The sequence below is a fragment of the Candidatus Seongchinamella marina genome (assembly GCF_026262685.1).
GTDB classification, from domain to species: Bacteria; Pseudomonadota; Gammaproteobacteria; order Pseudomonadales; family Halieaceae; genus Halioglobus; species Halioglobus marinus.
In genome coordinates this window covers 1-115,343 of sequence record NZ_SHNP01000002.1, presented here as the reverse complement: position 1 = coordinate 115,343, position 115,343 = coordinate 1, and the positions used below count along the sequence as shown (strand labels likewise).

Below are 115,343 nucleotides of genomic sequence, written 5' to 3'. Positions count from 1 at the left end.
ATGACAACGGCCTGTCAATATTCGGTAACATTGATCAGATTGTTAAACAATATCAGCCGCCCACATAGGAACCGCTGAATGAAGCTCTATTCATACTTTCGCTCCTCCGCTGCTTTTCGAGTGCGCATTGCGCTCAATTTGAAAGGACTGGCATTCGAATACTTGCCCGTAGATCTGCTAAAGCAAGAGCAAAAGAGCGAGAGCTTTATGCAATACAACCCCCAGGGACTTGTCCCGGCATTAGCACTGGACAACGGTGAAGTGCTGGCACAATCGGTGGCAATTATTGAGTGGCTGGAGGAGTCCCGGCCTGAACCTGCTCTGCTGCCCGCAGATATCTTAGAGCGCGCCCGCGTTCGGTCTATGGTTAATAATATTTGCTGCGACGTACATCCACTGTGCAATGTTTCGGTGACTAACCATCTGAAGAAAGAGTACAACGCAAAAAGCGCCGACACGCTCCTCTGGTACACCACCTGGATGCACCGCGGATTCAGCGCTATTGAACAGGTGCTTGCAAAAAATAAGGTCTTGTACAGTTTTGGCGACACGCCGGGTATGGCGGACATATTCCTGGCACCTCAGGTGTACAATGCCCGGCGCTTTAACATTCCTCTGGATGACTTTCCGCACCTGGTGCGGGTAGTAGACAATTGCATGCAACTGGATGCTTTTGCAAAGGCAGCGCCCGAGGCCCAGCCGGACTGCAACCTTTCGAGTTAGGGCGATGAACCAGCAAGACATCATTCTGAGCCTTCCTGAGCATCTGCGGCCATTCGTCAAAACCCAAAAATACAGCGATTACACTGCTATAGATCAGGCTGTATGGCGCTTCGTCATGAAGCACCTTAGCAATCAACTTAGCGAAACTGCGCATCCAGTGTATCTAGATGGCTTGGCGAGAACAGGAATTTCCCTGAATCAAATTCCCTCGATCGAGGAAATGAATGAGTGCCTCGCCAAGCTGGGCTGGCGCGCAGTAGTCGTCGACGGATTTATTCCGCCAGCAATTTTTATGGAATTCCAAGCACTCAAGATACTGGTTATTGCGCTGGAAATGCGCAGTGTAAATCATATTTTCTATACCCCGGCACCAGACATCGTTCACGAATCTGCCGGCCATGCTCCATTTATTATCGACATCGACTACGCTGAATTTTTGCAAAGCTTTGGCGAGGTCGGCATGAAGGCGATTGCCACTCGAGCCGACTTGGAGCAGTACGAGGCCATCCGTAAGTTATCAATTCTGAAAGAGTGCCCCGGCAGTACTGATGAAGCGATCGCCAAGGCCGAGACAAATCTGAAGTCGCTGACAAACGATAGCAACCCTCCGTCAGAGGCTGCTTTACTCACTCGACTCCACTGGTGGACAGTAGAATACGGACTGGTTGGAAAAGTTGAGGATTATCGAATTTTTGGCGCTGGGCTACTCTCTTCCCTGAGTGAAAGTGCCCAATGCCTTGACGACAGCGCAGTAAAAAAGATACCTCTGACGGTGGATGCGGTCAGGCAAAGTTACGACATTACCCAAGAGCAACCGCAGCTTTATGTCACCCAAAGCTGCAAGCATCTTAGCCAGGTATTGGAAGAATTCGCAGAATCCATGTGTTTTCGCAAAGGCGGCGCCGCATCACTGCGCACTGCGATTAATGCTGGCAGCATGTGCACGGCCAGCTATGATTCGGGCATGCAGGTGAGCGGAGTGTTCACTGAGGTGCTGTGCGACGCCGTGGATAACGCGATTTACCTGCGCACCGAGGGGCCCACTCAAGTGGCCTATATTGAAAGGGAAATCATTGGTCATGGCGTGAATTATCATAGCCAGGGCTTTGGCTCGCCTATCGGTCATATCAAGGATTTCAATCGCTGCTTGTCCCAGTACAGCATTGATGAACTGAAGGGCCATGACATTGCCATGGGGCAGCGCGTTCGACTGGATTACCTGTCCGGGATCACTGTCGAGGGCCTATTAGAAAAAATACATCGGCATGATCATCGTAACCTGATTCTGACCTTCACCGATTGCACCGTGACTACTCTGCACGGGCGTATACTGTTTGATCCCGCCTGGGGGGTCTACGACCTCGCTGTAGGCTCCAATATCAATTCAGTGTATGGCGGTGTAGCCGACAGGGAAACTCTGCAACTCTACAAACCCACTTCCGTTACCGACACTATTCAGACCGCCGAGGACGATGTTTTGCTGCGCCACTATGCGTTTGTAAATGAATTACGAAAACTGGCTAAACCCGTTGAAGATCAAGCAATTCTGAAGCAGCTGGAAATAGCCTTAGAATCATATCCGCAAGAGTGGTTACTGAGGGTCGAAATGCTGACTGTCGCTGCCCCTCCTCTGCGGAACCAGTTGAAGAGAGAGTTAACGAGCCTGGGCCAATCGAACAGCTCACTTCAACACTTGACTGCGCTGGCGCTTGATTCAAAATAGGCTGCTACAAATCATATCGGGAAATCGAAAGCATGTTGAAGAACAGTCGCGTAGTAATCACCGGAGCCGCAGGCACGCTGGGCCAGGCTGCTGCGAAAGTTGCCAAAGAGAAAGGCGCAACAACTATTGGTTTGGACATTGTCGCTGCAGATTCGCTTCCACATCTTGATAGCTATCATCAAGTAGACCTGCTGAACCGCGAGTCTACATCCACTTGTATCGCAAACATCGGCAACTTCGACGCACTGATTAACATTGCTGGCGGATTCGCCATGGGACTGGAAGTGGCAGAGCCTTCCGATGAGCAATGGGACTGGATGTTCCAAATAAACGTGCAAACCCTGCGCAATGTGATGATATCGAGCGTACCTATGCTCAAGGCCCAGGGCGGCGGAAAAGTCGTCAATATAGGTGCCCTGGGGGCAGCGAGCGGTGGCGGCGCGATGAGCGCATACTGCTGCGCCAAATCTTCAGTAATGCGTCTCACCGAAAGTCTGTCAGAAGAATTAAAAGGCGACGGTATTAATGTTAACGCAGTGCTTCCCAGTATCATCGATACCCCACCGAACCGTGAAGCCATGCCAGATGCAGATTTCGCGCAGTGGGTTGATCCAGAAAAGCTGGCTCAGGTCATTTGCTTCCTGGCCTCAGACGAGGCCACTGCCATTCACGGTGCCTTACTGCCGGTGAAAGGTCTGGTCTAAGCACGCCGACACCGGACAGACGCCGTTACTAGGGGTCTATACGCGGCACTGATTTTAACAGGGCCTGCGTATAAGGATGCTCGGGCCTGGTCAGTATCTGTTCGGCAGTACCCTGCTCTACCAGCTTACCCAGCTGCATTACGCCCACATGGTGTGCAAGGCTGGGAACGATAGACAGGTCATGGGTAATGAATAGATAGGAAACACCAAAATCACGCTGCAACTCCTGCAGCAAGTCCAATACTTCTGCACGAATACTCACGTCCAGAGCGCTGGTTGGCTCATCACAAATAATCAACTCAGGCTCAACTGCGAGCGCCCTGGCAATCGCTATGCGCTGTAGCTGGCCGCCAGAAAACTCATGCGGGTAGCGGGAGGCGAACTCGGGACCTAACTGCACTCGAGTCAACAACTCGTCAATACGTTTGTCTCGCTCTTCCTTGTTAAGCCCTAGGCCAAGACTAATCATTCCCTCGGTGATAATTTCACCCACAGAAAGTCGCGGGTTCATCGACGAAAACGGGTTTTGAAAGATCACCTGAATCTGTTTGCGATAAGGCAGCATTTCCTTGCGCCCAAGGTCCTGTATTTCTTTGCCGTTGAAAGAGACTCGGCCTCCGGCTATGGACTCTAGGTTGAGTATTGCCCTGCCCAGCGTAGATTTCCCGCTGCCAGACTCACCGACCAGCGCGTATGTCTCGGCTCTGCCGATAGCCAGTGACACACCGTCAACAGCACGAGTGTGATCAACAACGCGCTGCAGCACTCCTTTACGTATCGGAAAGTGAATTTTCACGTCATCCAATTGCAGCAGTGGCTCTTCAACCGCTGCACTCTGAAAGTGACTCAGGTCGGGAAGAGCATCGATCAAGCGACGACTGTACTCTTCTTTGGGGTTGTGGAAAAAGTCATCGACGTCAGCTCGCTCAATAATTTCGCCCTGATACATTACAGCTACTTCGTCAGCGGTGTTGCGGACAACGCCCATGTCGTGAGTGATCAAAAGAACAGCCAGCTTGCGCGACTCAGTCAGTTCCCTGATCAACTTAAGCACTTGCTCCTGTATGGTGACATCCAGTGCAGTTGTCGGCTCATCAGCAATCAGTACTTCGGGCTCACACGCCAGCGCCATGGCAATCATTACCCTTTGCTGCTGCCCACCCGATAATTCATGGGGGTAAAAATCAAAACGCTGTTCGGAATCGGGTATGCCCACTTCGTTAAACAACTGCACCACACGATTGCGCAGCGCACTACCCCGCAGATCCGTGTGCAAGCGCAGTGTTTCTGCAACCTGCTGACCGACTGTTTGTACTGGGTTCAGCGCGGTCATGGCGTTCTGGAAAATCATTGCCACGCGACGCCCGCGCACCGTTTGCATATTGGATTCGGAAAGCTCAAACAAGTCCTGATCACCAACGCTTACGGCACCGGATGTAATTTCAAGCGCCTCTGGCAATAGCCGCATCGCCGCCATTGATGTTACTGACTTGCCGCTGCCAGATTCACCGACCAGGGCAAATATTTTGCCCTCCTGCAGCTCGAGTGACACGCCCTTGAGAATTTCAACTCCAGTTTCAGCAAGCGCAACCCGAAGGTCGTTTATGCGCATCCTTACATTGGTCACTTCACTCATGACTCTGACCTCCGGCTGGCGGTGCGAGGATCAAAAGCATCGCGCACCAGATCCGAGAAAAGGTTGGCTGCCAGCACCAGAATGAACATGAAAAAGAATGCACCGGTTAGAGTCCACCAGATAGCAGGCTCGCGGGAGAGTTCTGACCGCGCACCGTTAATCATGTTGCCCCAACTGCCCATCGAAGGGTCTATGCCAACGCCGATGTAAGACAGTACAGCTTCAGCCAAAACCAACGCTGAAAAATCCAGAACGAAGGTAATCAAAATGATGTGGACCACGTTGGGCAGAATGTGACGAGTGAGTATCCGGGTATGGCTAACACCAAACGCATGGGCCGCCTGAACGTAACCAAGCTGGCTGATCTTGAGGGTTTCTGCCCTGATCAGTCGACACAGGGTAGACCAACTAGTGACGCCCAAAATAAAGCACAGGGCAATAAACCGCGCATCTGCCTTCTCCATGCCGATAGAGAAAAAATCCGGATTCAAGTCGATGTAGACCTGGAACAACAGGACCGAAGCTGCAATCAACAAAATACTCGGTATTGAGCTCAGCGTGGTGTAGAGGTACTGCACAAGATCATCAATCCAGCCCTTGAAGTAGCCCGCAGAGACGCCCAGAGTGACCGCAATAGGTAACATGATCAAGGTCGACAAGGTGCCTAGCAGAACACCCGTGCGAATGCCCTTCAGACTCTGATAGGCAACATCGGCACCGCCTCTATCTGTTCCCAGCACATGATAATGATGACTGATACAGATCAACCAGGTGAAAAAGCAAATCACCACCGCCTGAACACCCCATGAGGCGTACCAGGGATTGGGGCTTGAGCGCAGTAACAGCCACTGTGGGAAAATCGCTAACAGTGAAAAAAGCAGGCCCCACATAAGTGCCACCAGCGTTTTGGCCATCACGTCTGCTAGCTGCTGAGAGGCGTCTGAAAGATGCGTACCCGCATGCTCTAACTCGGGGTAATCCCTGATTGAATTTCCCTCGTCATCTTTCATGTTCTTTTTTTCAAACGAAATCAGCGCAAAAGGTGCTGAGTAAGTACGCTCAAAACGATCTCCCATTCCCTGCAACATCACATCAAGGGCACTCGTCACCTTGTTATCGTAGAAAATCTCGTCGGTTTGCAAGCCCTCAGGATTTTCCAGGGCTTTGCGAAAATGCATTGAATCCAGTAAGGCAACGCCCACATAGGTGAGAATGACAGTGAACGCGACCATTCCCAGTCGGGAGGAGAACACTTCCCCCCAGCGCTCCCTTGTTTGCGGGTCTTGCCGAAGCTTATAAAAAAACAGGATCAACGCTACGACCAGCATAAAAATCAGCGCATCGGACCACAATAGAACAGGCTTCATTCTCTCGCTACCCTCAGCTTAATCTTACCCGGGGATCAGCCCAGGTATAAGAAATGTCGGTGAGTATCAGCCCCACGATATAAAGGATGGAACCGATAAAGACCATGCTTCGCACAATGGCAAAGTCCTGTGATTTGATCGCGTCCAGCATATAGCTTCCCAACCCCGGGATGCCGAAGAAAGATTCAATCAGTAAACTGCCCATGAATAGGGCCGGCACCAATACCACCACACCGGTGAGGATGGGAATAAGTGCATTGGGTAAAATGTGGTTGAAGAGAATGCTGATTTCGCTGGCGCCCTTGGCCCTGGCGGTGCGCACATAATCCTGGTTGGCTTCCTCCAGAAACAGGGTTCTGTACCAACGTGCACCAGACCCTATACCCGCAACCACACCCACCATTACCGGTAGAATTAAAAATCGCCACACTTGCCCATCCGGGTGGAAGCCAGAAACAGGAACCAGTTTCCAGGTTTTTGCGATGAGGTATTGCCCGCCAATAATGTAAAACAGATATGAAATAGACATCAGCGACACAAAAACGAATACCGCCCATCGATCCAGCTTGGTGCCATGAAACATCACCACCATTAAGGCCACACAAATATTAACCCCGATACCCACCGCAAAAGTGGGCAAGGCCACCGCAAGGCTGGGCCACATGCGATTAGAAACATCAGTCGTAATATCTCTACCGCTCTCTGATCGACCAAAGTCAAACGCAAACAGTCGCAGCGATTTGTTAAAGAAAATTGTATCGGTGATGGCGTCAATACCACTGGCTTCATCATTAACAAACAGGGGCTTGTCGTAGCCGTTTTTGACTTTCCACTTCTCGATAGCCTCCGGGGTGACATACTTTTCTCCCAGCTGCGAAACAGCCATATCGTCAGGAGAATTCACCACAAAGAACAGGGTAAACGTCAGCAGGTTTACCCCGATCAGGATAGGAATGGCGTAAAACAAGCGTCGAATGATATAAGCAAGCATTACTGGCTACCTGTGTTTTTGGCGGTGGCGTTCTGGCGACGACGATAGGCGGTGATGCCGGGGAGTACCAATCCGATCATCAACATTGCACCGGCAAATAACGGCCAGGTTATCGGCTGGTTCCACTCGGCGCGTTTAAGCTGCCGCATTTCATCATCAATATTGATGTACTTAAGAGTGGCCTTGGAAATCCCGTGGCGCTTGGTATTGCTGACCCAAGGATTAGAGAGGTAAATATCCTTGGGATAATAAGCAAACAACCAAACCGCTTCCTCCCTATAGATTTCTACCAAACGGGCAACCATCGCATCTCGTTCTGGGCCGCGGGGCGAGACACGAACCTGGCGGAACAACTCGTCATATTCGGCGTGCTCAAAATTTGAATTATTAGCGCCGTCGCACTTACAAATTAGTGGGCTCTCTGGGCTGAAGAGCAGGAACAGGAAGTTTTCCGGATCAGGATAATCTGCCAACCAGCCATGGGAGTAAATTTGCGTATTGCCAGTGAGCAGTTTTTCTCGAGTCCGGTTCCAGTCTGCAGGACGGTACTCGACCTGAACTCCAATCTGGCCAAAGGCACGATCCATCCAGTTCATCGTGGTATTACTGACGGCTTGGCTCTGCACATCAATGAAGATTTTTAATGGCTCTCCGGTGCGTTCATCCCTGCCATTGGGGTAGCCTGCCTCAACCAGTAACTGTCTGGCTTCGTCTATTGAACGGCGTGCAGCGCCTCCATCGATCCACTCGTGCGTCAGGGGATTAATACCGGCTTCACCTTCCAGATGACCGGGAATACCGGGAGGTATTGGGCTAGGAGCATTTATTCCATTACCTTTGTAGAAAATGGCCAAGTACTCCTCGACATTGAAAGCGATTTGTAGCGCCCTGCGCAGTTTACGCTTCTCTTCGGTGTAGCCCCCAACAACCGGGTCTCGCATATTGAAACCGTAGTAGTAAATCCCTGGTTTCACATCGGGATCCATGTTGATGCCATGATCTGCCACGTCCCCGGACATCTCAACGCCATCAGGGCCTACCGTAAAGGCCTGGTCGAAAACGTTATTGGTATTACCGTGATTTTCGCCTGAGCGATCGTAATAGCCCTGAAGAAACTTGGTCCACAGCGGCAAGACCTCTTTCTCGAGCCTGAAGACCGCTCGATCCACCAGTGGCAGACGCTTACCCGCATCCACCAGATTCCCCGCTTCGAGATCCCCAGGTCCGCCCTCAGAAGGGAAATAATCCTCGCGGAAATTGGGATTACGAACCAGTACGATTTCGCTGTTGGGGTCGTTTTTCTCCATCATGAACGGCCCGGAGCCCACCGGCCACCAATCCAGCGTCAAGTTGCGGTCGATAAAGCCTGGGTTGTGGTAAAAGCGATCCACCTCTGGAGGAATTGGCGAAAAGAAACGCATGGCCAGCCAATAGATAAACTGGGGATAGCGGCCGTATATAGTGAGCGTCAAGGTGTGCTCGTCAACCACCTTAAGGCCTTCCATGGGGTACTCATCAAGATTCAGCCATTGATCGCGAGGGACCTGGGCCAACTGAGCCGTAAACTCTTTCATGCCTACAATATACTGAGCCATAAAACCAAGCATAGGCGAGCCCAGTTCCGGATCTGCCAAACGCTTGATACCATAAACGTAGTCGTTGGCGTGCACAGCCCTGTCGCCCGTTTGGGGGAAATCAGGGATTGATCGAAAGCGAGCGCCCTCGCTGGCGCTATCGAATAGGTAAAGCGGATCACCGCTATCGTCAACCGCAAGAGATGGGTGTGGTTGATAGCGAGCGTCAGGCCGCACTTTCAGCGTATAGCGGCTAAAGGCTACGTCGCCCTCTTCTGCAACCTCATTACCTTGCTCGTCCAGGAAAGTGACAACAGGTCGATCCTTTACGCCCAGGGGAATCAGTTCATAGGGCCGCTTCAGAAAATGATAGCCCATCGGTGACTCGTAGATCTGGCTGAGAAACACGTTCTCATCAGACGCATACGAAACCGCAGGGTCAAGGTGTTTGGGCGGCGCAGGAGACATCACCGATTGATAGACCAGTTGGCCTTCAGGCGATGACGGATTCGGGTTATTCCATGGGCCGTCTCCGCATCCGGATAGGAGTAAGAGAAGTGCCAACCCGAGGGCGGCGCGCGTTGCGCTCAGGATCTTCATAGTAATAAAAACCTGGTGAAATCTTTTTTTGTAGGACACTTGTGGCGTCAAGCGCGCAAGGTTACCTGTACCTGAGGCAACTCACAACTAGCAACTGCCACTGTTTGCAGCCAGTTATAGATTGAGGCGGTATTAATGTGTCGCTTCCCAGCTGCTATAACGGCTAGAGGGCCCTTTCCCTCAACTAAAACTGCCCCTGGATGAGTATTTTTTGCGTCTCGATTACACTCTAGACTAGACAGCAACAATTAGGGATTCAAAATGATAAGAAACATTAACGATGTGGTGAGCTTCAGCAATAGCAGGGCTGAAGTTGAGACCTACCCGACCCCGGCAGAGAAGTTGGTGAAAGGCTCACCCATGCAAAATGCCACAACCCACTTTGAGGCAGATGACAAGTTTTTTGCGGGTGAGTGGGGTGCGGAAGCTGGCTGCTGGAAGGTCACTTACACCGAGAACGAGTATTTCCACATTCTCAGTGGAAAATCCATATTACGAGACTCACGGGGTAATGAAATTGCGCTCAATGCCGGCGACAAGGTCTGCGTACCGGCAGGCTTCGAGGGTGAATGGGAAGTGATTGAGCCAACCCAGAAGATCTTCGTGATCTATGAGCCATAAGATCCTTAAAAGCCTGACAATCTGGTACACTGCGCGCCCTAAAACCCTAACCGACGGGCCTTTACCGTGGCAGACGCGTCTTTCTCCAGCCTTCCCCTTCCCAAGGATCAGCTCGATAACCTGATCAGTTTGGGCTATGCCAGCATGACAGGCATACAGGCGGCGAGCCTGCCGCTGGCGTTTAAAGGTAAAGACCTGATCGCGCAGGCGAAAACCGGCAGCGGTAAAACTGCGGCTTTTAGCCTGCCTTTGCTGGACAAGCTAAATCCCAGAGATTTTGGCACCCAGGCACTGGTGCTGTGCCCCACGAGAGAATTGGCAACCCAGGTTTCGGGAGAAATTCGACGCCTTGCCCGTTATCGTCAGAATATCAAGGTCGTCACCCTGTGCGGTGGTCAATCTATTGGCCCACAAATTGGCTCGCTGGAACACGGTGCTCACATCGTGGTGGGAACTCCCGGACGGATAAGCGACCATTTACGTAAAAAGACCCTCAATCTGACCCGGGTCGGCACGCTGGTACTGGACGAGGCCGACCGAATGCTGGAAATGGGATTTGTAGAAGACATCAGTTCGATCATTGAGCAAACTCCCGCCGCAAGACAAACCCTGCTGTTTTCTGCAACCTATCCGGACGATATAGAAGCACTGAGTGCTCGCTTTCAGAAACAGCCCGAGCGAATTAGCGTCGAGACTATGCACAACGACCAGCAGATCGACCAGCAGTTCTTCGTATGCCAAAAATCGGCACGACTGGATGGCCTGGTCACCCTGTTGAATCACTTTGCTCCGCAAACCGCAGTCGTGTTTTGTAACACCAAGCAGTTGGTACGTGACGTTACTGCACACCTTGATGAGCGCAGCATACGAGCGCTCGCGCTGCATGGTGACATGGAGCAGCGCGATCGAGACCAGGTGCTGATCCAATTTCGTCAACAAAGCTGCAGCGTGCTTGTGGCTACGGATGTTGCCGCAAGAGGTCTGGATATTGATGACCTGCCGGTAGTCGTCAACTTTGAGCTTCCGCGAGAGACAGAGGTTTACGTGCACCGGGTCGGCCGCACCGGTCGGGCAGGCAAAGCAGGACTTGCGCTTTCACTATTTGCCGACTCAGAACTATATAAACTGGAAAAAATCAGACAGCTAGCTCAGCAAGAGCCAGAAACCAAACCCATTGAAAGCATTTCTGTGAGGGGCGAGAAAATGCCCCCTCCCCCCTACGCCACTTTGTGTATCGCTGGCGGGCGAAAGCATAAAGTCAGGCCCGGTGATATCCTTGGTGCACTAACGGGCGAAGCCGGTATCGCAGGCTCGACCGTCGGCAAAATCAACGTCATGGACTTTGCCGCCTACGTTGCCGTAGAAACGTCGGTAGCTGACAAAGCACTGGGACGCCTACTCAACGGCAAGATAAAAGGCCGAAAATTCAAAGTGCGCAGGCTTTAATACTTGTGAAGACTCCTAAACGCCTTAGGCCGCTGGTCGAGGACGGCCTGATTGATGAAGTGATTTGCCCCCTGATGAGCGGCAAAGAAGCAGACGTTTTCGTGGTGCGTTGCGGCCGCGACACACGCTGTGCCAAGGTCTATAAAGATGCCATGAAGCGTAGCTTCAAAAAGGCCGCGCAGTACACCGAGGGTAGAAAAGTTCGCAACAGTCGTCGAGCCCGGGCGATGGAAAAAGGATCAAAATTCGGCAAGCAACAGCAGGAAGAAGTGTGGCAGAACGCCGAGGTGGACGCTTTATACCGATTAGATCGCGCCGGCGTAAGAGTTCCACAGCCCTATGGTTGTGTCGACGGTGTTCTACTAATGGAACTGATTACTGACGAAGACGGCGATGTCGCGCCTAGATTGAACGATGTCACTATGTCCGCAGAACAGGCCAGGGAAGACCATTCGCAAATCATGCACGATGTTATGCGCATGCTATGTGCAGGCCTGATACATGGGGACTTATCCGAATTCAACGTACTGGTAGACGCCGACGGTCCGGTCATTATCGATCTACCGCAGGCAGTGTTCGCTGCAAACAACAATAACGCGCAATCCATGTTAGAACGCGATGTAAGCAACATGACTACTTATTACTCAATGTTTGCGCCGGACCTCAAGAGCAGCCGCTATGCACAGGAAATCTGGTCACTCTACGAAGCAGGCGACCTGAACCCCGAGCTGGAGCTGACCGGTCAGTTTGATGTCGACTATGACGACGCGGATGTTGATGCCGTTATGCTGGAAATCAAGGCTGCGCTGGCAGAAGAAGAGGAACGGCTGGAGCGAATACGCGACGCGGACGAACCAGAGCTATAGGCCTGTGTATACGGGCTTGTGAACGTCGCCTTCAACACTCACTCCAAACCCCGGAAAACAAAACTTCCATCAATTGTTCGGCTTCTGCCCTGGCCATAGCCATGTCATCAGCCGCCGCTATGGTTAAAGCCGCTTCGGCAAACGCACCCATCACTACAGCCTGCAGTAGTGTACTTCGAAACTGCTCTGCCACATTGCCCAACTCGCTCGAAGTCAACGTGCTGCGCACCGCCACGCTCACGGGGCTATTATTCCAACGCTCGCGCCCGAGAATATTCGGGCTGTCAATTAACACCACCTGGCGAAAACCCGGGTCGTCACACAAATCCAGATAGGCACGCCATTGAGCCAATCCTGTGGGCGATGCATTCGATTCAGCAACCGCTTGCATGGAGGCGATGATGCGCTGCTCCGCCACCTCATTAACCGCTGCGAAAAGCCCCTTTTTGTGGCCAAAATAGTGATAAATCGGCCGAATCGTCAGGCCGCAGTCAATCGCAATATCTTCCAGGGCGGTGTCCGCATAGCCATTTGCTGCAAACAGACGACAGGCGCTATCTAGCACCGCCTGGCGAGACTCCGCTCGGCGCTCAGCCTGGGTGCGTCTGTGATGCTTGGTATCACTCATTGAACCGACTCTGGATTGACATATGTAACCATACTACATAACCTGAGAAGCGTCACTGTATATGTTCCGAGATCAAGTCATGAGCGAATATCTAGACAGAGTATTTTCCCCAGCCTCGCTGGGCAGACTGGCGTTGAAAAATCGTATTATCAAAGCGGCTACCTATGAGGGAAAAACGCCCAACGGCGTGCCAGGCGACAACCTAAAAAACTTCCATAAGAAAATTGTGGCAGGCGGGGTTGCAATGACGACAATCGGTTACTGTACAACCGAAGCCGATGGTCGAATCAATGACCAGATGATGTGGTTGCATGAGGGCATACGGCCACAGCTAACCAACATGATCAGTGTGTTGAAGGAAATCGCCCCCGACGTAAAAGTGTCCGGTCAACTGACCCACTGCGGAAACTTTTCCAAAGTACGAAAGATGCAGCGCTTAAAACGGCCTTTGGGGCCCTCACGAGCTTTCAACATGTTGGGCGCTCCCTCAGGAGTGCCTTTTGCGGGCGCAATGACGCTGCAAGACATCGAGTACCTGATAAGCACGTATGTGGATGCAGCCAAATTTATGGCAAGCGTAGGATTCGATGCCGCTGAAATTCATTTTGGCCATGGCTATGGTCTTAGCCAATTTATCAGTCCCAGAACCAACAAGCGCACTGACGAATACGGCGGCAGTCTTGACAATAGAATGCGGCTACCACTGCAGGTGCTCGATGCAGTGAAAAACGCGGTGGGTGATGATTTCGCCATAACCGGAAAAATGAATATGACCGATGGGGTTAGAGACGGTATCAAATTGCCGGAAGCGATGGCAATCGCCTCAATGTTTGATAAAGCTGGCATCGATGCGCTGATATGTTCTGGTGGCACCAGCCCCTTTAATCCAATGGTCTACTTCCGGGGCGAAAGCCTGGCAACTGGGCTGATAGAACAGCAAAAAAACCCGATCGCAAAACTGGGCTTGAAACTCACGGGTAGTAAAATGTTTCGCGATTACCCCTACTATGAAAACTACTTCCTGGAAGATGCCAAGCAAATTAGAGATCGAGTGAATTGCCAGATGATCTACATAGGTGGATGCACTGAGGCCGAAAGCATCGAGCAGGTCATGAGGGAAGGTTTCGATTTTGTGCAGCTGGGAAGACCGCTAATCAAGGACCCAGAATACGTCAATAACTTAAGAGCTCAGCGACTGAACTACAAAAATGGCTGTATTCACTGCAACCGCTGCGCAACACTGATCGAGGCACCAGGAGGCATTCACTGCCCCCTCAATGTGCAGGGCCTGTAATGCTTCCCGCTCTTAACGCAGTATTTGGACCCATTCGGCAGATCGCCTATGTCGTAGCCGATATTGATCAAGCTATCGAGAGTTGGCACGCCCAGATGGGTATCACTCCTTTCGCAGTGGCGCGCAACTGCAAGCCACTGCAAGGTTGTCGCTATCGTAACGAGGTCGCTGGTGAGATTGTTCTTAACATGGCATTTGCCTATATCGGTGACGTACAACTTGAGCTGATAGAGCAGGTAAACACAACACCGTCGATGTATCAGGAAGCTGCGAAGCGCGACTACTGGGGTGCCCATCACTATGCCGTGTGCGTGGAGGATTTTGACACCGCATATCAGCACGCCATGAGCAATGGCTTTACCGCAGTGATGAATGCAGGTGCACCTGGCTACGCACAAATGGCCTATGTGGAGTCTGAGCTAGTGCCTGGCTTGATGCTAGAGATTATCGAATGGAACGACTTAACCCGGCCCTACTTTAATGGCATAGCCGCTTTTTTAGCCGAAGCCGACCCTGGCATCTTGAAACACACTTACAAGCTATAAAGCACGGAGATATTCCATGTTTCTCTATCCAGTTGCACAAAGACGTATAGAGAGCGCCGTCGTGCTTTTTATATCATGTTACGTCTACAACGCATTAGGCTTTAAGTGGTTCATGTTCGCCGCTCTATTCTTCATCCCCGACTTGAGCATTTCTGCCTACTTTTTTGCGGGTCGGCGCGTTGGTGGTATCGCCTACAATCTAGCTCACTGCTACATAGGACCAATCACTCTGGGGCTATTGGGCTGGAGTACGGGCGACCAAATATTGCAAGCCATAGCACTTATTTGGCTTGCACACGCGGCCTTCGATCGCACGATTGGCTGGGGATTAAAGTACCCCGACAGCTTCTGCAACACCGACATGGGCGAGAAGCATTTGCCCATTGCCAACAAATATCTTAACTGAAAGCGATAAGGAGAATTCATGAAAGACTTGCAGGATAAAGTCGCGGTCATCACCGGCGGTGCCGGCGGCGTAGGTTCCGCTCTTGCGGTCAGACTAGCTGATCGCGGCTGCCACCTTGCGCTGGTCGATATTTCTGAAGAAGCACTTACCAAGGTAGTGAATGAACTCTCGGTTGAGAACATCAATATTACCAGTCACGTCGTTGATATTACCGATAAAGCGCAAATGTCTGAGCTGCCGGCAAAGGTTCTCGCTGCCCATGGAAAAGTTAATATATTGGTCAATAATGCGGGCATCACCTACCAAAAGTCTTTTGAAACGCACAGCATTGAAGACTGGGAGAAAATCATAGGCATCAACTGGTGGGGTCTACTCTATGGTTGCCATTACTTCCTGGACGCGCTCAAAGATTCAGGTGAAGGACATATCATCAACCTGTCCAGCATGAGTGCTTTCGTTGGATTACCAGGTCAGACCTCTTACTGTGCAACCAAGGCGGCAGTAAAACTTCTCAGCGAGTCCATGTGGGCCGAGATGGAGAAGCTCAACATAGGTGTTACCTCGGTTCATCCAGGCGCAATCAAGACAGGCATGATTCAGGCCACACTTAAAAACTCTGATGATCTGGAAGCTGCGCAGCGCAACTATGAGCTCGCCCAAAGAATCGGCGTCACACCTGAGCATGTTGCCGCTCGAATCATTAAAGCGATCCAGAAGAAAAACTTGCGTATACGAGTGGGTAAAGACGCCATTTTACTGGATTTGCTCAAGCGCTGGTTCCCGGTCGGCATACAAAAGCTGCTTCGGCTGGCTGCATAGTCTATTCTTGATACAGTGAAGCTGAAGATCCTGCTATGGAACATAACAATCCACTATCGAGCTTAATTCTCGGGCTGGTGATTCTGATTAGTGGCTGTAGTGGCGACTCCCACCCTACCGGTAAAGTAGAAGGAAGTGCACTTGCACCGGCAGATTTACGCCTTCGCGATAAGGGCCGAAAACCAAGCGCCGAATTACTGCGTCCGCAAAGCGAAGACAAGCAAATACTGTTTGGTGACTTACACGTTCACAGCACCTACTCGGTAGACGCCTTCACGCTGGAATTACCGATGATGGGCCAGCAAGGTATTCACACCGTAGCTGACGCCTGCGATTTCGCTCGATACTGCGGGAAACTGGATTTCTTCAGCTATAACGATCACGCCGAAGGACTCACGCCCAAACACTGGCAGGTGACACGAGAGACAGTGCGAGCGTGTAACGCAAGTGCCGATGCCGTCAATCCGGACCTCGTGGCCTTTGCCGGCTGGGAATGGACCCAAATGTCACCGGCCGTCAATGCCCACTTTGGACACAAGAATGTCATTTTTTCCGGTACGGAAGATAACGAGCTACCCGCGAGACCCATCAGCGCAAGGGTAACGCCGGATGATCTTGGCGTATTTGCGCTCTCTCGCCGCAGTGGCTCAAGCAAGTTTATCGACCCACTTAACTGGAAGCCTTACAGCAACCTCGTTCGAATGCTCGACGATATAGCAGCGGTTCCAGGCTGCGATACAAAAACACATACCCGTGATCTACCAGCTAATTGCATGGAAAATGCGGCAACTCCTGACGTGCTTTATCGTAAATTGGACGAATGGGGCCTGGAGCATATGGTAATTCCCCACGGCAATACCTGGGGAGCCTACACACCACCTACAGCGACCTGGGACAAGGCACTTGCGACCAAGTATCACAATGATCGTCAGCAGCCTTTACTGGAAATCATGAGCGGCCATGGTAATAGCGAAGAATACCGGCCCTTCGACCAGGGCATCGTCACCGCTGACGGGCGTCTCGCGTGTCCTAAGCCCAGTGATGGCTATACACCCTGCTGCTGGCAAGCCGGTGAAATTATGCGCGGACGTTGCGGCGAACTTGCCGACGACCAGTGCGAGGCACGGGTAAAGCTTGCCCGACAATATACCGTTGAGGCAGGCAATCGCTATATTGGTGTCTTTCCTGACACAACAGCAGCGGATTGGCAGCAATGTGGACAATGCACCGATTGCTTCAAACCGGCCTTCAACCAGGTGTTCAAAGAAAGCTCTCAATACGCTATGGCACTGAGCAACTTTGGCGAAGTCGATGACAACGGTAAACCCCTGCGATTTCGCTTTGGTTTTATAGGATCCACTGACGATCATACCTCTCGCCCAGGCACCGGCTACAAACAGTACGAGCGCCGTAAAATGACTATGGTTACCGGTGTAAGAAGTGACTTTTTTGGTAGCATCGTGTCGCGCCTGGCAGGCGAAATGATAGATCCTCAAATGCCACAGCAAGTCATTGGCACTAATCCAATTCCTGATATGGAAAGGATGCAAAGTTTTTATTATCCCGGAGGCATTGTCGCTGTTCACGCCCTCAGCCGCAGACGAGAAGATATCTGGGGAGCTTTAAAACGCAAGGAAGTTTACGGCACATCGGGACCCAGAATGCTGCTCTGGTTCGATGTGCTCAATGGACCCAATGGCGCAGCTCCGATGGGATCGGCTGTCGCTATGGCTGAAAATCCACGCTTTGAAGTCCGTGCCCTGGGCGCGTGGAAGCAACTGCCTGGCTGCCCTGTCGATACTGACGCGCTCAGTGGCCAGCGGAAAGAATACTTGTGCGCTGGCGAATGTTTCAACCCTGCTGAAGAAAGAGAAACCATCGCTGCTATCGAAATCATCAGGATCAGGCCGCAAGCCTATCCAGGAGAACCGATAGAGACACTCATTGAAGATCCCTGGAAGCGCTTTAATTGTCCTGCCGACCCTGACGGTTGCGTAGTGCGCTTTGCAGATGAGGACCACACAAAAAGCGGACGTGACAGCCTTTACTATGCGCGGGCCTTGCAACAGGCAACGCCAGCGATCAATGGCGCGAATTTAAGGCCTGAGCTCGACATCGATGGAAACCTTATCAGCATAGACCCCTGCTACGGAGACTACCGCACGAATTTCTCGGATGAATGCCTGTCTCCAGTGCAGGAGCGAGCGTGGTCCTCACCTATTTTTGTAGACCAGCAGCACGCCCTTCTCCCTGCCTCTCCATAACGTCATTTTTTGTCTGGCATATTTTTTAAAACGCCTACATCAACTATTGGCTTCTGAATCGGCGCAATGGCCGTGGTAGCATGTTCGTTATGCCCGGCTTCAACTCCGACAATATTGAATTGGGCTTTTTTTTGGGAGAAATGCCTTGAATTCAAATGCTCTGATTATGCTTGCCTTGATTCTCTCGCTAGCAACATTAGGTGGCTGTACCCGCGCAATTGAAGACACGATTACCGTTTTTACTGCGCGCAGTATCATCAGCATGAACCCGCAAACACCCACAGCTGAAGCAATAGCCATTCGCGGCGATACCATTGTCGCAATAGGAAATCTTGCCGACCTTCGCGAAGAACTCCGCGGACTAACGGTACGCGTCGATGAGCGATTTGACGATAAGGTGATTATGCCAGGATTTATTGATCCTCATATACACCCCTCAATAGCCGCTACTATTTTGCCGATGGAGATTGTGGCTGCGATGGCCTGGCCAACGGCCAGTGGCCTTTCCAAGCCGCTGCGTGATCCCGAATCCTTTATCGGCAGGCTAAACCAACTTGACCAGACCTTGGCGCCGGGAGATTGGCTAATCGCGTGGGGCTACCACCAGCCCTACCACGGCCCCTTAACCAGAGACTCACTTGATCAAGTATCAACCGAGCGGCCCATTATGATCTGGCAGCGATCGGTGCATGAAATGTTCTTCAACAGCAAAGCACTGGAAACGCTTGGACTCACCGAAGAGAACTTTGCGCTAGAGCCACAAAGCAGCTGGAAGAACGGGCATATCTGGGAGTCCGGCATGTTTACCCTGGGGCAGCCGATGATGAAAATTATCGCAGCGCCCTCGCGCTACTTAAGCGGGTTATCGCTAATGAGCGACTTAATTCAACGCGCTGGGGTAACCACGGTTGGTGAGCAGGGCTTTCCCCAAATTAGCACCCTACTTGAGTACTGGTCCCTAAGATGGGAACTCATCGGCAAGCCCTACCGTTTCGCTCTGGTCCCCAATGCGATGTTCCTCAGCAATCAAAACGAATCCCTGGAAACTGTACTCGGTGCTGCAGAAGACCTGCTACACAAATCCAGCGACAGAATTCGGGTGGTGAAGCACATCAAGTATTACGCTGACGGGGCAATATATAGCCAACTTATGCAGATGACGGAACCCTACCTGGACGGCCACCACGGCGAGTGGATGATTCCACCGAAGAAACAAAAGGCACTGTTAGAGACATTCTGGCGCGCTGGCTGGGATATTCATATTCACGTAAATGGTGACGCCGGACTGGACCAAGTCCTGGATCACGTCACCGCGCTCAGACAGGCGGTGCCCGGGCAAGATCCGAAAATAGTGCTGGAGCACTACGGGTATGCCCGAAGCGATCAACATGCCAGGGTGAAGGCGCTGAATATCGCAGTTTCAAACAATCCCTATTACTTATATGAGCTTGCGCCCATTTATGCAGAGCACGGCCTCGGATCAGGAAGAGCTGAAAACATATCACCCCTGGGAGGTTTGCATTCAGCGGGTGTCCCGGTGTCATTTCATTCTGATTTTACTATGGCTCCATTGCAGCCCCTGACACTTGCCTGGGTAGCAGCCAATCGCATTGCCAGTGATAATAAGACATGGGGTCGCCATCAACGCATTCCAGTTGAAACGGCGATGGCGGCCATCACCATAGAAGCCGCAAAAAGCCTAGGGCTCGAAAATGAAATAGGCTCACTTGAACCTGGCAAAAAAGCTGATTTTACGATACTGGAGGAGAACCCCTACGAGATCCCCAGGGATAAACTCAGGGACATCGCGATCTGGGGAACTGTTTTTGAGGGCACAATCAATCCAGTGGTAAAAGTGGCGACGGATTAGCGAATTATTGCAAGGAATAACAAGTGACGGTGATTGAGCACATATGGCCATGGCCCTGGTGGGGCGTGATGGTGGCAATTAATATTTGCAACCTTGCGATCTGTATCGCCTGCTTTAGAAACTCGCTACTCAGGCCCGATGGCAACAGCACTTATGTGCGCAACATGCGGATAATGGGACTGGTGTTTACGCTGGTCGCCCTGTACCGCGCTGTTTTCGTGTCGCGTTACCTTTATCAGTACGCATGGTTCGACACTCTAGCCAACAGTTCACTGGTTATTCGAACCTTCGCCTGGGGGGCCGAGCTCTCCTTTGCCGGTTTAATCGCTTTTTCCATGCTGCGTTTTAACCGGGATATGGCTCGACACGATGATTCTTATGCGCTATCACGCTACGAAAAATTGGCGCCGTACGGGCTTATTCTCTGTATTTTTGTTGCCCAGTTTTTTGCTACCGGAGGGCTGATCACAAAAAGTCGCCTGTTGTTTGCAATTGAAGAGAGCCTTTGGAGCGCTGGCTTCTTTACTATTCTGCCCCTGGCGATTATCCAATTCCGCAGGGCGTCAAAGCAGGCACTACCCAGCACCTATATCATGCTGCGCCGCAGCAGCCTGGTTTTATTGTCCTGGTGTGTTATCTACTGTAGCTACGGCTTGGTCTACCATCTGCCCACAGAATACTGGGCTACGGCACTAGAACAGCTGCGTACGGGAGAACCTCAGTTGAAGACTGGTTTTTCGGCAATTAAAGATGCATTCAAAAGTGTTAACGTGACTCACCATTACCCGGACTGGGGCTTCGGTTTTGTGCTTTGGCACAGTGCCTATTTCAGCGTTTGCGTATGGCTTTCGATTTTTCTGATGCGCGCCCCCCGTTATCTCGGGGCAGAGCAACAGGGAGCGCTTCTTGAGGGCCGCGCCCATTAGGATTTCAGAAGCCCTTGCAACCGCTTTATTCCATGCTCGCCCACTTCCGGCACCAGGCGATGGCCTTTAGCTCTGAAAGGGTACGCCGGCTAAGTCGGGAATTGACCCAGCCCTGGCGCCCAAGCTCGAACTCCGACGAAAAATTACGGTGCGTACCAGATTGCTGAGGTATAGGCACGTTCCTGTAACGAAATCGGCACGCCTGCAGGCAACTCGACACCGAATCTTGCAGCTTCATAGGTTGTCCAGCGTGGCGTAGGAATCTCTAGTACGCGCGCGTAATAAACCGCAGGATTCTCCGGATCAAAATCGGGATCTTCCCAGACAGCAACCAGTTCTGAAGCGCCAATATTATTAGTCCATGTCGCAGTCTCGGCGTCGACGGTATTGCCTACTTGAGGAAGCTCGCCTTCAGATCCAAGCAAGCGTTCATCAGACCAGGCCACATTATAAACTTTCTCGTGCTTGTCTCCACGCCGGTCAATCCAGCCTTTCACAATTTGAATACGGTCGAGGTTCCCTGAATATGGATCACGCGCCGCCGCTACTAAAAAACTGGGTGGTTTTTCAGTGTCTGGGCGAGATGGCAAGTCGGCTCCCATAGGAACACCCTTACGATATCCAGCATCGGCTAGCAAACGACCAAGTGTATCTTCATTTTTAAAATTCCAACCACCGAAAAAGCGTACTGTCATTCTTGGACCAGTCGTTGCGTATGTCTCCTTTCGCATCATGGCGTCCCAGAGCGCTTCACGCGTGTTTTCTGTCGCCCATATTCCTTGATAACCAGAAGCAGACATAGACCAACCCGGGTATTCAGCATCACCAACCTTGGCCATCGGGTGTTCCATGCGTGCCGGGTTAGGCTCAGCGCCAGAGTGTTTGCCAAAAAAGTTCTCTTCCTCCGCAGTAGATAGAGCAGTATGGGTGTCGGTTCCGCCAACGAAGCCAAATTTGTAGGGGTTAACGCCAGTTTTCCTTTCAATTTGGAGACCTTGTTGAAGTGCCGTTCTACCATACTCAGTTTCAATCATCTTAGCGGTCTTGAGCTCTGAAAGATCCAGATTGCCCACTGCCCATGTTTCAAAGTCTGCAAACGCATCATCTGGAGACAGCAACGCATGTGCCTCTCCGTCACCTTTTATTTGCGTAATTTCATAAAGTGGCTCCCAGCGAGCGCGGGTTTCGGCCCATTTTTTATTAACAGTTCCCCCCCATAGCGGTTTATTCATCGGAAACATATGGCCATTTGACATGTTGCCGTTATGAGCGATTGCCAATACCGAGCCACCAGTTTTTTGCTCGTACTCGGCGAGCCATTTCCACAATTCCCGCGGATCCGGGCTGCCATAAGGTGGAAGCGTCGTATACGGTTCCATCATGGCGGCCTTGTTTTTACCATCCCGGTAAATGACGTTTCTGTGCAGATTGAAACCACCGTCCGTTGAAGTCCACTCATAGCCTATAAATGCGGTGAACTGTCCTGGTTTATTGTGTGTCTCGGCCGCATTCATCGTAAGTTCCCAAGCATCACGATACAGCGGTGTGCCCGGAGCAAGGTACATCCCTTCTTCGAATGCATTGTTAGTCAGCGCTTGAATTATCTCTACCGCTGCCCCAACCGCAGTCCGACCGCCTTCCTGAATCATGCCGTACCAACGCTTTCCCTGTTCAGTCGCCAGCATTGTTGGATCCCCGTTCATCAAGGTGGGGAAAAAATTCATATTGTCGGAGTGGTCAGCCACCACGAGCCAATCCAGTGGGCGACTAAGTTTCACTGGATAGCCGGTAGAGGAGGTCAATTGCTCTCCCTGGGCCAGGCGATAAGCATCGTCGGGCATAAGTCTGGCGCCAAAGGCTCCCGCATCCAATGACATACCAGTGTGCGTATGAGTGTCTCCCCAAAAAACGCGAGTGGGAAAATTTCGGTTAGCGTACGGCGAAAACTTTTTTTCCTTGACCAGCACCTCTCTGAGCGCATCCTCGGCCGGAAGTGGTGCTTGGCTGGCGACAATTGGCCCGCTGAGACCGATGATGGTGATAAAAATCATCCAGTTAGATTTCATAGCGTTTACTCATAATTATTAGGGGTTCGGGCGCATTTTACGCAAACCACTGCCAGCTTCGCGTGGGCCCGTAGGTCATCCTCGCAAGCTGGGTCAGTCTAAGCTGCAATTATCAAGCCACGCATCAACCATGGTTAGCGTGTATTTTTTGACTCGTTTTGAAGAGCGATGTCATTATGCGGGTCAATTTGAGACGCAAAACTGGAGAGCCTTGTTGATAATAGGTATATTTTTGTTATCGTGACAGAGGAAAATAAAAAGCCTCGCTAAAGATCCTCTCAAAGCGTCTGAAAGATACTTTGATAGAACCGGCAAATTAGCGGGGCTCAAGGTAGCCGAATTTCGTGGGAAAGCCGGGGCACCTGCCTTCCCTCAGCACAAGGGAAGGTGCTTTGCGAGCAGCTGAAAGTAGACTAGCGAAAGAGGGTCCACTGAGTGTCAATGCATTATTTAAAAGTGTGTAAGCTCTTAATTGCTTGGCAGACAAGCCGCAACAAGGTACGTCTACCCCGCTGTTGCGACCATCAGTATCAATGGAAGCAGATACGAACATCGGACGTTCTTGCTAGTATTTTTACCAGTGCCAAAGGCTTGGAGGACGAATAATCATGACCCTACAAATCATGTCTCAACTGGGTGAGTTTATTGGCGGCGTTGGCGTTATTTTCACACTGGTTTACCTCGCCGTCCAGGTGCGCAGCAATACAAGCTCTCAAAGGGCCGATATGACTGCTAGAGTTTTAGAGCGTCTGGCAGCGCAACAGCATACGTTTGGCTTTGATGTAGCCGCCAACAAATTTTTTATGCAAAGCGTTAGTGACCCGGCAAAAATTTCGATTGAAGACAGAAGCCGGTTTCAATGGGTGATGACCGAGTTTCTCAGCTCAATGGAGTTTTTAAAGCAACAACATGCAGCCGGCAACATAGAGGAGCAGGTGTGGCTCCGTTGGGCAAACACACTGAATTTTTGGTTAAGCTTTCCTGGCGTAAGAACCTATTGGGCCTGCAGAGCGACACCCTATACCGATAGCTTTACCGATTATATCGATCAACAGATCGCAGATAACGACTATTCTTTCAATGTCGATAATTATGAACATTACATGCGGACCGGCAAAACCCCGGCAAACTGAATTGTCGAATACCGCCTGACGTCCGATAACCACAGCGCAACAACATTGTCAGTATTGGCTCTAAGACCCAGCGCGGCCGCCAACATAGAGACTGGTAGTTGAGGTACCCAACTTCATCAACGACCCAAATACTTGTGTTCAAGCGTTGAGCGCATTTATACTTCGACCACTAGATTTTGCGCTCTTAATGACTAGGCCAACCTCCTATGAAAAAGCTTTTCGGGGCATTTTTATGCCTGCTTTTCCTCGTTGCGTGCAGTGACTCTAACGACTCCAATACACCTGAGCCACCACCACCGCCACCTGTGCCGCCGGACTTCGCCGCCGCTGACGCCTGGATGCAAGATTTTGTTGACTCAGAAGACGCCTTTCCCGGGGGCTCCTACATTATTGTGGACAAGGACCTGGGGGTCGTGCACAAAAAAGTATTTGGTAACCTGACAGAAGACAGTCTCGTTCTGCTCGCCTCCACTAGTAAGGTCCCTACCGTTACGCTGCTGTTGGCCCTGAACGATGATGATTCTATCGATTTCGATATCGATACGCCCATCGCCAACTATCTACCTTGGCAAGGCGTATGGGATGAAAACATAACGACTAAGCACCTTGTCTCCAACCGCTCCGGCATACCCGGACTGATCCAAGTGCTCAGTAACCAGGCGGCAGCAGCGAGCCATGCTTGCCAATTTTTTCCTATCGGCACGTTATACGACTGCGTCGAGAGCCTTTACACCAATCCGCTACCGGGTTTTGTGAGCACTCCAGCCAATACGGCCTTTGATTATGGCGGCAGTCAATGGCAAATCTCCGGTGGTGTCGCTGAAAGTGTAGGCGGCGCCAGCTGGAATCAGTTGTGGGATCAATACATAGCACAGCCGTGCGACATTGAAATAACGACCTACGGTAATAATCTCGCCATCGCAGCCGCCTGGGACGGTAATCCAGAAAGCTTGCAGGGCAATGATAATCCCAACATGGAAGGCGGCATGATGGCCACCCTGGATGACTATGCCAAGCTATTGTCCTTGCACTTGAGTGAAGGTGTGTGCGGTGACAATCGTGTTTTGTCTGCGGAGAGTTTAATAGAGATGCGCACAGCAACAACGCTAAACGAAGATGGCAGTGGCTACTATGGTATGGGTTGGTGGTTTGAGCCGGCCAATGAAACCGGCACGACTACAGTATTCACTGACGGCGGGGCCTGGGGCTCGTTGTCATGGATAGATGCCGAGCGCAATTATGCCGGCGTAGTATTTTTCGAGGAGTACACCGGCACTGAAGCAAACAAGGCTACCAGCGGCGCCCGCAACCAGCTGATTCCGATTGTTGCTGAGGCTTTCGACGCCGTGCAATAGTGTGGCGCTAATTACCCACTTGGAACCTCTCGCCCAGCAGCCCTGGAACGCCCTCATCGGTGGCGTTTGAACCCTTGGGTAAGCTCTGTGCAGGAGATCAGAGGCAGCACAAGAGAAGCCCCGTCAACTGCATTTTTTTTTATGCGACGTCAAAATGGCGATGTCCGTGCTGAGTCCATCAACAAGCGCCACAAAATCGAGGTGAATGCTAGCTCTTGCACCGATCTGCAATTTCACCGGGCAATTCAGCAGACAGGGCGGATTTCGACAGGTACTGTTGACCTCCTGTTTTAGTCACAAGAATGATGCCTAGCTCGGTTTCAACAACGCGTTCAATATCTGTCCACAGCAGCGATGATTGTGTGTAGGGATTGCGTGTTTGTATCCCATCCGAGTCTATGGTCAGCCTCACTTCGCTGTTAGCGCTCTTCCCCCACATCTGTCGCGCTAACCACCACGCTCGTCGAAATCGTATATGAATCAGTTCGAGACAACCTAGAGCTACTAAGACAAAACCCGCGACCTTGGGTTGATCGGTGAATAACAGAAGCCCTATGCCAGCAACAAACAATATTACTGGAAATAGATAACTGGGCCTGGCGTTTTTCCCATGAGGCAAAGACTGATCAAAACACTCGGCAAGGTACTCTCGAGATAATATGAACTGAGTACTAAAACGCTTCATAGCAACCACTTGTTGTCTAACCTCCAACAAAGATATCAGGATGCTCGCTGTTAGGCGAAAGCGGAGATTAAGGATACAAGAATATATGCTTTTTTAAGTTCTGCAATGTGCCAGACAGGTGCCCCTATCGACTAGCCGCGCTGACCTTCTTTATTTGCCTAGTCCAACGCGGAAAAAAAAATTGAACCAACCTGCAGCAATTTGCCAGCCGTTGCCAGTGGCTCGACCGCAGCGCCTGCGGTTTTTAGCGTTTACCCAATGTTTCAAAACTGGTCTGCATTGCCTGCAGTGTCTGGGCTCGAATAGCCAGCTTGTTTGTCGCATACTGGGCATGTGGCAACTGTGCCAGTTGCTGCGCCACGGCCATGCTCCGTGCAGTTAACTCGGAGATTTCCACTACCTCGTCAATAAACCCTGCCTCCACTGCCTGGTCGGGGTTGAACACCTCTGACTGAAGTGCAACACGCGTCATGTACTGTTTGGATATGCGTGATTCGGCCAGGGCCAATAATAGAGGAGGCAGCTCCATGCTAATGGCTGTTTCTGGCAAGCTCATCTTGAAGTTACCGCGAGTACCGATGCGGGAATCACAAGTCATAATGATAAAAGCGCCCAAAGCTACTCCATGCCCGGTGCTGGCGGCAACCAGTGGCAGTGGAAAGCTGTACAGCCTGATTAGAAGCTCGAAGCCTCGCTGCGCCATGGCCAGGCCCTCCTCCACACCTTTTTTAAACTCTGACAGATCAAAGCCACCAGAGAACATGCCATCACGGCCGCGCAAAATCACGGCGGCGACGTTCTCAGCCTCAGCACGATCCAGCCCTGCGTTGATGTCATCCAGGAACTGATGTCCCACCACGTTGGCTTTTCCGTCATCAAAGGTCAGGGTTGCAACGTTACTAATTACTTCATATTGCACTTATTTTTTCCTCAACAAGATAATTGCGGTTAACTGTGCCATGTGCGTTCAAATACGCAAGGCATTGCGTCTATTTTCGTTTGGCTATCCATAGTTTTTTTCAGAAGTAGCCTTCACGAAGTAACTGGTGTTCAACTTTATCGTAGCTGCGTGCAGACACCTAGCCGCTCAAAAACAACTATGAGTAGGTTCTGCAACCATCCTGTAAGTCGATCAGGTAGATCAATCAGCACGAACTTTTCCAGATCAGCAATTCCAGTTAACAGAGTCAGCGAAGGTGTCTTCTCTGAGCAGGGCCTTCATACTTCCTATACTTGAGCAGAGCAACTTGCTCGCACAACAAGAGCTGATAACCCAAGAGGAGTTACCATTGACAGGAGGCGAGTGCCATGCGTCTATAACCTCGTGTTGGTTAACGTGTTGCCCGAGGAATAACAATGTCGCGAGTGAGAACACAAGTTGCGGGTGCAGTTGGCAGCGTCCTTGAGTGGTACGACTTCGCCGTATTTGGTTTTCTAGCACCCATTATGAGCCCGCTTTTTTTTCCTGACGCAGACCCCATGGTGGCGCTAATACAAACCTACGGGGTATTTGCTGCGGGGTATCTCATGCGGCCCCTAGGGGGTATCGTGTTCGGCCACGTAGCCGATAGGCTGGGCCGTACTCGAGCATTGAAATGGTCTATTGCGCTCATGGCAATACCAACCGTGTTGATCGGTCTACTGCCTACTTACGACCAATGGGGTGCTGCCGCTGCCGGTCTACTGATTTTGCTGCGCCTGATTCAGGGCGTCTCGGTAGGTGGCGAACTCATTGCGGCGATTACGTTTCTTGTCGAATCAGCGCCCGCTAATCGCAAGGGCTTGTACGGTAGCTGGGCCTTGTTCGGCGGAATAGGCGGTATTTTGCTTGGGTCGATGGTCGTGGATATCACCGAGGCATTGGTCACCACCCAAGGAATGTCGGATTACGGCTGGCGCATTCCATTCTTGTTGGGCCTCGTCATCTTTATATTTGGCCATTGGCTGCGCTCGGCTCTGGCCGATGAATCTGTTGCTGTCAACGATGATGATCTCCCCTTAAAACAAGTACTGCGTTCTCACATGGGCGGCGTCATGCACCTGGTGGCAGCTATGTGTCTTTATGCGACTGGTTTTTACATTTGCTTTGTCTGGATGCCTGCTTATCAAACACGCATCATTCCACAGCCTATAGACCACGCCCTCGACATCAACACTGTCACCATGTTTGTGTTGCTATGCCTTATTCCAATAGCCGGATTGTTAGGCGATAAGATCGGGTATCGACGAGTGCTTTTGTCGGGCATTGGTTTGATGGCTATTGCGGTGTACCCACTGTTCCTATGGATCGATACAGGCAGTTTTTCAAGTGCGGTTGTGGCTGGGCTGGTGTTTGCTGTTCTGGTCAGCATGATTCAGGGACCTATGCCTGCCGTATTAGCAGAAACCTTCCCTGCAGATATTCGTAATACCGGTATCGGTATTGCCTACAATACCGTGTTGGGTTTGCTAGGCGGCACAGCCCCCATGGTTTGCACCTGGTTGATTCATAGCACGGGTGATCTCGCTTCGCCCGCGTACTACCTTATAGGCCTGGCCATTATCAGTTTTGTGGCATTAGCGACGCTGCCTAGACTTAAACATGCCTGACAACTGTTCTGGCAACTTAACTCATTGAGGCCGCAGGAGTCTGCCACCTAATCTCAAACTGCAGCCCGATTCCAATCAGCGAACGCACTCATCTTGAGATCACAATAGTGCTCAGCCCGGTTATTCTCATACTGCTTAGAGCTATGAATCACAGCAGGCATCCGTTCCCGATGAGCTACGCCATAACTTCTTAGCTTATCGGTCACGATCTTCCTGGGCTCACTGCCGTAACTCCCCAGCAAAAGCTTGAAGAGGCGTCAGCAATGACTTTCGAAGAGGCAATCGAGCTTCATTGCAACAGCGGTAATATAAAGGTGTCTTAAACTTTCCTAGTAATCAGCGGTCCCAAGGTGTCGGTATTTTGCGCTACGTTGATATGAGGCTGCATGAGGTTTAAATATGGCAATCAGCACGCGGTAGCGAGATACTGCGTGCCTACTTTTAGTGAGGCTAAAACAGACGATGATTGCTCCCGTTCATACTCGCGCAACCCACTTCATTATTTGTTGTGTTATTGCATTAATTACAACGACAAATGTTAAAGCGGAAACTGCCACCAGCGATAAAAACATGACCGAAACTGACCAAAGTAATGAAAAGAGAGAATCGCCCTGGCTAATTACTCCTACCGTCAGTGCAGACCCCAAGCTTGGAACGACACTGGGCACTGTGTTTGGCTACATAAAGGCATTAGATCCAGAGTCTACACCGTCTCTTTTTACCAGCTTTGTGACCTACAGCGATACCGACTCCTACGTGGGTGGTGTTTTTAGCGACGTCTACTACGATGGCGACAAGCACCGGGTAAAGGCTGGCTATATCAACGGTAAAATTCGCAATGAATACGACGACTTCCTGGGAACCGGCAGGCAATTCAAAACCGAGGACAATATCGACTCTTTCTTCTTTCGCTACCTTCAACGGTTAATTGGTGATTGGTACTTGGGCGGCCAGGTCATTGTTTCGGACTATGTGATCGGAGCTGATGGGATATTTGATTCGATCCTAGCGCAGGTGGGTTTCACCGGGTTCACCTCTAATGGCATTGGCCTTGTGGGCGAGTTCGATAGTAGAGATGAACCACGTGACCCCCACGCTGGCAAACACTTTGTGGTCCAAAATGTAGCCTACAGAGAGAGCCTCGGAGGTGAGGAGTCATTCGATGCCTACAAAGCAAACTATTCAAATTATTGGGGCTTCGGCGACGGGCACGTACTGGCGACCAACGTGCGAGGCCGCTGGACCCACGACGCCCCACTGGGGGGTTACTCTTCACTTAACATGCGGGGCTATACTAGCGGCAACTACCTCGCCAAACATTACTCGCACATCAATCTGGACGCCCGCTTTAACATTTACGATCGGTGGGGGGCCTCATTGTTTGGAGGCGTCGGCTGCTTATACGACAAAGCGTCTTCGTGCAATCAAAGCGAGTCTCTATATCCAATGCTCGGGGCAGGCATAATATTCGACCTAAAGCCCGATGCAGGTATTGTATTACGCTTGGAATATGCCAAAGGCGAAAGTGACAATGAAGCCTACTATTTAAGCCTAGGGCATCCGTTTTAAGCGGACATCTGGCGCGCCTCCTCGTCGTTAGCGTTGTCAATTTTTTCAGATACGGCAGACGATTTTTTATCGTCCGAGAACGGTTCACATGGCAATGCATGAGATCGGTAATCCTCATCGGTGACTATCTCAGTAATGCGTAGATGTTCTAACATATGTTTAGTCATAGTATTCTCCTTCAGTGAAAGTCTCTCAATGAGTGAGGAAAAGTACTGTGGCCGAAAGCGACAACATGATAACTCCGTGCGCCATTCACGCCGAAAGTCGTGGCCCGCTCCTCGGCGAAAGCGGACGTTATTGGTTAAATATCGACCAACGACTCTAAGGTGGCACTAGATGTCTGCTTTCACCTTATAGCAATCATCTCGTTTTTTAATTCCCAAATTATGAATAGTGGCGCACAGAGTCATCAAATTGGCGCAGGGGGCCATCTCCTAAGAATGCAAATAGAGTGAGAATTACTTTTCTCCAGGGAGGTATCTCAAGGATGAGAGGGCCAAGGATGGTCCACCCCTATTAAGGGAAAACTGACTAGAAGAGTTCATAGCCACCATCCTTTGTCGTAATCCCTATTACGGCATTAATCCATCCCAGTCGCTTCCGCAATTAGGCAAAAGCGAACACTATGCATACGTGCGCGGGCAGACCTACTTCAGTGGTTTTTTTGTGGTCTCATGCCTCAGTTGCCCAGAGGTTTCCACAAGCAACTCAGGTATAAAAAAGGGCTAAGATTTAACGTAACCCTTTAACTTTATTGGTGGAGATAGGCGGATTCGGACCGCTTAACTCAACGCTGCCTCTTTTCACCAGGATGGAATCCAGTTCAACCGATGGAATCAACGTTGTATGCGCTGAAGAGAGGCGGTGGGACAGCGTAACGCACTCGCAAACCGTAGCATGTTAGCTCCACAAAGACTGGCGATTTGACTTCGCATTCCTCCCCAAAAAAGCAGCAAGGCCGGTTTTTTGCCCTCCTCCGGAATCACTGCATAGTTAATACAGTGACAGTGATGTCGTCAGCCGAGCCACAGGCTTCGGCCATCTCCGCAAACATCGACTGCCAAACCTCATCAGCCTCTTGCCAAGCTAGCGCTTTGTCCATCGATTCACTCGACGGATGCACATCAACCGACACCAGAGCGCCATCCTCGTGAACTGCCGGCGCAGCTGAATACGTATACGGCGAGGCATCACGCTCGTACGCAATCAACCCCTTCAGTGACGACATACCCTCATCATTATCAGCACAGGGCCAGTGGTACATCATCATGATCTGGCCGGCACTGGCTGCGGGCGCAATGGCTTCACCTTTCTCATGATGACCCGCCATCACAATACCAGAAACCATAAGTGTCGAGAGCAGTATCATACGTTTGTTAAGCAATTTCATAATGATTTATCCTTATAAGAATGACCGCTCAATTACCGCGGGTATCCGAGTGTACGCTGGCAAGTTACTCTGTTCTAGCAATATCGGCAGCCGAATGTTTCGCTACTATTGCCCCGGTTTCCGCCCCTGGTTTTCATCGGTGCCAGCAGTCATGGTTCCTTGACCCTGGTGACAGCTCGCAGAAAACGATAACTTTTAATGGATAAAAAGACGTTTCTTCCACTCGGGGGCTGTCAGATTTTTAATACTCAGGCGGGTTCAGACAAAGTCAGTAACCGCCGAATACTTATTTCTCTTCTCATTCACCTAACGCATGCAGATCTGCGGGCAGAACTGTAGCATGCAGAGAGCGGAGCCAATCTTTTCGACCGCGATCAACTTAGTGGGACATTGCCAGATTCGCAGATTCTTCCTCGCATGCCTCGACGTCGGGCGTGGCGAGGTTGGCTGCGGCCAGCTCCGATTTAGCGGCGGTGAGGGTAGCTTTGAATAGCGCATTATTTTGCAGTCTCGCAAATGCAGCGGCCCCAACCGCCATGCCGGCTTCAGTGTCGCTCATCCAGTGCACGTTACACACCATCCGGCTCCGGGTGTAGTCACGTCCCCTGGTAAGAACTGCCTCGGCTTTCTCGGGTACGAGTTGCGACAGGATCAGTGCCCAACCCCAGCCAATGGCGCTGTGACCGCTGGGATAGGAGCCATCTGTCTCAAGTGATCCCAAATCTTGCGGCGTGCAAATGGCTTCGCCGTTAACAAGAAAGGGCCGTGGCCGCTGATACGCCGTCTTTGCTGGATAGGTGGCTAAACCCAGATCAGTGAGTGATCGTTGGAGCAAACGATACAGTGCTGGCGTTTGCTCCTCGCTCACGACGGCTCCGAGGGCGCAATTGAAGATGGATGCGGCCGAGGGGAAGGATAACTCGGCGTCTTTGGCTGCAAGCTCCCATCGTGCTGAGCCTTCGAGAGTGCGGAGCGCCTCGCTTGCTGCGACATCTGCTTTTTGTCGTGCAGAGCCGTCAGCGGGAGGGGCCGGAACGAATTGCTTGCTATCAAGTGGCACTTCATCTTGCAGGTAACCTTGCATCAGGCCATGACCGATTTCTGGCACAGGCCCGAGAATATCCATGTCGGATGTCTTGGTTTGGCATGCGCCAAGGGCAACGAGTAACGCTGCTGAAACGTATAGGGCTTTCATGGGAATTCCGATTCAATGACGACATATCAAGTATAAGAAGTATAAATCGCGTGTCCATAGCTTATTCGATCTCGGGCGGCACTTGGCCAGCGCTGAACGCTATTGGAATCTCAACCTTGAATTAGCCTACGCGAATACTTCACTTTAAAAGTAGCAGATATGCCTCTTAGTGAATCAGGTCATTTGGTACCATGCTGGCTGACGACGTACACACCGGTGTGGCCTGAGTGACCGGGTGCTAACCAATATGTCAGTCCGGAACATCGAACAGGCGGCACTGCGTAAACTGAAGAAGATTTTATTGAAGCGTTATGGCGCTAATGTGCGGTGTGAGGATCTTATCGCAGAACCGCTGGGTGACAGCAAAGAGCATTCGTTAATAGTCGAATCAAGACGCAGCGGTTATTGACTACTACTGGGTTTTTTCTGCCTTTCCCGCTCTGAATCCCTAGCGGCTACTACGCTCACCAGGAAGTCATCTAAAGCCCTACGCACTGGGAGCATAGCGCTATCAATAAGGTACTGTTTGCTTGTTTTCCCGGCAGTAGTCTGCCCTGTTTTTGCACCACTGCACATACTTAACGGTTTTTCTCCGTGATCTGGTGTGGCCATGAAGCACCATTCTGCTATCTCCATTTGTGCGTAGCCAGTGTGACGGTTGTCAGCACCACTCATTATATCCATACAACTAGTCTTCAAAAAAAGGTGAACGTGTATCCACTTTTCCACTCTCTTGACTCTAGCTCGAAGTAATTCAGACTCCACCGCAGAATCCAGTTCTTCTGATGTGTACGGGCAGCCTTCACCAGCCACGGCTGCAAAGTAGACGCTTTCAAAGTGTGCGTCAAAGGAACCCATTGTGGGATTAAGTACAGTCGGCCCTTGGGCAGACACTTGGCAGGAAAACAGAACTAGAAATAGAGCAGCTACTGAGCGCATAGTCAAAACATCCGTGTTGGTTGGACGGGCAGACTAATCTGTTTTGGGATTTGTGTAAATCGCAGCGGCTACTGACTACAGGACATAACTGGACACGCCTAAAGCATGGCCCTACGCGCCAATAGACAAAGTCCTATAGCGCCCTGTACGGGCCGCTGCCAGTTAGCCACCCAACCACACCAGCAAGCTACGATGATTGCGTACAGGCCGTTCGAGGTGGGTTCGAGGGTGGTTAGCTGCTACTGCCGCGCCACAGCCAGCGGCCTAGCCTCACAAGGCCCAGAAAAGCGAAAAGAAGAAGTATCGGGGCTAAAGCAAACACCCCCAAACCATAGCCAGCACCGATTTTATCAGGGTAGTTCCCAGGTCTGAGCTTCGCCAATGTGTACTCAGGCTCAAACTGTTCGGCGCCATTTCGACATAGCTCTTCTATATCTTTCAGCTCCTCGTAGTGTTCTCTGTTTTTCCCTAAGGCGCCGATGTCTGGCAGGTTCCTGCGCGTGTGACGAGCATCATCGGCGCACTCAATAGCCTTGACATACAAGGGATTGGCCAGAGCAATTTTCTTCAGCCGTTCTTCTTCCTGCTCAGCCTGAATCATTTGAGAGTGCATCCACCCTCCGTAGGTAAAGCAGGGGATAGAGATCAAAACCCACAAAATGCACCACCGCTTTATGAACCCACTACTGGGTGCAAACTTGTTCTTTTCCACTAATTTTCCTTAGATATGAAGCCGCTTAGAAAGAAGATAACACGCAGGGTTTAACGTTCACACGCTCACACGCCGCAACTTTTAGCTAACCTAGCGTACCAACTTAATACGATGATTGCTTACAGGCTGTTCGAGGTGGGTTCGAATGTTGGTTTATTGCTAGTAATGCCTTGGCCATGCCCCAGCCCATCCAATACAATCATTGGAGGAATCTAAATAGGACAAAGGAATGGTCGAAAATAGTTTTGCTTCAAGATGGATCAAGAAACTAAATGGCGTCATATCGAACATGGGAAATGCTACCCATAAGCATTATGCAGTAGAACATAAATCCTTCGTTGAGCTTTTCCATAAAGAATATGGAGAAGCGATCATTGCCGCTGCCAAATTTGCTATTCAGGCAGAACGAAAGACAGCTGATCCGTTAACTGATGAAGAAATTCAAGAAGTGATGCAGCATCACATGGAGGAGACAGGGCAAGGCCCCCACGGGGAGGGTGGGCGTAACCGAAACAATATGCGGGCAAGAATCAGCTACCTTAATCGTTTTACTATGAGTTGTATGGATGAGTACACCCAGCTTGCTAGGGCCGATACATTGGAGAGGCGCAGGTATCTTGGCTATAGAATGGCTACAGGCATTGGGCTAGCGGCGATTCTGCTGGGTACATACTGGCTCGGTAATTTTTGGGAGATTCCAATGCCTCTGCGGGGTGTCCCGCTACCGCAATAAACAAATTCGCACACGTTCACACGCCGCAAATGGCGACGCAAATCTCTCGTCATTTCAGTAAGTTCATGTTTTCATTCAACAAGCGCTTACCTGTTCATGGCCGCTCCGGGCACCAGACATTGTATTTTGACCGTGCAACCTACGTCACTTCTGTACCAAGTGGTGATCCTTTCTAGGCGAAAGCAGACGTTAGAGGGTCTGAACGACCCTGGAAGGGGTAATGTCCGCTTTCACCTCATAAGCGACATCGGGTCGCGTCTGTATCAAATCGCAGTCGTCATTCTGCCTTAGAATGTCTAACGCTCCACATGAAGCAAAAAGAGGCGGTTATCACTAGAATTATCATGGCCATAAGCCACATCCATCCTACATCGGAACCGATTGTCTCATTGGCACGAAATTGTAATTCTCTCGCAAGTTCCGCGCCTCGCATGAAGGCTACAGTCGCGAATGTGCCGAAAAAAGCTGCTGCTACAAGGTAGCAGATATTGACTATTGCGATTTGGATGGTTGACAGGCTCTTTCCTGCGGTATGTGCTGCGATCAGGTAAGCCGTTACGATTGAGAAAAACACAGTGAAACTGCTTATTCCATTTGCAAATGCGTTCCCCGCAATGTCACTGATCTCGTATTCAGTCATCTCTACTTCACCTTGTTGTTAGACCCCCGACAAGGATACCCCGATGTCCGCTATTAGGCGAAAGCGGACGTTTTAAATGTAAGCTGACGGACCGCTTGTCGCTGGGTCCCAGAGTGAAAATATTTTTAGTGGTTTGATTTTATCAATCGAATAGAGCCTGTAATCCCATCTCTTTGATTAGTGTAAATACCTAAGATCTCAGGCAACGCCTTTGTCCCGCCTACAGCAAAGTTCAGATTCGCTGTGCCCACTAGCTGGCCATTACTTCTTATATTCAATTTAGCCGTACCGACACAATTACTATTAACGGAATAAGATCCGCCTCCATTCACTGTCGCTCTGTCACCATAAGCGCCCTCAGTTAGTGATTTTAGGGTTATTTTTCCACCGCCATTAAAGTGAACGATACCCGCTGCAATCGAAGGAAATCCATCGTAATAATAAGTGAATGTACCACCCGAAGCATAGTTACCCTGTAGCGTAGATTTACTGCATGCAGCGCTAGCAGCACCAGGGAGTGCCAAAAGAAGCGCTATTGCAATCAATACTCTCATATTTTTTCTCCTAAAATATTCAATATATATTGGCTATGAAGTTCGCCATTCCGGAGAGAATATAGCTCTATCAGCGGTTCGACTGAATGACTGGATGCGCCAACGGCATGACTACCTACGCCAATGTCGGCTATTAGGCGAAAGCGGACGTTATGGAACATAATTAGAACTGGAAGGGTTAATGCCCGCTTCCACCTCATAGCAATCATCTCGTTTCCATTTCCAATTCCTGAATAATGGCGCACAGAGTCATCAAATGGGCGCTGAGGGCCATCTCCCAACAATGCATATAGAGCGAGAATTACTTTTCCCCAAGGAGGTATCTCAAGGATGAGAGGGCCAAGGATGGTCCACCCTTATCAAGGATAAACTGGCTGGAAGTAGGCGAAAGCCGCCCTTTGACTTAGGTTGGATGTGGTAAGTGACAACTTTCGCTTTCACCTCATTGCGGACCATGTTTAGCTTGCACGGATCTCTATGCCTTTAGTTCAGCAAGTAGGGTCGAGGATCGGTACCCGTTAGCACTCAGCAAACTAACTCACCATGCCCAGCTCCTTCGCGCGTCTCTGGCTCAGCTGCGTGTCATTCTCTAAATTAGGCAACTTTGAACGAGAGTATTTTCATTTGCGTTGTTCATGGGCCTTCCACCAACAACCTCCAAAAAAGAATCCTGACTTTCTAGTGCATCATCTAACAATCCCCTGCCATTGAGTGACTTAAAAAGTGCAACCGAATACGCTTGGCAGTTAATGGATTTTTTTGGATTGAACTCAATGTCTGTAAATGAGTCATAGTCATTTAGTTGTTCGATAGCCCATTTGTTCTTTCGCAAAGCGTTCAAGTAAAGCCAATCGTAAAATGCAGTCTTTGGCTCCAGAGACCAGCTGGCGCCAAAAAACTCAAACCTAATAAGACTTCCAGACTGTTTAAGTCTTGGATCCTTTTTGGCTGCAATTGAAGACCCATAAAGTAGTTCTTTGAATGGCCCTCCATTTTGAAACACTTTACTTGCTTGAAAAGCTGTTTCTACGGTGAACTCGCGCCCTTGCTTTTCTGTTTTTACAGAAAGATTAAACGCGCTTAATTTTATTCCAAGCTCTTCAGCAGACTTACTAGAAACTTCAAGTGGGTGGCAACAAACGCCTACTTCTACTGCGGCATGATGCAGCTCTTCTACAGATTTCATTTTTTGTGATGGTGCCATCCCAGGATGCCAAGTAAACTCGACGAATCTTGTTTCAACGAGCAACTCAGATCTATAGTCTGGTATGTAAACAGGTCGTTCCGCCATTATTTGCTACCCAGGCTAAGAAGTATTTGCGTGTAAATAGGGGGGTAATTGGGTTATGCGCTTACCACGCCAATAGGAATAATCTCGCCTAGGTTTAAACAAATGGCTGTCGAGGACGGCTGTCACTTCATGAGTTGCAAGCCAGTCTGCATCCTCTTCATTGTCCACAAAGATATTCTCGATGGCACGCACAGGCAGGATACTGTCACAGAGCGCCTCTGCCTGGGGATCGGTGGGCTCTGGCGGTTCTAGCCCCAAGTCTTCTCGAAGTTGTGGCAACTCAAACATATTTTCCGCCCCTTCAATTCCCGCATTGGGCAAACAACCGCTTGCAGCGTTCGTGGGCGTGAATTGAAAGAAGAACTCAGTTAGCACCTTAGGATTGAACTCGATTACAGCCCAGCGGCGTTCCTTTTGGGCGGAGCGTTTCGCCCACAGCATACGATAATTGGGCGAAGTCAGCGATAGGCAATTGTATTCAAGCATGCCATCACCCCGCCAAGCATCTGCAAAGCTTGCTCCGAGTGCCATCTGCACTACTTCTAGCTCTAGATACTCTCTGGGAATAAGGCCATATCGACTAATATAGGGGACATTAGTCAGCTCTGTAAAATGCACTAGCCGTTGGATACCGCGGTTTTCGAGCCACTCTTTGAGTTCAGCTGCATCCCGTTTTCCACAGGGCCGACGCTGCGCCTTTATTAGGCTCTGCGCTATCTGTTCTGGTTGAAATCGCTCACCACTAAACGCTCGAAGTATCAGTTTTTTTAAGTAATGGTGAAATGAAAGATTCATTGGTGAAACTTACTCTCTGTCCTCTCCAGCGCTCCTAATACATCTTGTTCTAAGTAACGGGACTTTACTATGAAGCCCATTGCGAGCAAGGCTAGTGAATAAATCGACGAAAACCAGAAGAATGGCATTGTTATCGGGTCGAAGGACGGTTCTAACCAGCGTCTGGGCTGTTTTAGCCACCGAATGTAACTGCGATTCCATGACGGTGGCTTGTAACGAAAAACATCCAGCGTCCATCCTTCATACAGCTGAACTGAATTTAACTTAATACCTCGTTTGAAGCGATCGTTGGCGTTGGAATACTTTAACTGTCCTAGGTTGTGCACCTCTATCAACAGGTGGCCATCCATTGGTCCAAACATAGCGCGCCAATCGATTGAATTCGCGTTAAATGAGGCATCGCCCATTGAGTTTCTCAATATACTTTCTATTAAAGCGGATTGGCTCTCTTGCACTCGCATAATTGTGCCGTTCCAGTAGCGTGGGTGACTGAACCAATTGCCATATGCATAGGTTGTAGCTAATCCAAGCAATATGGCAGTTATAGCTATTCCGCTGAATACGAGTACGCGAGCTTTTTTCATTTAATAGACGCCCTATTGAACTGCAGCACACTTGCGTTGGAGTTCCAAATAAACAATTACTTCCGCCAGTTTTCCTTTGTTTCCGTCGAGCTTGAGGCAAGATGTAGTGTACATGAATTTCATTTGGCTAAGTCTTCGCAATTAATCGACAGAAAATTCCACATTTATGGCTTCTGATTTCGTACTTACGCAGGCTACTTCGGACATTTGAACTTGTGCATAACAAAGGCGCGTAAATGATAAATATGTGCGGCAATGATGGCTGGTAACGAAAGCGGAGTAAATTCTCTTTATAGGAATCTAAAGGCAGAACCTCCAAAAAAGAAACTCCGCACTTCCCAGCCATCACTCAAAAACACCCTTGCTGGCAATGCGTACCAGCTGCATACGGCTAATGCCCTACTTCTCATTATTTGATCCACCACTACGGAGCCAACGGCCCAATTTCTCGCCGACAGCGAGTCCTTCCTGCACCGCAGTCTGTCCGTACGCCTTCGCCTGGCTTAATTTCTCCTGCACTTCCTCGGATTGCCACTCGTCAGTTAAGCCTGGTCGCGCTTGCATGGTATGGCTCACGCTCTCCAGCTCCGCCTGATAGGCCATGGGATGCACATCGCTTGCGGCCAACCATCTGAGGGTGGCTGAAAAGCGTTGTTCAGGCTGGAGGCCGGACTGAAGTTCAATGGAGACCTTACGGCCAATACATTCACTGGCAAACAGACGCTGGTCTTCGGCACGATGAGCAACGTACTCCTGAGCGAAACCCGGCTCGAAACCCGCGATAAGCCCGCTGAGTTGTTCTATCCGTGACTCCAGGACTTTTACACCCGCTGCCTGCAGCACATCCAGCAGCTCGTGAGCTCGCACTACCCAACGCTTGCGCTCCGGCAGTGCAGCCTTGGCTTTTACCTGCCCCACTACCCTGCTGGTTTGCGACTGCGCCAGTATGGGTAAGCCTGCGCCCAATACCCAGGCCCCTGCCGGGCCGAACAACAGTAAGCCCACACCGGCACCCGTCCAATTGCCAGTAACAGCCAGGCCGACTCGCACGGTGCCATCCATCAGCACCTGCTCTACCGCCTGCGCCCCGGTAAGGTCACCCTGGTATAGCCCTTTGGCGCTGCGAAATGCGCTAATTGCAAAGGCCATGATGGCTACATCCGGGTCTGTCATGCCCTGACCGGCGGCGACAGACATCTCGGTAACATCAGTGACTAACTCGTTGCTGACGCCATCGATAAAATACACTCGATCGACAAATTCTTCGGGGACTTGCCCCATCAACTCGGTATTGGCAATAACCGGATAGTCATAGTTTGCGAAGTGATCCCGAATGCCATCGATATCACTGTGGAACTTCACCTGCACTGGCTGCCCATCTACCAGCAAATCCCAGCCGGGCTCGCTGGCTGATTCGGGCAAACTCACCACATGGCCGGCGGCCTGCAACTCAGCGGCAACCACTTGCTCCGCCACGTAGCCTTTCAAGCGGACCGCAGCACCCTCGCTCATATCCGCAGCCAGCAGGGCAAAATCAACCGGACCATCTACATCTGCTAGGTAGGAAAAGTCCGCTGCCGCCATAACATCCGGGCTGATTTGCGCGGCGTTGTAGAGCATGTCGCCAACCATCATAGTTCCCATGGCAGCGGCGTTTTTGCTCTCTGTACCAGCCCGCTCAGATTGCGAAGAGTCAGTAAGTGGCTGCTCAAAAACCTGCCAAGCTTCTCCTGACCATTCATACACTGGCTGAGTGTGCGCTTCGATCAGCCGCCATTCGTCCTGGTATTGTGAGATCAGTTCGGATGGTAGGCTCAAACTCGCTGGGAGACTCGATGCACTGGCAAAGGCAGCTAATGCGGACTTCAGGCCTGCTCGGCCACTGCCCATGCCTTGGATCGCCAGCATAGAGACGATACGCGTTGCGACTGTGGCTCGAATTTTCTGATTGGCAGAGCTGCCCAACCACCAGCCCGCGCCAACCGCGCCGGCCACCACGGTGATCGGGTTTGACACGACCGCCACGAACGACACCAAACCAGGGCCACTGACCAGGGGAATAAACGCCGATGCCTGCGCTGCTAGTATGTAAGCGGAGAAGCCCGCCATGCTGACTGCGCCGCTGAAAAGGGTCAGGCCGCCACCGGTAGCAATAACCTTTGCCAGGGCAGCAGCATTGATGTCATCTACTCCAAGCTCCTCCCTAATGCGCGCCTGGTCTTCCGGGCTAAGCTCTTTCATCGCAGCAGTTGCCTGCTCGATGGCACCCTTCGCGATTTCATCGCCGGCTTCGCCACTAATTGCTGCCTCCAGCAGCTCTTGCAACACCGGCTCGACCACAGAGTGAAGATTAATGGGGTCACCATCTGGCTCCTCACCCCGTTCTTTACCTCGATTGAGCACACCACGATCGCGAAGCCATTCCTTGCCTGCTTCCAGTTTTCCCGGTGGTGGGGACAAAATACTGATCACCGCAGCCGACACATCGTCTGCGAGCATTTCTGCGCCACAATAGGTGCCGGACAATTTCGCCGGTAACTGCAACGCGCTGCGTATCTGCATCCATAGGGCGAGCCTAAGATGCTCATTGCTTAAACTCGATTCTAACCATCGCTGCTGGTTAAGCCTGACCTCATCTGCCGCCTCTTCGAGCTCACCACCGGCCAGCTTGGCAGCTTTCTCCTTAGTATTGTCATACGCGCGTTTGATGAATGATCCTAGAGAAGATTCATCGAAGAGCGCCAGACAGGTAGCAATCAACTCCCGCTCTGCTCCACCCAGGCCAGAAACAACGTGCATAGGGCGAATTGCCTGAATACAGAGCATTTCTTGTGACTGCGCGCCGGGTGATTTTAGTTTTTCTTGGTCCATATATAACACTCATCATCCTTGATATCGGATGGCTAGGAATTTAACTGATTCTGATAGGCATGATACAGGCACCTACCCGCGCTAACATAATGTCCGCTTTCACCTCAAAGCGGCCATAATCTGGGAGAGCGTTTATCGCACAAGAGGACCTGCTTGATTACAAAAGCGGCGTCTTTGTGATGTTTTCTTCTATATTTTTCCACTACTAACCTTGCATTGACCACTCGTATTTTCTCGCAAGTGGTGAGGCTCCAAGTCTGATGCATAAGTGTAGGTGAACCGACCTGAATGACGGTCTACCGTCAGTAAATTTTCTTTATCTTGCATGACATAGCTATCGTCTTGAACTAGTAAGTTTCCCTTGAAAAAATCCCCATCAGGTCGATATCCACCATTGATGTCCCCTGACACAGAGGCATAATTAACAGTTCCCCAAATGTTTTCTTCGATCTTAACTGTGAATTGCCTGTAGACCTTCTCTGAAGAACCAACTCTGGATTTTAAAACTCCTGACCCACCGCACACTAAGACCGAGTCGGCCAACACACTCCCACTGACTAGCAGTGCTACGACTCCAATACATACCTGTCTCACGGATATTGCCTCCGATACCAAATCTTTGATGTCTCCAGACTAGCTAATCCGCACTCGTATAGACATTACCAACGACGACATGAGCATTACTGGATGCGACAATCGCCCTTTCCTAGGCGAAAGCGGACGTTTTGGGAGTATATTCGGCCCTAAACGGTAAGATATCCGCTTTCTCCCCAAAGCAGCCAATAATATAATTCAATTTTAAACTGATAATGAGAATCGCAATTTGAAAACAATAATAGCCGCTCTACTTGCAGTAACTCTCTCAATCTCTGCAAAAACCGCTCTCGGCGGCCCCGACGAGTCAATGCGGTATATGAGGACAGAGTCTGCAAGCCTTCTAGATCTATTTTTGCTAAAACTCAATCTGATCGTTTTCGCAAACGAGGCCCACATCGCGGACTTCACGGTCTCTGAGGGTTCCGCAGTCTTTAACTTTGATGATAAAAGAATCAACGTAACATTTGATGTGACTCCAGATTCTCCCCCCATATCGATTACTGATGCAAAACAGCGTTTGTTTCATGCTTTGAAACAAGCATCCATATCACACGCTCTAGTAGTCGCTGATCACATAGGTCATGACGGCTATATGTCGGCAGCACAACCGGAAAACCTCGATCAGGACGTAAAAAGCCGAATGCTTTACTCAGCCGTAATGTATAAAAAAGAGCTTTTTGGGGATGCCCTTTATATTGAGGGGATACCTGAGGGTTTTGGCGCCCTAGCATGCGACTGGTTACCTGGGCACGGATACTCTTTTGCAGATTCATTGGACATAGATGACATTGACTGCTCAATGAGGTAGACCGCTGTTAGGCGAAAGCGGACTTTAGAACTCTTGGGCGCTCAATGTCCGCTATCACCTCTAAGCGGCCGCTAGAAACGCCTCAACTTCAGTGGTTCAAGGTCTATTTTTTGCCACTAGGCGACAGATAATTTAGAGTTGATTTCGCTGCCAGTTTGATCCCTGACATTTTGTTTTATTTTGGTGGATGAAGTGCGGGGATCATAGAGCACCTGTTTGATCTGCCTACCTCCCGATTTCAGATAAGACTCCACCGCAATATTGTGAGATTTGGTTCCCCAATCTTCACCAACTACGAAAATATCGACATTTAGTGCTTTGCAACCAGAGACGTATTCAAGCTCATAGTAGGGTCGAACAATATCAACACACCGTAATGCTTTGAGCATTTCCATTCGCTCCTCGAGAGGAATAACTGGCACGTTGGGCTTATAGGAATTAACAACTCGATCTGAAGCAACGCCAACGGCCAGGGTGTCTCCTAACGATTTACAATATCCCAGTAAAGCAAGATGTCCTACGTGCAACAAATCAAAAGTACCTAAGGTATATACAATCATGTGGCATTTTTCCCTGTGAAAAAGTGATTTTCGGCACCGTTCGGCGCCGACTTTGTTGCCTGCTATAACAGTTTCCATCCATAAATGCTCGTTATTCCAAATGTGTAAAACGTAAGTAGATAAACATTGCGGGGGACGCCAGAAAATTTGGGTGTTTTGATCTGTGATACATTCAGCGCGGCAAGTCCCAAGGCAGTGACAAATAGGATTACAGTGAAAATTTCGTGAGGAAAAACGTTTTCAAAAATGAAGATGAACACCAAGGCAATGTTGTTGTTATCTAGGGCCAGCCCTGTGTACTTAGACTCGTCCGACAAACCATATGTACTGAAGTAACTTAGCCGTATTGCTGCGGCAGCGAGCATTACGAACGCTACCGGCAGAAATATGGGGTCGAACTCTCCATAGCTAAGCAAAAGAATCGCAGGTGTGACGCCATAGCTCACAATGTCTATTAGCAGATCGAGTTGACCGCCAAATATCTGGTCGCTGCCTGTACGACCCTTCATTCTTCTAGCAATTAGCCCATCGGCCCAGTCGAAAGCAACGGCCCAGATCATGCCAATCATCGCCGCGTGGTAAACGCCAAGGATACTAAAATAGATCGCCAATATTGTGCAGGCCAAGCCAGCAAGCGAACACACGTTAGGCAAATCTTTAACGTAGGAAATTATAGCGGGTTGTGACTCGTGAGATTCTTCGCTGCCTGTGGCCATTGTGATCCTAGAACTACTAACTACAAATTAAAGGTGCACCTAGCATTAAGAAAACGCGTGGCAGAACGCTGCTCTATAGAACAGGGTGATGCTAAAACGCTGGCGGCCCTCATTAAGATTGAGAAGCGCAGACCGTAGGTACTATGAATCGACCCTATTCGCTTGCTAGCAGGACAGAGTCGCAATAAGGAGGATAGAGGCGTGTGGCCAGTAGGCTCGATACAGGATTGGACTGGTTGCGGACTATACGCTCTATTTAATCTGGCGAACAGCGGAATGATTTTTAATTTGCACGGAACAATTTCCGTGAGTAGCACGATTCCAGATGTAACACGGCAACCAAGTGAGTGATTTTCGGCCGAAAACATACACCATGTGTGGAATGTCGCTTCCTAGGCGAAAGCGGACATTAGAGAATCTGATCTGGCCCTAGGGCGGGTAATGTCCGCTTTCGCCTCGTAGCGGTCAATTAGTGTATGTCACCTAGCAAATTCTGGGACGAGGGCCTTAACGTAATGACCGTGATCCTGGGGGGGACGGGACTTCGCTTTTGGAGCGTCGATGTCACATTGCTGTCACATATCAATTTCTACTCCAAAAAAAAAGGACCTACGATTTCTCGTAAGCCCTTGATCTATAATTGGTGGAGCTAAGCGGGATCGAACCGCTGACCTCAACACTGCCAGTGTATTTTCTACACTCTGCCACTCGGTGTGACACGGAGTATACACATCACTTAGGGGGAGGGAAATGCTATTTTTATAGGGGTAATTTACTGAATTGTCGCCATATGCCATGACTATGGCGCGCAGGGTCATACAGTGTTCAGCCGCCTGGGTTCAAACTACTCCCACTGCACAAAACCAACCGCGGGGAGTAATTTGAATATGGACACAACGACAGACACGGTAGAACTTGCAGAACAACACGATGAGGCGCTCGACAAGGCGCTGGGCCGAATAAAGAACGGATGGATAGCGGCCATCATCTCTATGGTCATGACACTGGCAATCTCACTCTACGCTGCATCTACGGGTGGAATGGTGTTTGAATATTATAATGCCTGGATGCTGATAGATGTCGTGCTTATCGCTGCGATGGCCTGGGGTATCTACAAAAAGAACCGGGCCGCTGCGACAACCATGTTCGTGTACTTCATCGCCTCAAAAATGATGCTGATTACTGAAACGGGTCGAATGCAGGGTGCATTAATGTCTTTTGTGATGTTGTGGTTCTATTTTCAGGCAATGGTCGGAACCTTCCAGTACCACAAGCTAACCAAAAAAGTTTAATCGTGGCGGGAAGCGCCAACGGCTTGGGAGCAACCTTTAAACAAGCCGCTGCCTCCACCGGGTAAGGACCCGGTGTTCCCATTAAAGATTTAGGAAGTCCTGTGGCTTATAGGCCTCTGGTGCAATCTCTTCGATCAGGTCGACCACAGAGATGCCGTGCTGACGTTCCAGGTGATGCCGCAGCTTCACCAGTGCTGAAGCTTCAATTCTCTGCACGGCGCTTGTGGACATGCCCAAGGCCTGCCCTATCTCACGATACGTTGCGCGCTCTTTTCCGCTCATCACATGATTTCTCAAATGCTTGTCTTGCCAGTTGCAACTGGGCCGCTGCTCGGTGGCTTTCTGGGTGCTTGGAAACCTGCTTCTCCCAGAATCTGACATCAGCCTTCGCACGAGTCCAGGCCCCAGTCGCAGCATCCAGGTCGTTCACCGCTTTTTGCGGCCACTGACCTGTCGGGATGCTGACCGTATCCATGAACCTGTTGCATCGTCCCTGGCATCCTGGCGTAAAAGGTCTGCCATCAATTTTTGCTTGGGGGTGGTGTCGTTTGGCAGACGGCTAGTCCCGTGTCTCGCAGCCGGTACGCTGAAACCGCGCGCTGTATCGCCTATCGATCTACTCATTAGCCTGTCCCTAGTGGTGCGTTTAACTCTCGGACCCACGCCTCTGCCGTGAAAGGTGCCTCGCGTTCAACACGCTCCAGGCCGGGAATCGCCAGGTCATCATTCCAAACTTCCTGAGCCTCTTCCGTGAAAAACTCTTCAAACTTAAACCGGGCCGGTCTGGCCTGTGTGCCACAAATCACCGCATTCTTTCCGCGCCGGGTGCTGGGCAGATTCACTTCCCGCGCCCAGGTCCGTGGCACGGACGTTTCCAGTCCCTGCGAATGAAACCAGTTTTGAAGTGTCACTAGTTCCTCGAAAATCTCGGTGGCCTCACCTGTCACTAGTTCCCACGCCGTGCAGTAATCCGCCAGCGCCCCGCGCAGGACTTCAGTGGCCTCATTGCGGAATGCGCCCCGTGCCTCTAGGAAGGCCTGTCGGCGCTCTTTGGTGGGCAGGTCGGCGTGTGCCTCCCTGGCATCCAGTGCGGCCTGTAGTGCTGCTTCAATCGCGCTCATCGGCTACTCCTCAATAGTTCAGCTAGTTCGCGCTGGTGATCCTGCTGCCGGAGGTTGGCAATCTCTTCCTCACTTAGGCCAGGGCCGTAATATCCACGCAGACCGGCAGCACTCAGCTTACTAGCCGCCGCCGGGTTGGCATACGCTCTTGCCGCCAGGTTGGCAGCGCCAAACGCTGGCACACTAAGCGGACTGGTTAACGTCATTCCCATCATGGCGGGTACTGACATCCTGCTGGCAGTGCCGGAATCGGCCATCGGCGGGTAGGCCTTACTCAACCGGGCAGCATCATAAAGGTCTGATTTGTTAGCGCCCCGGTAATAACCGTGCATGTCATTGGCGCTGAGATTGTTTGCCAGCTTCCTGCCTGACACATCACCGGTTTCGGTGATCGCCTTGGACTTCTCCAGTTGCTTGATGGCAGTCCATTGGCCTCTGGCCTGCTGCCAGGCCTTCAGTTCATCACCTGACAGATTGCGTCCGATCAGGCCATCAATAGCGCTCACCATGTCATCCAGGGCATCAGCGTATTCCTTGGTGGCAGTGTCTGACCGATAGGCCTTGCTTGCCGCAGTTTGGAGCGTAGTGCGCCACTGCTGAAGTGTGTTGCCATTAACGGCACCATCACCGGCCTGGGTCAGTATGTTGTCTACAATCTTGGCAGTATCACCCCCGCCCAGGACACCCTGCTTTGCAGCAGTCTCAATATTGCCCAAGGCATCAAGGAAACCATCGTCTACGCCATACGACTTTGACTTGATGGTGTTGTCGAATACCTCACCCACACGCGCCCGTGCCGCTAACAAAGCATCATCAGAAAAGTCTGCACCCGTCTCGCCAATAGCCTCCAGGGCTACCCTGTTCATGGCACCCTGGCGGGGTTCCTTCAGCCTGCGCATTGGGCCTGCTGTCGGCGGGAATGACTCCATGCTGGCTTCCAGAGAACGCAGGCCAGCGGAGTCCAGTGCCTCACCGGGGGTGAGTTTCCACCCCAGGTCATCAGCGCGGTTTGCCAGTCGGCCTCCCCTGACCTTGTTGAACAGTTTGCCGGTCGCATAAGGCAATGCAGAGAGTCCAGCATCAATGGCACCCTGCTTCAGCCGATCCTCTGGGGTGTTATACATGGCAGCACCAATGGTGCCACCCGCAGCAGTCTGCACTGCCATGCCACCGGGAATCATCGCTGTCGCCAGGTAGGGGGCAATCTCACCGGCAGTAGTTGCCACCGGGTGTTTGTCCTGCAAGTTGGCATAGGCCAAATCATTGGCCTGCTGATCTGCTGCCGTCCTGGCCTGCTCCTCATCACCGGCAAACAGGTCAGACACACCCGTCACTAGTTTATCCACCGTGCGCCCTGCGCCGATTGTGGTGGCGTGGAGTGGACCGGACACCTCATTGGTGGCATTCCAGTCAGACATCCACGCAGTGCCGTCATCCTTGATGTAGTTGTCAGCACCCAGTGCTGCCAATCGACTTTCAAGATCAGCCACCGCATCAGGACGGTTTGCCGCCTTTGCCTTGGCAATCGCGTTTTTTAACTGTGCTGCTGTAGCCATAACTATTACTCCAGAAACTCATCACCGGGACCGCCGGTCAGTGTTGGGGGGCCACCCCCACGACTGCGGAATGCCTCGATGGCATCCAGTTTGAATTGCTCCAGGTTCTGCTGCTTGCGCTTGATGACATCAGCGCCATCATTAGCCTGGGGGAAAAACTCCAACCGGCGCTTCTCCACTTCCTCTGGACTCGCTGCGGCACCCGATTGCAAGTAAATGGTGTTACTCAGCATCTGGCGCTGCTCTGCCAGGTCCATCGCATAGGGGTCACTAGTGAACCAGGTAGCCACTGACGCGGGCAGGAATTCCTGCGCCATCTCTTCCATCGCATTGGGTTTGTAGCCACTAGGCTCGGCACCCTCAATCTGTGTTACCGCCAGATTGCCGCGCTTCTCATCACCGGACGGATTGCGGGGGGTGAAATCGCCTTGCGGTTGTTCACCGCCAAAGTCATAACCCGGTATACGCTCCACACCCTCTGGGGTCGTTATCGTGCGCTCACGCTCCAGCCGCTGGCGGGCTGCAATCTTGCGGGGGTCATCGTCGGGAATGTTGGGGTCCAGCATAATATTCAACATCTGGGCTTCAATGCCGGTGCCGTCAAACGGCCCACTGCGGCGATCCAGCGCATCCTTCAGCATCAGTGCCTGCATATCATCCCGGCCTGCCTGTTGGCGTAGGCGCTGTGCTGCCTGCTCTCTGCCGCGTAGCTGTGCCGCTCTCGCAGCCTCTGGAATGCTGGAAACACTCAGCAGGGCATTAATGCTGTCTGCATTGCCCAGCCTGCGCTGCTCTTCCTCGGAAAGGTTAAAATCGAACATCGGCGTTTTCCTCAATTTCGTAATCTGGCGCGTCATAAGTGCCGGGGTCTATTTCTGCCTGCGTTTCTACATCCAACATGGCCCTGGCAACATCACCTGTCAGATTCTCATCCCCCAGGTAGGCGCTGTCATAACGCTTGGCAATCGACTCTGAAGATCCGCGATCGTTCTGGGCGCTTGCTGCCCAACTGTTTGCCAACTGCGCCCGCATCTGGTCCGACTCGGTCGGCTGCCGGAGGTAATCGGGATTATCGTCATCGTTGACCAGGCCAACAGCAACACCCACACCAGACGCATTGAAACCGTTTGCCATGTCCAGCAGTGCGGGTGCCTTGTCAGCGCCGAAATGCTTTGCCAGGTAAGACTTAGGGTCTTTGCCGTGGGCCTCAATTTCCTGCACCCTATCGGCCATTTTCAGGAACTGCTCATACTTCACATTTTTGCCCAGGCCAGCCTTGGCAATCATGTCAGTCACACCCTGTTTGATGTTGCCGGGTTTAAAACCGCGTCCCTTGGTCGGAATCGGTTTGCCCTGCGCCGCATACTGAACCTGGTCCAGTGTCATGCCGGTCATCTCTTTGGCGGTCTGGTCCAGTGCGTAGTGACGCGCTGCGGCGTCACTCTGGGCAGCGTCGAAATCATGCTGCTGGATGAACCGGGCCTGGTAGACCTCAGAGGCCTCTCTTGCGGCGAGCAGTTCAGAGGGTGACAGTGTCGCACTCGCTTTGGATTCGATCCGCTGTAACTCATTCAGAATCTGCGGCGGGGTCTGCCTTCCGGCATTCACATCACGCTGGATGCCAGCCCTAATAAAAGCATGGCGGGCTATCAGGTTTTGAATTTCCTGGCTCATTACCTGGCACCTCCCAGGATGGACTGTAGCCACTGTCGGCGGCGTTCTTCCTCTTCCCGCTGTGACTGCTTATCCAACGCCGCTTGACGCTGTGCAAGTTCCCCTGCGGCCTTGCGGCCCCTCTGTTCCTGCTTGTTGCTGGCACCATATTTGCCGTAGCCGTAGCCTGACATCAGACCACCGACGAGGGATTCCCAGGGGTTGTTTACATAAATACTTGAGGGGCCGACTTCCTTGCCAGCGTTTGCCTGCATCTGCTGGCCCTGGCTGATCAGGCCGGATGCCATGTCACGCTGTCCGGTGTAGCTGGCGAATAGGGCCTGCTGTTCGTCCGGTGACAACTGGTCCCAATCGCGGCCAGTCTGTTCGATGGCGCGTTTGCGTAGTTCCTGTTCGTCGACGTACCGGCCACCGCCGGTCTGTTGTTGTGCGTAGTTCATGGTTTTTGTCCTATCTCAAAAATTTGTGGCGGGGGGTAGGCCTCTGCCCGCCCTTCCTGTTCGGAAACGCATAGGGGGGTGTCTTTCGCCTGGGGCTTATCCTTTCCAGGGCGTACCCAACACAGAGAGTGTTGTGCACAGTGACCGTAACCCATTGATTCCATTAGACTTCACCGCACCCAGTAGTGATATCGCGCTCTGGTAGTTCCTGGTACTCACCGTCCACCGCGTCACCACCGGCCACGCGCTCGAGGATTGCTGCTGCTTTTATCCGCATCTCTGGCAGGCTCAGTGTGGACGCTGGCGCGCTCTTCTGATCATCCAGGTTGATGTGTACGCTGCGGTCCACACTGCGCCCAAAGGCCCTATCTAGCAGTTCCTGCGCGGCCAGGCGGCGTTCCTTGTCGGGCTTCCCCTTATCGCTGACGAGGTCGGCCAGGTACTGCACCGCCAGGTCGGCGTGTTGCACTGCCAGTTCCTCGACGTTCTTTCTGATTTTGGTTTTGGGGGACAGCCCGCTATGGCGGCGGGGATCGGGGCCGGGCTGGAACATGCCAGGGTGGTGGCTACCGGGCCGGGGGCCGGGTTTCCGCCTCCCATCCGAGCGCGGGCGCTCGTCTAGTAAAGGCTCCATTTCTGCGGCTTTCAGCGTCATAGTTAAAACATTTAATTCAGGTGACTGTAATAGTCACAGCCTATTACTAAACGATCCCCTTGGCAACAAAAAAGGGGCCGAAACCCCTTTATTTATAGTGTCTTGTGGACACAATTAACTAGCCTCCTCCCCCTGGAGATTAAGCCGCCCATACACCGGATTAACTTCAGGCAGGGTCTTGGCTACATGTTCACCTTCATAAACAATCGCGCCTGCGGGGGTTACTGCTGTGATGGTGATCGTTCCAAGGCCTTCAGGATCACCCTCACGGATAAGCCTCAACAGGGAATGCTCTAACCCACATTCAGTGAGGCACATCACCGTCAGAGTAAAATGCCCCTTGTGATCATGCATCTGCACAATGCTTGATCCTGGCCGACAGGACGGATGCATCTCTCCCAGCCGGTACTTGATCTGACCCCACCAGGCTCCCAGCCGGGCATACCTAAATGACGCCTCGTCATGACAGGTCATCTTTGGCTCATGCGGCAGGAACATTTCTGGTTGTTTGTCACTCATTTTCTACTCTCCTAATTTCTTGATAAACAATTATGCGCGTACGAGGTAAATAGATTGATTACATATACAAACAAACTTTTTATCTCGTACACGCATAATTAAAATTCAGGAAATTGCCTGCTTTTCTGCACACAGGAACTTCCCGCATACAGAGAATTCAGGAATTACCTTCCTTCTCTTTTCTCCGTGCCTCCACTGCAATCTGGATGGCGGCGAAACGCTCTTCCCTCATCGCCATCACACGCTGGGCATGCTCCAGGAACTGGGCAGACACCAGTGGATTTACTTCAAACTTTCCAGCGGATCGGCGTCCACGCTGACCGGGTTTGCGCTGGTTGGTGATGTCCCTGATCCAGCCAAACTCAATCAGCAGGTCAATCGCACCCTCACCCTGTCGGCCATAGTCATCACCCTTGCGCCAGTGCGTGGCATTGGCTGTCAGGTCACTACGGGTGAACACCTTCCACCCCTTCGCCAGGATCGCCTCACAGGCCGTTACCACCAGACTGTGAGTGTCACTAGCCTCACGATCCAGAACCGCATAGACGGCCTCTGAGTGCTTGTACAGGCAGGCCAGGATTCGACTTGCCCGCTCCACGGTTTCTGCCGACACCATCACCATGTGATCGGTGTTATTGGTGACGGAATCCATCAGGTGAAGTGTCAGGGTGATGCGCCCCAGGAAGCCGGGGAACTTGTTCAGGTGTTCCTGGAATCTCCCACCGGGGGTGCGCTTGGCAATGGTGCGGTAGTGGTTGTGCAGTCCGCTCATCAGTTCGCGGCCATCGTTTGACAGGTTGATGGCGCTCCCGCCCATCACTGCCTTGATGGTGTTGAAGCGGATGGCATCCAGACCGGCAAACAGGTCGGCATAGGCCTTGCTGATTGACTCGTCGGTGTCTGCATAGTTCACCTCGCCAGCTTCGCGCATGGCGTACACCATGAACCGCTGGTACAGACCCACAGCACCCTGGCTGCGAGATTTGAACTTCTCACCCAGTACCTCTGGCTGGACACCGGCCAGGATGCCCACAGAGAAGTTTGGCACCCTGTGAGGTTCACCCTTGTTTCCCACCCGGTTGATGGTGACGGCGCTGCCATCGTATCCCTTGAGGAACACGGCCTGGTCTTTACCGCTTTTGCCTGAGTAGGCATCCATGCGGCCCAAGAACTCGGTCAACTCGTCGTGGAACAGGTTCACCCCTTCAGGGTTGTCCACCAGTAGCTCACCCAGTGCCTCAGTGGTGATGTCGGTGGCATGGCGCTGGAACCAGGCCGGTTTGGCTGGACGGTCCTCCTGCTTCACTCCACGGCAGGCACTCTTCCATACATGGTGTGCTGCTGAAGATGCATCCTGCCGGGCCTGGTCGATGTCCTCGGCGGGTTCCTTTGCCGCGTTCATCAGCGGTGTCTTACCACCACCAGACGGATCGACAAGACCACCCCACATAAACGCAGGCACTTTGAAGGCACCGCAGTCCATCTTGATGCGGTGGTCTGCTGTGCATCCTGCTGCCACCAGGGCGCAGAAAGCATAGCCACCCACATCGAACCCAGACTGCCGGGCCTTGTCCACACAATAGTCGCGCATGGCACCAGGCAGCGTATCCAGTGGGAACGGTGGTGCTGCCATCTGGGCAAACGGGTCCACCAGTTCAGGCCATTGGTGCGCATCAGTATCATGCACCGCAGGGAAGTCATTCTCTGGATTGTTCAGGTGAGTGCCAATCATTGACTTCACCGTCTGCACAACTTCAGCATCAGGCAGCGGTGGATTGTTCTCAAGGTTCAGTGCCTTTGCCTTCCCCAGCAGTTCATCCAGTGACAGTCCATCATTGAGCCAGGACGCGACATTACGGGTCAGGTTGTCATTCCTGCTGCCTTCACTGACACCACCCTGGACACGCTTCACAGGTGCCGGTGCATCAGGTACTGCCTGGAGTGGTTCATCCAGGAACTTCACCGGGTTCAGAATCTCACCCCCGTCCAGGGTGTCGAATGCCCTGGCGGCATCCTTCATGTCTGGTGGGCAGGATGGCTGGAAGTAAAACTGCATCGACTTCTCGGTGCCTCGGTCAGTACCTGGGAACAGTGCATTTAGTTTCGCTGCCACCTTTTTGTAGACGGCAGGTGTCACTGGCTGGCTGAAGGGAATGAACACCCGCCACATCTCCACACCGTCCACCTTGATCAGGTGCCGGTGGGTGGTGTGGGCCATGTAAGCAATACCTTCCAGCCGCTCCCTGATAATGTCCTCGGATGCATTGGCATCCTCGTCCAGGTCGATAACTGCACCGTCCCAGTTGATGATGTTGGTGTGTTCCCTATATTTCTTTTTGAACTTGGCGGGAATGTAGTACGGACCATCCTTGTTCTGCCGATACTCAAACCGGGACAGCATGGCCTGCATATCCTCAAGGGATACCTCGGCAGTCTTGATTGATGTGTCGGACTTATAACGTCCAGTTGCTATATGAAGCATCATCCTGCACTCCTCAGTTTCTCAGCCAATGCCATCTGCCTGCCCTGTCGCTCTACAAAGGCCTCTGCAACCATGTCCACCAGTTCGGGGGTGATATGCCGTTCCAGTTCCTGCTGTCGCGTCAGGGTGCGTTTAAGCGCAGCAGTGAAGGCCCCAACATAAACGCCATCGGGGACATCGTCGGACAGTTCGCCGGGTTCCCAGTCTGGGAATTTCGCCCGCAGTTCATGGACCATGTTAAATTCCTGAAAGGACAGCAGGAATGCGTCACGGTCATCGGCCTCGGCGATAATTTGCTTGGCCCTTGCACGGTCAGAGTCTTTGTAAACGCAGGCCTCGGCGACCTTGGGCATGTCCGTAATGAACCGCCCCAGGTCGGTGGTGAGTCCACGCAGGAATCCAATGTGGATTGATTTATCATCGCCAACGTAGATAAATCCCGGTGCGATATCTTTCTGTGTGATAGCTGTGGGTAATCTGTTCATCACGCGCACCCCCCACCAAGCTGCTGCTGGAGTTTCTCGCCTTCAGCTATACTCAGCGCACCAAACTCCCGCAGTGACAGAGCGAATTGCGGAATGTCGTCTATGCGCTCATAAATGGCATTACCTGCACGTTTGCGGTGCTTGGCTTCTTCGTAGGCTTCAGACAGGGACTTGGCACCAGCCAGGACGGCATCGGTGTATTCGGGGGCATACTTCAGGACGGTACGGGCTTGGCGAAGGTACTCACCACTTCCCAAAAGTTTTGCGATGTTGTCCTTCTTCCCCTGCTGCCCCTCTGGATACATCATCGCCACAGCCATTGCCCGCTGCCCTTTGGTCATGTGCCGCCGCATGATGTTTTCGGACAGGATCAGCGCCTCTGGGTCATGCCCATTCAACTGCTTAACCTCTGGCTCTACCTTCGCCAGCTTGCAAGCCGCCAGCCTGTTGCGCCCATCAATAGCCTCTGGCCCATCCTCGACACCATCAAGTTCGCGCATCAACGGCAAGTGCCGCTTGAATCGCTCAATGTCTGCGGTGTACTGCCGCACTTGAGCAAAGTGCATTATTGAATTGCCTAGATTGAGATAACCGGCTGGTAATTTGTTTTTCATTGTTTCCTCCTATGGCCGGAGGAAGCAGAGACAAGCGTGGGGGTTGTGTTATCATGATCGCGTTCTCTCCTAAGAACACTCTCCCCAGGCCGTTACTGCTTTTCCCCAGTAGCGGCCTTTTTATTTTGCGCGTTGAATGCTGTCCCGAAAGTGAGCAAGGACGGTGTCTGACATTTTTCCTGCATGTGCCAGGTTTCCACCTCTACCCATCCTGGGAATCAGCGCACCGGAATCAATTAGCAGATCGCGATTGTTTCGGCAGAACCATTCAAAGGAATCTGCGGTAGGAAAAAGACGAACGCCGCGCGTGGTTCGCCACTCCTCACAAGGCATCAGGTTGTCCAGTTCATGGGGTTGTTTGTTCAAGTTGTTCATCAAAAAAATCTCCTAAGGTTTCTCACACCGCCACGGTGCATAACGGAGATTTAGCACTATAAAAATAAGGGTCTGCAAACGAACTAGCTGTGGATATCTTGCGAATAAACTATGGATTTTCTCAGTGTGCGTTTGTGTGCGTTTGTGACCCTTTGTGACCTTCAAAATTTATTTTCAATTATTTTTTAAAAAGGCAAAAAAAAGGGCGCATTTCTGCACCCGTTTTTCAGAGGGGTATTTTCTACCCGAAAACTTCAGCCGCCACCCGTTTAATATCGTCGGCGTTTGCATGCATATAACGCTGGCTGGCACCCAGTGAACGGTGGCCCATAAACTTCATCACCATTGCCTGGTTCATGCCGCTGTTCGCCAGCCGGTGGCCGCAGGAATGTCGCAACCCGTGGAAGGTGCGCCCCTTCATGCCAGCAGTTTCTATGATGCGATTCCACAGCCTGCGTGGCTCATACGGGACGCCCTTACTGTTACTGAACACATAGGCGCCATCCTTGGGAAGTTTGCGCAGGAGCGACCACACGCGGTCAGTGAGGGGTGCCAGGTGCGGGTCGCCATTCTTGGTGACGGCCACAGAGATGGTGCCGCCCTCCACATCGATGTCATCCCAGCGGATGTTCAGGCAATTACTTTTGCGCAGGCCGGTGTGGTACGCGGTCATGATCAACGCTTCCATCTTGCCCCACCGGGTATCCAGAAACCGCGCCAACGCCACCAGTTTCTCCACCTCATCTTGATCAAAGAAACGATCATGATGGGCGTTCTCTGGTGCCATATCAGCCCCCTTGGTCGGCGGCACAAACGTCCGTGGGAGCATCCTGACGCGGCGGGCGAAGCGGTACACCTGGGCCAGTTGTTTGATGTAGCGATTGAGTGTGGACCCGGCCAGGTTTTGACCAGTGCGCTTGCCATCGTGGGTCAACTTGCCACGTTCGGCCAGTCGCACAATGGCGGCGTCTACTTCATCGGGGGTGATGGCAGTGAGTTCAGAATCTCCAAACTCACCTATCCAAAACGCCAGGCGCGACAGCGTCCCTGACGGTTGATCTGCTGCGGCCAGATAGGCCTCAACGGTTGCCGTAAATGTAGGCATTTTGACTCTCCTCAGTTCTCTCAAGTTGCACAACACTTTCGTGTCGTTTTTTGCACCCCGTGGCGGTGAGAAACCGTAGGAAAATCAGGCGTTTATGGTGGAGCTAAGCGGGATCGAACCGCTGACCTCAACACTGCCAGTGTTGCGCTCTCCCAGCTGAGCTATAGCCCCAAAATTTGCTAAGTTGTTGATCAATCTGGATTTTTACCTAAGTAAGACCAACACAGCGAAGCGCATTCTAGTGATCCCCACCGGAGCTGTCAAGCAGCCTCCTGAGCAACCAACTATTGATCTGCAGCGTACTCTGGAAATCGCTGACAACCGGGGTACAGTTGACAATACCAGCCTTGCAAAACACGGAATGTTAAGCCAACTATCACCTTTGATTTGACGTAAACTCTGGTAATAAGCTTGACCACAACAATGAAAATATTCGGAGTAGCACGTGATGTTGGGAAAAATCGTTCTATGGGCCGCGGGCCTCATCTTCGCCATTTATGGCATATTCTGCTTTCTCTCACCGGAACTACCTGCCAACTATGCGGGACTTAGCATAGGCAGCGGCGATGCCTATGCCGAGATGGGAGCGATGTACGGAGGACTCCAGTTCGGCTTCGGTTTGTTCTGCATTTTGTGCGCGCTAAAACCAGGCTTTTTTCAGGCAGGACTTACCATGTTGGTTATGGTCATTGGATGTCTCGCCTTTGCTCGGCTCTATTCCTCCTACTCCGCAGACTGGTTGGTCGGTGGTTACACTTGGGGCGCAATGGCGTTTGAGTTCGCTACAGCCACACTGGCAGCAGTCTCTTTGCGAAAGTAAAGGCAAGCTGTCCAAGACACGATCTGACTAACATTTTGAGAGATATTAAACGTGATCATAGGCCCAAAAACTGTCACCACTTTTCACTATACTCTTCGTGACGAGTCCGGCTCTGAAGTTGAAAGTTCTCGAGGCTCTGACCCCAGCGCTTACCTTCATGGTACAAACAACATCATCGCCGGTCTTGAAAAAGCAATGGAAGGCCACGAAGCGGGAGACGTGTTCAGCACGACGCTTGAGGCGGAAGATGCCTATGGTCAGCCCGACCCAAAGAGGACGCAGCGAGTTCCCGCCAAACATCTGGTTTATAAGGGGAAGCTGAAGACCGGTATGGTCGTGCAGCTGAATACCAGCGAGGGTCGAGTACCTGTTACGGTAATTAAAGCGGGCCGACACAGCGCAGATATCGACACTAACCACCCGCTGGCCGGACAGTCGCTGACCTTCGATGTCGAGATCATGGATGTGCGCGAAGCAACGGAAGAAGAAGTTGCCCATGGTCATGCCCACGGCGTCGGCGGACACCAGCATTAAGCAACAACTTTACCAGCATTGCCTTACAGGTGGTCGCCCTCCAGGTAGTACCACCGCCCCTCTATCAATTCAAAGAGACTGCGCTCATGTAGTCGATGCCCTTTACCCGCAACCTTGAAACGCGCCACAAACTCTACTATGCCAGCGTCATCGGCGACGCCACCTGCCTCCGTTGACTTAATAGCCAGGCCGATCCATTTCTGCTCCGGGTCAATCTTCACTCTCGACGGGCGGGTACTGGGATGCCAACTGGCGAGGAGATAGTCTTCCGCACCCTTTGCAAACGCTGTATAGCGCGAACGCATGAGCTTCTCAGCAGTTTGAGCGAACTCTTCTCCTCGCACAAAAGGTGCGCAGCACGCTTCATAAGCCGCACCGGATCCACACGGACACTGCGCAGCCTGATCACACTTTTTGCTAGGCACCCTGCCCTCCGTACTTTGGTAACCTCAAGTCGAAAACTATTGCACACGCGCGCAGTACGAATGCCGCAGCAATAGCTACAGGAAACGCCAGTGATGCCGTAGCTTCGAAGCCGGCCAGCAGGGTATAACTGGACGCGCCAAGCAAAGCCGCAGACACGTATATTTCAGGCTCAAGCAGAACAGGTTCCTGATTAAGCAAAGTGTCTCGAATCATTGAGCCGAAGGTAGCCGTCATCACGCCCATACCCACTGCCACAATAGCGGGGGCCCCAAGCTGCACCGCTTTGACAGCCCCAAGCACACTGAACAACGCCATGCCCACTGCATCCGCCCAGAGCAGCACTTTTTGAACTGAGTTGAAATATGGAGCTAGAAACCAGGTAGCCAAAGAGGCGCCAAGGCATGTCCACAGATATTCTGTATTGTGCAGCCAAAACACAGCTTCGGCTCCCAACAGGAGGTCTCGCAGGGTTCCGCCACCTATGCCTGTAATGGTTCCAAAGAGCACAAAGGCAAGAATGTCGTTACGTTGCGCTGCCGCAGCCAGCGCGCCGCTAATCGCAAATACTGCAGTCGCCACAAGGTCGACTATTGTGATGACATCTCCCGCTAACATTCGATAATATTTACTGGCACTTCTAAAACATTAACGGCGAGTCCACCGCGGGCGGTTTCTTTGTACTTATCCTGCATGTCACGACCGGTGTCACGCATGGTGCGTATTACCTGATCCAAAGACACATAGTGTTCGCCGCTGCCACGTAAGGCCATGCGAGCAGCACTTATAGCCTTAATCGCACCCATGGCGTTGCGCTCAATGCACGGCACCTGTACCAGGCCACCAATAGGGTCACAGGTCAGCCCCAAGTTGTGTTCCATAGCAATTTCAGCAGCGTTTTCAACCTGCTCTGGAGTGCCGCCTAAAGCGTCTGCAAGAGCGCCGGCTGCCATCGAACAAGCTGAGCCGACTTCCCCCTGACAACCCACTTCAGCGCCGGAAATAGAAGCATTAGTTTTATAAAGGATACCGATAGCGGCAGCAGTGAGCAGATAACGTTGGATGTCGTCTTCGCAAGAACCACGACAGTGATCCAGGTAATACTTAAGGACCGCCGGAACAATGCCAGCGGCGCCATTGGTTGGAGCAGTCACCACCCTACCCCCAGCTGCGTTCTCTTCATTCACGGCCAGGGCATAAAGGGTTACCCAGTCCATAGTATTGAGAGACTCATCGCCAAATGAGTTTTGCTCGGTTTTTAGCTGACGATACAATTGCGCGGCGCGGCGCTTAACCTTGAGGCCACCAGGCATCACGCCCTCGGTCACCACGCCTTTATCAATACACGCACTCATCACCTGCCATATAGCCAGTAGTTCGCTGCGTATCTCTTCACCACTTCGCCATGCTTTTTCGTTTTCCAGCATCAAAGCGCTAATGGAAAGACCATTGTCCCTGCATTTCTGCAACAGTTCGTCAGCCGTACTGAAGGAGTATGGCAAGGGCGTGGGGTCCTCGATTATCGCGTCAGCACCGGCCGCCTGCTCGTCAACAACGAATCCACCGCCTACGGAGTAATACACGCATTGCACTAGTAAATCGCCATTCGCATCCCAGCTGCTAAAGCGCATTCCATTGGCATGATAAGGCAGCGACTCGTTGCGGTGCATGATCAAATCGTTACGGTAGCTAAAGTCGATGCAGTGCTGCCCCAGTAGATGCAGTTCCCCCTGCTCTCGCACCCCGGCCACTCGCGCAGCGATGGTGTCAACATTGACGCCCTCGGGAGTCTCGCCCTCTAGCCCCATTAAAATTGCTTTGGGTGATCCGTGCCCTGCGCCGGTTGCTCCCAAAGAGCCGTATAGCTCAACGCAAACCCTGCCGCAGCTTTGCAGCAGTCCGTCTTTTTCGAGGTGCTGGGCGAACAGCCGCGCAGCATGCATCGGACCCACCGTATGCGAACTGGACGGGCCAATGCCGATTTTGAACAAATCGAATGCACTGATGGACATGGTTAACTCACACCTTGGTTAATATTTGATTGTAAAGCCCCGGACCGCCTCACAGTAGACGAAACCAAGGCATTAAAGTACTTTTTTTGACTTCGAATGCAAGGTATTATTCAGCAACACTACACGCTGCGATCTAAACTGCTAGCAGTACAGGGAACACATTAATGGAAAACCATTACGACAGCGCACCTGCAAGCGGCGAACCCGCGGGGCTACCCGGATTCGACCCTGAATTCACAGATATTGTCGACTATATCCTGCGTATCACCTACCGCATCTGGGAAGGAAAGCAGGTCGGACTTTGTTACGACTACTACTCCGAAGACTGCCCTGTTTACACCCTCGCGGGATACACACAAGGTGCCGAAGAAGTCACTCAGAACACAATGCGCACATTGGCAGGCTTCCCCGACCGTACCCTGCACGCGGATAATATTGTCTGGGGCGGCGACGCCGAGACCGGTTACCACAGCTCTCACCTGATCTGTACTAACATGACGAACCTTGGACCCAGTGAATTCGGAGATGCTACCGGCGCACAGGCCCAGATTCAGGTCATTGCCCATTGCGTATGCAAGGACAACAAAATCATAGAAGAATGGTTGGTCAGGGATAATTACTCGCTAGCCATCCAGCTCGGTGCTGATCCCCTGGAATATGCCAGAGAGCAGGCAGCCAGACCACTGGAGCCCAGCGGCACCTTCGCCCAGTGGCTCAAAAGCGAACACGAAAGAGTGAGCATGCAGGCGCGCGAAAAAATCACCTACTCGCCTGTTGCTGAAGACAATGAAAAATACATCAGCGCTGCGCTTGGCAATATATGGAATGCGCGCATGCTGGGAGATTGCCGCCTTCTTTACACTGAGAACGCCCGACTGCATGCCTCTGCCAGGGACGATTACGATGGTGTGGAACGAATCTCACAGTTCTACATGGAAATGCTTGGCTCAATGCCCGATGCAAAAATATCTGTTGACTACAGCTGCAGCAATTCGATGCTTGCAGGCGAGTACGTTGCAGTGCGCTGGGTCATTGCGGGCACCCATTCAGGCGGTGCGTTGTGGGGTGCACCCACCGGCGCGCCGCTGCTTATTCTCGGCGAGAGCCAATATCGTATTGTTGATGGAAAGGTGGTTGAGGAATGGCTGGTGTTTGACGAGTTGGCCGTGCTCACCCAGATCGAACGCGCAAGGCTCGCTATTGAGCAAGCTACAACTGGAGAATAAAAATGAGTGCATTTGAAACAGCAACCGCATTTTTTCACGCTTGCGAGGGGCTTCAAGGTTGGGAAGGCTGCAAGCAGTACGTGGCAGAGAACGCTGTGTTTTCTGCCCAGAGTGAGCCTCTGGTCGACATACAGCTAGTTGAGGGTTACTGCGAATGGATGGCTGGCCTGGGGAAAGGTCCCCTGGTTGGTTGCGGCTACAGCATCCACAGTTCAGCCTGGGATGAAGCCAACCGCACCGCTCTCTATTTTGCGACGTTTAACGGTGAGCACTCTGGTGAGGGTGGTCCAGTTCCGGCGACCGGTGGCGTCACACATTCACACTACGTGTATGCCATTACCATGGACGACGACGACAAGGTTTGCGCAATGACCAAAGTCTGGAACGCACCCTGGGCACTGAAAGAATTGGGTTGGATGTAAAGCTTTAGCGGTGGCGCCGGAACCATTGAACATCTCGCACCACTGCTGCTGAAAAGGCCTCGCCGCTAAACAGGTGATCCTCACCTGGAATGACTTTCAGCTGATATTCCCCGCCGGACAAATACAGGCGAGCAGCCAGCTCAAGTGAGTTTATCACTGGCGTTGCCTGGTCTCCCAGAGAATGCTGAATAGACAATGGCGAGCTTATCGATGCCGCCTGGCTAATCGCCGATAACTGATCAACAGTGGCACTGGGGTCGATATCAACCAATTCCGATTGCAGCGCGTTCAGCAGTACTTTCTTGCTCTCACTATTATCTTCTGCGTTTGCAGACTTCAGTGTAATAGCCATCAACTGAGCGCGCTTATCTGAACCCGCCATGGACCAGACTGAACCAGCCCTGACTCTGTCACCCAAGGCCTGCATGGCCCTGAGCGTGATGGGACCTCCCATTGAATGACCCAGCATATAGACCCTGTCCAAATTCAGGTCAGCCAGGGAACTCAATGCGAGAAAGCACGCGATAGCGTCACGGCTATACCAGGCATCAGCCAAAGCGCGCTGCGTAAACTCCTCCCCTTCCGAAACATTGTGCCCTCGATAATCTGGCGCTATTACCGCAAACCCGGCTCTGGCAAATGCCTGCACCGTTTCCCGATAATAGTCGCCAGGGCGGTCACTTTGACCTGCTGTGTTGAAACCATTAAGCGGCGGATTAGGATGAAAGCCGTGGTTGAACTGAACTACAGGCCAACCGCCTTTTGGCGCTATGCCAGCAGGCCGAAGCAAAAGAGCGTACTGACTAAGACCGTCGACTTCAAAGCCCAGGACTTCCCTGCGAATCCCCTCAGTCGCGTGATTATTGCGAACATGGTGAAATTCATAGCTTGCATCCAATGCCATTAAACTGAGGTCTGCAGGCCTTACACCACCCTCTTCACCCATAACCTGAATTGCGAGGAAATAACTCAGCCAGATCAGTGCCCAGGTATATTGAAGTCTGTTACACATTTAATTTTCCGCCAGCATGACTGTGCCCTAAAGGGGTTCTTTGTTATCCTCCAGTGATATGACTTCGAATGCAAGCGCAGCGAACAAGGACAAAAATGACAGACAGACATAACGCTAACAAGCGGCTCGTTGCGCAATTAACCAGCGCCCTTTACGACTACAGTCCAGACAACGTTTGCAAGACGCTTAACTCGCTGTTTAGCGAAGATGCACTCATACACCTGTCCTTTCCTTTTGAGAGCCTTAGAGGACCCGATGCTCTTTTCAAAAATGCCTATTGTGGACTGTACAATGCAATTCCCGATCTGGAGCGCCGCGATCATATCGTGATTGCCGGGCCAACCAATCACGCCGACAACTGGGTGGGTTGCTGTGGTTATTATACCGGGAGTTTCGAAAAGCCCTGGCTAGACATCCCTCCCACGGGGCACCAGGTGGCTATGCGGTTTCACGAGTTCTTTCGCATAGAGAACGACAAAATCGTAGAGATGCAGGCAATTTGGGATATACCGGAGGTGATGCTGCAGGCAAATGCCTGGCCTATGGCTCCCAGCCTGGGGCGGGAATGGCAGGTGCCCTCCCCCGCCCTGCAAAACGGAATCGTTCAGGGACCATGGGATCAAGCGCACTCGGCCTCCAGCCAACAGTTGGTCAGCGATATGTGCGATGCATTGGGGAACTTCGCTGAAGGCGGTGTGGAGGCGATGGAACTAGAGAAGTACTGGCATCCTCGCTGCAGCTGGTACGGCCCTGCGGGCATTGGCACTGGCCGCGGTATCGCGGGCTTTCGCAACTGGCACCAAATACCGTTCTTAAACGGCTTACCCGATCGAGTCGGAGACGCAGCCGCAGGCCACTTGTTCTCTGACGGAGATTTTGTTGGTTTTACGGCTTGGCCAGGAATGCACATGAGTGTGGGTGGCGACGGGTGGTTGGGAATAGCGCCTTCGGGCCAGCAGATAACAATGCGCAGCCTGGATTTCTGGCGCTGTGAAAATGGGCTGATTCGTGAAAACTGGGTGCTGGTTGACCTGTTGCACGTCTATCATCAGCTGAATGTGGACGTGTTTGCCAGACTGCGAGAGTTCAACAAAGCCAGGCCGGGCCTGCTCAGGGGTTGAGGATCTTACTAGTGCGCTCTAAAACATCCAAACCCTGCTGTTTAAGCCAGTAAGGTATGTCAATAATAACCCAGTTCTCTATCAACTTATCGCCTTCTCGACGATAAACATCTACCACGCGCATATGCGTCTGCTCTCCTCCTGGTAAGCCCATAAGACCGCCAGTTGGTTTATGGGAGAGATTGGGCCAGCCGAAAAAACAGGCAAAGTTACCCTCTGCAAAACGACAAACGTGGCCGTTATAGGTTTTGCCGGTGAGTCCTTCCCTGAACGGATATTGATGTTGCTCCTGATACCTGGGAATCGTGTAAGAAGCTCCAATTCCTGCAGGGCCGTACCACAGCATATTTTCATCCCAGGTTCTGGCCAGATACTGCTGTGAGCAATTGTCATCGCCCGTTTTGTTAAGCTCTTCAAGGTCAGCAATCATTGCGTTCAGGACGTTAAGGGTTTTTATGCCCTCTTCCTCAGTTTGTTGCTCTAAAACAATGCCATCATGGTTGCGTGGTCCAGGGCAAACAAAAGAGGCGCCCGTCTGGGGTGGTAACGGATTACAACCTACCTGCTGCATCAGCCCAACAATATCGAGGAACATTCCGGTCCTGACGATTTTACCATCAGCAATACAGTTGAATTCGGCATAGCGCAACATGACCATCTTGCGCGTTGCACGAATTCCCAACCAGTCGTCATCAAACAGCCCCATGAAATGGCCCATGCTCATGACCCATTGATCACCGTCAATCTCGCTACTGCCTGCAATAAAAATGTCTTGTCGCCGCTGAAGTGATTGGAATGCATTGAAAAGCGGCTGCCAAAAGCCAGCGGTAATTGCTGCATGTCCACGCATTTCATTAAACGGGTAGCTACCGAGAAACTCACAGTCGTCACTGGCAAATCGACCTAACACCGCGCCGACGGAATCTGCACTGCAGCCTTCCAGAGCGTCAAAATACTCCAGAACAAGGCTCTTGTTCTGCTGGTAGTCGGCCATTAAAGAATCTCCCGATAATTAAGGAATTAAGTCGTTAAACAAATACAAGAAGGCTATGGTCGCTGCAAATAAAGCCAGCAAGTAATAACTGATGTTATCCACTCGTCCGGGAATAACAAACCAGTTCCCATCTTTTTCTTCCCGCCCCTCTGCCAAATACTGCGCTTTTTGACCCACTACAGTATAGGGGGAGTAATCTTCCTGCCGCCCATCGATTATAAGGCTGGCCAGCAGAGACACGCTGATATTTACCGCACCGCCGATGGCGCAGAACCAGGGCCAGGCAATGTCTGTTCGCGTAGCCACATACCAGACCACAACAAAGCCCACGGCGACTCCGATCAGCAGGCCACGTTCGGTGGTATGTTTTGAAAAGAAGCCCAAAGCGAACATACTCAGCTTGGCGCCGACAAAATAGGACCCTACTTTACTCAGGGTTTCCAAAATAGAGCCTTCGCTTTCGGCAAACATAAGGGCTGGAACCACAATCAGCGCCGCCCAGAACACCGTGAACGCTCGAGAGACTGCTAGATAGTGTGCACCAGATTCATCCGGTCTGAAATAGCGCTGGTAGAAGTCGATGGTCGAAACAGTAGACATCGAATTGAAAGCCGAATCGAGGCTGGACATACTTGCCGCCAAAACTGCTGCGGCGATAAGCCCCATGAGTCCCGGCAAGCCGTAATCGGTGGCAAACTGGAGAATAATCGTATTGCCGTTTTCGAACTCCCGGCCACCATAGTATGAGTAGAACAACACGCCCAACAGAATGAACAAAAAATAAATAAAGAAAGCGCCAAAGCCCATCATCAAGAATGACTTTTTGGCATCGCCAATATTTTTTGCGGCCAGGGTACGCTGCACCATCATCTGGTTGGCGCCGTAGACAGTAACATGAAACAGGGTCATGGCGATCACACCGGACCAGACCGTTGTCACTTTAGTAAAATCAAAACTGAAGTCCAAAGCGTTCGTACGTCCTTGTGCCTTTAACTCTGAAAGCGCTTCCACCACAGGAACCGGCATTTCTGAAAGCAGCGCAAACAGAATAACAAATGCACCCACAAACAAGATTCCCGCCTGGATAACGTCAGTCCATATTACGGCTGCAATACCCCCCATTGACGTATAAACAAGCGCAATAAGGGTCACGATGACAATGCAGTACTCGACCTGCAAGCCGGTAATAAACTCCAACACCAGCGAAGTCGCGTAGAGAATGGCTGCCGATGTTAACCCCTGGGACAGGAGAAACACACCAGACATCACACTCCGGGAGGTGGGCCCAAAGCGCTTCTCCTGGTACTCGTATATTGATGCCACCCCGCTGTTGAAAAAGAACGGTAGGAAAAAAGTGACTACAAAGAAAATGACCAGCGGATAGTTCAGGTGTATGGCTATGACAGACAATCCGTCTGTATAGGCCCAGGCGGGTCCGCCAAGAAAAGTCAGCGCACTGACATAAGTGCTGACTACTGATATACCAATCGCCCACCAGGGAATACTGCGGTCACCCAGGAAAAAGTCGTTCGCCGACTCGATTTTCTTCCCAAGATAAAAGCCAAGACCAAGATTGGCGATTACATAAATCACCAGGATCGACCAGTTCAGCGTGCCGAATTCTGTCATTGTCACTACCTGTTTGTTATTGCTCTCATTTGTGCAAAGACATCCAGACCCATCTGGTCCAGCATGTGCGGTATATCAATCGCCACCCAATTCTCTTTCAGGAGATCGCCCTCTCGTCGCCAAATATCCATGACGCGCAAACTCAAGTGTCGATTCGACGGCGGCAAGCCCAGCCAATCTCCTCCGGTATGGGTACCGTGCATATGTGGCCAACCACCTGTTGCAACGTAGTCGCCGCAAGCAACGGTACAGGCGTGATGATCAACGTCCCGGTCTGGGAATCCCTTGAGAAACGGCCCCTGATGTTGGCGGCGGAAACCTTCAATACCTCGGGTAGTACCGATACCCGCTGGGCCATACCACATAAAATCAGGGTGCCAGAAGTTTTCCAGGTCCATGCTGTCGAGAGTTTTCCCGTCGTATTTGCGCAGGCAGTCGAGCATATCCATTATTAGTTGCGCTGTACCCATGCTTCGGTCCGGGTTGCTGTCAGCACCGCAAATGCCGTCAAGACTGGTCGGCGGCATCATTAATCCGGAATGCCCCAACGAGGAGCGCAATGGGTATACCCCGGCCTGCTGCATTGCATCAAGAAAATCAGGGAACAGGTAACACTGGGTAATACGGTCATTTTCAACACGCACCAGTTCTGAATAGCGCAGATATAGTGTTTTCCCCGTAGCTGGTATACCAAAAAGTGGTGCACTGAACGTACCTATAAGGTAGCCCGTTCCCGCAATCCATTGCTCACCCTGATAGTCTCCGGGGATATGGATAAAAGGCTTACGCTCAAGGTCAGGCATGGCCTGGATCATCGGCAACAGGAAGTCATCGACGACGCTGGAAACACCCGCCAGGTCATTGACCGGGTGGCACGCCGACCATTTAACCTGTTCACTCAGGGTCGCCGCGGCGACTTTTCGAATCTGTGCTTCATTAGCGCCTGAGAGCGCTGCATAGAGTTTGTCTATGACACTCATACTGAATACTGCTTTCCTTGTTATTAGAATAGAAATCTGGCCAGTTGCGGCCTGCCGATCGTAGAGCCCTTACCGCTAGCGTGATGCAGCGGACTGCACAGGGCTCTCCATCCAGCCTGGTGCAGCGGGTGCGTTCCCGCCTCTAACCACATAGCTTGTCACCAAGCTGCTACCCTTATTGGTGAAGCCATGCATGAGATTGCGAGGCACCGTAAGAACATCACCCTCTCTCAACTCCAGTTCACCGCCATCCCATTGATAGATCAGACTACCTTTATGCAGGCACACTACCTCTTCTTCTTCACGTGAATGAAAAGGTAGAGTTGCTGCGGGATCGAAGTCCAAACGACGCACCTGAAAGCCATGGTCCCAGCTCATCTTGCCGGCCTGAATACCCTCAGCTGCGCTAGCTGGCCCAATCATTGCGTACTCGGAGACACCGGTAACGCTATCTGTTAACGCAGAGCCAGCGAGTTGTCGCTGCTCAGTGATGGGCATAACGCAATCAAGCATTTCTGCCACGCTCATCACCCGATGAGAATTTACCTGCTCATCGGTGGTCTTGGGCATAGGTCGCTCTCCCTGGGGCACTTGCTCGCCGCGGGTAGTATCCACAAGCAAACCGCTCTCCAGCAATACCAGACCGTATTCACTAGCCTTGTCGAACACGTCAGGTGCCCACATCACATGCCCGGGATCATCACGACCAAGTACCGCAAACAGGTAACCAACATCGTCGCCCACATTTTCAAAACCACGGAATACGTTAACGGGGATACTGATGCAATCGCCAGGGCCGAGTACAGCCTCTCCATCCTGGCACTCATCTCCCCAACGGAACGCCCACTGGCCACTATGAACGATAAACACCTCTTCTGTTTCATGGCTATGCTGGGAGTTCGCACACCGAGGGGGCTGCCGCGCGCCGCCAATATTAAAGCCGTGGGCTTCCTTGATGTGCACGTGTTGATCCGGGTGTTCTGCAACACCGGGGCCAATAATGGTGAAGTTTTCTTTTTTATCGCTTCCCGGTGTATAGGTATCTACAAAAGCGTTGAGACAGGGACGCAACTCAGTGTAGCGCACAAGGCGTTGCCTCATTTTTTCGGGAGTCCATTCTTTGGACATTCTGTTACTCCAGTAAAATCTCGCTCAATAGCCGCGTGTTTCTCTTGCGCTGGCTGTCCGATCTGTGAAAATGTACTTCGAATGCAAATATTTAGCAAGCCCGGGAACCAAACATCATGACAAGCACCGATTTGCACTTTGTAGACGCCCATCATCACCTCTGGGATTTGGGGCACTGTAACTATCCCTGGCTGATGGCAAAGGGCAAAATGCGTTTTTTTGGAGACCCCGGCCCCATACAAAAAAACTACCTGATCGATGATTTTTTAGCGGAATCGCCCGATTATCGGCCGGCAAAGAGTGTACATATACAGGTAGGCGTGGCGGCAACCGACGAAGTCAAAGAAACGGCCTGGCTACAATCCCAACAGCCCTACCCTCATGCCATTGTTGCAGCAACCGACCTGCGTGCTAAAAAACTGCAGACAGCCCTGGAGGCACACGGTCAATCAGACCGCCTGCGCGGATTTCGGCAAATACTGGGCAGGCACGAGCTTGAGGACAAGAAACACGGAAGTGATGCGCTACTAAAAGACACTGACTTTTTACAGGGACTCAGCCTACTCGCCGCCCAGGGCCTGTCATTCGATCTGCAAATGGTGCCACCGCAAATGGACCAAGTGGTTGCACTCTTTAAACAGGTACCGACGCTGCCCGTCGTGCTCTGTCACGCAGGTTCTCCGTGGGACCAGTCCCAGGCTGGATTAAGAAGCTGGCGCGAAGGTCTGGAGAAATTCGCAGCCCTGCCCAACACCTATTGCAAGCTGTCGGGGCTTGGCATGTTCAACCCCCATTGGAATGAAGCTGCCTTGCGACCAATAATACTGCAGGTACTGGATACGTTTGGCCCGACGCGAGTGATGTTTGGCTCTAACTTCCCGGTAGATAAGCTCTACAACAATTACGGTTGCCTATGGCAGACCTATGATCGGGTGACGGCTAATTTCAGCACTACCGAACGCCAGCAGATGTTCTGCACCACAGCTGAAAATTTTTATCGAATCTGACTAGCGCGGAAATGCGCTTACCAGGTTAGCAGCGCCCTGCAGTAGGAAGCTGTGATCAGAAGACAGCAGAAACAAGCTGGCACCCGCTTCCTGCCAGCGCGGAATTTCATCGATGTTACCGACGAACATGCCTACCGGGCGTCCCGCATTAACAGAGCTCTGGCAAATTTTTTCCACTGCCTGTATCACTGAGGGTTCGGCAGGCGAACTTGCGCCTAGAGCCACCGTTAGATCAATCCGTCCTATAAACAAACAATCGATACCTTCCACCGTCGCAATTTCGTCGATAGCGTCCAGTGCTTCCAGGTCCTCAATCTGGGCGACAACGACCGACTGCGCTGCACTATCATCGAGGTGTCTGGGCATTGCCTTAGTAGTGTAGCCAGCGGCGCGGGTAGAACCGGCATAACCGCGACCACCGGCACCAAACTGTGCTGATGCCGCGACCCTTTCGGCCATCTCTGGCGAAGTCACATGAGGTACAACCACTCCCGTTGCGCCGCAATCCAAAGCATTGAGAACATGTTCCGGTGCCGCTGACGGCACACGCACAAGAGACGGCATTCCCTCACTACGCAGGGCGTAAAGGCACTGATCCTGAACAAGTCGATCAAAGGGTGAATGTTCCGCATCAAGGCACAACAAGTCCAGCGCACTCTTGCCCAGTACTTCGCACAACATCGGCGATGGCGTTTTAACAAAACTGCCAAGCAACTGCTCCCTAGCGGCTATCCGGGTTTTCAGTGCTTCGGGCATTAGCTCACTTCCACAGATTTTGGCTGGCTAGGGCAGCGCCCTCGACCATGGCTCCTAATTTAGCGTAGACAATATCTTCGTCTACCGCACCAAATCCTGCAAAAGTCGAGAATCCGCAATCGGTACCCGCAATAACGCGTTCACGGCCAACGATACTGGCAAACTTTTCAATACGCTGTGCTACCAGTCTGGGATGCTCAACAAAGTTGGTAGTTGAGTCGATCACTCCGGGCACCAGCACTTTATCTTCCGGGATATCGGCGTCGCGAAACACTTCCCACTCGTGGGCGTGCCGAGGGTTCGAGGACTCGAACAATAGCGCCTGTGGCTTAGCTTTCATTGCAATTGGGAGTACCGTCTCCATAGGCGCATCACAGTGATGCGGTCCCTCGTAGTTGCCCCAACAAACGTGTAGGCGCACCTTTTCCGCGGGTATATTACGCAAGGCATCGTTAAGCACCTCCACGTGGAGGTTGGCCATGGCGATGTATTCTTCCTCGGGTTTGTCCTTGAACAGCATGTGGCGCCCAAGACCCAAATCCGGTGAATCCAGCTGAAGAATAAAACCTGCATTGACGATCGCTTCGTACTCTGCCCGCATTGCATCGCCCAGCGCCTGCAAATAATCACTGTGGTTGCAGTAGTGTTTGTTAGGCTGGAACAACGCAATAACGCCAGGGGACGCAGCGTTCATGAACCCTTCTGCTGCGCCATGCTGCTGGACCGCTGCATTAAAATTGGCCAGGTCTTCCTCGAGCGGTTGCATATCCTTAACAGCAATTTCCCCCACACAGCAGGGTCTTTTGTAACTGGGCGTTCCGCCAGAGCTCGCCTGACGCGCCAGGAAGCCGGGAAATTCCTCCAGGTCTGCAGGGGGATTGCGCTCACTGTCACCGGCAAAACCAGTAATTCGGTCCTTGATATAGGTAGCGTAACTAATCTTGCTCATCTCACCGTCGCTAACAATATCTACGCCTGTCTCTACCTGCCTGCGCACGACCTCATCCACTGCGGACTTAATCGTAGCGGCGAGATTATCGACATCATAGGGCTGTTCATTTTCCTTGGCAAAAACACCATCGGTGACAGCCTTGGAGCGTGGCAAACTTCCCACATGAGTTGTTAAAATTTTATCTGTACTTATTTTCATTGGATTGCACTCTCGTCGTCTGTAAGCCAATTCAGCAGCGCGGCGTTCACCGCATTAGGTTGTTCCATAGCGGAAAGGTGTCCGCACTCCGAAATAATGCTTAGCCTGGATGATTTAATCAGAGTGGCCAATTCCCGATGCAAGCTCGGCGGACAGAGGTCATCTTCTTCACCGCACAGCACCAGAGCCGGACAATTAATAGTTGTCAGTGTATCGGCGCTATCGGGTCTATCGCGCAAAGCCTCAGATTGTCTTACGAAGACGTCATCACCCAAGCCCATACCCATATAAAGCACATCGTCCAGCAGAGCAGTATTATCTCGATGGCAGCGGGCAAGGTAATTAGGTTTTAGCTCATCGCGCAGAATTGCTCCCAAAGCACCTTGCCTCACCTTGTCCATTTGGCGATTCCGCATTGCGCGCTTTTCATCAGTGTCGGCATGATAGTTGGTATCGAGCAATGCTATTCGCTCTATCCTTTGTGGCGCTTGTCGCCACATTTCCATCGCAACGATTCCGCCCATGGATAGGCCCGCTAGCGCAAACTGTTGTGGAGCGTTATCCAAGACATTCGAGGCAATGGATTGAATATTGTTATCCCCAGTTATGTCGCCGTGGAAAACTGAACAAAGTGGTGAAATCGCCTGAACCTGTGATGCCCATAGGCCCGCATCGCACATCATGCCCGGCAACAGCAATAAATTTGTACTTCGAATGCATTCGGGCATAAATAAAAAGCCTAATTACGCACGCTGCTGCCATCTCGCAGCACGCCCGAAAAAACACGCTTTTCTGGCGGCAAACTCTGATCATCAACCCGGTCCATCAACATGGACACGGCGGCCTCAGTCATGCTCTCCACTGGCTGCGCAACAGTCGCAAGGTCAAAGCTGGACCAGGATGCGGCGCGCACTCCGTCAAAGCCCACGACTGACACGTCTCCTGGAACGTCGTACTCGAGGTGAAAGCGCAGTTCGTCCATAGCGCCAAACGCCATCATGTCGTTAGCGCAAATGATGGCATCAGGAGCACTACCCCTCAGCTCGATTATCTCCTGCACAGCCCTGCGTCCGGACTTGTAACCATAATCGCCAGTTACCTGTGTCACATCGGTAACGCCAGACTCATGCAACCTGTCAATCGCCCCCTGCGTACGCTGCATACTTACCACCGAATCGGCGGGTCCAGTAATAATGGCATAGGATTTATGCTGGCCACTTTTTGTCAGACGATTGATCAGGGCTCGCTCACCGCCTACCTGGTCGCAACTAACAGAGCTGACAGGTATGTCTTCATAAGAGCGATTATAAAAAACCAACGGAACATTGCGCTCTTCGAAAGTAACGATTTCATCAGGTGAAAAGTGTGCTGCGGCAATCACACCATCTACCTGGTATTGCCAAACCCGCTCCAGAGTGCGGCTGACATCGCTTTCATGATCCAGCGTGAAAAGTAACACGTGGACACCACGCTCAGTAAAACGAGCACTCAATTCAGAGACGACTTCGGGATAAAAATTCAAATTGGATACGATCACCGCGACCATGTTCGAACGTCTAGTGATCAAACCACGGGCAATCGCGTTGGGCGTATAGCCCATTTCCTTGACCGCAGTCATTACCCGCTCGCGCATCTTTTTAGAGACACTGGCGCCCGGTTTAAAGCACCGAGAGACTGCCGATTGCGAAACACCGGCATGCAGAGCGACGTCGTAAGACGTCACATGCCTTTTCGTGTTAGCGAAATTTTCTTTGCGGGTACTACTGCCGGTTTTTGCCATATCGTCTTACGCGAATATCTGCTTGTTCTTTATGACCCGCGAACCCTTCAACGGCACACAGGCGAGAACAGTATTCACCGACCATGGCGGAGGCTTCGGGGGTTACCCGCTGGAAGGTACAGGTCTTTATAAACTTACCCACCCAGAGCCCGCCAGTATAGCGCGCCGCTTTCTTTGTTGGCAAAGTATGGTTGGTACCTATGACTTTGTCACCGTAAGACACATTGGTCTCCTGGCCAAGGAACAGTGCGCCATAGTTACTCATGTTCTCTAGGAAATAGTCCGGGTCCCGAGTCATTACCTGCACGTGCTCAGAGGCAATCACATCAGCCACCTCAACCATTTCTTCATAGCTATCGCACAAGATGACCTGGCCATAGTCTTTCCAGGCAGCGCCAGCAATTTCGGCAGTAGGCAGAACTGTCAGCTGTCGCTCTACTTCAGCCATGGTATCCAGCGCCAATTGTTCTGAGTTGGTTAACAAGACCGCTGGAGAATTAGGGCCGTGCTCAGCCTGCCCCAATAAGTCTGTAGCACACAGCTCGCCATCGCAGCTGTCATCGGCAATGACCAGCGTTTCTGTGGGGCCAGCAAACAAATCGATACCCACACGCCCGAACAGTTGACGTTTGGCTTCTGCCACGAAGGCGTTACCAGGACCCACTATCATATCAACGGGAGCAATTGTTTCTGTGCCAATCGCCATCGCCCCTACGGCCTGCACACCGCCAAAGCAGTAAATCTCATCGGCTCCTGCCATATCCATGGCGACTACAATCGCTGGCGACGGTGTTCCATTAAACGGAGGTGCGGCTGCAATAACTCGTTTGACTCCCGCGACCTTGGCGGTAACCACAGACATGTGCGCAGATGCCACCAGCGGGTACTTACCACCCGGAACGTAGCAACCAACGCTACTCATCGGAATATGCTTGTGACCCAGAACAACGCCGGGGAGTGTCTCCTCCTCCACATCCACCATCGAATTACGCTGGATCTGCGCGAAGTTACGCACTTGCTCCTGGGCAAAGCGAATATCGTCAATGACCTGTTGATCCAGCTCTTTATAACAAGCAGCGATCTGATCTTTACTCAGGCGAAAGCGCTCAGGACCCCAGCTATCGAATTTCTCTGAGTAGTCGCGAATGGCAGCGTCGCCCCGCGTTTCGATCTGCCCGAGAATTTCCTCCACGATACCTCTAACTTTTGCGTCCTGAGTCTGGACTTCCTCGACGGGCATTCCTTCTTTGAGGTACCTGGCCACTGTTCTATCTCCGGGGTGCTATAAGCGTAAAACCGCATGCTAAACATTTGTGACTTCGAATGCAATTTATCCGATATAATCTCTCGATTTGTCGCGGCAGCTCAGGAAACATTGGTGAGATGGGAATTGGAACTCGATGTATGACGACCGCAAAGGCACTTATCTTGATAGGCGGCCTGATACTGACGACTGCAACAACAAGTGCCAACCCTGAGCCGGTCAAGCCCGATTGCACGACTGCCCCTGGCGTCTGCCTGAAATCGCTGGAGGAGCTGTCCACCGAAGCGCTGCGTCAGCGTCAGCGTCAGCGTGAGTATCACAGCACACTCAAGACATTGCACAAAGTAGCGCGCAAAGACACACTCAGAACCTACATGCTCGGCTATCAGTCGGACTCGTTAGCGCTCTAAAGTCGACTGGACCTGCCCTCTTGCGAGCCGCCTGAATACGGCTATCCAGGACTTATACTTGCTCCGAGCTGGATTTCCCAAAAAGACGCATTAACAAAGTCAGGAGGACAGGCTAAAGTTTATATTTATCCCGGCAATACGCACTCCTTGAAAACCAGCAGACACAGCTGGTTCTCACCGCCCGGAACCATAGATGGCGCGCCTGTCGCTTTAAGCTGTGACCGCAAACTGTTTAAACGTTAAGGTCTCACCGACTGACGTTAATTGAGCCTACTCTAACAAGTACCTAGGAATTGAACATGAATGACGACACACCATCTTCGCCTTTTCGACTTGATAAAAAACGTGCGTTAGTAACGGGCGCAGGCAAAGGAATCGGCCGTGCCTGTGCTCAGAGGCTGGCAAAATCTGGAGCTAATGTCATCGCCGTTGCGAGAACAGAAGCCGACCTGGAAACTCTGGCATCCGCGCACCCTGGGCTCATCGAACCATGGGTAGCCGATGTGACTGACGAGAAATTCCTGCAGCGCATTGAATCGCTGGAGCGACTGGACATTCTAGTCAACAATGTCGGCACCAACAAACCACAGCCGTTCACTGAGGTGGAACGTGAAACTCTGGATCTTATCCTCAACTTGAACGTGCGCTCCGCCTTCCTGGTGGCACAGGCAGCCGCTCGAGTAATGGTGAAACAAGGTTCAGGATCGATTATTAACATGGGTTCTCAAATGGGACATGTCGGCGCCAAAAACCGCGCGGTCTACTGCATGACTAAGCACGCCATCGAAGGACTAACCAAAGCAATGGCCGTTGAACTCGCAGTGCTCGACATACGCGTCAATTCAGTCGCTCCCACTTTTATTGAAACTCCGCTTACCAAACCCATGTTCGAAAACCCTGAATTCCATCAGGACGTGATCTCTCGTATTCCTATGGGGCACATCGGCCAGGTGGATGACGTAGCCAACGCTGTGTTGTTTTTGGCAAGCCCCGCGGCCAACATGGTGACAGGAGACAGCCTTAAAGTAGATGGCGGCTGGACAGCGGTTTAACAGCCCTTCTATAGGGCGCTGGCGCCACTATGAACACTTTTGGGGAACGGATTAGTGAGCCTCCCCGCGATCACCATCAGTCCGAATAATATCGGTTCAGGTGAGCCAGAATATCACCAGACTCGAACATACCCACATCCTGGCCGGGATCATAAAGAAAGGGAATCGATACCCTGCCCTCCCGGTGCATAAGGTGACGCCGATTAACCAGATGGCTTTCAGGGATGATGTTCAATGCATTGCGCACCGGCGGCAACAGCCATTCCTTTAGCTTGGTGCGACCACAATTGCGGACGATATAGGGGATTTCCATTTCACACAGCTTCTCTCGCACGATCCGGGCGTAGGGGCTGGACTCAAAACTATACAGTTCCAATAACTGTTCTGGCTCTTTGCCGGGATTCGCTTGCATACCCTGCTTCATACGCGGTGCGCTGGCCAGCATGGAGCCTGCTGTCTGAAGTCGACCCAGCTTCCACTTGAGTGGTAAGTCACCGTTACCATAAGTGGCGAATAGATAGTCGATGATGTCGAGAGACTCGTACATTTCCGCGCCAGTGTTAGGGTCTATCAAATAGGGAAACTGGGCCTTACCGCCCAGCTCTACCAACTCAGGACGAAAACGTTCACCGTTCTTGGGGCAAGGTAGAATCAACACATCCAGATCCAGTTCAGTAAGGGCTTCGCGCACCAGGCGGCAATAGGGACAGTTTTCTATATCGTAAAGTTGCAGAAGCTCGGCCGGCTTTTCGGCGCCTGGTGTGACCTGAATGCCGCTGGTACCCCGAATCAAGGTCGATACGAATGACGTGGCTACACCTGATGACATACAACAACTCCGTTATAGGGTTTGATACTCTTTTTCCAGACGCTTCATGGCTTTTTTCGATACGCCACCCAGGATAGAGATTGCATGACGCAGTCTTGATCGGCTCATATCCGGACCCAACATCTCCATGGAATCGACGACGGAGAAAGATGCACTGGTGCCGGCTATGGCAACAAATATTGGCGCCAGGAAGTCTTTTACCTTGACCCCGGAGGCATCAGCCACAGCCTTTAGCTCATTCCAGATATTGTCCCGATTCCACTGCTGTAAGGCTTCCATGCGCCAAAGAGCAAACTGCAGTCCCTTGACCACGTCTTCCTTCTCACCTTTAACGCCGGCAAAGCTGTCCTCATCAAGCGGCAAAGTTCCTGAGACTAAAAAGCCCGCCAGAGGTGCGAAGTCGCTTAAGGTTTCCATGCGCTTTTGCGCATGCGGCAGCACTTTCATCAAGTTGGCCTCGTTGTAAGCCCAATCAACCAGACGCTTGGCCAGCTGCTGCTCATCCAGGTCCTCTCGAATCCACATACCGTTGAGCCAGGAAAGCTTCTCAACATCGAAGATAGGTCCACCCAAAGAGACACGCTGTATATCAAAGTTTTCCTGCATTTGCTGCAGGCTGAATTTTTCACTTTCATCGGGCATGGACCAGCCCATACGACCCAGGTAGTTCAACAGCGCTTCTGGCAAAAAACCCATGCGCTGGTAGTACAAAATACTGGTGGGGTTCTTACGCTTGGAAAGCTTTGACTTATCGGGATTACGCAATAACGGCAGGTGACAGAGCTTGGGCATATCCCAGCCAAAGTACTGGTAGAGCAGTACATGCTTGGGTGCTGAATTAATCCATTCTTCACCGCGTAACACATGGGTAATACCCATTAGGTGATCGTCTACGACATTAGCCAAGTGGTATGTAGGCATACCATCTGATTTCAACAGAATTTGCGCATCCACCATACTCCAGTCAAGCTCAATAGTGCCGCGTAGCATATCGTCTACCGAACACGCGCCCTCCTCCTCAGGCACTATCATTCGAATCACATAGGGCTCACCGGCAGTTTCACGCTTTGCGACTTCCGCTTCGGGCAATTTAAGGTCAGACGGCTTTAGCGCAGAACTGCTGCCCGCAGCACGCAGGGCTTCGCGCAACTCATTGAGCTCGCCAGCTGTGCGGTAGCAAACAAAGGCCTTGCCCTCATCGACCAACTGGCGGGCGTAGTCGCCGTAGATGTCCATGCGTTCACTCTGGCGATAAGGACCGCAGTCTCCACCCACATCGGGCCCCTCGTCCCAACTAAGGCCAAGCCAGTTCAGCGAGTCGAGAATTGCCTGCTCAGATTCCGGCGTACTCCGCGTTTGGTCGGTATCCTCGATACGCAGGACAAACTGACCTCCGTGCGCCTTGGCGAAGCACATATTGAACAAGGCGATATAAGCGGTGCCGACGTGGGGATCACCGGTAGGTGATGGCGCAACGCGAGTACGAACGGTCATGACAATCCTGGGGTAGTTTTCAAGAGCGGCGATTATACGGCCTCTCCCGCCTAAATCCCACTGGCTGTCAGTATCTACGAGTTATGAATATGCCTTTAATAAGCATTACGGCGACGGCTCCTTCCAGCCAAAAGCGCTAAGCACGCGCTGGAATGCAGCGTCCAGTCCAGCTTTTATATGCACCGTGTCGCCATTCACAGGATGGGTAAAGTCCATACCGGTACAAGCCAATAACAAACGGCCACAGCCGTATTTTTCGGCAAAAAAACGATTGTGAACGCCTTTTCCATGCTTCGCATCGCCAATAATGGGATAACCCAGGTGTTTCATATGCCTGCGAAGCTGATGTTTGCGCCCTTGCTCAGGCTGCAGGGCAACCAGCGAGTAGCGACTCTGGGGATAGCGATCTACCGCGTAAGGGATTTCAACAGTATCCAGACGCTCAAACCGGGTAACAGCGTCCCTCGTCGGCCGCGCCTGAGTGCGATTACGATCGGCTATTTTATCTGGCTGATCTTGCAGCGCATGATCGATCACTCCTTGTAGAGGGCACCATCCCCGGACGACTGCCAGGTATGACTTCAACACACTATGATCAGCGAGTTGCTCAGAAACCGCTCTTGCAACCTCAGGTGTGAGCGCGAACAGGAGGACGCCAGAGGTAGGCTTGTCGAGGCGATGCACCGGGTAAACCCGCTGACCAATCTGGTCGCGAAGCAGTTGCAGGGCGAAACGGGTCTCATGCCGATCAATTGGACTACGGTGCACGAGCAGCCCGCTCGGTTTATCGATGGCAACAAGGCACTCATCCCGATAAATAATCGGGAGCCGTTCCATCGCTTCAGTATTTATTGAAGTAGGCCTGGACCTTGGCTGGATCATCGGTTTTGGTCAGGATCAGCTTTAGCAAGACTCGAGATTGAGCAGGGTTCAGTTCACCAGAGGCTACAGTGCCCATCGCATCGTCATCGGTTTCCACGTTACGCCCCACAGTGCCGCTGGTCACCCGAGTAGATCGAACCACCACAACACCTTCGGCTCGGGCACGCTCTAGCGCCTGGAGCGCGTCACCCGTCATATTGCCGTTGCCGACACCGGCGGTCACTATGCCTTTTGCTCCGTTGTCCACAGCGGCGTCAATTAAATCAGGGGAAACGCCGGCACTGATGTAGATGACATCTACCCGCGGTAGCACCTTAATACCCTCTACCGAAAATTCGGAAGCGCTGGTGTGCGTTCGGTATGGAGAGCGGTAGTAACGGTTCTCACCGTACAAGGTTGCCCCCATAAGACCTCGTTCCGCAGAAACGAAGGTCTGCACGTCGGTGGTGCTGGTCTTAGTCATACCGCGAGCACCGTGAATATCATCGTTGATGACAATCAATACTCCCCTGCCCTTAGCCTCAGCATCAGCAGCAACTGCAACTGCATTGAAAATATTTAACGGCCCGTCAGCCGACAAAGCGGTAGCAGGTCGCATCGCTGCAGTCATCACCACAGGTTTATCACTATTCACAATCAGGTTGAGAAAGTAAGACGTCTCTTCGATGGTATCCGTACCGTGGGTAATCACAATGCCATCTACGTCCTTGGAAGCCAGCAAGGTATTCACGCGGTCGGCCAGTAGCAGCCACACTTCATCGCTCATATCCTGGCTACCCACATTGGCGACTTGTTCACCGCTGATATCGGCCAGCTCACTGAGCTGCGGGACCGCACCGATCAGCGTTTCAACGCCGACCTCTCCAGAGGTATAGCCTGCCTGAACCCCCGTGGCCGCAGCACCTGCTATGGTACCCCCGGTTGCCAGAATGACGATCTTCGCTTTCATGGGTTCTCCCGCCAGAGCGGCGCTGCCGGTCAATATAACGATTGTCAGTACCAGTATCTTGCCAAAAACATTCATAATTAATCTCTTTGGTAACAACGCAGTAAAGCATAAGTATCGGTGAATTGCTGATCGCGCTCAAGCCAGACGGCGTGGCTGATTATGTCCGGTAGAATCTGCGCCGCTTATAAGCATTCACCTATCAACTCTAGAAATTTGGGCGAGTTAACTTGGCGATATCACCCCTGCGGCTCAGTGGCGGGCACCCTGGCCTCCGTGTGTGAAAGAGCTCCTCCGTGATTCCCGAGCACAATCCGTTCCCTGCGTGTTGCCATGCTTACAGGCCTACGTCGCTTGAACAACGTCGGGCATTTCATGCAAAAGAAAATCGACCAGTGCACGTGTCTTTGCCGGTACAAATTCTCTCTCCGGGTAGACCACGTAGATCGGCAGGCTGCCGATTGAACAGTACCCTGGCAAAACAGGCACCAACTTCCCATCTCGCAGGGTGTCACCCAGCAAACCCTTATCGATAAGTAAGACACCGACGTGGGCAAGGGCAGCCGATATCAATGCTCCCGGGTCGTTAATGGATAGCGGTCCGGAGACTGTCACTGTCTCTTCGCCCTCATTGCCGACAAACGACCAGGCCTTCATGGCAAGTTGTGAGTTCTGGTAGAACAAACAACGGTGATGTAAAAGGTCCGAGGGCGTTTCCAGCGGCGGCGCGGTGCTCAAGTACTCAGGACTGGCGCACAGCACGCCTGCTAGTTCTCCTATCTTCCGGGCGACCAATGAGGAATCTGGCAAATAGCCAACACGAATGGAGACATCGACGTTTTCTGCGACCATGTCGACGAAGCGATCTTCCAATTGCAGGTTCACATTCACCTGTGGGTACTTCGCGAGAAATCGTGTGATGAGCGGGACCAGCTGAATACGCCCCTGGGCACTGGCACATGTCACGTTCAGATTGCCTGCCACTACCGACTGGGAATCCTCGCTAATGTGTTCAATGGACTGCAGCGCCAGCTCCACTTTTTGAGCCTCCAGGAGAACCTGCTTGCCGACTTCCGTGAGGGCGATCCTGCGCGTGGTTCGATTGAACAACCGGGATCCAATTTGCTCCTCCAGGGCTGCAAGCTGTTTGCTGACAGATGACCGGCTGATACCCAGCAGCTGGGCTGCCGCCGACAAGCTCCCCTGTCTGTTTATATGGGAAAAAAGAATCAATCCCTGCATATTCTGGTTTTTTACCGCCATTATTACCTCTAGTGTTTCGATTTTGGAAACAATGTAGTGATTGTTCTGCGGCTAATCAAGCGCAGGTGCCTGGGGTACCATTCGACTGAATAAGCGTTAGCACGCTGAAATTTCGTTCTTTCTCCGCAGACCATCTGAAGACTTTTAAGATGCTGAAAAAATTGTTGGGCATTGCTCCGGGGCTTGAGTCAGATAATTCTTACTCACCCTCAAAACTCGCGCTGAAGTTGGCAACCGTTGATAAGACTGATTTCGACGACACCCGATACACGCAGTATCGGGGCAAGCGGTCGAAGATATTGGTTATCTGCACCGAACAAAAAAATATGATGATGCAGAATGGCAAATTGTTCTCCACCGGGAACCACCCCGTAGAGACATTGGTGCCAATGCTGCATCTTAAGAACGCAGGTTATGACTTCGAAATAGCGACACCGACGGGAAAGCCGGTTGTTTTTGAAACATGGGCGTTTCCCGGTAAAGATGAGCAGATCAAGTCATTGCATGATAAGTATGCGTCGAGTTTCAGCCAGCCAAAAAACCTGCAGGTACTCGCTGGCGAAATACTGCCAGACCCAGAATGCTATGCTGCTGTTTTCATTCCGGGAGGCCACGGTGCAATGCTGGGTATTCCAGTGGATGAAAATGTGCAGAAGATTCTCAACTGGGCGCATGAGAACGAGCTGTTCACCGTTACGCTTTGCCACGGGCCTGCGGCGTTGCTGGCAACTACACTGGGTGGTCAGGATTTCCTTTACGCAGGATACAACATGGCAGTATTTCCTCATTCGGTCGACAAAATGACTCCGAAGATTGGTTACCTGCCAGGGCAAGTGTCCTGGGCACTAAGCGAAAAATTGACTGGCCTGGGAGCCAGAATTGCCAATAGCAAGGCGGACGATACCGTGTGCCTCGACAGGAAGCTGATTACAGGTGCCAGTCCTGACGCAGCGAACCAGTTGGGAAAACTGGCCGCCCGGACCTTGTTGAAGGAACTGCAGTAGTGAGAGCTGGGACGTTCTCATTTATAATTTGAACCGGCAAACCGGTTCGCATGACTGTTACAGTTGACATGCGACAAACAAAAACCAACACGCTATCCGTAAACGATCAGTCATCTGATCCAACAGCACTCGGGACTTCATTATGAACTACCTTTTCCAACGCGCCATAGTGGCATGTCTTCCATTTTTTGTGTCTCTGGCAGTCGCGCAAGACAGTGGTGCGGCAAAACTCACGTACGTTGAAGTGGATAAGTTGGGCAACCCTGCTGACGTTGTGAAAATAATGACGGAAGCAGCGCGCCCACTTCAGAGCGGCGAAGTCAGGATAAAGGTGCTCGCCACACCGATCCATCCATCGGATCTGTTACAGATCAGTGGGAACTATGGGGTTGACCCTTCGCTGCCTTACACACCAGGCAGCGAAGGGGTTGGCCGCGTGGTGGAGACCTCCGCCGAGGTCGCTTATCTGCAGGTAGGGCAATTGGTGCTGCTGGCCGGTGGAGGCACCTGGCGAGAGGAAATCGTTGCCCCCGCGTCTCAGTTCATACCCATCGCGGATAGCGCTTCCATAGAGCAGGAAGTAATTGAGCAGCTCGCCATGGCTGTGGTAAATCCATTGACGGCATTCTTGTTGCTGACGACGTTCGCCGAACTTGGAGAGGACGACTGGATCGTGCAAAGTGCTTCGAACTCTGCGGTTGGGGGCTACGTTATCCAGCTTGCGAAACAGCGGGGCGTCAAGACCGTAAACGTCGTACGCCGTGAGGGCCTGGCTGAGGATTTACTTGCCAAGGGTGCGGATGCAGTTCTGATCGACGGTCCGGATCTCGCAAGCGAGATTGCCACTGCGACCGGCGGTGCGCCGGTTTCGCTGGCGATCGACGCGGTTGGCGGTTCAACCTTCGCCAGACTGGCAGCCAGCCTGGATTACGGCGCCACCCTGGTTTCATACGGAGTCCTCTCCGGCCAACCCGCGAACTTCAATCCTGCGATGTCCATTTTCAACGACATTCGCATACGCGGCTTCTGGCTGGCCAAGTGGTTCGAAACGGCAACAATGGAACAGCGGCAGGCGGCTTTCGGTCAGATTATTCCCCTGGTTGGGGGTGGATCACTGAAGGCTGATATCGACTCGCGCTTCAGCATCGATGAGATACAGCAGGCGGTATCGCGGGGGGCCCAGCGAGGCCGCAACGGCAAGGTACTGATTGTGCCAAACACGCAGTAGAGCGACGTTGGGGTGGCTCGATGAATGAGTTCCACGGTCGGATTGCCTGCATCGATTTCGTATTCCTCGATATAACGCGACGTTAAATCGGCCAGTGTGATTTGCTGCTATGTTGCGCAGATTACCTCGGTTTCCATCAATTGAGCCTCCCGCTTCCTGGCCGATGCCTGGACGTCTTTTTTGCTATATTTGTCAGCGAGGAATTGCTTTGTCCTTACTCGCTGCACGCCTTTATAGCTGTACTTGATCCGCAGTCGCCATGTGCGGCCTCCGTTTTTAAAAGGTATTAATCGAATGCTCGCCATAAAAACTTCCCTTTCTATGCCCTGTTTCTCCGGTTTTCTAAAGGCTATGAGTTCAAAAAGAGAATTAAACGCCCCTTTGGGGGACATCGGGATTCTCGATGTCCCCAGGATGTCCCCGAGATTTCAAACAATACCGGAACATAAGGGTTTAACTAGGGTGAAATACAATTGAAAAAAGACACCGAAAACGCCGCAAACCCAGTAAATACGGGGTTTTCAGGGAATAGACGCCTTTCTGTGGCCCCGATGATGGATTGGTCCGATTTTTTATATTTTTCAATTAGTTATATATCTATGTGTGCACGACATGTGCAGCCAGAGCGGCTACAGAAATTGACCAATGACTGGAGCGACGCACTCACTGTGCGACCACCTGGTTCGTAGCCACAATTGTTGAATGTTAGACCTATATAAATCAATAACTTAGATACGGCCCGCCACAGGTAGTGCTGCTTGCTATTTATTTTCACAAAGACCTCATCTATGAAGAATGTGTCGCCGTAACCTCGGTGCTTTCGTTTCAATCTTCTGGTGTATAGGGCACCGAATTTGATGCACCAAAGTTGGATTGATTCGCGCGTGACGGTAATACCTCGTTCAGCAAGTAGATCTTCAACATCACGATGACTGACGTTGAAACGATAATAGAGCCAGACAGCGTATGAAATGATGTCAGGTGGGAATCGGTGGCGCTTATAGGTATTCATTCGCTGATTCTACCAATTTCAGCGAGTTAAGTTGTCAGTACGCTATTCCCCCCTCAATAGATACGCCTTTGTATAGGCAAGGCTATCGCCGTTATCCAGCAAAGTACCGTTGGGTAATTCCTGAGTACGGGCACTGATTTCCAACATAGCCTGGCCCAGCTCTTTTGAACTGGTGACCAACTTCCCGGGGCGCAGTAAGACCTCGGTAATATGATGGCCGACATTCGTCGTTTCACTGATCGGGCGTATATAACCCGAGCGATAACTAAATGACCGCAGCCCGGTGCCCTCGGCCATGGCCGCCACATCCCGTTCGGTTTTACGTTTATCGTGTGCCCAGGGCGCATCGCTGTCGCCGGTGCCCATACCGGCAATAAAATGATAGGCCATGGGAGAATCAATGTGACCGGCAGCTCTTCGCGCGGCTAACCAGGCCGGCACAAAGGCCGCGGGAAAGTCCACATGAATCAGCGTGTAAGTCGCTGCGTCGACGCTCATGGAAGAAGTGCCCAGCGCCCATAGCACCGTGCTAACCTCGCCAAGTTGACTATCGAGCTGGGAATAATCTGTAAAGTCCTTGTGCATAATCACTGAGACTTTATCGCGGGCTTCAACAGATGCGATATAATCCGTGCTGCGCCGAGTAACGACATAGACTTTTTCTACTTCATTATCCTCGACAGCGGCTTTTAATAAACCGCCACCGGCTGAACCTGTCGCACCAAAAACCATCACCACCTTATTGGCGCTGGTATCGCGCTCGGCATTGTCTGCGGGCTCTAAAGACCCCTGAGTTGCCGCACCCCAAACGTTGAAACCAATGATCAACGCAAAAACCACTGCAAGCATAATAGCCAACCATTTTATTATCATAAAATAACCGTTTGATGTCTTTTTAGAAAAAGTTATAGGGGGGAGCTCAATCCACCGCCGTCAATAAAGGAAACCGACCCCGCTGGGCTTCGACAACATCCCCGATGAACTGCGTGTTCAGCAGGTTATCGGGGATGAATGGATTTACCCTAACGATCCACGTATCGCGCAGCTGGACTAGAGATTACTTAGGCCGTTTGTCTGGCAGCAGCCATCGCTGCTTTGAAATGAAAGCCCATTGCGATGAAGACGATTACCATGATATTGAACGTGACTTCGAAGTAGCCGTCAATCGCGGGCAGATCTACAATACCGACCAGCAACGCAGCCAAGAGAACGTGATAGGAGATACCAATATATCCCAGAGTAAGCGCCGCAATTTTTGAAGCCACTGAATCGCCGTACAGTGGAACCGCCACCAGCAGAGCAAAAACCGCCCACATCCAGAAACCAAGATTCTCGAGAGACTCGTATAGCGAAAACGCGACGCCCCCATTCAGTATGCGAAGTAGTGGATCAGCCAACTCAGCACCAGCACCGGTCACACCGCTTGAAAGGACCTCTGCTAACTGAGGTATGGTCCACACCGCCATAAACTTCGGGATAATATAGCCAACAACGGACACCAGAACCACCATCGCCGCGAGTATCGCGCGCAGCGGATTCTGCCCCCTAATCTGCCAGGCAATCCCAAATAAAATGCAGCTCGCAAGGAGCATAGCGACAATCTGGTTTACCCAGCCGGCGATAAATGCACCTCGGTTGGTAATCAGCCAGGCCACACGGTCTGCGTGTTCCGCTGTGGAACCTGCGGGGATATCCAGTGGCAAATACATGGAGACCACCCCCGAGACGATCACCAGGATGGCGGACCAAAAGCCCAACCGGTTAATTTGGTAATCTAGTGTGATTTTTGTGCTCATAACTTTTCCTTTTTATCTATATTTAGGTTCGGGAAATTCGGATCAACATGGTGTCGTACACCTGAGGAAAATCATTTTTATGGTTTTGTCTGACTGCGAATAGAGGAATCAAAAAACTTCCCATAAGGCGGGCGGAGCAGCCTGAAAGGATCCAGCTTCGACTGGACATAAACGGATTTAGCATGACTAAAGTTTTTAAAGCCATCAAAGCCGTGATAGGCCCCCATACCACTTTCTCCCACACCACCAAATGGTAGGTCTGGCTGGAAGATATGCGCCATCATATCATTCACCACCATGCCGCCGGACGCAGTCTGAAAAGTGAGCTTTTCTATCTCTTGTTTATTGCGTCCAAAATAGTACAAGGCAAGCGGACTTGGTCGTTCGTTGATATAGTCAACCACTTCCTGCATCTGTGTGTACCCAACTATCGGTAAAAGAGCTCCGAAGATTTCCTCTTGCATGACCCGGCTGTTCGTATCGGCATTCAAAATCAAAGACGGTAATACCCGACGCCCACTGTTTTGAGTATCGTACAATGGGACTACCCGAGCACCGGCAGTTTTGGCCTCGGCAACCATCTCCCTGAGGCGGTCAGCATGCCTCTGGGTAATGATATGGGTATAGTTTTCATCATTGGCAATATCAGGATACATTTTCTTTACACTCGCCTGGCACGCCGTCACAAACTCTTCCACCAAGTGCTCAGGTACAAACACCGTATCAGGACACAGGCAAATTTGACCGCCATTAAAGGTTTGTGACCACGTCACTTTGTCTGCCGCCAGCTTAATGTCTGCAGTAGAGGAAATAACCACGGGATTCTTTCCTCCCAGTTCCAACGTTACTGGCACTAAATTCGGTGCTGCGGACTGAGCAACCAGGCGCGCGATGTTGGTTGATCCGGTAAACAATAGATGATCAAATTTCAATTTGGAAAATTCTGCCGACACCTCTGGCCCACCCAACACCACTCCGAACTCTGTTTCATCAAAACTGCCAGCAATGATCTCTGCCATCGCCTGGGAGGTCTGGGGGCTAAGCTCAGAAGGTTTCAACATGACTCGATTGCCCGCGCCAAAAATGTCCGCACTCGGCGCAAGAGCGAGGTTTACCGGGAAATTCCAGGGTGAGATATTGCCCACGATGCCGAGCGGCATATATTCTACTTTGGATTTAGCGCCCAATAACCCTAAGGGAAATCTACTCTTACGCTTCTCCGGCCTCATCCACCGCTTGAGATGTTTACGAACATGTTTGAGGTTCTCTAATGTCGACATGATATCAGACACACGCGTCATCAGATGAGAACGATTTTCAAAATCTTCCTTCACCGCCTCTAACAGGCGGTGCTCATGACGAACTACCATATCGATCATGCGGTTGATACGATCTTGGCGAAGCTCAAAGGTAGGATAAGGGTCCTTTAATTGGGCCGCCCGTTGACTATCAAGCAAACGCTGCAGGTTCGCAGTTTCTGCAACTATCGTCTCGTTACTGTTCATATTGACTCCAAAATATTAACTTAGGTTCTAAACTTAACTGACCATCTTTCCAACCAAAGCCTCACACTGTGCCTGGTTCATATACTTGGGAACGGGATAGCTGTAGTGAGACTCCTTGAGCGCGGCTTTCGCAATCCCAGGAATATCTGACTCAATAAGAGCATCCAGCGTACTTGGAATATTTAAATCACTATTGAGTTGGCGCACAGCATCAACAAATTTTTGCGCCAGTACCGACTTAGACTCTGTGTCGCGCCCCAGCTCCACAGCCACGGCCAACTCCGATAATCGGTCTATACAGGCATCCTGACTGTAATCGAGAACATGAGGCAACACGATGGCATTTGCGAGACCGTGAGGGGTGTTATAGTAGCCGCCAAACTGATGAGCGATACCGTGAACATAACCTAACAGGGCTTTATTGAGGGCTAAAGACGCGTAACAGGAAGCCAGCGCCATGCTCTCACGGGCCTCAATGTTGCTGCCATTGCTGTAGGCTTCTCTCAAGTTTTCAAAAATCATTTTAACCGAGGCGATTGCGTAAGCATCCGACTCGTCGGAGGCGAGCGTAGAAATATAGGCCTCTACGGCGTGAGTTAAAGCATCCACCCCCGTAGCCGCGGTGATCGGCGCAGGCAGCCCCAGCATAACACTGGGATCGAGGGCCGCTGCAATCGGTACAGTTTTAGGTTCAGCAACGAAACCTTTTTTATGCGTAACAGGGTCGGAAATAACCGCACCCAAAGAGACTTCGGAGCCGGTTCCTGCTGTTGTTGGCACAGCAAACAGGGGTAAGCCTGGATTTTTTGCCTTGAAGAAACCCACCAGCTGTTCCGGAGTTTTCGTGTTGGTAGCGGCAATTGAGATAACTTTGGCAGTATCAATGGGTGAGCCTCCACCAAACGTGAAGATAGCATCACAGCTGTTTTCTTTCGCCAGTTTCAAGCCGGCATGAACTTGCGCAAAGGTGGGATTTGGCTCGACACCGTCATAAACCGTCACCCGGACGCCAGCGGTTTCAAACTTGGCTTTAACCGCATCCAGCAAACCCATTTCATGCAGTATTGCATCGGTCACAATCAGGACATGCTTGTAACCAAACTGAATCACATTGCCACACAATTGCAACGATGAACCTGGGCCACAATAAATCGTCGGCTTAGGCAGCGGCACTATTTTTAGCAACATCCCCGTCGCCAGCATTAATAATTTATAAAATGAGGTTTGAAGTAAAAAAATCATAATAACGTCCTAAAAGGATTATCGGTTTTAATTTAAAGACGGCTATGCATGCCACATTTATTCTGCCTAATAAATCAGCTTGCCAGTTAGATATCAGCCTCCCAGACGACCCCACTTGGATTTGTCGACATCAACACTTCCCGATATTGTCTCTCGATATTGTGTCTTTTTAGTTTCATTGTTGCCGTCAGCAGTTCATTTTCGATCGTCCAGGGGCTTTCAATGACAAACAATGCTGCCAATCTTTCGTGCGATTCGAGCTCGCCATTCAACTTATCGAGGGAGCCATTAAGACTATCGACAACTTCCTGGTTTTTATGGCCATTCTCTACATTCAAAACCACAAGCGCCACGGGTTGAGGCATCCCAGAGCCCGTTACACAAACCTGCTCAATAAAGGTATTTTCTGACACCAGTAATTCAATCGGCACAGGAGCAACATATTTACCTTTAGCGGTTTTGAATTGTTCCTTAAACCTGCCAGTGATTCTCCAGCCTTCATTTTCATCCACAACCCCTCGATCCCCGGTTTTTAACCAGCCCTGATCAAAGGTTTCTTGAGTCGCTTTTGGATTTTTATAATACTCATTAAACACAGAGGCTCCACGAACAAGAATCTCTCCTTGGTCAGAGAGTTTCACTTCAAGACCTTTGACCGGTATGCCAATACCTCCCAGCCGCTCTTTAGAAAATGGCGTATTGCTACATACCAGTCCTCCGGTCTCAGTCATCCCATATCCCTCGGAGATATCTATGCCAATTCGGCCATACCATTCCAGAAGACTCGGTGCAATGGGTGCGGCGCCAGATGCAAATACCTTACAGTGTTTGAACCCGAGTTTTTCACGGATTTGTGCTGCAATCATAGCGCCCTGATTCGATACCAATAACGGCTGTAGATCAGCATCTTTTTGGGTTGCCAACACCTGGAACTGTAACTTTGTCCATATTCTTGGAACCGCAAAGAAAATGGTGACCTGTGCATGGTGTAGATCTTGCACAAAGGTATTCAGACTTTCATTAAAGAAAATTTCCACGGAATTGTATATTGACCCCATGATCACCAAAGCTCGCTCTGCTATATGTGCCATGGGCAGATAGGAGAGCACGCGGTTGTGTGGGGCACAGTAGAAGTCATCGGCTCCCTTAACTCCGACGGCAAGGTGGCCGTGTGTAAGCACAACACCTTTAGGGTCTCCGGTGCTGCCTGATGTATAGACAATCGTTAAAGTGTTATCACTGGCAGGGTTATCAATCTTCATAAGTGGAGTATAGTTTTCCAGCCAATGATTCCAGTTAAACTCGGACTCAACCGTTGGATAGGGAAAGGCAATCTTCTTCAGGTCCCGACAAGCCTCCTCCGCCGCTCGGGTCTCGTCAAGCTTACCCATGAAGATGGCTGTTGCGCCACTGTGACTGATAACGTGTTTAATCGTATCCACACTGGCCGTCGTGTAAATGGGTACACTGATCATTCCGGCCATCATGATTGCCAGATCTGCCACGATCCACTCAGCACAGTTTTTCGCCAGAATGGCGATTCGATCACCCTTTTGGTAGCCTTGATCCAACAGGCCTGAGGCAATCTTTCTTGCCATGGTATCAACGTCTTTAAAGGAATAGGTATTCCATAGACTGTCGACAGGCTGATGCAAATAGGGTTGATCAGGATTCAGTTTCACTCGTTGAGAAAACTGTTGAAGTGGTAATAAATAGCTCACAATAAATTTCCTATTTTCCGATCCAGCGAGGCTTACGCTTCTGCGCAAAGGCCGTCGAGCCCTCAAAGAAGTCGTCACTATTGAGAAGATTATCGAACACCGTATGAGAAAAGGTGACCGCGTCATCCTCACCGGCAAAACGAGAACTTTCGTTAAGAAGTTGAAGGCTGCTGGAGACCGCCATCGGAGATGCCTCTGTGATCTTTAATGCAATCGCCTCAGCCTGCTTCATAAGCTGATCAGCTGGTACCACATAGTTGATCAGGCCTGCATCCAAAGCCTCTTGCGGAGTAATGGGCTCGCCCGTAATAATCATTTCAACCGCTTTCTTGCGTCCGATCTGCCGGGTTAACCGTTGCACACCACCCGCTCCCGCAAAAAGGCCCACCTTCACTTCAGGTAAACCAAAACGGGCATGCTCAACCGCCACGATAATGTCAGCAGCCATGGCGATCTCCAGCCCACCACCCAGCGCTACGCCATTTACTGCGGCAATAATGGGCTTGGTTCGATCGGTGCGGGATGTAATACCTGCAAAGCCTGTTTTAGGGACCCACATTTCCCCGCCTAAGGCCATATACTTCAAGTCATTACCCGCGGAGAAGGAGGCATCTCCTTCTCCCGTTATAATAGCGACCCAAAGATCCTTGTCTTTTTCGAAGGCATTGAAGACATTTTCCAACTCCTGGTTGGCAGGCGGATGCAGTGCATTTCTTGTCTCGGGTCTATTGATAGTGACCGTTAATATGTGGCCGTTTCTTGCCACTTTGCAAAATTCATAGCTGTCCTGAAATTCCTCTACCTGCTTCGGCGAGAACTCCAGCAGTCGCGGTTCACTGTAGGCGTATCGGTTGCCTTTTGGGTCCGCCTCAACAAAGATCGTCCGCCCCAGACAATCGCCCTTCAAAGTTTGCTGCAGCGTATCGGAATCGAGAAAAGGGTTGGTGGCATAAAAGCGCCTATTACTGCCTTTTAGCCGACCAATGATGACGCTGTTGAGCGGATTACCCTTGAAGTAGTTTATGATATAGGCTTCGAGAACCGCCTCGCCATGAGGGTTGTGTTCCACTTCGACTTCAGGGATTGCGTCTACAGCCCGCTGTAACTTGCCACTGTCACACGATGCCCAGCCGTCTTGCGGCGCAGCGGTTGAATAGACTCCAACAGAGTGTTTAGACATCCAGCCACCGTTGCCAGATGCCATGCCAAAGCTGCCAGGATCTTTTCTCAAAGTCTCAACCAGCGATGCAATGCCGTGCATAGTGTAATTATTTCCCGGGCCGCCGAAGTAGGCTAGGCCTCCCGTTTGGGTGAGTGGTCTGGGATCATTTTCTTCAATGCCCATGACCTCACAGGCCTCCGCGACCACAATAGGGAAACAGCTGTATAAATCGAAGTGTTCGATATCGGCACTTGTTTTGCCCGCCGCTTCCAACGCGTCTTTAAGCGCGAACTCCATGGCTCGGGAACGTCCAATTTTTTCGCGTTTCAGCATTACACGTTCTTTGGTGTCGGCATAGCCATGCAAATAGGTCCACTTTTCTTCTGCGATCCCCAGTTCTTTCGCTTTACCAACGGTAGTCAACAGTAGTGCTGCCCCCTGGTTAACGCCATCTTTGGCGACCAGGTTTTTTGGGTAGGGTGAGCACACCATCTTGTTGTTGTCCGTAACGGTAATCAGTTCTTCCGCCTCATAACTCTTGGTATTCATGGCGTAGGGATTGTCAGCCGCCACACGTGACAGTTTGGAAAAACAATTGGCCATCTTCTGGTTATAAGCATCTGCATCCAGGTCCTTCTCGCCCCGGCGTGCTTGCTCCATCAATCCGTAGAATTGAACCGGCTGCATCAAATTAAGTTCAAACTCCATACGAGTAACCATGTGGCTGCCGTCAAATGTTCCTCGATCCTCCAATTGCCCCGCAACCTCTTCACGCCAATCAAGCTGCACCTTGTGCTTTGATGCGACTTTGATATTCGCCATCGCCTCGCCGCCAGCGAGCAACACCATGTCACACTCACCCGCGTTTAACTTCTCGAAAAACTCTCCAACCAGTTTCTGTGGAGACTGCCCACCAGCAACCTCGTACACGGCCGAGCTTGGGTTGGCGCCAATCCGATTGCCCACAGAGCGGGGGAAATTGTTAGACCCACCAAAGGGGCATGTCTGGAATGGACCCGAATCGGCAAATGTTCGTACACAGGCGATGGTATCGATATGCTCGGCTAGGGAGTCATTCAAGGCATCGCTCATTGCCCGACTGGATGCTTGGGCGGCTAAATCGGCATGTGAAGAGCAGGACGTCAAATCCGCAGGAACCTGTTCTGTAACTTGACCTACGCCTACGATAATGGGCGTTTTATTACAAAGACTCATGTTAACTACCTTTTATATACATTCCCGTGATTTGGCTACGCCCTTTCGCATAACAACTTTCAATGTTCCCGCCAACCGGCGCTTAGAGTTAACAACTAAGATCTCTCGAAACACCTGGCCAAGGTTACCGAACAGTACCCCGACCACTAGCTTATTAACATGATGAAGGCGGCCCGACTTGATCAAAGCGGACACGTTCGTTACCCTTTCTATCCCTTCGGAATAACCACATGATTCACTAAGCAGGACACCCAAGATTGACAGCAACTAAATCTTCAGCAGCCTCCATCAAAATCCATATCAACAGTGTAAAAGTGAAGGGGTTATTTTAAGTGATGACTTAGTAGCCGCAGAGTATTTATACTCGGGCCAGTTAATCAAACCCCTGCCCTATGTGTACCCGGGCACCTACACCACCTCAAACGATGAGCTGTACTTAGGCAGGGTTTAAAACCCCGTTAAAAAATTCACAAAAGTTTTTATGCGAGCATTAATTTTTTCGGCCCTGAGGAATCCAGCGATTGCTGCGCCTCTACAATGCCGGTTACTTAAAAATTGTCAACTTACTGAGAATTAAACCAACTGATGGCCGCATCTACTTCGGGCTGAAGCCCGTTGGAATCGTGTCGCTAACATCCGCCATTTTACTTCTCCCGATTTAATATTTGGTATTGCGCAGCTGTTAGTCTTGCGTCGAAACCATCGCTACCGCACTAACCTAGTTGCGCATAGATTTCCACTTCCACCATCATGGTTTGCTCCTTTTTATGAGAGCGTTGTTTGGCTAATTGGTGGGCCAAAGTAATGGCGCGGGGTTTTTAATTCGCGTTTATTGGCCATACCTCATGCACAAGGCCAATACGATAAGCCTCTGGCCCCGATATTTTTTTGGCCCGTAAAATCATTTCAGCGCATAGTGACTGCCGACGCATTTAGATAAGCGGGCACTGCCGCCCCAGCCAGGAACCACGCCTAAATCCATTTCGGGCAGGCCGATTTGGGCATTTTCTTCAGCCGCTTCACCTGTGACTTAAACGTTATTTATCATCAAACGCTGGCATCTTGCCATGATCCACATTCGGAAACAGCGGTGAATCTAAAGGCGCTCCACCATCCACTTTGAGTGTTTCACCGGTAATAAACATCGCCGCAGGTGAAAGCAAGAAGGTCACAGCTGCCGACGCTTCTGCTTCAGTACCAAAACGGTAGGGTTTATTTTTCTTTGTCATTTCTAGAAAGGTTTTCTGAGACTCAGGGTCATAATTATCCAAACCTGAAGAATGGATAGCACCCAGTGCAACAGAGTTAATTCTTACACCACGTGCACCCCATTCAACGGCCAAGGATTTTGTCAAATTATCAACACCGGCTCTAGCAGCGCCGGTATGCGCCAAAACAGGAAAACCATTCCACATATTAGCGATGATATTGACAATAGCGCCACCATTTGTATTCATGCTTTTATTAAATGCCGCTTGCGACATTAAAAAAGTACCTGTTAGATTAGTATCAATTACCGCACGCCATCCTTTCGCTTTTATCGATTCAGCGGGTGATGCGAATTGTCCACCGGCATTATTCACAAGAAAATCAAGCTTGCCATATTTTTCTACAACAGTATCAATACACGCATTCACTTGATCTTCTTCACGGATATTACACATGAGACTTAAAGCGCGATCACCGTACTCCGCTAACGTTTCCATGGCTACCGCCAGTTTTTCTTCTTTACGCCCGGCAATTGCAACACTAGCACCCAGATGTAAAAGCTCTTTAGCGATACGTAAACCAATACCTGTACCACCACCAGAAACCAATGCTACCTTACCTTCGAAAATTCCATCTTTGAAAACTGTATTAATCATAATTTACCCTTCTTAATTTTCTACGGTTAGGTTGAATAATCTCCATTCCCCCTGCCTCAGAAACAGCAACAACTAATTCAGGATTAGAACAGGCTACATTGGGCCAAAAATAGTAGGAAAAACGATACCAACATGCTCTGTAAATTCAGTTTTAATTGAGTCATAGCGTTTATTCTCATGATGAAAGAGTATCTTAAAAGCCTGTTTTATATACATTCTCGCGATTTGGCTACGCCCTTTCTCATAACAACATTTTCAATTTTCCCGCCAACCGGTGCTTAGGGTTAACAACGAAGATCTCTCGAAACACCTGGCCAAGATTAACAAACAGTACCCCGACCACTAGCTCATTAACATGATGAAGGTGGCCGAACTTGATCAAAGCGGACAAGTTCGTTGCCGTTTCTATCCTAAAGCATAAAGGAGATTTATCGATGGGCCGCCTACAGAATATAAAGCCACCGCTCTATTTAGGTTGCCGTTGATTACGCCTCTTCTTCCTCCTCCAAGCTACGCAAACAAGCCGTAATTACATTGCGCTTCGACATACTGAAGCCGCTAACTAAGGCTGTTATATCTTCCTTGCCAATCAGCTGTCGCGTTATCGCTCGCACAGACAAACCCTTATCGCGCCAATAACGAACCTCTTCTCGCAACGAAACAATGAAATCGAGTTTTTTTGCTAAGGCGGCTGGTCCGTCACTAAGGATTCCACGGTGGGCACAGAACAACTCTTGAAAGTCCAGCTGCATCGCCGCGCGTAAGCTATGAATCATCTGACTGACGTTTTCTTCTCTCGTCATGTACTTGATTTGACTGGCAATATACAAATCACCTGAGAACAGCCAGCCTCTTTCTGGCTCGTAGAAGCAAGTCATATCATCTGAGTGCCCAGGAAAGTGCATAGGCTGTAACTCGATTCCGTCGCCTACGGCGATTCGGTCTGGAAAATGTTCTGTTGACACTAGAGACACTTGGCCAAAAGTAAGCTTGCGCACCATCTCTATCGCAAAACCGTTCTTTAACCGGCTATGGCTGTTTTCATGACACAAGACGTTGGCATTAAAGGCATCGTGAATGTGACCACCGTTACCGCTGTGATCCTCATGATAGTGGGTAACCAACGCTTGCTTGACCTTGCGCTCCTTAAGAAACGCCTCAACCAATCGCCACTCATTCGAAGGCCCTGTATCTATACAGGCATCACCGATGCGATAGACAATACATGTGCTCGTTAAACGCCAGTTGCCTTTACGGTCTGCGGCTCCAACACGCACTCCATCAACATGCGGATGATCGATACGATGTATTAAAGGCATAATAACCCACTATGTTTTAAGCACTCAAAACGACTAAGCATAAAATTGTGTAAACCATTTTCGATATTTTGCGATGGGCCCGGGATTACCGATAATCCTGAGACCGGCATTTCGAATGGCCGCCTGATTCAATCCCTGCGAGAGCGCTTGATCTCACTGTAACGCAGCGTAATTTCTCCCAGTGCGAGGGCTGTTACACCGCCGATAACCACCGGCCAGTCGAAGCCCTCACCTGGCACGTACATGAAGAGCAACACACTCATACAGATACAGGAAAAGCAGAGTACGGTAACCAGCCAGGCAACAGGCTTGCCCCCAGGTATCCGGAACGGCCTTTCTCTGTCCGGGTCATTAATACGTGCGTGCATAAAGGCAACGATTGCCCCCATGTAAGGTGTCATAAAGATCACGCCCTGCGCCGCAAACAGCAGCCAGAACAGCTCTTCGTTAGAGGTTGCCACCAGACCATAAAACCCGAGCAACAGGGTTACCAGCACGCCAACGACAATGCCGGCACCTACTGGTGTGCCGTACTTGGGATGTTCGTAACCCAGAAATGCCGGCATCTCTCCGTCCTGGGCAGACTTTGCAATTGTGCGGTTGGCACCCAATGACCAGGTGACCGCATTCGACAACAACGAAAACATAAAGCAGACACTCATCGCTATCGCCAGTGTCCGACCCATTCCACTATCACCAAACAGCGCCAGGAAGGTGTCCACCAATCCCTCGACCATATTGATGTCCTCAGCAGGAATCACTGCCAGTACCGCAAAGATACCCAGTACATTACCGAAGATAATAATCAGCCCGGAGAATAACGTGGCCCGGGGAATATCACGCACCGGATTTTCCATTTCGTCGCTGGCGGCACTCATCAGTTCAAAGCCCACCATGCCCCATATAACGATGGCGATGTACTGCACGCCTGAGCCCCATTCTGGGATAAAAGCCTGCACAGAGAAGTCATTGGCCAGCGGCTTGGCCGGGTCCAGCGCATGAAGAACGCCGGCAATTATCAATGCCCCGAAAGCAACCATTTTGACCAGCGCGCCAGCATTAGGAATCCATTTGCCATATTTCAAGGGCATGCAGGTCAAGCCAATAATCGCCCAATTAAATAGTATTGCCAGCACCAGCTGGCCACCCAGCTCCAGATCAGGCCAGAACAATTGCGAAAGAATTGAAGTGAACATCACAAATATCGAGGCGGACCAGATCGGCAGATTGATCCAGTACAACCAGGTCACGCGGGTCCCCCAACGCTTGCCAAGCGCGTCACGCACCCAGGCATAGATGCCGCCCTGCTCCGGATAGGCTGTACCCATTTCAGAGGTAATCAGCCCAAAGGGTAGAAAGAAGAGAACGGAAAAAGCCAACCAAAACGTCAGCGCAGCAGCACCCATACTGGCAGAACCGGCAAGGGTATCGAGAAACAAGATGGCAGAGACCGTAAACAGGGTCATGTCGACCATGCCCAGCGCTTTTTTATGTTGTGACATGCTTTCCTCTATAACTGAGATGAAGGGAGCATAGTCCCGGTGTGTACCTAGAGCAGTGCCTGAATTCCAGTGTTTCGTTGCCAAAATGCACGCTATCGCCCTGCTCCAACCAGCGATCCGGGGTGAACGCATTCTGAGCTTACCTAGATGTTTATTTTCTTAACTGCTGCGTTGCTGCCGTTAAGGTATTTTTCATCAAGCAAGCAATGGTCATAGGGCCAACACCACCGGGTACGGGAGTAATGGCACCGGCTACAGGCTCTACATCGGCAAAGTCTACGTCGCCTACCAGCTTTCTTTTACCATCCACTTCTATGGCATTGATACCTACATCAATAACAGCGGCGCCTGGCTTTATCCAATGGGACTTAACCATTTCGGAGCGGCCTACTGCGGCGACAACGATATCAGCCTGTTTGACGATTTCTTCAATATCACGAGTTCTTGAGTGAACGATGGTAACGGTACAACTCTGCTGAAGAAGTAGAGCGGCCATGGGCTTACCAACAATGTTGGAACGGCCGATTATAACGGCATTTTTGCCCGTCAAATCACCCAGCTCTCTTTGCAGCATGATCAAACATCCCAGTGGTGTGCAGGGTGTTAGCGTTTCTTGCCCAGAGTTTAATCGGCCAACATTAACGGGGTGAAAGCCGTCGACGTCTTTTTCTGGAGCAATGGCGTTGATAATATACTCTTCATCCAGATGCTCGGGTAAGGGCAGCTGAACCAAAATACCGTGAACTGCTGGGTCTTGGTTTAATTCATCAACAACCTTATTCAGGGTCGCTTGGTCTACATCAGCAGGTAGCTTTCTCTCAATAGAATTTAGGCCTGATTCATTCGCTCGCAGTACTTTATTGCGAACATAAACTTGACTAGCGGGATCTTCACCTACCAATACTACGGCAAGCCCTGGCTTGATATTGTATTGCTTTTCGAAGGACGCTACGTCCTTGGCTACTTCTTCTACAACAAGGGCTGCGAGTGCTTTTCCATCAATAATTGTTGCCATTACTTCTGCCCCCTTACTTGAAAATAATTGTTTTGTTGCCATCGAGAAATGTTCGATGTTCTGTGTGGAGTTTTACTGCAGTAGCCAGCGCTTGGGTTTCTGTATCTCGGCCAACGGCGACAAGCATCTCAGGTGTATAAGTGTGGTCAACATCCTGTACAGACTGGCTAAGAATAGGCCCTTCATCAAGATCACCTGTTACGTAATGAGCGGTTGCTCCAATAAGTTTTACGCCGCGATCAAATGCTTGGTGATAAGGCTTGGCACCTTTAAAACCCGGTAGGAATGAGTGATGAATATTGATTACTTTCCCTGACAGCTCAGTACATAGCTCGTCTGACAAAATTTGCATATAGCGGGCAAGAATGGTGAGTTCACTGTTTGTCTCTTCAATGATTTCCAGCAGCCTTGCTTCCTGCTGAGGCTTTGTATCTTTAGTCACGGGTAAGTGAATAAAGCGAATGCCTTCTCGCTCTACCATGGGGCGCAAGCCTTGGTGATTGGATACAACAGCAGTAATTTCTATATTGAGTTCGCCTTTGCGAAGGCGATAGAGTAAATCGTCTAAGCAGTGATCGTACTGGCTAACCATAATCAATGTACGAACGGTTTGGCTGGCAGGAATTATTTGCCAATCCATAGAAAACTTATCGGAAATAGCTTGAAACTCTTCCTGGATGCTCTCTTGTGTCGCATCGCCATTGTCGATATGAAAACGGCTGCGCATAAATAAATTCGCATTTTGTCTGTCATCGAAATGGCTGAGCTCAGAAATGTAGCAGCCTCTTTCGGCGAGAAAGCCGCTGACACCAGCGACGATTCCGCAGGCGGCTGGGCAGGTGGCTTTTAATATATATTCAGTCGTGTTTGTCACAATTGTCTATGCCTTCTTATTAATAGATTTAGCTTCACTGATTGCTTGGGCTAGCATTTGATTCTTTCCATTGTTGGATCAAACAATGGACGAAGTGAGGCTAGGGCCTTGTATCGCTTATTGCCAATCTCGATTTCCCACAGATCATTATTCACATTATCGGCGGTGATAATGTCGTCGGATTCTACAAATCCAAGACCCACTGCAGCACCTACTGTAAAGCCATAGGCTCCAGCGCGAATATAACCCGCAAATTCGCCGTTGTGATAAATCACTTCAGCATGGTAGAGCAGAGGCTCCGCGTCTTCCAATTTGAATTGTAATAAGCGGCGTTTGAAACCACCTTCAGCTTTTTGGGCGGCGAGTGCATCGCGGCCTATAAATCCGTCGGGCTTATCCAGTTTTACCGCGAAGCCAAGGCCTGCTTCAAGTGGTGTGTCGCAGTTATCAATATCATGGCCGTAATCTCTGTAGCCCTTTTCTAAGCGCAAGCTATTGAGTGTTTGCAGGCCTGCATGGGTGAGGTTGAAGGCTTTACCGGCTTCAACAACACGATCGTAAACCTGAATGGCATGTTCAGAGGGAATATAAAACTCCCAGCCTAGCTCACCGACATAAGTGACACGAATAGCCAGCACCCTGGCATAGTCTACATCTATGTATTGGCTGCTTAGATATGGGAAAGCTTCATTGCTTACATCGACACTGGTAAGAGTCTTTAATAGCTCTCGTGACTTCGGCCCGTGAATGTTTAACTGTGTATAGCTTGATGTGACATCCGTGACAAACGCATGGCTGTCTTTAGGAATATTGCGATCCATCCACATTTTCACGTGGCCGTGAGTGGTATCTGATGCGATAACCATATACTCGTTTCGAGCTAATCGTGTGACGGTCAAATCGGCTTCGAGTCCACCAGCCTCATTAGTCCACTGCGTATAGACAATGCGACCGTCTTCTACATCAATCTCATTACAGCAAATTTGATTGAGCACCTTACAGGCATCATTGCCCTGAACAAGAAACTTGCTCATAAACGACATATCCATCAGCACGACATCGTTGCGTGCGGCATGGTGCTCGGCCTCATGATCGGCAAACCAATTTTGTCTGCCCCAGCTATAACGCTCAACAACACCGGGTTTGCCGTCAGTGGCGTACCAATCAGCAATTTCCCAACCTGCGCTTTCGTTGAAATGGGCACCCGCTTTTAATAGGCGCTCGTGCAGTACAGACTGCTTTACATTTCTGGCTTTGCTCATGCCAAGGTTGGGGAAGTGGGGTTCATACATCTTACCCAATACTTCAACCAAGCGATCTTCTCGGTACTTGGGGTTTCTCTGGCAGTTGTGGAAGCGATTAACATTTATACCACTGACATCCCAGTCTGGGCGGCCATCAATAATCCAGCGTGCTAGCAGGCGACCAATACCACCGGCAGAGAGTATGCCGAGTGAGTTGAGGCCGCAGGCAACAAAGTAGTTTTCCAGTTCGGAGGCTTCGCCTACCAGAGGGGCCAGATCAGGGGTAAAACTCTCTGGTCCACAGAAAAACTTACGAATGCCCAGCTCAATGGCTTCAGGAACCCGTTCATAAGCCTTTTCAAGGAAAGGCATCATTCTATCCATGTCTGGATCAATCTCGCCAAAGGAGAAGTTTTCAGGAATGTGATCAACATTCCACGCTTTGGCGACAGGCTCAAAAAGGCCGATCATTAGGCCGCCGACTTCTTCTCGGTAATAGGCATAGCTATCAGGGTCTTCGAGAATAGGGAGGTCTCGGTGCATACCTTCCATATCATCTGTGATCAAATAATAGTGTTCTGCTGCCTGTAGCGGCAGGTTTACGCCAGCCATTTCACCAAACTGGCGGGCCCACATACCTGCGCAGTTAACAACAAACGGCGCTTCAATATCACCCTGGTCAGTTGATACGCCCGTTACGCGACCCTGTTCTTTATGAACACCAGTAACGCTAACGCCTTCAATAATACGTGCGCCCTGATTTCTAGCACCTTTGGCGAGAGACATGGTTAGGTCAACAGGGTTAGCTCGGCCATCCTCTGGGGTAAAAAAGCCAGCGATGACATCATCAAGCTTAGCTTTAGGCCAGTGCTCGCGAACTTCATCGACAGTAATTTCATTACAATTTATGCCTCGGGTACGCATAAAGGCGGCGGAACGGCGCATTTCTTCGAGTCTTTCTTCATTACAGGCGACTTGTAAGTAACCTACTGATTTAAAACCGGTAGCAAGGCCTGTTTCTTCTTCTAAGCGGCTATATAGGTCGCGACCATAGGTGAAGATATCTGTGCTGGTTTCGTCGCTGAGAAGGCCTGAGACAACAAGCCCAGCTGCATGCCATGTTGTGCCTGAGGTGAGTTGTTCCCGCTCTAGAACGACGACATCTTTACAGCCGAATTTAGTCAGGTGGTAAGCAAGGCTGCAACCAATGATGCCGCCGCCAACAATCACAATCTGGGCTTTTTCCGGTATGTCTATTTTTTTAGCTTGCATGCTTTTTCCTGAGTTTGGGCCATCGAGTTAGGCCTTGTTCTTCTAATTGACTAGGATAACTACCTTTTATATACATTCCCGTGATTTGGCTACGCCCTCTAACCAGCGGGATAGAGACCGTGTAAATATTGCTTACGTTAGTGCCATTGTCAGCTGATCCCAATCTATATTCACCTCACAACTCTCAAACCATCCTGCCGCTGTAATTAAAAAGTCCTATTGCCCAGCACCTACAACTCGCAGATGATAATCTGTATTTCCAAAAATCGCATCGATTGCAAGTAGGCGCTTTAAATAATACGTTGGCGAAAGTCATCTAAGTCAACTGTGGAACCATTCATAGTTAATTACCGGTTTTATAGTTTATCTATGTGTTTCTGTATGTTTCCATTCATTGTTTTTCTGTCTGACAAAAAGCAGGTCTTTCGTTAGTACGATCAAAACTTGTCTTTACACAAGCAATGACAGCCTAACTAACCGATTGACCCAGGTCTCTGCAGTGGTCTCGGTGTTCGGCCTATTCAAATATAGGGATATGAAGACGCTGTCTGGAGACATTTGTACAGCCTAGCGGCTTATAATCTATATTGTCTTGCAACTGGAGTTTGTATTGCCTAGCGCCTAAAGTTTGTATTGACTTGCAGCCAAGTCACGCATAATTTCTTCAGAGCCACCACCAATCGCATTGACGCGCACTTCCCTATAAATACGTTCAACTTTACTTCCACGTAAATAACTTGCTCCACCGAGAATCTGACTCGCCTCACGCGCACAAAATTCCATGGTTTCACTCGCTTGCACTTTCAGCATGGCTAAATCACCAGGGTGACAACGGCCCTCGATAAATGCCTCGGTAAGGTGTAACAGGTAAGCTTGTGTGGCATTTATTTTTTGTTTCATCAAGGCCACTTTATGTCGAATCACCTGATGATCAGCTAAACGCTTTCCAAAGGTCTTTCTCTCTTGCGCCCATGTTACTGCTTCTTCCAAACAACAACGCGCAGCAGCTTCCATAGCAGTTATCATAGCCAATCGCTCACTATTAAAGTTATGCATAATGACAAGAAAGCCATGCCCTTCTTCACCAATTAAATATTTCTTAGGCACCTTCACATTATCGAAATACAAAGTAGCCGTATCTGAACACCACCAACCTTGTTTTTTATCTAAAGGCGTTCGAGATACACCGGCAAGGTCCATCGGAATAAGCAACATAGAAACACCCTTAGGCCCTGCTTCACCCGTTCTGACCGCCGTGCTGACCCAGTTAGCCCCCATACCACCCGATATAAACGTTTTACTGCCATTCACAATATAGAAGTCGCCTTCAGCCTTTGCAGTGGTTTGAATGTTAGCTACATCTGAACCGCCCGAGGGTTCTGTAATGCCTAACGAGATCCTTTTCTCACCAGACAGTACCGCAGGCACCACCTCTTCCTTAATGTCATCACTCGCAAAATTAATCACAGGCGGCAAGCCAATACCGTGGACCAGCAAGGTACTACTAATCCCACCCGCAGAACCAATACGCGCTAACTCTTCGCCCACAATATTTATATAGTGCTGATCAATACCTTCTGAAACACCACCGTATTGTTCTGGGTATCCCAGTTGAAGCAAGCCAATGTCTGCCGCTTTAGCCCACATCTCATCAGGGATCTTTCCATTTTCATCCCAGTCATCAAGGTTAGGGGCAACTTCCTTATCCAAGAACTTGCGTAGTTGAGTACGCCATGATTCATGGTCTGCCGTTAAAAGACGGTTGTGTAAGCGTGCACTATCAAAATCTAAAGACATAGCTAAGCTCCATATTCGCTAAACTCCATACTTCCAAAATATGAATCGCCTCGGGTTTGTCGGAGGCCGATTTATTTTCTAACTGAGCTGGGATAGACATAGGCTTCTTTCCAATAAAACAGGTGGATAAAACGCATATTAGGAGTACAGGAAGGATAAATGCCCTTCTTTTTCCCAATCTAGAATAAAAAAGCAGGCTATTTGCAATTGACGAATATCTCTCGAAACACACTGCTAACGTTGAGAAATAGTATCCCGATCACTAGCTTGTTAACATGATGAAGGTGGCCGAAGTTGATCAAAGCGGACAAGTTCGTTACTATTTCCCTCCCTTCGGAATAACCACATGATTCACTAAGCGGGACATCCTATGGCTTCAGAGTCGATATTTGCAAAATTCGGCTAATGCACAAGGACGAGAGTGACCTCAAGCTTTATGAGGAGCACTTCGGCTGTCCGGTTGAGTTCGGACACCATCAAAATGAAATTCTTTTTGATAAGAGTATTACTGAATTAGTCCAACCTCGAAAAGACCCCGCCTTCTCACTACACTGCCTTGACGAATGCAAGAAAATCATCGGTAGGCTCAAGCAAAGATCTGAGATTGTTTCACAGATACGCGAAATCATACTCGCCGAACCCGGTTATTTCCCCACCGCGACAGAAGTTGCACAGACACTGGAGTGCACTACCAGAACACTACGCCGAAAATTGTCTAATGACGGCACCAATTACCAAGCCATTCTCAACGAAATAAGATCAGAGATTGCCAAAGATTACCTAAAATTCAACCTGCCCATCGAACAGATCGCTGGGATGCTCGGGTTTAGTGAGGCATCCGCATTTTCTAACGCCTTCAAGACCTGGGAATCGATTTCGCCAAAAGACTATCGCCTTAACAATCGATAATGCACCGGGTATATCTTCCCTCCTCTTCGACATAAATGGCATCAAAACTGTCCGCTTTGATCAAGTCAGGCCGTCTTCATCATGTTAACAAGCTTGTGATCGGGATACTGTTTCTGAACGTCCGGTAATGATCTCGAATGATCTACGTAGGCAACAATGCCTAATATCTTGCCCTAGAAGCAGACCGCTGCGGAATATAAACTATCAGGGAGCTACAAATGACTCACCCAAAACACCGAGGCGCTCGCAAGCGTATTTTCACAGGCGTCTTTGCCGCCACCATGGCCCTGGCTGGCACAGCCAATGCCCAAAAGCTCGAAGAAGTGCTGGTAACCGCCCAGAAGCGGGTTGAAAGCCTGCAGGACGTACCTATCTCAGTAGCTGCCGTGTCCAGCGACAAAATGACCGATTTCGGCATTACGGATATGGAAAACCTCTCGGCTTATGTACCCAACTTCACCATTAACGAAACCGGGATCTCCACCACCGTAACCATCCGGGGTATATCTTCGGGTGTTAACCCGGGCTTTGAACTATCCGTGGGCATGTATAACGACGGCATCTACTACGGCCGTGATCAGTTAGCCCGCGTGCCTATGATGGACCTTGAACGGGTGGAAGTCCTGCGTGGACCTCAGGGCATCCTGTTTGGTAAGAACAGCATCGCCGGTGCGGTCAGCATGATCTCTGCAAAGCCCACCGATGAGTTCGAAGCCTCCATACGCGGCCTGTACGAGCCCGATGCGGATGAAAAGGATATCCGTGGAACCATCTCTGGCCCCATAACAGAGAACCTGAGTGGTCGTCTGGCTTTCCTGTACCGCGAAATGGACGGCTACATGGAGAACACCTATCTGGACCGTGATGAACAGGGGGAAGAAGAGACCTTCATTCGCGGCGCTCTGCAATGGCAAGCTACAGACAATTTTGTTGCCAACCTGAAAGTCTCCAGGGCCACATTCGATGTGGATGGCCGTAACGTTGATGTTTTCAACAGCATTGGCAGCCCCGACCACCTAACGGTTCTAAACGGTATTCAAACTGCTTTGGGGCGCCCCGCAGTGGGCGGCGAGCTGGATTACAAACGTGATAACAACGGCGACCTCAGCGACAATACTGTCGACAACGCCGCCTTACGAATGGACTGGACGCTTGAGCCCTTCACCGTTACCTCGATCACCGGTTTCGTCGGTTATGAATACGAAGAAATCTGCGACTGTGATTTTACCGCTGCCCTGGTCGTTGATTCTGACGTTGACTCAGACTATAGCCAGTTCAGCCAGGAGCTACGTCTGACATCTCTCGGTGGCGAGACCATTGATTATATCGCTGGCGTGTTTTACCAAACCTCCGAACTGTATTTCAGCGACAGTGTCAATCTGGTGGATGACACGATTCTGACCCAGGTTCTAGGAGGCCTCTCCCCGGCCCTGGCGCCGCTGGCAAACCTTTCCGCGTCTAAGCGTAACTTTGAACAGGACTCAGACCTTTGGGCTGTGTTTGCACAGGTGACCTGGAACATTAACGATGCCTGGCGCCTGACGGTTGGCGGTCGCTATACCGATGAATCCAAGGACGCCTCCAAAGACCAGCAGCACCTGTCTGGCTCTAATTTTGGCAGCACTTTCCTTCCCCCCGAACCCAATGGCGAGTCCATTCCAACCCTCTACAACTTTATGTTTGGGGCCTTCGGTATCGAACCCTATGAGGAAGTTAAAGGTGACCTGGATGAAACTGCCTTCACCCCGGTAGTAACCGCGCAGTGGGATGCAACGGATGACACCATGCTGTATGCCACCTGGACCAAGGGCTTCAAATCCGGCGGATTCGACGCACGCTCCAACGCACACCCGGATCCCGCGGTGATGAACGCGGTCAACGCGATCACAGGCCAGGATCTGGTGGGTACTTTTGAGTTTGATGAAGAAGAAGCAAACAGCGCCGAACTGGGCGCCAAAATGCGCTTTGCCGGCGGCAGGGCCGAACTGAATGCGGCACTTTACTACACTGAGTACACTGACCTACAGGTGTCCCAGTTTGACGGCACGTTGGGCTTTAACGTAACCAACGCCGGTGAAGCGACGGCACAGGGTGTAGAGCTTGACGGCCGCTGGGCGGCAACCGATTCGCTGACTTTGAGCGGTGGCATCGCCTACCTGGACTTCAATTATGACTCTTTTCCCAACTCGCAGTGTGCGTTCGGGCAAGCACCAGACTCACCCGACTTCCCCGGGCTGTGCGATGCGACCGGCAAGCGCAAAGAGTACACCCCTGAAATAACCGCCACTCTGAGCGCTGATTGGCGCCGCCCCATTGGCAACCTGGAGCTGCGGGCAGGGCTGGATGTTAACTATATGGATTCTTATCTGTATTCTGCCGTCCTGGATCCCAACACCAAGCAGGATAGCTCTGCTATCTGGAATGGCCGCATTGCTCTGGCAAGTGTCAATGACACCTGGGAAGTCGCGCTTCTGGGACGCAACCTCAGCGATGAAACCGTGCTGAACTACGGTGGTAATACACCTCTAGCCGGCATCCTGACTCAAGGCGGCGGCAACTCTTACTATGCCTTCGTCAACCGTCCCCGTAACTATGCCGTACAGCTTAGCTACAAGTTCTAGGATTAACGGCTAATACTTCAGGGCGCTTCGGCGCCCTTTTTTATATGGGGGTCATCAACCTGACCCCCTATTTGTTCTGTGAGAGTAACTGATCGAAATAGGCATCGAGTCGAGAGCCTTGGCATGCTTGGCTATGCCATGCTGACGGCGAGAACGGTTGGTGAGGCAATGCTTATCTGCCAGGATTACGATCCGCTCATATTCGGTCACTTCAAACACTCTGTGTTTAATGAAGGTAGTCTTTTAGGGATTGCCTTTCAGGAGCAGTACGATACGCCGGAGTCACTATTGCAAATCTTCTCGGATAGAGCCCTCGAAGGCGCCCTCACGGGATTGCAGACATCCTGTGGCTTCAGATTCGATATTTGCAAAATTCGGCTAATGCACAAGGACGAGAATGACCTCAAGCTTTATGAGGAGCACTTCGCTTTCCGGTTGAGCTCGGACACCATCAAAATGAAATTCTTTTTGATAAGAGTATTACTGAATTAGTCCAACCTCGAAAAGACACCGCCTTCTCACAACACTGCATTGACGAATGCAAGAAAATCATCGGTAGGCTCAGGCAAAGATCTGAGTTTGTTTCACAGATACGCGAAAGAATAATGGCATCAAAACAGTCCGCTTTGATCAAGTCAAGCCACTTTCATCATGTTAACAAGCTTGTGATCCGGATACCATTTCTGAACATCCGGTAATGATCCCGAATGATCTACGTAGGCAACAACGTTGGCCGGCAATAAGAGCCAATTAATTATAATAACTTTGGGATTCACTATGAAGAAAACCAATCGTTTTACTTACACAAAACTAGCAGTGGCAATTTTCGCGGCAGGTGCTAGTGCTACAACGTCAGCACAAATGTTAGAAGAAATTATCGTTACAGCACAACAACGTGCCCAGTCACTGCAAGACGTACCCGTCTCAGTTTCGGTTATTTCAGCACAGAAAATATCTAATGCCGGTATTGTAGATTTAGAAAGTCTGTCTGCTTACGTGCCCAACTTCTCTATTAATGAAACGGGTGTTTCAAACACCATTACAATACGTGGTATTTCTTCAGGGCTTAACCCAGGGTTTGAACAATCGGTTGGTATGTATAACGACGGTGTATTTTATGGCCGTGACCAATTAGCCCGGGTGCCATTGTTTGATTTACAGCGCGTGGAAGTATTGCGCGGTACTCAAAGTATTTTGTTTGGTAAGAATAGTATTGCTGGAGCCGTTAGCATGATATCGGCAAAACCAACTGATGAATTTGAAGGCTCGTTTACCGCATTGTATGAACCTGATGCGGAGGAAGAAGATCTGCGCTTAGTATTGTCGGGGCCATTAACAGATGGCTTACGCGGTCGTCTATCGATAATGGATCGACAGCAAGAGGGTTATTTTAAAAACACGACACTGGATAGAGATGAGCAAATTGAAGAGGAGTCATTCATTCGCGGAACGTTGGCGTGGGATGTAACTGATAATGTGACCGCTAGTTTGAAAGTATCGCAAGCAAATTTTGATACTGAAGGGCATAACAGTGAGGTCTTTAATAGTATTGATAACGGTGAAGCTGGCTCGGTTGATCACTTAACGGTTTTAAACAGTATTCAGTCTACATTAGGCCGCCCATTAGTTGACGGGAAGTTAGACCGAGTACGCGATAACAACGGCGATACTAGTGAAAGCGAAGTTAATAACGTTACTTTAAGTATAGAGTGGGCATTAGAAGGCCTAACCATCTCGTCTACGACGGCAATGGTTGGTTACGATATAGAAGCGCTATGTGACTGTGACTTTTCTGGTGCAGTAGTATTTAACGCCAGCTTTGTTGAAGAATATGAGCAATTTAGTCAAGAGTTCAGGTTTACCTCTGAACTTGGTAATACGTTTGACTACATCGGCGGCCTATTTTATCAAAGCAGTGAGTTAGATTTTAGCGACGCTGTCGATCTGCCTGTAAACGGGATTGTGCCCATAGCGATTAATAGTTTAAGCCCTGCGGCAGGGCCTATTGCGGCACTTGCACCGGGTGCAGCAACTAAACGTAATTTTGAGAATGATAGCGATCTGTGGGCTGCTTTTTTGCAAGTTACATGGAATATTAATGATGACTTGCGCTTAACCGTCGGTGGTCGTTATACCGATGAAACCAAAGAAGCCTCGCGAGAGCAGGTTCATTTCACCGCAGCAGGTGTTGCTGTTCCCGCTCCAACCACTCCGTGGGCATTAGATGTAACCAACCTAGGAACCTATGACAATCTGTTCGGTCTTTTCTCGATAGAGCCTTATGAAGAAATTAAGGGCGATCTTGACGATACCTCATTCAGTCCGGTTATTACTGGCCAATGGGATATGAACGATGAAACGATGCTTTATGCAACATGGACTAAGGGCTTTAAATCTGGCGGCTTTGATACTCGATCAAACGGCCATCCTGATGCCTCGGTTAATAACGCACAGAACGTTGCAGCGCTATTAGGCGGACGTGATAGCACCATTACTGGTAGTTTCGAGTTTGATCGCGAAGAAGCTGAAACCATTGAGTTGGGTTCAAAAATGTCTCTTTCTGACGGCGCTGCCGAACTAAATCTCGCCTTATACCGCACCGAGTTTACTGATTTACAAACTTCTCAGTTTGACGGGGTGTTAGGTTTTAACGTAACCAATGCTGGTGAAGCAACGGTACAGGGCCTTGAAGTAGATGGTCGTTGGGCTGTAACGGAAAGCTTAGTGCTAAACGCATCTGGTGCCTATTTAGACTTTAACTTTGATGATTTTCCTAACTCCCAGTGTGCTTTTGGCCAAGCGCCTAACTCGCCAGACTTCCCTGGATTGTGTGATCAGTCAGGTAAGCGTAAAGAGTATACCCCTGAGTATCAGTTTAACATTGGTGCAAATTGGGAGGCGGCGATTACTGACGGGCTAGTACTCAAATTAGCTGCTGACGTAAATTACATGGATGATTATTTGTATGCCGCTACACTTGATGAGGAAACTCGCCAAGATGCAACTACCGTTGTTAATGCACGTATAGCGCTGGCAGAGGTTAATAATGTTTGGGAAGTTGCTTTAATCGGAAGAAACTTAACCGATGAAGAAATCTTAAACTTTGGTGGTAACACGCCATTAGCGAGCACGTTGACAAGTGGAACCGGTAATTCTTATTACGCGTTTGTTAACCGTCCTCGTAATGTAGCGGTTCAGTTTAACTATAACTTCTAGTTTTAAATAACCAAAACTAAGGGCTGCATGTTGCATGCCCTTTTTTATGCTCGCTTTAAATTGCGATATTCACCAGCTGATACTCCGGTCCAATTTTTAAACGCGCGAGAAAAGTTACTCGGAAAAGTCTGTGGACATACATCGATCTCGCATTCGAGGAAATGGGTATAAGAGAAAAATCAGCCATTTTTGTTTACCTCGCTATTTTTATCTGTAAGTACTTTCTGCGTTGGGGATGCTTTGCTTAGCTGTACCGGAATACCGTTAAGCGCAGCATTGCCCGATATTTTGTCCATATCAGCCGGGTTGTCGCTGGCAATAATATTGGAGTTAACTCCACCACGGGCATTAGCATTTTCCCAACCGCCCTGATGACCCCATCCGTGGGGAAGCGCTAGATTACCCCGATTCATTGTATCGGTTAATTTCGCTTCAACTTCCAGCTTTCCATAAGGCGAGCAGATCTGCACCATATCACCATTCTGGATATTCCGTGCCCTGGCATCCTCTGGATGAATACGCGCAGTATGCTTGTACGATGCAATCTCCGGCGAGAGGACATTATGCATCCAGGAATTATGCGTCAGCTTTTCCCGCATACCAATCATGCGTAATGGATACTCATCATTTAAGTAGAAATCATCGTTTTTGAGGCGTTCCATTTCGGCGCAAAGCTCTGGTGTTCCCAGATGGACTTTCTTGTCAGGCGTCTGTAATTTCTTGGCAATATCGCTATCAGGTAACTGTTCGTGCAGAACAAAACCATTGGGGTATTGGGTTTGTAATTTTTTCAGATTCAGCCCCCCCGGCTTTAAGCCATACTTATCACCGACTGAACTGGTGCGAATCATTAGGTCCATTAAATGTCTGGGTTTTGCACGCAAACCCATTTTGGCTAGTATCCGCAGGGGGCGGAATGGCAATGTCGAACCATGGCCCAGACGCCGACAAATCTCGTCCAGTATCTCCCAGTCTTCACGTGACTCTCCCTGTTTAGGGATAACTGCTTCGGTTGCAAACAAAGTAGGTCTCAGCATCTCCATAAAACCCAGTAGAGGTATATCCTCGCGCTCGTACATTCCTGCTGAGGGGAGAATATAGTCGGCAAAACGGTTGGTTTCATTCATGTATAAATCCAATGAAACAAATAGATCCAGCTTTTGCATCGCCGCATCCATTTTTGGTCCGGCACCAGTAGATGTTAAGCAAGGATTAGCGGCGATCATTAATAGCGTTTTTACCTGCTCTGGGCCGGGTGTTTCGATGTCATTGATCATTGATAGCGACGGCAGGGTGCCGCCGACATCAGGCAGACCGGAAGCGCGTCCCGGGTTTTCACCGATACTGTTGCCGCCAAATTTAGCCGCGTCAATAATCCCGGCGCCAAATTTATTGCCGCCCTCGCGGCCTAAATGACCGGTGACGACTATTAGGCAGTTGATTAGCAAAGTGGTTAATGTGCCGAAGCGCGTAATGGAGGTGCCCAAGCGGTAATGTATGCAGGCACGCTTGTTTGTTGCAAAGTCTCTAGCAATTTCGCGGATGGTTGATGCTGGAATGCCGCTGTGAGTCTCGGCCCATTCCGGAGTACACCCTGTTACTGCCTGCTTTAATGCCTCATACCCACTGGTGTGGGATTCGACAAAATTTATATCCACCCAGGCTTGTTCAATGACCTCATAAATCAAGGCCGAAATAAGGTAGGCATCGGACCCCGCCTGAATGGGGATATGGGTATTACCTTTGGCAGTTTCTGTGCGCCGCGGATCAATTACAACCACCTGCCCACCGCGCTTGCGAATGTCTTTCAGCGCCATCGCCACCCGCGGTTCTGATATGGTGGATCCATGCGATACCAGCGGATTGGCACCAACGATTAGTACATAATCTGTATGCCATAAATCCGGTACGGTAAATCCACCCATGGAGCCATACATTAGAATGAGGGCAGCCTTGACGGCTTTGCCATCCTCAGCATCGACGTCATAGCGCCACTTTATGCCCAGTGCTTTGCAGAAGCTATCCATCACCAGTGCATTGGCGGAGGAAAACACTGCTGGATTGCCGCGGTAAAATGCTACGGCTTCTTTGCCGAAATTCGACTTGGTGTTCTTCAGGCTTGTACATATCTCGTTAAAAGCCTGCTCCCAGCTAATACGGGTGAACTCACCGGGCTCACCAGTACGTTTCATTGGATGTAAAATACGATCGGGATCATAGGTCACATCGACCATTTTAGAGGCTTTCTTGCAGAAATGACCTCGGGACGACAGATGATCCGGATTTGGACCAATTTTGGTTATTCTGCCGTTCTCCACGGTTGCCAAGACACCGCAAAGAGGTTCGCAAACGCGGCAGAAGGTGGATACTGTGTCAACTGTGGAACCATTCATAGTTAATTACCGGTTTTATAGTTTATCTATACGTTTCTGAATGTTTCCATTCATTTTTTTCTGTCTGACAAAAATCAGGTCTTTCGTTAGCACGATCAAAACTTGTCTTTACACAAGCAATGACAGCCTAACTAACCGCTAGAACAACGCTGGTTAGAACTGATATAGAAGGATAAATACCCTTATTCTTCCCAATCTACAATAAAAAAGCAGGCTATTGGCAATTGACGAAGATCTCTCGAAACTTCCGGCTGAAATTAAGAAATGGTATCCCGACCACTAGCTTTTTAACATGATGAAGGTGGCCGGGCTTGATCAAAGCGGACAGGTTCGTTACCCTATCTATCCCTTCGGAATAGCCACATGATTCACCAAGCAGGAGATCCTAGAGTGACAGTAGCCAAATCTTCAGCGGCCTCCATTGACATACATATCAAGAGCATAAAACCGGTTATCGAGGCGATGCGAGCGTTGGGGTTCTCTCCGCAAAGCTGTATAAAAGGGACTGGCCTTCATCTGGACTGGCTTGAAGGAAGTGATGACTCTGAGAGATATTTGACATTGGAACAGGAGTATTTGATTTATCAAAATATTCTACAGATCAGTCAAGATCCGTACATCGGATTAAAAATCGGCCGCACCTATCGAATCGAGAGCTTTGGTATGCTGGGCTATGCCATGCTGACGGCGAGAACGGCTGGTGAGGCAATGCATATCGGCCTGGATTACGACCCGCTCAGTTTCGGTCACTTCAAACACTCTCAGTTTAATGAAGGTAGTCTTTTAGGGATTGCCTTTCAGGAGCAGTACGATACGCCGGAGTCACTATTGCAAATCTTCTCGGATAGAGCCCTCGAGGCCGCCCGCAATACAATACAGACATCCTTAGGCTTCAGAATCGATATTTGCAAAATTCGGCTAATGCACAAGGACGAGAATGACCTCAAGCTTTATGGGGAGCACTTCGGCTGTCAGGTTGAGCTCGGACACCATCAAAATGAAATTCTTTTTGATAAGAGTATTGCTGAATTAGTCCAATCTCGAAAAGACCCCGCCTTCTCACAACACTGCCTTGACGAATGCAAGAAAATCATCGGTAGGCTCAAGCAAAGATCTGAGATTGTTTCACAGATACGCGAAATCATACTCGCCGAACCCGGTTATTTCCCCACCGCGACAGAAGTTGCACAGACA

103 protein-coding genes, 1 tRNA gene and 2 pseudogenes (1 of these 106 running past the window's edge) are annotated in these 115,343 nt (G+C 50.8%); 37 read left to right on the top strand and 69 right to left on the bottom strand.

Annotated elements, in window-relative coordinates; genetic code table 11:
- The 4 genes in view from EYC87_RS05540 to EYC87_RS05525 are tightly spaced (at most 32 nt apart) and all read left to right on the top strand, a layout consistent with a single transcriptional unit that may run on beyond the window.
- Positions 1-68: the final stretch of a fumarylacetoacetate hydrolase family protein gene (locus EYC87_RS05540; RefSeq protein WP_007229223.1), read on the top strand. The gene continues 922 nt to the left of window position 1, outside the view; 68 of the gene's 990 nt are visible here — the last part of the coding sequence; the start codon falls outside the window, past its left edge; its stop codon occupies positions 66-68.
- Between the two features lie 10 nt (positions 69-78).
- Positions 79-723 (top strand): maleylacetoacetate isomerase, encoded by a 645-nt coding sequence (gene maiA, locus EYC87_RS05535; protein WP_279252003.1) that lies wholly within the window; start codon positions 79-81, stop codon positions 721-723.
- Between the two features lie 4 nt (positions 724-727).
- Positions 728-2,446 (top strand): aromatic amino acid hydroxylase, encoded by a 1,719-nt coding sequence (locus EYC87_RS05530; protein WP_279252002.1) that lies wholly within the window; start codon positions 728-730, stop codon positions 2,444-2,446.
- Between the two features lie 32 nt (positions 2,447-2,478).
- Positions 2,479-3,150 (top strand): SDR family NAD(P)-dependent oxidoreductase, encoded by a 672-nt coding sequence (locus tag EYC87_RS05525; RefSeq protein WP_279252001.1) that lies wholly within the window; start codon positions 2,479-2,481, stop codon positions 3,148-3,150.
- A 28-nt stretch (positions 3,151-3,178) separates the two neighbouring features.
- On the opposite strand, the gene EYC87_RS05520 is transcribed toward EYC87_RS05525, so the two are convergent.
- From EYC87_RS05520 to EYC87_RS05505, 4 genes are read right to left on the bottom strand one after another with little or no spacing between them, the layout of a single operon-like run.
- Positions 3,179-4,786 (bottom strand): ABC transporter ATP-binding protein, encoded by a 1,608-nt coding sequence (locus tag EYC87_RS05520; protein WP_279252000.1) that lies wholly within the window; start codon positions 4,784-4,786, stop codon positions 3,179-3,181.
- Positions 4,783-6,153, bottom strand: coding sequence for an ABC transporter permease (locus EYC87_RS05515; protein WP_279251999.1), 1,371 nt, complete (start codon positions 6,151-6,153; stop codon positions 4,783-4,785). The genes EYC87_RS05520 and EYC87_RS05515 overlap by 4 nt, the downstream gene beginning before the upstream one ends.
- A gap of 13 nt (positions 6,154-6,166) precedes the next feature.
- Positions 6,167-7,144, bottom strand: a complete 978-nt coding sequence (locus EYC87_RS05510) for an ABC transporter permease (RefSeq protein WP_007229315.1) — start codon at positions 7,142-7,144, stop codon at positions 6,167-6,169.
- Entirely contained in the window at positions 7,144-9,318 is a 2,175-nt protein-coding gene (locus tag EYC87_RS05505) for an ABC transporter substrate-binding protein (protein ID WP_279251998.1), read from the bottom strand. The genes EYC87_RS05510 and EYC87_RS05505 overlap by 1 nt, the downstream gene beginning before the upstream one ends.
- 261 nt (positions 9,319-9,579) lie before the next feature.
- Between EYC87_RS05505 and EYC87_RS05500 the strand changes: the two genes are divergently transcribed.
- The 3 genes from EYC87_RS05500 (at position 9,580) to EYC87_RS05490 (ending at position 12,251) form a co-directional block, all read left to right on the top strand.
- A complete protein-coding gene (locus EYC87_RS05500) occupies positions 9,580-9,939 on the top strand; it encodes a cupin domain-containing protein (RefSeq protein ID WP_279251997.1) in 360 nt (119 codons plus the stop codon).
- 66 nt (positions 9,940-10,005) lie between these two features.
- A complete protein-coding gene (dbpA, locus tag EYC87_RS05495) occupies positions 10,006-11,385 on the top strand; it encodes an ATP-dependent RNA helicase DbpA (RefSeq protein WP_279251996.1) in 1,380 nt (459 codons plus the stop codon).
- 5 nt (positions 11,386-11,390) lie between these two features.
- The gene (locus tag EYC87_RS05490) at positions 11,391-12,251 is read left to right on the top strand and encodes a PA4780 family RIO1-like protein kinase (protein ID WP_279251995.1); all 861 of its coding nucleotides are present in this window, start codon (positions 11,391-11,393) and stop codon (positions 12,249-12,251) included.
- 31 nt (positions 12,252-12,282) lie between these two features.
- On the opposite strand, the gene EYC87_RS05485 is transcribed toward EYC87_RS05490, so the two are convergent.
- Complete coding sequence (locus EYC87_RS05485) at positions 12,283-12,879, bottom strand: TetR/AcrR family transcriptional regulator (protein WP_279251994.1); 597 nt, start codon at positions 12,877-12,879, stop codon at positions 12,283-12,285.
- 79 nt (positions 12,880-12,958) lie between these two features.
- On the opposite strand from EYC87_RS05485, the gene EYC87_RS05480 reads away from it, so the two are divergent.
- The 7 genes from EYC87_RS05480 to EYC87_RS05450 all read left to right on the top strand — a co-directional run bounded on the left by EYC87_RS05480 (position 12,959) and on the right by EYC87_RS05450 (position 21,003).
- Positions 12,959-14,173, top strand: a complete 1,215-nt coding sequence (locus tag EYC87_RS05480; protein ID WP_279251993.1) for an NADH:flavin oxidoreductase — start codon at positions 12,959-12,961, stop codon at positions 14,171-14,173.
- Positions 14,173-14,718, top strand: coding sequence for a VOC family protein (locus EYC87_RS05475; protein WP_279251992.1), 546 nt, complete (start codon positions 14,173-14,175; stop codon positions 14,716-14,718). The genes EYC87_RS05480 and EYC87_RS05475 overlap by 1 nt, the downstream gene beginning before the upstream one ends.
- Positions 14,719-14,734: 16 nt before the next feature.
- The gene (locus tag EYC87_RS05470) at positions 14,735-15,124 is read left to right on the top strand and encodes a DUF4260 domain-containing protein (protein ID WP_279251991.1); all 390 of its coding nucleotides are present in this window, start codon (positions 14,735-14,737) and stop codon (positions 15,122-15,124) included.
- Positions 15,125-15,142: 18 nt separating this feature from the next.
- Positions 15,143-15,943, top strand: a complete 801-nt coding sequence (locus EYC87_RS05465; protein ID WP_279251990.1) for an SDR family NAD(P)-dependent oxidoreductase — start codon at positions 15,143-15,145, stop codon at positions 15,941-15,943.
- 35 nt (positions 15,944-15,978) lie between these two features.
- On the top strand, positions 15,979-18,207 hold the full coding sequence (locus EYC87_RS05460; RefSeq protein WP_279251989.1) for a DUF3604 domain-containing protein: 2,229 nt from the start codon (positions 15,979-15,981) through the stop codon (positions 18,205-18,207).
- Positions 18,208-18,352: 145 nt separating this feature from the next.
- Positions 18,353-20,077: an amidohydrolase gene (locus tag EYC87_RS05455; RefSeq protein WP_279251988.1), complete on the top strand. Its 1,725-nt coding sequence runs from the start codon at positions 18,353-18,355 to the stop codon at positions 20,075-20,077.
- Positions 20,078-20,100: 23 nt separating this feature from the next.
- Positions 20,101-21,003, top strand: a complete 903-nt coding sequence (locus tag EYC87_RS05450; protein WP_279251987.1) for a hypothetical protein — start codon at positions 20,101-20,103, stop codon at positions 21,001-21,003.
- 143 nt (positions 21,004-21,146) lie between these two features.
- Here EYC87_RS05450 and EYC87_RS05445 read toward each other — a convergent pair whose 3' ends face one another.
- Positions 21,147-23,069 (bottom strand): DUF3604 domain-containing protein, encoded by a 1,923-nt coding sequence (locus tag EYC87_RS05445; RefSeq protein ID WP_279251986.1) that lies wholly within the window; start codon positions 23,067-23,069, stop codon positions 21,147-21,149.
- Between the two features lie 608 nt (positions 23,070-23,677).
- On the opposite strand from EYC87_RS05445, the gene EYC87_RS05440 reads away from it, so the two are divergent.
- Both EYC87_RS05440 and EYC87_RS05435 read left to right on the top strand, forming a co-directional pair.
- Complete coding sequence (locus tag EYC87_RS05440; protein WP_279251985.1) at positions 23,678-24,202, top strand: hypothetical protein; 525 nt, start codon at positions 23,678-23,680, stop codon at positions 24,200-24,202.
- Between the two features lie 206 nt (positions 24,203-24,408).
- Positions 24,409-25,557: a serine hydrolase domain-containing protein gene (locus EYC87_RS05435; RefSeq protein WP_279251984.1), complete on the top strand. Its 1,149-nt coding sequence runs from the start codon at positions 24,409-24,411 to the stop codon at positions 25,555-25,557.
- A gap of 208 nt (positions 25,558-25,765) precedes the next feature.
- Here the strand turns inward: EYC87_RS05435 and EYC87_RS05430 are convergent, their stop codons facing one another.
- Together EYC87_RS05430 and EYC87_RS05425 are read right to left on the bottom strand one after the other, a co-directional pair.
- The gene (locus EYC87_RS05430; RefSeq protein WP_279251983.1) at positions 25,766-26,242 is read right to left on the bottom strand and encodes a YcxB family protein; all 477 of its coding nucleotides are present in this window, start codon (positions 26,240-26,242) and stop codon (positions 25,766-25,768) included.
- Positions 26,243-26,486: 244 nt separating this feature from the next.
- Positions 26,487-27,161 (bottom strand): crotonase/enoyl-CoA hydratase family protein, encoded by a 675-nt coding sequence (locus EYC87_RS05425; protein ID WP_279251982.1) that lies wholly within the window; start codon positions 27,159-27,161, stop codon positions 26,487-26,489.
- Positions 27,162-27,598: 437 nt separating this feature from the next.
- Here EYC87_RS05425 and EYC87_RS05420 point away from each other — a divergent pair, with 437 nt between their 5' ends.
- Positions 27,599-28,831, top strand: coding sequence for an MFS transporter (locus EYC87_RS05420; RefSeq protein WP_279251981.1), 1,233 nt, complete (start codon positions 27,599-27,601; stop codon positions 28,829-28,831).
- A gap of 53 nt (positions 28,832-28,884) precedes the next feature.
- Here the strand turns inward: EYC87_RS05420 and EYC87_RS05415 are convergent.
- A pseudogene (locus tag EYC87_RS05415) lies at positions 28,885-29,088 on the bottom strand (IS6 family transposase); the annotation flags it as partial.
- 313 nt (positions 29,089-29,401) lie between these two features.
- On the opposite strand from EYC87_RS05415, the gene EYC87_RS05410 reads away from it, so the two are divergent.
- Entirely contained in the window at positions 29,402-30,400 is a 999-nt protein-coding gene (locus EYC87_RS05410) for a BamA/TamA family outer membrane protein (RefSeq protein WP_279251980.1), read from the top strand.
- Here the strand turns inward: EYC87_RS05410 and EYC87_RS05405 are convergent.
- The 3 genes from EYC87_RS05405 to EYC87_RS05395 all read right to left on the bottom strand — a co-directional run bounded on the left by EYC87_RS05405 (position 30,397) and on the right by EYC87_RS05395 (position 32,985).
- Positions 30,397-30,567: a hypothetical protein gene (locus tag EYC87_RS05405; protein ID WP_157045109.1), complete on the bottom strand. Its 171-nt coding sequence runs from the start codon at positions 30,565-30,567 to the stop codon at positions 30,397-30,399. The two genes, EYC87_RS05410 and EYC87_RS05405, sit on opposite strands and share 4 nt — an antisense overlap.
- An 815-nt stretch (positions 30,568-31,382) precedes the next feature.
- Positions 31,383-31,790: a hypothetical protein gene (locus tag EYC87_RS05400; protein ID WP_279251979.1), complete on the bottom strand. Its 408-nt coding sequence runs from the start codon at positions 31,788-31,790 to the stop codon at positions 31,383-31,385.
- A 379-nt stretch (positions 31,791-32,169) separates the two neighbouring features.
- Complete coding sequence (locus tag EYC87_RS05395) at positions 32,170-32,985, bottom strand: acid phosphatase (RefSeq protein ID WP_279251978.1); 816 nt, start codon at positions 32,983-32,985, stop codon at positions 32,170-32,172.
- A 247-nt stretch (positions 32,986-33,232) separates the two neighbouring features.
- Between EYC87_RS05395 and EYC87_RS05390 the strand changes: the two genes are divergently transcribed.
- Complete coding sequence (locus EYC87_RS05390; protein ID WP_279251977.1) at positions 33,233-33,394, top strand: hypothetical protein; 162 nt, start codon at positions 33,233-33,235, stop codon at positions 33,392-33,394.
- 762 nt (positions 33,395-34,156) lie between these two features.
- Here the strand turns inward: EYC87_RS05390 and EYC87_RS05385 are convergent.
- Positions 34,157-34,636 (bottom strand): hypothetical protein, encoded by a 480-nt coding sequence (locus EYC87_RS05385; RefSeq protein WP_279251976.1) that lies wholly within the window; start codon positions 34,634-34,636, stop codon positions 34,157-34,159.
- Between the two features lie 229 nt (positions 34,637-34,865).
- Between EYC87_RS05385 and EYC87_RS05380 the strand changes: the two genes are divergently transcribed.
- Entirely contained in the window at positions 34,866-35,369 is a 504-nt protein-coding gene (locus EYC87_RS05380; RefSeq protein ID WP_279251975.1) for a hypothetical protein, read from the top strand.
- A gap of 277 nt (positions 35,370-35,646) precedes the next feature.
- Here EYC87_RS05380 and EYC87_RS05375 read toward each other — a convergent pair whose 3' ends face one another.
- The 6 genes from EYC87_RS05375 to EYC87_RS05350 all read right to left on the bottom strand — a co-directional run bounded on the left by EYC87_RS05375 (position 35,647) and on the right by EYC87_RS05350 (position 42,104).
- A complete protein-coding gene (locus EYC87_RS05375; RefSeq protein WP_279251974.1) occupies positions 35,647-36,009 on the bottom strand; it encodes a hypothetical protein in 363 nt (120 codons plus the stop codon).
- Between the two features lie 125 nt (positions 36,010-36,134).
- On the bottom strand, positions 36,135-36,563 hold the full coding sequence (locus EYC87_RS05370) for a hypothetical protein (protein WP_040541873.1): 429 nt from the start codon (positions 36,561-36,563) through the stop codon (positions 36,135-36,137).
- A 589-nt stretch (positions 36,564-37,152) separates the two neighbouring features.
- Positions 37,153-37,854, bottom strand: a complete 702-nt coding sequence (locus EYC87_RS05365) for a DarT1-associated NADAR antitoxin family protein (protein ID WP_423243962.1) — start codon at positions 37,852-37,854, stop codon at positions 37,153-37,155.
- Positions 37,855-37,869: 15 nt separating this feature from the next.
- Complete coding sequence (locus EYC87_RS05360; RefSeq protein WP_279251972.1) at positions 37,870-38,649, bottom strand: DarT ssDNA thymidine ADP-ribosyltransferase family protein; 780 nt, start codon at positions 38,647-38,649, stop codon at positions 37,870-37,872.
- Positions 38,646-39,233, bottom strand: a complete 588-nt coding sequence (locus tag EYC87_RS05355) for a hypothetical protein (protein ID WP_279251971.1) — start codon at positions 39,231-39,233, stop codon at positions 38,646-38,648. The genes EYC87_RS05360 and EYC87_RS05355 overlap by 4 nt, the downstream gene beginning before the upstream one ends.
- A 399-nt stretch (positions 39,234-39,632) precedes the next feature.
- Positions 39,633-42,104, bottom strand: coding sequence for a hypothetical protein (locus EYC87_RS05350; RefSeq protein WP_279251970.1), 2,472 nt, complete (start codon positions 42,102-42,104; stop codon positions 39,633-39,635).
- Between the two features lie 823 nt (positions 42,105-42,927).
- Here EYC87_RS05350 and EYC87_RS05345 point away from each other — a divergent pair.
- A complete protein-coding gene (locus EYC87_RS05345) occupies positions 42,928-43,509 on the top strand; it encodes a hypothetical protein (RefSeq protein WP_279251969.1) in 582 nt (193 codons plus the stop codon).
- Positions 43,510-43,625: 116 nt separating this feature from the next.
- Here EYC87_RS05345 and EYC87_RS05340 read toward each other — a convergent pair whose 3' ends face one another.
- Together EYC87_RS05340 and EYC87_RS05335 are read right to left on the bottom strand one after the other, a co-directional pair.
- Positions 43,626-44,069, bottom strand: coding sequence for an FAD synthase family protein (locus EYC87_RS05340; protein WP_279251968.1), 444 nt, complete (start codon positions 44,067-44,069; stop codon positions 43,626-43,628).
- Positions 44,070-44,131: 62 nt separating this feature from the next.
- Positions 44,132-44,785 carry a CDP-alcohol phosphatidyltransferase family protein gene (locus tag EYC87_RS05335; protein WP_279251967.1) on the bottom strand — a complete coding sequence of 218 codons (654 nt, stop codon included), beginning with the start codon at positions 44,783-44,785 and terminating at the stop codon, positions 44,132-44,134.
- Positions 44,786-45,672: 887 nt separating this feature from the next.
- Here EYC87_RS05335 and EYC87_RS05330 point away from each other — a divergent pair.
- A complete protein-coding gene (locus tag EYC87_RS05330; RefSeq protein ID WP_279251966.1) occupies positions 45,673-46,077 on the top strand; it encodes a hypothetical protein in 405 nt (134 codons plus the stop codon).
- 81 nt (positions 46,078-46,158) lie between these two features.
- Here EYC87_RS05330 and EYC87_RS05325 read toward each other — a convergent pair whose 3' ends face one another.
- From EYC87_RS05325 to EYC87_RS05255, 15 genes are all read right to left on the bottom strand, one after another.
- The gene (locus EYC87_RS05325; RefSeq protein WP_279251965.1) at positions 46,159-46,359 is read right to left on the bottom strand and encodes a sigma factor-like helix-turn-helix DNA-binding protein; all 201 of its coding nucleotides are present in this window, start codon (positions 46,357-46,359) and stop codon (positions 46,159-46,161) included.
- A 144-nt stretch (positions 46,360-46,503) separates the two neighbouring features.
- Positions 46,504-46,701 carry a hypothetical protein gene (locus EYC87_RS05320; protein WP_279251964.1) on the bottom strand — a complete coding sequence of 66 codons (198 nt, stop codon included), beginning with the start codon at positions 46,699-46,701 and terminating at the stop codon, positions 46,504-46,506.
- Positions 46,701-47,198: a hypothetical protein gene (locus EYC87_RS05315; RefSeq protein WP_279251963.1), complete on the bottom strand. Its 498-nt coding sequence runs from the start codon at positions 47,196-47,198 to the stop codon at positions 46,701-46,703. The genes EYC87_RS05320 and EYC87_RS05315 overlap by 1 nt, the downstream gene beginning before the upstream one ends.
- Positions 47,195-48,754, bottom strand: coding sequence for a hypothetical protein (locus EYC87_RS05310; RefSeq protein ID WP_279251962.1), 1,560 nt, complete (start codon positions 48,752-48,754; stop codon positions 47,195-47,197). The genes EYC87_RS05315 and EYC87_RS05310 overlap by 4 nt, the downstream gene beginning before the upstream one ends.
- Before the next feature lie 5 nt (positions 48,755-48,759).
- Entirely contained in the window at positions 48,760-49,575 is an 816-nt protein-coding gene (locus EYC87_RS05305; protein ID WP_279251961.1) for a hypothetical protein, read from the bottom strand.
- Positions 49,562-50,428: a hypothetical protein gene (locus tag EYC87_RS05300; RefSeq protein WP_279251960.1), complete on the bottom strand. Its 867-nt coding sequence runs from the start codon at positions 50,426-50,428 to the stop codon at positions 49,562-49,564. Before EYC87_RS05300 ends, EYC87_RS05305 begins: the two co-directional genes overlap by 14 nt.
- Positions 50,428-50,868 carry a hypothetical protein gene (locus EYC87_RS05295; RefSeq protein WP_279251959.1) on the bottom strand — a complete coding sequence of 147 codons (441 nt, stop codon included), beginning with the start codon at positions 50,866-50,868 and terminating at the stop codon, positions 50,428-50,430. The genes EYC87_RS05300 and EYC87_RS05295 overlap by 1 nt, the downstream gene beginning before the upstream one ends.
- Positions 50,869-51,031: 163 nt before the next feature.
- The gene (locus EYC87_RS05290) at positions 51,032-51,337 is read right to left on the bottom strand and encodes a hypothetical protein (RefSeq protein WP_279251958.1); all 306 of its coding nucleotides are present in this window, start codon (positions 51,335-51,337) and stop codon (positions 51,032-51,034) included.
- Positions 51,338-51,637: 300 nt separating this feature from the next.
- Positions 51,638-52,042 carry a hypothetical protein gene (locus tag EYC87_RS05285; protein ID WP_279251957.1) on the bottom strand — a complete coding sequence of 135 codons (405 nt, stop codon included), beginning with the start codon at positions 52,040-52,042 and terminating at the stop codon, positions 51,638-51,640.
- A 157-nt stretch (positions 52,043-52,199) separates the two neighbouring features.
- The gene (locus EYC87_RS05280) at positions 52,200-54,527 is read right to left on the bottom strand and encodes a DUF3987 domain-containing protein (protein ID WP_279251956.1); all 2,328 of its coding nucleotides are present in this window, start codon (positions 54,525-54,527) and stop codon (positions 52,200-52,202) included.
- Positions 54,524-55,009, bottom strand: a complete 486-nt coding sequence (locus EYC87_RS05275; protein ID WP_279251955.1) for a hypothetical protein — start codon at positions 55,007-55,009, stop codon at positions 54,524-54,526. Before EYC87_RS05275 ends, EYC87_RS05280 begins: the two co-directional genes overlap by 4 nt.
- Positions 55,009-55,623: a hypothetical protein gene (locus tag EYC87_RS05270; protein WP_279251954.1), complete on the bottom strand. Its 615-nt coding sequence runs from the start codon at positions 55,621-55,623 to the stop codon at positions 55,009-55,011. The genes EYC87_RS05275 and EYC87_RS05270 overlap by 1 nt, the downstream gene beginning before the upstream one ends.
- A gap of 120 nt (positions 55,624-55,743) precedes the next feature.
- Positions 55,744-55,998, bottom strand: coding sequence for a hypothetical protein (locus EYC87_RS05265; protein WP_279251953.1), 255 nt, complete (start codon positions 55,996-55,998; stop codon positions 55,744-55,746).
- 241 nt (positions 55,999-56,239) lie between these two features.
- Positions 56,240-57,103 (bottom strand): tyrosine-type recombinase/integrase, encoded by an 864-nt coding sequence (locus tag EYC87_RS05260; RefSeq protein ID WP_279251952.1) that lies wholly within the window; start codon positions 57,101-57,103, stop codon positions 56,240-56,242.
- 95 nt (positions 57,104-57,198) lie between these two features.
- Positions 57,199-57,274 (bottom strand) — tRNA-Ala (locus tag EYC87_RS05255).
- A 277-nt stretch (positions 57,275-57,551) separates the two neighbouring features.
- On the opposite strand from EYC87_RS05255, the gene EYC87_RS05250 reads away from it, so the two are divergent.
- A complete protein-coding gene (locus EYC87_RS05250; RefSeq protein WP_007229231.1) occupies positions 57,552-57,923 on the top strand; it encodes a DUF4345 family protein in 372 nt (123 codons plus the stop codon).
- A gap of 51 nt (positions 57,924-57,974) precedes the next feature.
- Positions 57,975-58,457, top strand: coding sequence for an FKBP-type peptidyl-prolyl cis-trans isomerase (locus EYC87_RS05245; RefSeq protein ID WP_279251951.1), 483 nt, complete (start codon positions 57,975-57,977; stop codon positions 58,455-58,457).
- Between the two features lie 23 nt (positions 58,458-58,480).
- Here EYC87_RS05245 and EYC87_RS05240 read toward each other — a convergent pair whose 3' ends face one another.
- From EYC87_RS05240 to EYC87_RS05230, 3 genes are read right to left on the bottom strand one after another with little or no spacing between them, the layout of a single operon-like run.
- Positions 58,481-58,882 carry a YchJ family protein gene (locus tag EYC87_RS05240; protein WP_279251950.1) on the bottom strand — a complete coding sequence of 134 codons (402 nt, stop codon included), beginning with the start codon at positions 58,880-58,882 and terminating at the stop codon, positions 58,481-58,483.
- Complete coding sequence (locus tag EYC87_RS05235) at positions 58,875-59,498, bottom strand: trimeric intracellular cation channel family protein (RefSeq protein WP_279251949.1); 624 nt, start codon at positions 59,496-59,498, stop codon at positions 58,875-58,877. Before EYC87_RS05235 ends, EYC87_RS05240 begins: the two co-directional genes overlap by 8 nt.
- Positions 59,492-60,832: an L-serine ammonia-lyase gene (locus EYC87_RS05230; RefSeq protein WP_479723011.1), complete on the bottom strand. Its 1,341-nt coding sequence runs from the start codon at positions 60,830-60,832 to the stop codon at positions 59,492-59,494. Before EYC87_RS05230 ends, EYC87_RS05235 begins: the two co-directional genes overlap by 7 nt.
- 224 nt (positions 60,833-61,056) lie before the next feature.
- On the opposite strand from EYC87_RS05230, the gene EYC87_RS05225 reads away from it, so the two are divergent.
- Complete coding sequence (locus EYC87_RS05225) at positions 61,057-62,118, top strand: ester cyclase (RefSeq protein ID WP_279251947.1); 1,062 nt, start codon at positions 61,057-61,059, stop codon at positions 62,116-62,118.
- Between the two features lie 2 nt (positions 62,119-62,120).
- Positions 62,121-62,540, top strand: a complete 420-nt coding sequence (locus EYC87_RS05220; protein ID WP_040541455.1) for a hypothetical protein — start codon at positions 62,121-62,123, stop codon at positions 62,538-62,540.
- A gap of 4 nt (positions 62,541-62,544) precedes the next feature.
- Here the strand turns inward: EYC87_RS05220 and EYC87_RS05215 are convergent, their stop codons facing one another.
- On the bottom strand, positions 62,545-63,552 hold the full coding sequence (locus tag EYC87_RS05215; protein ID WP_279251946.1) for an alpha/beta hydrolase family protein: 1,008 nt from the start codon (positions 63,550-63,552) through the stop codon (positions 62,545-62,547).
- A 95-nt stretch (positions 63,553-63,647) separates the two neighbouring features.
- Between EYC87_RS05215 and EYC87_RS05210 the strand changes: the two genes are divergently transcribed.
- Positions 63,648-64,673: an ester cyclase gene (locus EYC87_RS05210; protein WP_279251945.1), complete on the top strand. Its 1,026-nt coding sequence runs from the start codon at positions 63,648-63,650 to the stop codon at positions 64,671-64,673.
- Here EYC87_RS05210 and EYC87_RS05205 read toward each other — a convergent pair.
- The 4 genes from EYC87_RS05205 to EYC87_RS05190 all read right to left on the bottom strand — a co-directional run bounded on the left by EYC87_RS05205 (position 64,663) and on the right by EYC87_RS05190 (position 69,404).
- A complete protein-coding gene (locus EYC87_RS05205; protein WP_279251944.1) occupies positions 64,663-65,667 on the bottom strand; it encodes a nuclear transport factor 2 family protein in 1,005 nt (334 codons plus the stop codon). The genes EYC87_RS05210 and EYC87_RS05205 overlap by 11 nt on opposite strands.
- A gap of 18 nt (positions 65,668-65,685) precedes the next feature.
- Positions 65,686-67,296: a sodium:solute symporter family protein gene (locus EYC87_RS05200; RefSeq protein ID WP_279251943.1), complete on the bottom strand. Its 1,611-nt coding sequence runs from the start codon at positions 67,294-67,296 to the stop codon at positions 65,686-65,688.
- Between the two features lie 5 nt (positions 67,297-67,301).
- A complete protein-coding gene (locus tag EYC87_RS05195; RefSeq protein WP_279251942.1) occupies positions 67,302-68,276 on the bottom strand; it encodes a nuclear transport factor 2 family protein in 975 nt (324 codons plus the stop codon).
- 75 nt (positions 68,277-68,351) lie between these two features.
- A complete protein-coding gene (locus tag EYC87_RS05190) occupies positions 68,352-69,404 on the bottom strand; it encodes a cupin domain-containing protein (protein ID WP_279251941.1) in 1,053 nt (350 codons plus the stop codon).
- 116 nt (positions 69,405-69,520) lie between these two features.
- Between EYC87_RS05190 and EYC87_RS05185 the strand changes: the two genes are divergently transcribed.
- Entirely contained in the window at positions 69,521-70,411 is an 891-nt protein-coding gene (locus EYC87_RS05185; RefSeq protein WP_279251940.1) for an amidohydrolase family protein, read from the top strand.
- Here EYC87_RS05185 and EYC87_RS05180 read toward each other — a convergent pair whose 3' ends face one another.
- The 5 genes from EYC87_RS05180 to hisD are packed head-to-tail and all read right to left on the bottom strand — an operon-like array spanning position 70,412 to position 75,361.
- Positions 70,412-71,167, bottom strand: a complete 756-nt coding sequence (locus EYC87_RS05180; protein ID WP_279251939.1) for an HpcH/HpaI aldolase family protein — start codon at positions 71,165-71,167, stop codon at positions 70,412-70,414.
- Positions 71,168-71,171: 4 nt separating this feature from the next.
- A complete protein-coding gene (locus tag EYC87_RS05175) occupies positions 71,172-72,317 on the bottom strand; it encodes a cobalamin-independent methionine synthase II family protein (RefSeq protein ID WP_279251938.1) in 1,146 nt (381 codons plus the stop codon).
- A complete protein-coding gene (locus tag EYC87_RS05170; protein ID WP_279251937.1) occupies positions 72,314-73,045 on the bottom strand; it encodes an alpha/beta fold hydrolase in 732 nt (243 codons plus the stop codon). The genes EYC87_RS05175 and EYC87_RS05170 overlap by 4 nt, the downstream gene beginning before the upstream one ends.
- Positions 73,046-73,056: 11 nt before the next feature.
- Positions 73,057-74,040, bottom strand: a complete 984-nt coding sequence (locus EYC87_RS05165; RefSeq protein ID WP_279251936.1) for a LacI family DNA-binding transcriptional regulator — start codon at positions 74,038-74,040, stop codon at positions 73,057-73,059.
- Between the two features lie 37 nt (positions 74,041-74,077).
- Positions 74,078-75,361 carry a histidinol dehydrogenase gene (gene hisD / locus EYC87_RS05160; RefSeq protein WP_279251935.1) on the bottom strand — a complete coding sequence of 428 codons (1,284 nt, stop codon included), beginning with the start codon at positions 75,359-75,361 and terminating at the stop codon, positions 74,078-74,080.
- 140 nt (positions 75,362-75,501) lie between these two features.
- On the opposite strand from hisD, the gene EYC87_RS05155 reads away from it, so the two are divergent.
- Complete coding sequence (locus EYC87_RS05155) at positions 75,502-75,771, top strand: hypothetical protein (RefSeq protein ID WP_279251934.1); 270 nt, start codon at positions 75,502-75,504, stop codon at positions 75,769-75,771.
- A 299-nt stretch (positions 75,772-76,070) separates the two neighbouring features.
- Positions 76,071-76,823 (top strand): SDR family NAD(P)-dependent oxidoreductase, encoded by a 753-nt coding sequence (locus EYC87_RS05150; protein WP_279251933.1) that lies wholly within the window; start codon positions 76,071-76,073, stop codon positions 76,821-76,823.
- A gap of 76 nt (positions 76,824-76,899) precedes the next feature.
- Here EYC87_RS05150 and EYC87_RS05145 read toward each other — a convergent pair whose 3' ends face one another.
- From EYC87_RS05145 to EYC87_RS05125, 5 genes are all read right to left on the bottom strand, one after another.
- Positions 76,900-77,652 carry a glutathione S-transferase N-terminal domain-containing protein gene (locus tag EYC87_RS05145; protein ID WP_279251932.1) on the bottom strand — a complete coding sequence of 251 codons (753 nt, stop codon included), beginning with the start codon at positions 77,650-77,652 and terminating at the stop codon, positions 76,900-76,902.
- A gap of 12 nt (positions 77,653-77,664) precedes the next feature.
- Entirely contained in the window at positions 77,665-79,146 is a 1,482-nt protein-coding gene (gene gltX, locus EYC87_RS05140) for a glutamate--tRNA ligase (protein WP_279251931.1), read from the bottom strand.
- A gap of 105 nt (positions 79,147-79,251) precedes the next feature.
- A complete protein-coding gene (gene truC, locus EYC87_RS05135; protein ID WP_279251930.1) occupies positions 79,252-79,983 on the bottom strand; it encodes a tRNA pseudouridine(65) synthase TruC in 732 nt (243 codons plus the stop codon).
- 4 nt (positions 79,984-79,987) lie between these two features.
- The gene (locus tag EYC87_RS05130) at positions 79,988-81,052 is read right to left on the bottom strand and encodes a type II asparaginase (protein WP_279251929.1); all 1,065 of its coding nucleotides are present in this window, start codon (positions 81,050-81,052) and stop codon (positions 79,988-79,990) included.
- A 267-nt stretch (positions 81,053-81,319) separates the two neighbouring features.
- Positions 81,320-82,237, bottom strand: a complete 918-nt coding sequence (locus EYC87_RS05125; protein WP_279251928.1) for a LysR substrate-binding domain-containing protein — start codon at positions 82,235-82,237, stop codon at positions 81,320-81,322.
- 149 nt (positions 82,238-82,386) lie between these two features.
- On the opposite strand from EYC87_RS05125, the gene hchA reads away from it, so the two are divergent.
- Together hchA and EYC87_RS05115 are read left to right on the top strand one after the other, a co-directional pair.
- Positions 82,387-83,241: a glyoxalase III HchA gene (gene hchA, locus EYC87_RS05120; protein WP_279251927.1), complete on the top strand. Its 855-nt coding sequence runs from the start codon at positions 82,387-82,389 to the stop codon at positions 83,239-83,241.
- Positions 83,242-83,383: 142 nt separating this feature from the next.
- Positions 83,384-84,469 (top strand): zinc-dependent alcohol dehydrogenase family protein, encoded by a 1,086-nt coding sequence (locus EYC87_RS05115; protein ID WP_279251926.1) that lies wholly within the window; start codon positions 83,384-83,386, stop codon positions 84,467-84,469.
- 727 nt (positions 84,470-85,196) lie between these two features.
- On the opposite strand, the pseudogene EYC87_RS19460 reads toward EYC87_RS05115, so the two are convergent.
- The 14 genes and pseudogenes from EYC87_RS19460 to EYC87_RS05050 form a co-directional block, all read right to left on the bottom strand.
- Positions 85,197-85,481: pseudogene (locus EYC87_RS19460) on the bottom strand (IS6 family transposase); the annotation flags it as partial.
- Between the two features lie 42 nt (positions 85,482-85,523).
- Positions 85,524-86,354, bottom strand: coding sequence for a Rossmann-fold NAD(P)-binding domain-containing protein (locus EYC87_RS05110; RefSeq protein ID WP_279251925.1), 831 nt, complete (start codon positions 86,352-86,354; stop codon positions 85,524-85,526).
- A gap of 188 nt (positions 86,355-86,542) precedes the next feature.
- Positions 86,543-87,277, bottom strand: coding sequence for a hypothetical protein (locus tag EYC87_RS05105; protein WP_279251924.1), 735 nt, complete (start codon positions 87,275-87,277; stop codon positions 86,543-86,545).
- A gap of 77 nt (positions 87,278-87,354) precedes the next feature.
- On the bottom strand, positions 87,355-88,782 hold the full coding sequence (locus EYC87_RS05100) for a coniferyl aldehyde dehydrogenase (RefSeq protein ID WP_279251923.1): 1,428 nt from the start codon (positions 88,780-88,782) through the stop codon (positions 87,355-87,357).
- 33 nt (positions 88,783-88,815) lie between these two features.
- Positions 88,816-90,024: an iron-containing alcohol dehydrogenase gene (locus tag EYC87_RS05095; RefSeq protein WP_279251922.1), complete on the bottom strand. Its 1,209-nt coding sequence runs from the start codon at positions 90,022-90,024 to the stop codon at positions 88,816-88,818.
- Positions 90,025-90,110: 86 nt separating this feature from the next.
- Entirely contained in the window at positions 90,111-91,745 is a 1,635-nt protein-coding gene (locus tag EYC87_RS05090) for an AMP-binding protein (protein ID WP_279251921.1), read from the bottom strand.
- A 10-nt stretch (positions 91,746-91,755) separates the two neighbouring features.
- A complete protein-coding gene (locus EYC87_RS05085) occupies positions 91,756-94,122 on the bottom strand; it encodes an enoyl-CoA hydratase-related protein (protein ID WP_279251920.1) in 2,367 nt (788 codons plus the stop codon).
- A 1,037-nt stretch (positions 94,123-95,159) separates the two neighbouring features.
- Positions 95,160-95,987: an SDR family oxidoreductase gene (locus EYC87_RS05080; protein ID WP_279251919.1), complete on the bottom strand. Its 828-nt coding sequence runs from the start codon at positions 95,985-95,987 to the stop codon at positions 95,160-95,162.
- A 485-nt stretch (positions 95,988-96,472) separates the two neighbouring features.
- Positions 96,473-97,306 carry an MBL fold metallo-hydrolase gene (locus EYC87_RS05075; protein WP_279251918.1) on the bottom strand — a complete coding sequence of 278 codons (834 nt, stop codon included), beginning with the start codon at positions 97,304-97,306 and terminating at the stop codon, positions 96,473-96,475.
- A 128-nt stretch (positions 97,307-97,434) separates the two neighbouring features.
- Entirely contained in the window at positions 97,435-98,808 is a 1,374-nt protein-coding gene (locus EYC87_RS05070) for an APC family permease (RefSeq protein ID WP_279251917.1), read from the bottom strand.
- A gap of 151 nt (positions 98,809-98,959) precedes the next feature.
- Positions 98,960-99,865, bottom strand: a complete 906-nt coding sequence (folD, locus tag EYC87_RS05065) for a bifunctional methylenetetrahydrofolate dehydrogenase/methenyltetrahydrofolate cyclohydrolase FolD (protein WP_279251916.1) — start codon at positions 99,863-99,865, stop codon at positions 98,960-98,962.
- Entirely contained in the window at positions 99,837-100,697 is an 861-nt protein-coding gene (purU, locus tag EYC87_RS05060) for a formyltetrahydrofolate deformylase (protein WP_279251915.1), read from the bottom strand. The genes folD and purU overlap by 29 nt, the downstream gene beginning before the upstream one ends.
- A gap of 50 nt (positions 100,698-100,747) precedes the next feature.
- Positions 100,748-103,213 (bottom strand): GcvT family protein, encoded by a 2,466-nt coding sequence (locus EYC87_RS05055; protein WP_279251914.1) that lies wholly within the window; start codon positions 103,211-103,213, stop codon positions 100,748-100,750.
- Between the two features lie 621 nt (positions 103,214-103,834).
- On the bottom strand, positions 103,835-105,010 hold the full coding sequence (locus tag EYC87_RS05050) for an acyl-CoA dehydrogenase family protein (RefSeq protein ID WP_279251913.1): 1,176 nt from the start codon (positions 105,008-105,010) through the stop codon (positions 103,835-103,837).
- A 405-nt stretch (positions 105,011-105,415) separates the two neighbouring features.
- Here EYC87_RS05050 and EYC87_RS05045 point away from each other — a divergent pair, with 405 nt between their 5' ends.
- From EYC87_RS05045 to EYC87_RS05030, 4 genes are all read left to right on the top strand, one after another.
- Complete coding sequence (locus EYC87_RS05045) at positions 105,416-105,919, top strand: helix-turn-helix domain-containing protein (RefSeq protein WP_279251912.1); 504 nt, start codon at positions 105,416-105,418, stop codon at positions 105,917-105,919.
- 218 nt (positions 105,920-106,137) lie between these two features.
- Positions 106,138-108,540 (top strand): TonB-dependent receptor, encoded by a 2,403-nt coding sequence (locus EYC87_RS05040; protein WP_279251911.1) that lies wholly within the window; start codon positions 106,138-106,140, stop codon positions 108,538-108,540.
- A 78-nt stretch (positions 108,541-108,618) separates the two neighbouring features.
- Positions 108,619-109,032 carry an AraC family transcriptional regulator ligand-binding domain-containing protein gene (locus tag EYC87_RS05035; protein WP_279251910.1) on the top strand — a complete coding sequence of 138 codons (414 nt, stop codon included), beginning with the start codon at positions 108,619-108,621 and terminating at the stop codon, positions 109,030-109,032.
- 285 nt (positions 109,033-109,317) lie between these two features.
- The gene (locus EYC87_RS05030; protein WP_279251909.1) at positions 109,318-111,756 is read left to right on the top strand and encodes a TonB-dependent receptor; all 2,439 of its coding nucleotides are present in this window, start codon (positions 109,318-109,320) and stop codon (positions 111,754-111,756) included.
- Between the two features lie 179 nt (positions 111,757-111,935).
- Here EYC87_RS05030 and EYC87_RS05025 read toward each other — a convergent pair whose 3' ends face one another.
- A complete protein-coding gene (locus tag EYC87_RS05025; RefSeq protein ID WP_279251908.1) occupies positions 111,936-114,149 on the bottom strand; it encodes a molybdopterin-containing oxidoreductase family protein in 2,214 nt (737 codons plus the stop codon).
- 390 nt (positions 114,150-114,539) lie between these two features.
- Here EYC87_RS05025 and EYC87_RS05020 point away from each other — a divergent pair.
- A partial coding sequence (locus tag EYC87_RS05020; protein ID WP_279251907.1) for an AraC family transcriptional regulator ligand-binding domain-containing protein occupies positions 114,540-115,343 on the top strand: 804 nt, incomplete at its 3' end.

What these genes read in the sequence shown, in the direction of transcription:
- EYC87_RS05025 (WP_279251908.1), bottom strand. Translation starts at nt 114,149, where the DNA reads ATGAATGGTTCCACAGTTGACACAGTATCCACCTTCTGCCGCGTTTGC.
- EYC87_RS05200 (WP_279251943.1), bottom strand. Translation starts at nt 67,296, where the DNA reads ATGACAGAATTCGGCACGCTGAACTGGTCGATCCTGGTGATTTATGTA.
- EYC87_RS05260 (WP_279251952.1), bottom strand. Translation starts at nt 57,103, where the DNA reads ATGCCTACATTTACGGCAACCGTTGAGGCCTATCTGGCCGCAGCAGAT.
- EYC87_RS05485 (WP_279251994.1), bottom strand. Translation starts at nt 12,879, where the DNA reads ATGAGTGATACCAAGCATCACAGACGCACCCAGGCTGAGCGCCGAGCG.
- hchA (WP_279251927.1), top strand. Translation starts at nt 82,387, where the DNA reads ATGCTGAAAAAATTGTTGGGCATTGCTCCGGGGCTTGAGTCAGATAAT.
- EYC87_RS05380 (WP_279251975.1), top strand. Translation starts at nt 34,866, where the DNA reads ATGGTCGAAAATAGTTTTGCTTCAAGATGGATCAAGAAACTAAATGGC.
- EYC87_RS05505 (WP_279251998.1), bottom strand. Translation starts at nt 9,318, where the DNA reads ATGAAGATCCTGAGCGCAACGCGCGCCGCCCTCGGGTTGGCACTTCTC.
- EYC87_RS05305 (WP_279251961.1), bottom strand. Translation starts at nt 49,575, where the DNA reads ATGTTCGATTTTAACCTTTCCGAGGAAGAGCAGCGCAGGCTGGGCAAT.
- gltX (WP_279251931.1), bottom strand. Translation starts at nt 79,146, where the DNA reads ATGACCGTTCGTACTCGCGTTGCGCCATCACCTACCGGTGATCCCCAC.
- EYC87_RS05100 (WP_279251923.1), bottom strand. Translation starts at nt 88,782, where the DNA reads ATGAACAGTAACGAGACGATAGTTGCAGAAACTGCGAACCTGCAGCGT.
- EYC87_RS05410 (WP_279251980.1), top strand. Translation starts at nt 29,402, where the DNA reads ATGACCGAAACTGACCAAAGTAATGAAAAGAGAGAATCGCCCTGGCTA.
- EYC87_RS05045 (WP_279251912.1), top strand. Translation starts at nt 105,416, where the DNA reads ATGCACAAGGACGAGAGTGACCTCAAGCTTTATGAGGAGCACTTCGGC.
- EYC87_RS05390 (WP_279251977.1), top strand. Translation starts at nt 33,233, where the DNA reads ATGTCAGTCCGGAACATCGAACAGGCGGCACTGCGTAAACTGAAGAAG.
- EYC87_RS05285 (WP_279251957.1), bottom strand. Translation starts at nt 52,042, where the DNA reads ATGAGTGACAAACAACCAGAAATGTTCCTGCCGCATGAGCCAAAGATG.
- EYC87_RS05070 (WP_279251917.1), bottom strand. Translation starts at nt 98,808, where the DNA reads ATGTCACAACATAAAAAAGCGCTGGGCATGGTCGACATGACCCTGTTT.
- EYC87_RS05220 (WP_040541455.1), top strand. Translation starts at nt 62,121, where the DNA reads ATGAGTGCATTTGAAACAGCAACCGCATTTTTTCACGCTTGCGAGGGG.
- EYC87_RS05195 (WP_279251942.1), bottom strand. Translation starts at nt 68,276, where the DNA reads ATGAGTGTCATAGACAAACTCTATGCAGCGCTCTCAGGCGCTAATGAA.
- EYC87_RS05510 (WP_007229315.1), bottom strand. Translation starts at nt 7,144, where the DNA reads ATGCTTGCTTATATCATTCGACGCTTGTTTTACGCCATTCCTATCCTG.
- EYC87_RS05340 (WP_279251968.1), bottom strand. Translation starts at nt 44,069, where the DNA reads ATGATTGTATATACCTTAGGTACTTTTGATTTGTTGCACGTAGGACAT.
- EYC87_RS05215 (WP_279251946.1), bottom strand. Translation starts at nt 63,552, where the DNA reads ATGTGTAACAGACTTCAATATACCTGGGCACTGATCTGGCTGAGTTAT.
- EYC87_RS05180 (WP_279251939.1), bottom strand. Translation starts at nt 71,167, where the DNA reads ATGCCCGAAGCACTGAAAACCCGGATAGCCGCTAGGGAGCAGTTGCTT.
- EYC87_RS05310 (WP_279251962.1), bottom strand. Translation starts at nt 48,754, where the DNA reads ATGGCTACAGCAGCACAGTTAAAAAACGCGATTGCCAAGGCAAAGGCG.
- EYC87_RS05335 (WP_279251967.1), bottom strand. Translation starts at nt 44,785, where the DNA reads ATGGCCACAGGCAGCGAAGAATCTCACGAGTCACAACCCGCTATAATT.
- EYC87_RS05440 (WP_279251985.1), top strand. Translation starts at nt 23,678, where the DNA reads ATGACCCTACAAATCATGTCTCAACTGGGTGAGTTTATTGGCGGCGTT.
- EYC87_RS05225 (WP_279251947.1), top strand. Translation starts at nt 61,057, where the DNA reads ATGGAAAACCATTACGACAGCGCACCTGCAAGCGGCGAACCCGCGGGG.
- EYC87_RS05365 (WP_423243962.1), bottom strand. Translation starts at nt 37,854, where the DNA reads ATGGCGGAACGACCTGTTTACATACCAGACTATAGATCTGAGTTGCTC.
- EYC87_RS05190 (WP_279251941.1), bottom strand. Translation starts at nt 69,404, where the DNA reads ATGTCCAAAGAATGGACTCCCGAAAAAATGAGGCAACGCCTTGTGCGC.
- EYC87_RS05030 (WP_279251909.1), top strand. Translation starts at nt 109,318, where the DNA reads ATGAAGAAAACCAATCGTTTTACTTACACAAAACTAGCAGTGGCAATT.
- EYC87_RS05525 (WP_279252001.1), top strand. Translation starts at nt 2,479, where the DNA reads ATGTTGAAGAACAGTCGCGTAGTAATCACCGGAGCCGCAGGCACGCTG.
- EYC87_RS05175 (WP_279251938.1), bottom strand. Translation starts at nt 72,317, where the DNA reads ATGAAAATAAGTACAGATAAAATTTTAACAACTCATGTGGGAAGTTTG.
- EYC87_RS05500 (WP_279251997.1), top strand. Translation starts at nt 9,580, where the DNA reads ATGATAAGAAACATTAACGATGTGGTGAGCTTCAGCAATAGCAGGGCT.
- EYC87_RS05085 (WP_279251920.1), bottom strand. Translation starts at nt 94,122, where the DNA reads ATGAGTCTTTGTAATAAAACGCCCATTATCGTAGGCGTAGGTCAAGTT.
- EYC87_RS05185 (WP_279251940.1), top strand. Translation starts at nt 69,521, where the DNA reads ATGACAAGCACCGATTTGCACTTTGTAGACGCCCATCATCACCTCTGG.
- EYC87_RS05235 (WP_279251949.1), bottom strand. Translation starts at nt 59,498, where the DNA reads ATGTTAGCGGGAGATGTCATCACAATAGTCGACCTTGTGGCGACTGCA.
- EYC87_RS05435 (WP_279251984.1), top strand. Translation starts at nt 24,409, where the DNA reads ATGAAAAAGCTTTTCGGGGCATTTTTATGCCTGCTTTTCCTCGTTGCG.
- EYC87_RS05295 (WP_279251959.1), bottom strand. Translation starts at nt 50,868, where the DNA reads ATGAACTACGCACAACAACAGACCGGCGGTGGCCGGTACGTCGACGAA.
- EYC87_RS05330 (WP_279251966.1), top strand. Translation starts at nt 45,673, where the DNA reads ATGGACACAACGACAGACACGGTAGAACTTGCAGAACAACACGATGAG.
- EYC87_RS05325 (WP_279251965.1), bottom strand. Translation starts at nt 46,359, where the DNA reads ATGAGCGGAAAAGAGCGCGCAACGTATCGTGAGATAGGGCAGGCCTTG.
- EYC87_RS05530 (WP_279252002.1), top strand. Translation starts at nt 728, where the DNA reads ATGAACCAGCAAGACATCATTCTGAGCCTTCCTGAGCATCTGCGGCCA.
- EYC87_RS05370 (WP_040541873.1), bottom strand. Translation starts at nt 36,563, where the DNA reads ATGAGAGTATTGATTGCAATAGCGCTTCTTTTGGCACTCCCTGGTGCT.
- truC (WP_279251930.1), bottom strand. Translation starts at nt 79,983, where the DNA reads ATGGAACGGCTCCCGATTATTTATCGGGATGAGTGCCTTGTTGCCATC.
- EYC87_RS05075 (WP_279251918.1), bottom strand. Translation starts at nt 97,306, where the DNA reads ATGCCTTTAATACATCGTATCGATCATCCGCATGTTGATGGAGTGCGT.
- EYC87_RS05480 (WP_279251993.1), top strand. Translation starts at nt 12,959, where the DNA reads ATGAGCGAATATCTAGACAGAGTATTTTCCCCAGCCTCGCTGGGCAGA.
- EYC87_RS05475 (WP_279251992.1), top strand. Translation starts at nt 14,173, where the DNA reads ATGCTTCCCGCTCTTAACGCAGTATTTGGACCCATTCGGCAGATCGCC.
- EYC87_RS05270 (WP_279251954.1), bottom strand. Translation starts at nt 55,623, where the DNA reads ATGAAAAACAAATTACCAGCCGGTTATCTCAATCTAGGCAATTCAATA.
- EYC87_RS05130 (WP_279251929.1), bottom strand. Translation starts at nt 81,052, where the DNA reads ATGAATGTTTTTGGCAAGATACTGGTACTGACAATCGTTATATTGACC.
- EYC87_RS05320 (WP_279251964.1), bottom strand. Translation starts at nt 46,701, where the DNA reads ATGAGTAGATCGATAGGCGATACAGCGCGCGGTTTCAGCGTACCGGCT.
- EYC87_RS05265 (WP_279251953.1), bottom strand. Translation starts at nt 55,998, where the DNA reads ATGAACAACTTGAACAAACAACCCCATGAACTGGACAACCTGATGCCT.
- EYC87_RS05515 (WP_279251999.1), bottom strand. Translation starts at nt 6,153, where the DNA reads ATGAAGCCTGTTCTATTGTGGTCCGATGCGCTGATTTTTATGCTGGTC.
- EYC87_RS05205 (WP_279251944.1), bottom strand. Translation starts at nt 65,667, where the DNA reads ATGGCCGACTACCAGCAGAACAAGAGCCTTGTTCTGGAGTATTTTGAC.
- EYC87_RS05150 (WP_279251933.1), top strand. Translation starts at nt 76,071, where the DNA reads ATGAATGACGACACACCATCTTCGCCTTTTCGACTTGATAAAAAACGT.
- EYC87_RS05280 (WP_279251956.1), bottom strand. Translation starts at nt 54,527, where the DNA reads ATGATGCTTCATATAGCAACTGGACGTTATAAGTCCGACACATCAATC.
- EYC87_RS05460 (WP_279251989.1), top strand. Translation starts at nt 15,979, where the DNA reads ATGGAACATAACAATCCACTATCGAGCTTAATTCTCGGGCTGGTGATT.
- EYC87_RS05375 (WP_279251974.1), bottom strand. Translation starts at nt 36,009, where the DNA reads ATGACTGAATACGAGATCAGTGACATTGCGGGGAACGCATTTGCAAAT.
- EYC87_RS05210 (WP_279251945.1), top strand. Translation starts at nt 63,648, where the DNA reads ATGACAGACAGACATAACGCTAACAAGCGGCTCGTTGCGCAATTAACC.
- EYC87_RS05040 (WP_279251911.1), top strand. Translation starts at nt 106,138, where the DNA reads ATGACTCACCCAAAACACCGAGGCGCTCGCAAGCGTATTTTCACAGGC.
- EYC87_RS05465 (WP_279251990.1), top strand. Translation starts at nt 15,143, where the DNA reads ATGAAAGACTTGCAGGATAAAGTCGCGGTCATCACCGGCGGTGCCGGC.
- EYC87_RS05125 (WP_279251928.1), bottom strand. Translation starts at nt 82,237, where the DNA reads ATGGCGGTAAAAAACCAGAATATGCAGGGATTGATTCTTTTTTCCCAT.
- EYC87_RS05110 (WP_279251925.1), bottom strand. Translation starts at nt 86,354, where the DNA reads ATGATAATAAAATGGTTGGCTATTATGCTTGCAGTGGTTTTTGCGTTG.
- EYC87_RS05050 (WP_279251913.1), bottom strand. Translation starts at nt 105,010, where the DNA reads ATGTCTTTAGATTTTGATAGTGCACGCTTACACAACCGTCTTTTAACG.
- EYC87_RS05420 (WP_279251981.1), top strand. Translation starts at nt 27,599, where the DNA reads ATGTCGCGAGTGAGAACACAAGTTGCGGGTGCAGTTGGCAGCGTCCTT.
- EYC87_RS05395 (WP_279251978.1), bottom strand. Translation starts at nt 32,985, where the DNA reads ATGAAAGCCCTATACGTTTCAGCAGCGTTACTCGTTGCCCTTGGCGCA.
- EYC87_RS05055 (WP_279251914.1), bottom strand. Translation starts at nt 103,213, where the DNA reads ATGCAAGCTAAAAAAATAGACATACCGGAAAAAGCCCAGATTGTGATT.
- EYC87_RS05405 (WP_157045109.1), bottom strand. Translation starts at nt 30,567, where the DNA reads ATGACTAAACATATGTTAGAACATCTACGCATTACTGAGATAGTCACC.
- EYC87_RS05170 (WP_279251937.1), bottom strand. Translation starts at nt 73,045, where the DNA reads ATGCCCGAATGCATTCGAAGTACAAATTTATTGCTGTTGCCGGGCATG.
- EYC87_RS05355 (WP_279251971.1), bottom strand. Translation starts at nt 39,233, where the DNA reads ATGAAAAAAGCTCGCGTACTCGTATTCAGCGGAATAGCTATAACTGCC.
- EYC87_RS05520 (WP_279252000.1), bottom strand. Translation starts at nt 4,786, where the DNA reads ATGAGTGAAGTGACCAATGTAAGGATGCGCATAAACGACCTTCGGGTT.
- EYC87_RS05275 (WP_279251955.1), bottom strand. Translation starts at nt 55,009, where the DNA reads ATGAACAGATTACCCACAGCTATCACACAGAAAGATATCGCACCGGGA.
- EYC87_RS05105 (WP_279251924.1), bottom strand. Translation starts at nt 87,277, where the DNA reads ATGAGCACAAAAATCACACTAGATTACCAAATTAACCGGTTGGGCTTT.
- EYC87_RS05315 (WP_279251963.1), bottom strand. Translation starts at nt 47,198, where the DNA reads ATGAGCGCGATTGAAGCAGCACTACAGGCCGCACTGGATGCCAGGGAG.
- EYC87_RS05400 (WP_279251979.1), bottom strand. Translation starts at nt 31,790, where the DNA reads ATGAAATTGCTTAACAAACGTATGATACTGCTCTCGACACTTATGGTT.
- EYC87_RS05250 (WP_007229231.1), top strand. Translation starts at nt 57,552, where the DNA reads ATGTTGGGAAAAATCGTTCTATGGGCCGCGGGCCTCATCTTCGCCATT.
- EYC87_RS05115 (WP_279251926.1), top strand. Translation starts at nt 83,384, where the DNA reads ATGAACTACCTTTTCCAACGCGCCATAGTGGCATGTCTTCCATTTTTT.
- EYC87_RS05145 (WP_279251932.1), bottom strand. Translation starts at nt 77,652, where the DNA reads ATGTCATCAGGTGTAGCCACGTCATTCGTATCGACCTTGATTCGGGGT.
- EYC87_RS05350 (WP_279251970.1), bottom strand. Translation starts at nt 42,104, where the DNA reads ATGGACCAAGAAAAACTAAAATCACCCGGCGCGCAGTCACAAGAAATG.
- EYC87_RS05095 (WP_279251922.1), bottom strand. Translation starts at nt 90,024, where the DNA reads ATGATTTTTTTACTTCAAACCTCATTTTATAAATTATTAATGCTGGCG.
- EYC87_RS05080 (WP_279251919.1), bottom strand. Translation starts at nt 95,987, where the DNA reads ATGATTAATACAGTTTTCAAAGATGGAATTTTCGAAGGTAAGGTAGCA.
- folD (WP_279251916.1), bottom strand. Translation starts at nt 99,865, where the DNA reads ATGGCAACAAAACAATTATTTTCAAGTAAGGGGGCAGAAGTAATGGCA.
- maiA (WP_279252003.1), top strand. Translation starts at nt 79, where the DNA reads ATGAAGCTCTATTCATACTTTCGCTCCTCCGCTGCTTTTCGAGTGCGC.
- EYC87_RS05155 (WP_279251934.1), top strand. Translation starts at nt 75,502, where the DNA reads ATGACGACCGCAAAGGCACTTATCTTGATAGGCGGCCTGATACTGACG.
- EYC87_RS05470 (WP_279251991.1), top strand. Translation starts at nt 14,735, where the DNA reads ATGTTTCTCTATCCAGTTGCACAAAGACGTATAGAGAGCGCCGTCGTG.
- EYC87_RS05445 (WP_279251986.1), bottom strand. Translation starts at nt 23,069, where the DNA reads ATGAAATCTAACTGGATGATTTTTATCACCATCATCGGTCTCAGCGGG.
- EYC87_RS05300 (WP_279251960.1), bottom strand. Translation starts at nt 50,428, where the DNA reads ATGAGCCAGGAAATTCAAAACCTGATAGCCCGCCATGCTTTTATTAGG.
- EYC87_RS05430 (WP_279251983.1), bottom strand. Translation starts at nt 26,242, where the DNA reads ATGAAGCGTTTTAGTACTCAGTTCATATTATCTCGAGAGTACCTTGCC.
- EYC87_RS05360 (WP_279251972.1), bottom strand. Translation starts at nt 38,649, where the DNA reads ATGAATCTTTCATTTCACCATTACTTAAAAAAACTGATACTTCGAGCG.